Below are 115,343 nucleotides of genomic sequence, written 5' to 3' on the forward strand. Positions count from 1 at the left end.
CCTTTTTGATTTTTGAGGATACCAACCTCAAATAAGATGCGAATAAATACTTGCTGCAACTTATAAAAGGTGTAATCCTTCCATCCCGATACTACGTCTGACTGTTCTCGTTTGCACAGGAAGAAAATATTAAAATCCTTATCTGCTAACAAGAAATCCCTTAGCATGTATTTATCTTTTATTACTTCGTCCATGAACTCGTAGAAGAGACGGTCTGTCTTTATGATGGTATACAGTACAATTAACTTACTTGTTTCTACATCACCAAAAACAAGTTGTTTCATCAAAAATTCATCTAGAACTTGAAGCCTACTAGACACTATTGATGCAAACTCCTTTTTTCTACTTTCTGTTTTCACTTGATAGATATTTTCTTCAAGTATTAATTTTTTCACTTGTTCTAACATATTCCCTTCTACAACAAGGGTTGCAGCCTTTTTCATTTCTAAATAAAGCAATGGTCTTGCTTTAATTGTTGTGCTATATCTTAAATTTTCCATCATTATACTCATTCCTTCGGGCCACTTTTTATATCATAAGACTATCTTATCATTTCATCTACCTATATTGAACACATCAGAATAATTTATATTTTCGAACAGATTGATAATGACTGAACAAAATACCACACTTGTTGCATAGGTTTCTTATACGACCCCTTCTTTATATTTCCCTATAGTATCATCTAGATACTCAATCATTCAAAAAGAGCTAAATAAAAGCCCTTAAGAGAAAGCTTTGTTTTGAAAATAATACAATTCATTAAAGACCCTTTGTTCCTTGTAGTGTAACTAACTCAATTTGATTATTTGAGCGTCTGAATTTTAATTGATATATCTCTTAAATCGATCCTTCTAAATTTCATATCAATCACTATTTATTTTTATATATAAACATCCCTATATTCAGTTTTTACAAATTTTACCATCTCATTCTCAAGAATATTGATAAGTAACATAAGAATTTTTCTAATATAAATTCAGTGTTCATGGAGGGTTTTAAGCATACTTTATTCTAAAGCAACCGTAGTACGTCACTTACTTATTTAAATATACTTAATATACAAAAAGAGCCTTTGTATAAAAGCTCTTTTTCACCCTATTGAAATTCGCTTTTTTCATTCATCATAAATAATATATAAGTAGTTCTAGATATAATTTCTCTTTTATGATTAGCAATCTCAGACTAAAAACTAGTTATCTAAAATGCTGTTATACTCTTCTATTTGCTATCTTGTGCCTGATTATCGACAAAGCTCATTTTCCAACTAAAAAATTCATTCTCAGGATTTTTTTCATATCTCAATATCGCATCAAATTTATTTCCCTTTTTACTTGTTAAACCTTTAACTAACGCTTCTCCATCTTTTAACAACTTCTTAACCATTGTTTTCGTTGGCTTTTTCTTCATGGTTGCTAAAAATTTATCATTTTTCCAAACAACAAACTTGCACCCATTCTTCCAATCTGAACACCCAAAACCTTTTTGTCCTTCCACAATGGCGTTCGAACAAATTGGACACTTCCCCAAAACCTCTACCTCTTTCGGTTCTCTCGTAACATGGTGTAAGATAACATCTTGATCATTTTTAATCATTTCTACTGATTTTCTTGTAAAATCAAAGATAAAGTTTAAAAAGACACTTCGACTCACTTTCTTTTTTTCCATGTCCGACAGGGCTTTTTCTAGTTTACCCGTAAACTCCAAGTCAAACAACTCTTTCACAGGAAATGTTTCTACAATTTTTCGACCTAACTCACTACATAATAAGCTTTTATCTTTTGAAAAAATATAACCTATATCCTTCAATTTCTTAATTGTTTCCGCTCTAGTAGCTGGAGTCCCTATACTAAAACCACTTAACACAGCTTCTTCTTCATCATAGTTTTTCCCACAAGTCTCCATTACACGTAATAAAGTTTTCTCAGTATGATGCTTTGGCGGCTTTGTGACATGGGAAGTAACATCTGCATTTGTAATTTCCAGATTCTCTTTAAATTCCACAAATGGTAACATCTTGTCTTTGGATTCAATTTTCTCTACTTTACGCCAGCCTTCAACAATTTGAACACGACCTTTTGCAATAAACACACCTTTTATTGAGGAATCACTAATTTTAATTTGAATACGTGTTTCTTCATGCTCTGCTACAGGCATAAATTGCATGATAAAACGATTCTTGACTGCTGTATATACAATTTGCTCGTCACTTGTTAATGATTTAGGAAGCAAATACGTAGGCATGATAGCACTATGACTTTCAACTTTTGCATTATTGAATACTCGTTTTGTTTTAACAAAAGAGATTTCATCTTCGTACGGTAATCCTTTTTTTACTGCTTCTAAAACTTTGGCTGCTCGTCCGACTAAACTTTCCTCTAAAGCTGTACTTCCTGTACGGGGATAAGTAATATATTTTTTCTCATATAAAGACTGAGCTACTTTTAATACTTTATCTGATGTCCAGCCTTTATACTTACTTGTAACATATCCTTGTAAATTAGATAAATTAAATAGAAAAGGAGGATATTCTCTTTTCTGTTCAACCTGTTTATCTATAACTTCTCCTGAAGAACGTTGCAATATATTATATATTTCATCTAAAGTAGCCTTATTTTTAAACTTCTCCTCTTGCTCCTCCAGATAAGTTGCTTCAAATTCTTCTTCCCTTTGTGTTTTAAATGTAGCAACTAACTTGTAATAGTTCTCCGGTACAAACGTTTCGATTTCTTTATCTCGATCATAAATGATTTTCAAGGTAGGCAGTAAAACGCGCCCAATATTTAACGCTTGCCCTGTTCCTTTTTGATACTTAAGTGTAGCAACAGAAGTTAAATTTATTCCAATCGCCCAATCTGCCCATTGTCTACTTACTCCCGCATCTTGCAACGGACGTAAATCCGAGTTTGGTCTAATTTGTTTTAACCCTGCATTTACCTCATCTGGTGTCCATTCATTCAATAATAGACGATAGACTTGTTTCGGTGCTTTTATATTATAAATGACACTATCACCAATTACTTGCCCCTCACGGTCATAATCACATGCCGAAATAATAGAATCAACATCTTCTCTAAAAAGTAAAGAACGGATTATATTTAGCTGTTTTTTCGCACCACTATCAGCCTTATCTCTATCTTTCGGGCTGCTTTTTACTTTATATTGAAACTTCTCTGGAATAAAAGGAAAATTATCCATTTGCCATTTAGCCATTTTTTCATCATAGTCTTTTGCATCATATAATTGAAGCAAATGACCAAATGCCCAAGTAACAATATAATTATTTCCCTCGTAATACCCATCATTTCTTTTTTTAATCTTTAATGCATCAGCAATGTTTTTAGCTACGGAAGGTTTCTCTGCTATAATTACTGCCTTCAAAATGAATCCCTCCTAAATAATATAAGTAATTAAATTTAAAAAATTGGCATTGCTTCTACAGCATCTGTCAATTCATCAAAAGAATTCTTTAAATATCTCGTTGTAGTGGAAATATGACTATGACCTGCTAAACGACGAACTTTCTCTATATCGTTATTGGTTGCCTTTAACATCCATTTACAAAAAGTATGCCTAAACATATGAGGTGTTAATTTTTTATCTGATGTACTGTAATTTTCAATCATAGCCTGGATTCCACGAATTGAAAATTTTTCAGATCGTTGACTATAAAAAACATATGGTGATTGGTTAACTATCTCTTTGTCCTTTGCTATCTTATTTCTGAATTGAAGCCAGTCAAATACTTCATTATAAAGAAAGTTTGACATTGGTATGGTTCTTACCTTAGTCCCCTTTCCAATTACCCTAAGCTTTTTTAAATCTAAATCTATATCTGTAATCTTTAAACTTGATAACTCTTCCACACGTAATCCTGCATAAGTGAGGATATAAATAATAGCTCTATCTCTCCGATACTTTTCTTCAGGATTTACTCCTCTAGTCTTTACAGGATACTTCCTCATTCGCTCCAATAAGGCTTCAAACTCTTTCTCTGTCAGCCACATGATCTTTTCATATTCTTCATCTGCTACTTTTAAATCTTTAATATCTATCATAGGATTTACTTTGATATACTGTTCTCTTTCAGCCCAACTAAAATAACTCCTGAGAGTATTTAAACGACGATTTATCGTACTTACGGACAATGCTTTACCTTCTCGAGGATTTAACATAGCTCTTATCCATTTTTTAATATCATTACTTATTACATAACTATCTGGATTTAATCTCATTTCTTGAAAGAAAATTTGCAAATCGTTGATATAGGATAGTAATGTATTCTGAGATTTTCCTTTATCAATTAAATACTTACGATATTTATGTAGCATCTTCCCACCTTCTTATATTATATGTTGAGTTATAAGTAAACAAATTTATAAAAACAAGTAATTCCCTATACATTATACGACGAGTTTAAATGCAATATCAATAGAAACTCAACGCATAATGTATATTATGTGTTGTGTTATTAACTAATAAGAAATAACTCTATTTTCACGGAAAATATTCTAATTAAAATCATACTACCAAATAAAATGGAATTTATTACTCTTAACTAGTATTATAGACTTATAGACTTATTGACTTATTGACTTAAAACAAAGAAAACACCGCTTAAAAAACACAAAAATAGACCAATTACCAATTCCTATATTGAACTGAAGCATTTATATAAAGTATAAGTTAACAGAGGGATTACTCTTTCTTTAAGTTCTTCGAATGGTCCGAATGAATTGTCCAATACAAATAAAATTTAACAACCTCCTAAAAGTAGAAAATAAAACACACTCTAAATTTATTGCCTCTAGAAAATAGAAAAAGGAGTACATATTTATGCAAAGAAATCTTACATTTTTTTTAGGAATTTTTCTAATTATTAGCTCTATACTAAGAGCAATCAACCTTTTTGTCCCAAATCCAATTTGGTTATTTTGCATATCTGTATCAGCCTGCTTATTTGCCCTTGTTGATTTTATTATGGAATTGGAGCTGAAAAAATTAATAACCTGGGTTAAATGGGTAGATATCGGAGCTATTCTAATCTTTATTCTCCCTCTTGCACTATCGAATTATAGTTTAAATACTGAAGACATTTTAAAAACACCTACTGACTTCACAACCTTATTAGCCTTTGGCCTGGTTATCACAACAATTGGAAAGAAAAATTCAAATTACTTAGAAAAAACAGTTAACGAAATAAAGACGAAGTATTTCGTAGAAGAAGATAAAAAAATACTCAACATGGATAGTAACACAACCAAACAAGCAATGAAGGACCTAGCATTAGCAGAATACAATACAGTTTTAAGGATAAATAAAATTATAATTGAATTAAAAAAATGCGATTCTATCGCTAGTTATAACCAAAGAATTCATGATGGATGGGGTTTATTTCATGAATCATTTTCCTATTATGCGATAACTCAAAGCACTCCATTTTACGATTTCAAACTTAATGAACTTTTCATGTCTTTCTACAGTGAAATTGGAAATGCATCAGAATGTTTTAGTACATTATCAAATCCAGATCACACAAGGAAGTTAGCTGAAATTGACTTTTTAAATATAGAAATAGAAATAACACAATATGCAATTCTTCCTAACCATAATACTCTTAGCGAAGGATATGACTCTATAAAAAAGCATTGAAGTATTGGCAGGAATTAAAAATTTAGCTTCTTATCACTATGAAACTATTGGTTTTAAGAGTGAACTAAATGAAGAAATAAATTAGTTCACAATTCGAATTGTCTTTATTCAATTATACATATTTTTCATGATTAATAATTCTCTCCATTAATTACATGTAACTCTAAAACTTTCTAAATTAATACTTATTTTGAAAGAACTAAGGAGGACAGTTAGTACTGGTAAGGTAATTAACTATCCTCCTTTTTGTTTAAGATATAACTCAAAATACTTCTCGATACCCAGTCTTATAGCCAAGTAAATAAACCACTGTGATGTCACTGATCATACTAGTATCTGCTCTATTCCTACGCGTATTAAAAAATCCTTCGGTCTAAAATTTCCTTTTTCGTCATCAGACATTGTATTAACTATTTAATTATAATTTATATATTAAGCCGAATTCACTTGCTATATCATAAGTTAATTTAGCAAGGACTCGCTTATCCAACTCATCTGCTGAAACATAGTTAGAAGTAATCAGCCTTAGAATTTCTTCTTTTCCAGTAAACAAATGTGGATAAGAACTATAAATAGAATTCACAAAATCTTCATTATAAATTACTGACTTTAACAATATTTCAGCAACATAATCTTTATGTAAATTATATATCTCATTTAAATTAAAATCACGGATATTCCTTTTAGCCTTTTGATAAGATTTATTTGACCCTTTGCCCTTCTCCACCCTAAAGCCAATATCAAATACATCGGAATTATTGTTTAGAATTCCAGTGAAATCCACTACTTCTTTTTTAAATTTAACAGTAAAGCTAGCTTTTTGATCAAACCCCTCAATATACGGATGAAGATGAGTATTTATATTAAATCTTTTCCTACCTTTTAAAGATGAATTACATAGATGACAGCAAGGTATCAAATTGTAAAAGGATATAGATAGAAATGGATATGTTCCTTTATCATAGAAATGATCTAAGCTAGCTCTCATCTTTCCATTTTCCATTTTTAAAGTATGAACATATTGTCTATTACAATATGGACATACTTTAACATTTAGCCTCTCTGTTAATGCATATGCTCCCCAAGATTTATCACGTTTACAAAAATTATCATAGCTAAATATTTTTTTTAATCCCTTATGCAGGGGCGATGCTGGCTCTTGATTACTTTCAGGAGCACTATAGAGCAAGTCACTATAGTTTGTTTCTACATGTTCTATGATTTTTTGTAATACCATTGGCTCTCCACATAAAATATCTGGTGTTTTGAGCATAAGATATTTAATAAATCTGCTATGCTTATCCTTTTTTTTCTGAAGTAAATCCCCACTATATTCACTAGATAAATCCTCATCATATATTTCAGTTTCATATTCTTCAAATCTTTTCTTCATGTATTCCATAGAGTATTTCTCTTTATGCTGTAGTAATAGCTCTTCTATATCAATTTGATTATTCAAATTTAATTTAATCATTTTTACTTACCACGCTTTTTAGTTTCTTTAACTCCCTTCTAATAAAACAATTCTTTCTTCAATACTTACCGCATTAAGAGAAAATCTATCTTTTAACATATTCGCTATTTTATTCCTCAGTATAGGCTCACCAATATTATTAATTACATATTCAATCTCTATCCTGCTTTTTCTTAATTGCTTATCATTCCCATTTATCAACAAATCAATAACATAATTTATCTTATTTTTAGCAAATTCTCCAATTAAACCGTCTTCTAAGAAAAAGAATGAGAAAACAAACTATGAATATTGGCTGCAAATGTTTTATATTGCCCCTCTAGATTCTTAATAACAACACTGTCTTCATTTATCCTTTTTAAAAATATAACATTAGAACTTGGCAAATCAGAAACGATAAAAGGAGAATTAGATGTCATTATAATTTGAAGAGATTCTACCCCATGGCCATAGAAAATTTCTCTCAAAAAAGAAATTATGCTAGATAAAAAACGCTTTTGCCATTGTGGATGAAAGTATAGTTCCCCTTCATCTATAAGTATTATTACGTTTGGATTAAAAGTTGATTGTTTTATTAGTGAGTAAAATCGAGAATATAAATTAAGCATAGCCGTTTCCCCTGAACTTAAATTTCTCCATTCAAATGCTAAATAAGAATCACGTCCTATTGATTGGCTATATATTTTATACAACTCCTGAAATAAACCAAGATCTTTCTTTAATGACATTACAATTGAGCCTCGGTCAACTTTAAAATTCCCATTCCAAATATTATTATCAAAATATATTAAAATCCCAATTAACCCCTCAAAAAAGCAACCTGTTCTCTAGAATAGCTTTCATTTCTTATCGAATACAACATATATTTTAACCACATTAAACATTTATCTGACAAAGTATATTTTTATTTATTTCACGGAATTTCTTGTATGATTTTTCCATAAAATAAACTAAATTCAAGCGTGGTAGTTCAAGAAATAGTTGCTGCATCACTCTAAGAATTAAATTCCTCATAAAGTATTTTTCATAAAAAAAGTCTTCATTTCCTTCATATACAACATTATTCAATTCTTCGAACAACTCTTTGAAAAATTTAGTAAATTCAAACTTTTGCATCTCCCTAAGCATCGGTTGCATGTCAACTTCTGAAATTTTTATTGTAATATCATCAGGTAATGGGAATTTCACTTTACATAGTTTTTTATCCTCACTTGTAACAAATTGAACTTGCCGCTGTATTTCTTTAAGACGATGAAATTCCAACTCACTTTTCATGGTAAAATAACTCTTTCGAAAGTCTTCTTTAACAAGATAATTGGTCGAAATATTCATTAACTTGTCCTCATAATGTATCTCTTCAAAACCATTATCAAAAATACTTGAATAAAAAATAAAGTCTAATTTAGAGATTTCCCTATTTCCTTTATTTCTTTTAAGATATATTTTGCATTCGTATAGTTCTGTATATTGATTTCCATTTCATTATGACAATAAATATGTAGGGAACCTAAATTATCTTGAAAAACAATAATAGCAAAAATATCTTTCATAAACGGAGTACGCAATGCGATATTCTTTTTATAAAATTCAATATAGATGATTTACCAACACCATTCTCACCTACTATAGCCGTTATATTTTTTACATCTGTTTCCTCACCATTATTTCTCCCTAAATTAAAAATCCTGGAAAATAATTTGGATTATTGTTAATCATAAGCGTTTGAGATTTAGGTGCATATTCTAAACAAAAATGACTACCAAAGTTTAAGTTCTGATTACAAAGTACATAATGCTCCTCTGGAAACCATATATAAACTAACTCCATGTTTTTAAACATCCTTTCTCGATTAAACTATTTTAATTACATTAATCTGTAAAGTACTTTACCTATCCTAAACTTGACTTAAAATGTTTTTTGTACATAAATCAATTTTGCACACTTGTTTAAATAGCTTCATCCTTGATTTGAGAGGTGATCTCCAACACTATTAATTTATGCACATATATTTTTTGTAGATAACGTCCCTAAACCTTCTGTTTTCTTTAATACTTTCTCCAGCTCTTCATTCTCTAAATACTTACCAGCTGTTTTCATTAACGTAATAAGTTGTCCTTCTGTATAGCGCTTCGGTGGCTGTGTTTTTCCTTCTTTCACTTTCACCTTTACAACTTTTCCTTCTTCGCCTTCAGCTACAATTGGAAGAATGGTTTCGTCATCTTTATCGTCTTGAAAAATAACTTTACGCCAACCTTCTTGAATTTGCTGTTTTCCTTTTGAAATGAATTCAGCACGTTCATCTACAAGCGTTACAATCGTTGTATAGTCAAAGATTGCAACTTCATAATGAGCTGCAATAAGCCTTCTTACGATCATATCGTATATTTTCTTTTCATCACCTGATAGTCTGCTTGGGTTTGTAACTTGCTCTGTCGGAATAATTGCGTAGTGATCTGTTACTTTCTTTTCATTTACATAACGCTTGTTATTCATAATGGATTCAACCGGAGCCGGTAATAAGCCTTTATATTCATCAAACTGACTCAACTTCTGTAAAATATCAGGGAACGTCGCTGCTTCTCCTTGTGTAACATAGTTAGAATCTGAACGTGGATAAGAAACAATCCCTTTTTGATATAGTGCTTGCGTTATATCAAGCGTCTTTTTCGGTGAAAACTTAAAGGCTTTATTTGCCGTTGCTTGCAGTGATGATAAGTTAAATAAAAGCGGCGGCTGAAACTCTTTACGCTCCGTTTTCATTTCCTTCACAACAGCCGGTTTCCCTTGGCAAAATGCCGCAATTTTATTCGCCATATCAGGATCTTTTAAGCGGGATTCATTATCCTTTTCCCATTTTCCGTCATATTTCTTTCCTTCTATATTAAAGGTTGCAAACACTTCCCAGAAAGGCTCTGACTTAAAGTTTTCAATTTCTTTCTCTCGCTTTACAATCAATGCTAACGTTGGTGTTTGGACACGACCAGCAGAAAATACATCATTCATTCCTTTTTTCTTTAACAAAATACTAAAGACACGTGATGCATTCATACCAACAACCCAGTCAGCGCAAGATCTTGTGTATGCTTCGTAATACGTATTAATTGTATCTGATTCATCAAGTAGATTTTTAAATCCTTGGTAAATAGCTTGCTTCGTTAAAGATGAAATCCATAGACGTTTCATCGGCTTTTGCACGTTACAAAGATTAATAATATTTCGTACGATCAGTTCCCCTTCACGCCCAGCATCTCCTGCGTGAATGATTTCTGTTACCTGTGGATTATGTAACAGCTGTTTCACAACGTTAAATTGCTTATACTTTGACTTTGTTACTTCAAATTGAAAACGTTCTGGAATCATCGGTAATGTATTAAGTGACCATTTTTTCCACTCTGCGTGATAATGCTCTGGATTACATAACTGCGTCAAATGACCAATTGCCCATGTACAGTACGCTCCATTTGGAAATAACTCATTCGCTTCTACCTCTAAATATCCATCTTTCCGGCGATATTTAAACTGTGAAACAAGAGCCAACCCTTGATCTGGTTTCTCGGCAATAATTAATTTCATTTTATAACTCCCTATCTGTATTCCAGTGTTACTTTCATTGTCTATATGTTTAGAAGCGATGATAAAACAACAATCTTATTTATCATTCGCGGTTTGTCCCGAGTAATGGGATAACTATAATATTATACGCTTATTCTTTATGGCTTCACAATAGAAACTCATAATATAACAATTTCTTTCACATGCTTATAATTAAAAAAGACGCCCTAAAAAATCAAGCGTTCCTTTGCTTACATCTATGAAATTGTGCAGATAATATGCAGATATTAATAAGCATAAGTACCCTCCATATAAACATATGATGAAATGAACGATAGGACAAGGAGGTATCATAATGTTTGCTTATACGTTAACTACCTTAACACTTTGCTGTACCTCAATTCTTATTACATCCAATATTTCTAAACGTAAGGGTACCCTAATGGAGTATATGGTATTTATTATGTCTTTTAGTATGAGTATCGGTTTAAGTATTGGTTTTTACTTAGGTATTCTCTTTAAGGAGGAATTACTATATTCTACTTTGCTTGCTATTTCAATTAGTGGTTTTATCGGCTTTTTAATCGGTCTACGTTTTCACCTATATACCGCTTTAGAAGGAATGTTCTCTGGATTAATGGCAAGTATGATGGGAGCAATGATTACAGAAATGTTAAACGCTCAACAAGCTCATAGTATATTGTTCATTAGCCTTTTACTTACTATAACGATTACTATGTCCTGTGTGATTCAATTATTATCGGAGAACTTTTCTACTTTTATCCAACAGCGTTTTTTGTCATTACTTTCAATTAGTGTAGTAATTATCGTTGCCGTATTCGCGACATTCCCAGATCATACTCCCTCACCTACATCCGGGCATGATCAACACATACATTAGTACTTGCAACAAAAATGAATAAGCAGCTATCCATAGGATAACTGCTTAATATTACTCTGGCTTATTAGGAATGTTTCGGTTTGGAACATAATCCGATTTGTAATCTGTATATTTTACTTCTGTTACCATCCCAGCTGAAGCATGGTGTAAATCATGACAGTGGAACATCCAATCGCCTGGATTATCTGCTACAAAGGCTACTTCATATTCTTCTCCCGGTTTTAAGTTCAATGTATCTTTCACAATTGGAGAACCTTCTATCGGTTTTCCATCTTTACTCAATAACTGGAAGAAGTGACCATGTAAATGCATTGGATGATCGTCCATTTTAGAACCATTTACTAATTTTACTTTTACTAAATCACCCTTTTTTACTTGAATTGGGTCAATATCTGGAAATACCTTTCCGTTAATTGTATATACCATTTCATTTCCATTCATTTGCGTATTTAAGTCCATATTATATGTGGCAGTATACTCTTGATTTAATGTGAAACTACCTAATTTTTTAGCACCATATTTCGTCATATCTACTTTCGGTAATTTTTCTTTTTCATCTGCTTTATCTTTCATCTCTTTGCTGCCATCATATTCAATAACAGCTTTCATTCCTTTTGCACCTTTATTTTTCGAATGGTCTTCAACATACCATTTCCCAGGATTATTAGCAGTAAATTCAATATCATAACGTTCACCCGGTGCGATTGAAATTACTTTATCCTTTATAACTTTTGGATCGTTTATTGGTTGACCATCTGTCGCAATTACTTTTATATCATGGCCATGAACATGTATATCATGTGATAGATAACCAGCATTGACGAGTCTAAGACGAACGTTATCTCCCTTATTCACTTTTAATGGCGCTACTAAATCACCGCTTTTTCCATTGATTGTGAATAAATCGTACATACTCATATCATGACCTTCCATCTTCATATTTCCATGGTCCATTCCTTCCATATTACTAGAGTCTTTTTTATCACTGCCCATGTTCATATCAGAATGAGCCATGCCGTTCTTATCATCATTCTTTTCCCCATTTTCATTACCTTTAGATTTATTACCTATTTGCCCTTTTGTCATTTCTTTTAACTGCTTATTCATTTCTTCTTTATCTGTAACCCATTCATCCAACATTAATGTGTAATCTTTATCATATTTTTCCTTTGTATCTTCTACAATGAGCGCTCCATACAAACCTCTATCTAATTGATTTACAGAATCTTGATGCGAGTGATACCAGTACGTTCCTGGTACGTTCGCTTCAAATTCGTAAGTGAAACTTTTTCCTGGTTCAACTGCATCTTGTGTCACGCCTGGAATTCCATCCATGTTATTTGGGACAGGATATCCATGCCAATGAATAGATACTGGTGCAGATAATTCATTTTTTAATGTCACTTTCACCTTTTCACCTTTTTTCACCCGAATTTCTGAACCAGGAGATGAGCCATTAAATGTCCAGACTGGAACAATAACACCGTTACTTAATTTTTGCTTTTCTTCTTTCGCTATTAAAGTAACTTCTGGTCCTTTTTCAACTTTCAATGGTGTTGTAGCTGTTTCAGTCTGTAGTGTTTTTTTATCATTCATATTTTTATGATCATTTGTTGTATTTGTCGTCACAGAACAGGCAGCAATTAAAAATATTGCAGAGACTGTAATGACTGCTAATACAAATCGCTTCATGGAAAATCCCCCCTTTTTCTTTTTCAAAATCATTATAGAGGTTGATTTTCAAGAAAATAAGGAGATGTAATTAGATCTTACGTAAGCTAATTGGAAGATTACTAAAAGCGGAGACATTACAAGAGGCGAATATTTTAGAAATACATAATGCTTTCCTTGTAGCGACTATATTAGCCGTTCTCGTATTTGTTTTGACGTTATTTCTTAAGAAACAATAACACTGCTATTATTAAATAAGAAAAATGTAGCTAAAATGCTCTTCACAAAAGAACTTAGATTTTTGTATAATAAGAACTAATGTTCTTTACAGACAATGGACTCAAATTACACAAATATATCAAATAGAAGAGGATTGATATACGATGAAAATTGATAGACCAAAAATTTCACCAGAGTTATCTTCAAAGAATTTTCAAGATATTTTTTATGAAGAAGATCCAACATTAGAAGTCTGTGAAATTATAGACTCCACTTTCGAAAATGAATGTGTAGATAGAGTGCGATTGTATGATGCAGTGATAAAGAATTGTAAATTCACTAATACAGACTTTAGCAATATTGATATTACAGATGTTTGTTTTGAAAACTGTGATTTATCAAATGTTAATTTAAGCAATTCTTCTGTTCACAGAGTCGAATTTAAAAACAGTAAATTAATCGGAGTAAATTTCACAGAATCTAGCTTAGGAAATGTTAAATTTGAGAATTCAATTTTGAATTTAGCAGCATTTGGAAATTCTAAACTGGAAAAATTATATTTAATGAAACTTCATTAAATAATGCAGATTTTTTTGACTGTAAACTTAAAAAAGTTGAATTCCAATTATGTAGTCTTGATGAAGCTAATTTTGATCAGACATCACTGAAGGGGATAGATATTAGTTCTTCTACCTTTGATACACTTACAGTTTCAGTGAACGATTTAAGAGGATGTAAAGTATCAACATATCAAGCTGTTCAGTTTGCTACTTTATTAGGATTAATAATTAAAGATTAGTATTTCGAAGAAAAGAACCCTATCCCGAATCATGGATTTTTTAATTGTCCACGATTCGAGATAAAGTTCAAATAAATTAGTGATGACTCTTTTATTATTTAACTACAGCTTGGTTTCCTTTTACATGTTCATTATTTACACTCATAAATTCTTCAATTTCTTCAACTTCTCTAATGATATCTTTTGACAAGTTTTCATACCCGTCTTTCGTTACAAGAATGTCATCTTCAATACGAATTCCAATTGATTCTCCTTCAATGTAAAGACCAGGTTCAATTGTTATAACCATACCTTCTTCTAACATTCTATCTTTATATGTTCCTACATCATGTGTATCTAAACCAAGGAAATGGCTGACACCATGATAATAGTATTTTGATAACTCTTCATCTTCTTGAATTAAACCAATTGCTTTACACTCTTCTGCCAGTACCTTTTTTGTATGCTCATTTAATGCAGCGAACTTTAATCCTGGCTTAATAAGCGCTGTTGTTTCTTTTAATGCTTTTAATACAATATTATAAATTTGTTTTTGACGACTAGAGAATGTTCCATTTGCCGGGAATGTATAACTAATATCAGCGTTATAGTAGTCTTTTTGAGCACCTAAATCTAGTAATACTAAGTCACCATTTTGAATTTGTGCATCATTATCTTCATAATGAAGAACTGTAGCATTTTTCCCACTCGCCAAAATTGTATTGAACGCATGGTGCTTAATGCCAGATGATTTCAGTGTAAAATCAAATTGAGCTTCTAATTCATACTCCATCATGCCTGCTTTTGCATTTTTTAACACATTGTAAATACCATCTTTCGTTACAGCAATCGCTTCTTTAATAATTTCAATTTCTTCCTCTGTTTTAAATACTCGTAATTCACAAATGTTCGGATATACATTACCAATTGTTACGTGTGGGTATTTTTCTCTTACATGTTTAGCAAATGCTAATGTTTTTGTCTCCGTACCATTCCAATCACGACGTTCTATATCTAAATATAGATGCTTCGCATTTTCTGTAAAAAGTATATTTGACATTGTCTTTTCAAAGCTATCTAAATATACAACTTTCTTTATACCTGAAATTCCCTCTGCTTCTTCGCTAGAAACTGTCTTCCCAACCCATTTTTCCATTACTGGATCTGATTTTTCAATGAAAAGTGTCTCTTCTACACTATTCCCAAACTTTTTCAGCATAAAAATAACATTTGGTTCATCAATTCCCGTTAAGTAATAAAAATTACGATTCGGTACAAATTTATAATGTGCATCAGCTGACATATGCGGTGCTTGTCCCGCAAATAAAATCGTAACGGATTCATCAGGTAATGTTTTCGTTAGTCTTTCTCTATTTTGAGCAAAAAATGTTGATTTCATAATAATCCCCCTAGTGTTCTATGTATGCTTGTGAAACTAATCATCAATACAATTTATTCTATTATTGTTATAATTTTTCGTCAATTTTTAACCTTTTAGATGGTGTTGACATAATAAAAATTAAGCGTTAAAATAACTATATATTAGTAAGTAACTAATATAATTAAATCTAACTAGAGGTGAATCAAATGAAAAACATTTTATTCCGTATTAACGAATTGTCAAAAAAAGAAAAAGCAACTGGATTAACAGTTGATGAAAAACAAGAACAACAAATGTTACGTCAAAACTATACAGAAACATTTCGTGGAAGCCTAGATTCCATTTTATTAAACACAAAAATTGTTGATCAAAATGGTCTTAACGTTACACCAGCCGCATTACAAGATGCTCAAATACGTTTAAAATTAAGCAAATGAGTTCCGAGCTAAAGAATTCTAATAAAACATAAAAAGAGCTGGATTTCCTATATAGAAATTCCAGCTCTTTTTATTGTCTTTTTTAATTTAGTAAACGAGCGATACATCGCAATTCTCCACGACACAATCATCGCAAATGCAAGTAAGAAAAACATTCCGCTTAACTCTGCCAAATCAATTGATTGGCTTAAATATGACTTTAATGCCACGCGTACAGCTAATAAGCCTACTAAAATAAATATGAATGCTTTTGACGGTTTCATAAATATATGTTCGCCTTTTATTTCGAACTTAGTTGTTTTAATAAGAAAAATAGAGAAAATAAGCCCTATACTAATTGCCTCGACTATTTCTAACGATGTTAATCGAAACTCTGGTAAAAAGTACATCATTGCGCCTGTACTCATAAAAATTGGCGGCAATATAATTTTCTTTTTCGTTACCGGCTTTTTCGCTGCTTTAAAACGTAGAAACATTACCCCAACAGCCATACAAACTGCTACGACACTTGATAAAAGTGCTATCATACTTTCCACTCCTATCTATTTAAATGACTTTTTTAACAAAATCATAAACCAATAAGTAACTACATGCCGCATTATAGAATTTCTTCATTATATTCCTCCTGCTGTAAACTTTCCATATTCGCTGCAATCATTTTACGCAAAGTTTATGAACGGAATATGAACAAAAAAGCCATTCTGCAATTAATAATTGCAAAATGGCTTTTTAACTTATTTTAAATCGTCAATTGTGAAAGCACCTGGAAGTAATTGCTCAACAGTCACTTCTTTTTCATCACCTTTTACATTCGTTAGTAATACAGGCATTTTCGGATCACAGAATTCAGCAATTACTTGTCTACACGCACCACATGGTGAAATCGGTCCATCAGTTTCTCCTGTAATAACTAAGTAACTAAAATCGCGCTCCCCTTCTGATACCGCTTTAAATATTGCTGTTCTTTCTGCACAGTTACATAAACCATAAGAAGCATTTTCTATATTACAACCAGTATAGATTTTCCCTTCTTTCGTAACTAACGCTGCGCCAACAGGAAATTTAGAATACGGAATATACGCTTTCGATAACATCTTGTTTGCTTCTTCAATATATTTTTTCTTATCCATATTATTTCCCCCTCAAAGTAAATGAAATGATGATTAGTCAGTAATAACTGTATGAACTAATTTAGGAGCCACTGCTGTTTCAGCTATAGAAATATTCTCATAAATTTTTGCTTTTACATCTTCTACATTTTCACGGTTTGCGTAGATTGTTACGAAAGGCTCGCCTTCTTTTACTGCATCGCCAACTTTTTTACGTAACATTAATCCTACTGCTAAATCGATTTCATCTTCCTTCGTTGCACGACCTGCACCAAGTAACATAGCTGCAATACCAATCTCATCTGCAACAATGTTAGAAATAACACCTGAAGTTTTTGCAGGTACATCAATTACATACTTCGCTTGTGGCATTTTTTCTGGATTGTCTACAATTGAACTATCTCCGCCTTGATTGCTTAAGAACTCTTTAAACTTCTCAGTTGCTTTTCCGTTCTTCATCACTTCAATTAGCATTTCACGAGCTTCTTCTAATGTATTTGCTTTTTTCGCAAGTACGACCATCTGACTTCCTAATACGAGTACTAATTCTGTTAAATCTTCTGGACCTTCACCTTTTAACGTATCAATCGCTTCTTTCACTTCTAGAGCGTTACCAATTGCAAAACCAAGTGGTTGTGACATATCTGAAATAACAGCCATAGTTTGACGTCCTACATTATTTCCGATACGTACCATTGCATGTGCTAATTCTTTTGCATCTTCTTCTGTTTTCATAAATGCACCAGCACCTGTTTTTACATCAAGTACGATTGCGTCAGCACCAGCTGCAATTTTTTTACTCATAATTGAACTTGCGATTAAAGGAATTGAGTTAACAGTTCCTGTTACGTCGCGTAATGCATAAATCTTTTTATCTGCAGGTGTTAAGTTTCCTGTTTGTCCAATAACAGCTACTTTGTCACGGTTTACAATATCAATGAATTGTTCTTTCGTAATTTCAACGTGGAATCCTTCTACCGCTTCTAATTTATCAATTGTTCCGCCTGTATGTCCTAAACCACGACCAGACATTTTTGCTACTGGTACATCTAAAGCAGCTACTAACGGTCCTAATACTAATGTTGTTGTATCACCAACACCGCCAGTTGAATGTTTGTCTACTTTAATTCCTTCAATTGCTGATAAGTCGATCGTTTCTCCAGACTCAACCATCGCCATCGTTAAATCTGCACGTTCGCGATCTGTCATATCTTTAAAGAAGATTGCCATTGCAAGCGCACTCACTTGATAATCAGGAATACTTCCGTCTGTATATCCATTAATAAAGAATTTGATTTCTTCAATCGTTAATTCTTTGCCGTCACGTTTTTTTGCAATAATATCTACCATTCTCATTACAATCACCATTCCTTTTTATATTATATAAATCTATTAAAATAATAAGCCAACGATTGTTGCTGATAAGAAACTTACTAATGTTGCACCGAATAGTAATTTCAAACCAAATCTTGCGACTACATTCCCTTGCTTTTCATTTAAGCTCTTAACTGCCCCTGCAATAATCCCAATTGAAGAGAAGTTTGCAAATGAAACTAAGAATACAGAGATAATCGCTGTCGTTCTATCTGAGAAATTAAAGTTTCCTTGTGCTAAATCTGTCATAGCGACAAATTCATTTGATACTAATTTTGTTGCCATAATATTTCCGGCATTAACTGCTTCATGCCAAGGTACACCCATAATAAATGCAAATGGTGCAAATGCATAACCAAGAATTTCTTGGAATGAAATACCGATTACACCTTTAAATACTGCATTAATGAATGCGATAAGAGCAACGAAACCGACTAACATAGCTGCTACTGTAATCGCAACTTTAAATCCATCAATAATGTATTCCCCTAATACTTCAAAGAAGGTCTTCTTCTCTTCTTCTTGTACTTCTAACATATCTTCTTCCTCAGTAACTTCATATGGGTTAATGATAGAAGCAATGATGAAACCACCGAATAAGTTAAGCACTAAAGCGGTTACAACATATTGTGGTTTTAATAACACCATATATGATCCAACGATAGACATAGAAACTGTAGACATTGCTGATGCACATAATGTATACATTCTTTTCTCTGGCAATAACCCTAGTTGTTTCTTAACTGAAATAAATACTTCAGATTGTCCTAAAATCGCAGATGCAACAGCGTTATATGATTCTAGTTTCCCCATTCCATTTACTTTACTTAATGCTAGACCGATAGATTTCACAATAATAGGTAATACTTTAATATGTTGCAAAATACCTATTAAGGCTGATATAAATACGATTGGCATTAATACACTTAAAAAGAACGAAAACTCTTTTTGATTTACTAATCCACCAAATACGAAATTCACACCGTCAGCGGCATATTTTAATAGCTCTCCAAAACCATCTGCTATTCCGCTAATTAATATATTCCCTACACTTGTATTTAATAATAGAAACCCCAAAATAAATTGTAATATAACCATCGTTATGATTGGACGATATTTGACTTTCTTTCTATCATTACTAGCAAGCCAAGCGATACCTAAAATCAATACGAGGCCAAAAACACCGATTAAGTATTTCATAAGCCGTTTCCTCCCATTCGTATCCGCTTACATTTTTTTCAATTATTAAAGCAATAGATATACTTTAAACGTATATCTATTGCTTTAAGCTTTTATCGATTAGTAGTTATCTGTAGCACCTTTTGCATCATTTAATACGATTGCAACACTAGCACTTGCTCCAACGCGAGAAGCTCCAGCAGCTACCATTTTGTCTGCATCTTCACGTGTACGAACACCGCCAGATGCTTTTACACCAACGTTTGGTCCTACTGTTTTACGCATTAATGCGATATCTTCAGCAGTTGCTCCGCCAGTTGAGAATCCAGTTGAAGTTTTTACGAAATCAGCACCAGCTTTTACTGATAATTCACAAGCACGTACTTTCTCTTCATCTGTTAATAGGCAAGTTTCAATGATTACTTTTACAAGAGCTTTTCCTTTTGCTGCTTGTACTACTTCATAAATGTCTTTTTCAACAAGTTCGTTGTCGCCATCTTTCAAAGCGCCTACGTTGATTACCATATCAACTTCAGTTGCACCTTTTGCAATAGCATCTTTTGTTTCAAATGCTTTTGTTTCAGTAGTGCTTGCTCCTAATGGGAAACCGATTACAGTACAAACGTCTACATCATGCCCAGCTAGTTCATCAGCCGCTAATTTTACCCATGTTGGGTTAATACAAACAGAAGCGAATTTATATTCCTTTGCTTCTTCGATTACTTTCATAACATCTTCTTTAGTAGTATTAGCTTTTAAAATTGTATGGTCAATTAACTTTGCAATGTTCATTATCTTCACTCCTCATATCTTTTAACAACTTCATTCTAACTCTTAGTTGAACAAATGTAAATACACTTTTGAAATTTTGTTCATTCTTTTTTAAAAGGAATTTTCTTGTAGTAAATAAAGCGCATTCTAACAAAGAACACTTCCTATATAATCAAATTTTCTATGTTAACAATGGTAGTATGTATCTCCATATCCATAATTATTTTTAAAAAGGCAAATTGTGTTCAAAAAAGACTCCTATCATTCATACATAACAAAATAAAAGGAGTTCTCAATATGTTAATTTTGAGAACTCCTTTTATTTCTAACCTTTTTGATAATGTAACAGTTCTTTTGCTGTATGCTGATCGATAATTAATACATTCGCATACCCGCCACGTAACGCACCATCAATTGCTTTTATTTTTCTATTACCACCTGCAACTAAAATAGAGCGTTTCTTTAATTTCAGTTCCTCTAACTCAATTCCAATGGTACGCTTATTGATTTCTTCGCTACTAATATTTCCGTCTCCATCAAAGAAACGTGAACAAATGTCACCGACCGATTGTTTTTTGAGTAAATTTGTTTCATCCTTATCGAAATAACCTAATCGGAATAATAACGCTTCGTCTCGCACTGTTCCTACAGTAAAAATTGCAATATTCGCTTGTTTTCCCATTTCGATAATGTGATGAATATGTCGATCCTGCTCCACTAATTCTTTTGTCACTGCATTATCAAATATAACTGGAAGAGGTAGATTTCTTGGCGTCGTTTGAAAAGCATCTGCAAATAAAGCTATCGTCTCATTCGCATATGTATTTACACTTGAATGACTAATACCACCTTTTAGCTGGACAACCTCTACCCCTTTTACATGTTGCGGTACGATTTTTCTAGCGATTTCATACATCGTCATTCCCCAGCTTACACCAACAATATCACCGTTTTTAACCGTCTTTTCCATATACTCAGCAGCATATTTACTTATATACTCTGTAATCGTTGCATATTCCGGTACTGGAGAAAACACAACATGTGCCTCTAACAAGTTGTACTTTTCTTTCAGTAAATTCCCAACGTTATCTAAATCCGCAAATGGATCGGCGATGCTAATTTGAACAAACCCTTTTTCTTTCGCGTACTTTAACAATCTAGAAATCGTCGGTCTTGAAATATTTAATTTGTTAGCAATTTCTTGCTGACTATAATCTGATTGATAATATAATCTTGCAACTTCAACGCTTAATTGTTGTTTATCTTTTTCCATAGTAACTCATTACAAATCCCTTCCTGTATTTCCCTTTCGTTACAAGCATTATACAGCTTTATGCAAAAAAATTCGACTACCGAATTTTATCTAACTGAACTTCTATTCCACTTATTATATACAATGAAACCTTATTGTGTAGATTTACAAACCCAATATAGAAACACTTACAACATATAAATCAGTTTATATGTAATTCATTCTTTATTGCTTTTCCTGTAGTAACGATAACAAAGCCGTTCAATAAGAAACATGAAACATCGTCTAAAAGCTATTCAAATACCCCTCATAAACAAAAGATACTGTTCATAAGGGGTATGTATTCAATTTAAGTTTATAAAAATCGGATGGAAACACTGCAAGTTCTCACTTATTTAGAATAAGAGAAAAGATGATGTTTTATTTGTTCAATAAAATAATGATGGTGTATATTATCGTTAGATACGCGACTTGCCATAATAGCTCCCTCCATTGAAGATGCAAGAAAAGAAGCGAGCGATATAATATCTATATCTTCTTTAAGTTCTTGTTTCTCTATTCCTTCTTTTATGAGAGAAGCCATTAACATTACTGTATCATCATAACCTTTTGCTGCTGCTTTTTGTAATTCTGGAAATACTCCAGTACTTTCAATTGCGCTATTAAGTAATGGACAGCCTCCAGCAATAGGAGGATTATTAGCTGCATCTTGATATACAAGGAAAATTGCAAGAATTTTATCGATTGCTGTCTTTTTATTTTCCATTGCTTTATGAAAATGACTCCACATAATCTCACCACTTTTGTCATAGGCAGCAAGGACAATTTCTTCTTTACTTTTGAATCTACGATAAATAGATCCTTTAGGTAGTTCAGTAGCTGTCATTATATCCTGTATGGATGTGCGAGTTATCCCATTAGTATTAAATAAATATAAAGATGTTTCAATAATTTTTTCTTTAATCTTATCAACTTTAGTCATACTTTGTAATCCTCCTAATAAAAACGAGCTTAATATTCCAGGTGATATTTACCATCTATTTTCTTGAATTTTTTGTAAGTATAAATAAGTTTGGAACAAAAATATATTATCCATCCCTATATTATGTGAACCTCAAACCATACAGTTTGAAAAGAGGTAATCAAATTGTATTACCTATATCATTCAAATGAATTTTCTGTCAAAATTAACATGTCCAATTATTTAATTCAGTCCTGTTATACAACTAATTTCACCTACAATCGTAGAAGGTGTAAAAATATATAGTTAATTTTAACGTATAGACTATGATTATTATATATAATTTTTATTAATATGTTTAGCTAAAGTGTTTGAACTACTCCCACTTTCACTTCGTATATTAGGATATCTCCGCAGTCCTTGCAGTTAAAAGCCTTATCACTTCATTCTATAAAAAGCTAATTGTCAAAAATTAATGAGTACTGAAATTTGCTTGTAAATAAGCAACTGAGATATAAATATATTTGTTATTTACCATTTTTATTTTATTAATAATTTATAAAGGGGTTTAAAAACTAGAAACTTATAGTATCATAAGTTTTCGAACCGAACGGTCCGGTTCGGTATTAAATAAATATATTTTAGAAGGAGAACCTAATGCAACAAGAAAAATCAAAGATTCTAAGTAATTTCATTATGGAGGTAATAAAGTGAGCTTTATAAAAATGAATACAAAAGAACTTGTTATGCTAATAGTTTATATACTGTTTGCACTACTTCAAATTGGCTTGTTCATATTATTTGGCATCTCCCTTTTAACTAACAGCAACTTAGTTGAATCAGAATTTGCTCTTAGTGCCATCGGTTTGACTGTACCTGCTATTGTAGGAATCATTTTCTTTAGGAAAGAAATTATTGAAAGTTTTACTTATTTTAAAGAGAAAACAATTTTGAAAATAGTAAGCATTCCTATGGTAGTTTTACTTATGATAATTGTGGAAAATTCTATTATGCATTTTCTAAATACAGGTCAGCCAGAGAACCAAGAACAGATCCTTACAAATGGCGCAGAGATGCCTATTATATTCACATTACTTCTATTTGGGATTATAGGACCAATAATTGAAGAAATTATATTTCGTCATATATTAGTAAATCGTTTTTCGGAATATGTTGGTACTGCTATTGCATCCATCGTTTCGATTATAATTTTTGCAGGTCTTCATTCAAATCAACTTTCGGATCTTGCTATATATTTACCTGGCACAGTGATGCTTACTGCGGCTTATCTTATTTCTAATAGATCCCTTGCATATGTTATAGCGATACATATGTTAAACAATTTTATTCCTTTTATTTAATTGCATATGTCATAACAAGACATATGTAATTGAAGGTTTTGATGCAAAAATACTCTATGTTTCTATCGAGTATTTTTGGCACCAGAACCACTTTTTCTAAGGCATAAGAAATCTTATCAAAACTACAACTTATTAGGAGAGTGTCAGTCATGATTGTAACAACAACTTCCGGAATTCAAGGTAAAGAAATTATTGAGTATATTGATATTGTAAATGGTGAAGCTATTATGGGTGCAAACATTGTCCGCGATTTATTCGCTTCAGTTCGTGATGTTGTCGGTGGCCGTGCTGGTGCTTATGAAAGTAAGCTAAAAGACGCTCGTGATATTGCAATGGACGAAATGAAAGAACTTGCAAAACAAAAAGGTGCGAACGCTATCGTCGGCATTGACGTAGATTACGAAGTTGTACGTGATGGAATGTTAATGGTTGCTGTCAGTGGTACAGCTGTACGTATATAAGTAAATAAAAAACAGGCTCACCCCTTGGAATTTATACTTTGAGGGGAGATCCTGGTTCTGTTGCAGATTTTAAAGAATAAAACGAGAAATAATCAACTTTTTTATTTCTCGTTTTATCTACATATTTATTTTTGGAAAAATAACCTAACTCCAAATACTAACAATACTGTGCCTGTAATACCCTCCATTGTACGGTTCACTCGTTCTTTTCTTAAAAAAATTCTTAATTGACGTATTAGCGAGATATAAAGCAAATACCATATTCCAGTCAAAGTCGTAAATGTGAGTCCTAACAAAAGAAATTGGAAGAAATGATTTTGATTACTCACAATAAATTGAGGGAGAAAGCTTAAGAAAAATACAGCCGTTTTTGGGTTTAAGATTGCCGTTGTAAATCCTTGTCTAAAACTTTTAATCGTCCCAATATCCTTAGAGTGCCTTTCCAATAAAACTTGCATATCTTCTTTTTTAGAAAAAGCACTTTTAATTGACTTTACAGCTAAGTAAATTAAATAAAAAGCTCCAGCATATTTTATAAATGTAAATAACATAGAAAATTTCATTAGGATGGCAGAGAGTCCTAGCGTAGCCATTATTGTATGAATCATCATTCCAGATATCGTTCCTAAGACAGTCTTCATCCCACCATTTTTGCCATACGCTATAGTATTTTTTGTAACTAGTGCAAAACCAGGACCAGGCATGATTATGATTAGCATTGCTGTAAGAATAAATAATAAATAATTTTCCATGTTCTAATATTTCCTTTCCAATTTTTAGTTTTTCTTACAGTATAGCTTTTTTCATTAAAACATTACATATAAAAAGCTTGATCAGAAGTTTATTTAGGTTATTCGTATCAATTTGATTAACTATTACCCAATAGCCACATTGATAAAACACAGTTCAACTCTCACAAAAAACAGGATAAAAAAATAAACAGCAGAACTAGTCCACTGTTTACTTCGCCACGCCTTCATGTAATTTTTCTGTATAATCCTTTACATCTTTCCAGCTATCTTTCGCTGTATGTAAATCTTCTTTTATAAACGTAAACTCTTCCGGACTAATTCCTTTTACGTTTTGTAGTAAATTATTATATTTTGCACCTACTGTATACCATTGATTTGATATGTTTTGTAGTGCTGTAATTGCTGCATCAATTGTTTCTGTCATGTTTGTTGTTTTATTTTTTACATCAGTCAAAATTAAGACTTCTGCTTGCGCTCCTGAAATTCTATCTTTTAAATTAGCGATTTCTCTTTCTGCATTTGCGATATCTTTTTTCGCAACCGCGATCATTGGCCCGCCAGCAAGACATGTTATTAGCGCTACGCAAAGTACGCCACCAGCAATGACCATATCATTACTCTTTTTAATCGAATCGTTATATGTATTTATTTGTTGCTCTAGAGCTGGAATACCAGCATTCGTACTTGCCAATATCGCTGTTAACTGATTTGTATCTTCTTTGAAACTATTTGTATCTTTCGCCATTCTATTGCGAAAAGCTTTCAAATTTCCTAATAATCCATCTACCTCATTTTGATTCTTTACAATATCTGCATACAACTTTTCTAAATCCGCTTTTAATTTTCCGCTATCCTTTTGATCAATCGCTATTAACATGTCATTATAATACGATTGAAAAGTATTATTGTAATTTATAATATTTTGATCTGTTTTCATAATTTGAGGCTTCATATTATTTAACCAATATGCTGCATTAATTTTTGCATCTCTTTGATGCTGAATCATATTTCCTTTAAATTCACTATTAATCGAACTTATTTTACTTAAATCCGTCTCTTGTTGATTTTGAATTAATTTTGCATATGAATCCATTGCAAATATGCTTGATGTCGTTTGTGCCATTACATCTTGGAATCCTGCTGGTCTAAGAGAATAGTTTTTCACATTTTCTTGTAGCACCGTTACATTTTGTTCTGCTGCAAAAGGATGTAAAGGAAATGCGTTACTCGTTGCCACCCCAGCAATCATTACCGCTAAAAGACATTTTTTATAAAATCGTTTCTGCATATTTTTCACCTATTCTCTTTATAAGGATATCAAAAGCTCCTGCTCACAACTGAACAGGAGCTTCAAATCATTCATCAACACTTAACGCCCTAACGATTCGTATTCGATTATGCTTTTTTCGTATCTACTACTTTAATATCTTCAGCATAAATCTTTTCTGCATAGTCTTTAATGTTTTTCCAGCTATCTTTCGCAATGTTTAAATCTTCTTTAATGAAAACAAGATCGTTTGGACTAATTGAATCCACATTTTGAAGTAAAGAATTGTATTTTGATCCCATTGTGTACCATTGGTTTGAAATATTTTGTAACGCTGTAATTGCAGTATCAATTGTATTTGTTAAATACTCTGTTTGTGTTTTAATGTTCGTTAATCCTGCTACTTCTAATTGCGCAGTTGTAACTTGTCCTGTTATCTTTTGAATTTCTGCTTGTGCATTATCAAGCTCTTTCTTCGCTAATACGATTCCAGCTGTACCACCGCCTACAGCTGCTGCACCACCTGCAATTAATGCTACTCCTAGCGGTGTTCCTGCACCCGTAGCAATAACTACTGCACCACCGATAATTGCAATTGGTCCTAGAGCTGTCGCAACAGATGAACCGATAATAATTGCATTATATTTACTAATCGCTTCATTGTACGTTGTAATTTTATTTTGCAGAAGCGGAATTCCCGCATCTTGACTAGCTAATATAGATGTAATTTGATTTGCATCACCCTTGAAGTTTTGCGTATCCGAAGTCATTTTATTTCGGAATTTCTTCAAGTCTTCTACTAACTGATCCACTTGCGCTTTATTTTCATTAATACTACTTGATAATCTAGTTAAGCCTTTCGTAAGAGTCGCTTTATCCTTTGCATCAACTGCAGCAACTAAAGTATCATAATAGTTTTGGAATTTCGTATTGTAGTTAATGATATTTTGATTCGTTGAAATAAGCTGTGGTTTTAATACATCTAACCATTGCTTCGCATTTCCTCTAGCTGTATCTTGGTGCTGAATTACTTTCCCTTTTAAAGCCGCATCAACAGACGATACATTTCCAAAGTTAACATTACCTTGTTTAATAATTGTTAAAGCGTACAGATCCATTACTAAAGCATTTGAACCTGTTCTTTCCATTGCATCTTTCAAGCCTTCTGGTCCTAATGAGTATTCTTCATAGTCATTATAAGCTTTTGCTACCGCATGAACTGGAGCTTGTTTCACTGTACTTTCAGCTGCATACGTATGAGCCGGCATAATATTTCCTGCTGCAAATACTGCCATCAGTGCTGATAGAGCCATTACTTTATAAGGTTTTTTTGTCATTTTTCTTCTCTCCCTATATCGCTAATTATTTTTCTGTTTAATGTACTTCAACGTTTGTAACGTAATCTTCAAATTGATTTGTTTGCTTATTCATTTCATCACTTACTTTTTTAATTTGATTGAAATGTTTTTGAAGTAAACTACTGTCTGTATACGTACCTTCTTCAACATTTGTTTGAATTTGAATCATATTATTATTTAAAACTTTCCAATCCGTTAATAACGTTTCTAAAGTTGTAATTTGACGATCAATTAATTCTGTAAAGCTATTTACTTGATCTTCAACGAATGTAATTTGAGTCGCCTCTGCTTCAGTTTGTGATAACTTTTGAATAAGTGGTAATAACTCTTTTTGCTTTTGTTGAATGCGAAGAGCTGCTTCTCTCGTTTGACTATCTGCAGCATTTACAATTTCATTACTTAAAGTACCGATAGAAACAAAATCGATTGTTTTCGTTTGTGCAGTTTGATTTGTGATTGTAAATACTTGTTTACCGATATTAATAGAACCTTTAATGATTTCTTGAGGTCTATTCAAAATAGTAGTTAGTTCAGCTTGAATTTCCCCTTGAATTCTTTTAATATCTTCTCTTAATTTCACAATATCTCCACTTGATCCTTGCAGTGTTTTTATTGCTTCATCGGCTTTAATTGATAAGTTGTTACTATCTTTGTCTAATACTGTTTTAAATCGATTTAACTCTAATAAATCTTGCTCCATACTCTCTTGGATGCTTTGTACTTGCAATTGTAATTTTCCATATGCACTCATAAAATCTGCTTTTGCTTGCTGATCTTCATTTACGTTTCCTGCTAGTTCATAGAGCTTACTATAATAGCTATTAAATCTAGTGCTGTATCTCATCATTTCTTGATTTAAGTCAATTAGCTTCGGATTATATTCATCAATCCATTCTCGTACATTCGCCTTTGCAAACTTTTGATGATTCGTTAAGCTACTCATCGCATTTACCTTAATGTCTGGCTGTTGCAAGATAATTAATCCGTATGCTTGAATAAGCGGTGATTGTGATCCTAACATTCTAATTGAATTGGATAATGTATTTGGAGCAATTACATTTTGCGCATATACTGTTTTCACTTCTGTTTGCCCCTCCTTAGCGTAAGCGCTTACAGGAATGAAGCAACTCGTAGATACTGCTGTAACCAATAACCCTGTAATTAAAGTCTTTTTCACTTTAACTCCTCCTATGTATTAGCAACTATTACTATCGCATTTTATTATTCTATTTTCTTGCCCATAATTTGAGATGATTAAAATAGAGAACGTTCTCACCGTGATCCATGTATGAACCACCTCTCTCGTATTGCTACAGTACTTACTTATCGTCACAAAACATTTTATTATTTTTCATATGTGTTTAGTATGAATAATATTGTATAAATTTTCTATTTTATAGAAATTCCCACATTCACATAGTGAATATATTACGTAAAAATATTATTCATTTCAAACTAAACAACATGCGTAAATATGAAATTTCGTTTTGTTTTCATATATGTTTTGTACTGTAAGGTCATTTAAACACAGCTGTTTATATAACGTAAAGAAGTATTTTCATTCCCTTTATTTTCAAGCTTTCATGTCCTTATTTCAAAATATAATCCGATTCACTTTATTGATTGAAATATCTACATATCACAACAGAAAACACTACTTGCAAATAACCGATAAAATTATATCAATATAATTTTTAAACTCATATGCAATTATGCATAGCATATACACAAAAAGGATAGCTTCATTTTCACGAAGCTATCCTTCAAAAATCTTCTTATTTTTTCAAATGATATGGAACTGTCGTAATAACAACATTTCTTTTATAAAGTAAATACGCACGTATGAGTAAACTGGATTGATTATGAAGAATGTTATGCCAACCTTTTTTCGGAATGAACTGTGGTATAACGACCGTAACGCGGTAATTCGATTCACTTGCCTTATATTGCACTGTATCAATGAACTTCGTTAGCGGCTGAATAATACTTCTATAATGAGAATGTAATGTAACAAGCCTTACTTCAGGTTGCCACACCTTCCATTTCTCTTCAAATTTCTTTTCCTCTTCTCTGTCAAAAGCAACATATACAGCGATAACTTGATCTGCAGAAAGAGATTTCGCATAGTTCAATGAATTTTCTACTACATGCGTCATACCTGCTACAGGAACGACAATTACATTCCCCTCAATTGGAATAAGAGGTTCACAAGTTTTTAAACTTAATTGATCACCCACTGCATCATAATGCTTCTTAATTCGATGAAACAAGAAGATAATAACTGGTAAGAAAATAAGAATCGACCAAACTTGTGCAAATTTAGTTAAAAAGAACATGCTCATTACGATAAAACTAATAACTGCACCAATTAAATTAACCGTTAATCTTAAAGCCCATCCTTCAGGCTTTTCGCGAAGCCATTTTAATACCATTCCTGTTTGAGAAAGTGTAAATGGAATAAATACCCCTACTGCATATAGTGGAATTAAATGTTCTGTTTGTCCTTGGAAAGCTACAATTAAAATAATCGAAGCAACTCCAAGTATAATAATACCGTTTGAGTAACCTAGACGGTCTCCTCTAATCGTAAACATTCTCGGTATGAATTTATCTTTTGCAAGGTTAACCGCTAATAAAGGAAATGCAGAATAACCTGTATTAGCAGCAAGAATTAATATTAAAGCTGTTGTACCTTGTATGAAATAGTACATGAAATTACGTCCAAATGTTTGTTCAGCAATTTGAGAAACAACTGTTACTTCTTTACTCGGAGTCACTCCGTAATAATAGGCTAAAAACACAATTCCTGAAAATAACACAGCAAGTAATGCACCCATTGCAAGCAATGTTTTTGCAGCATTGTTTGGCGCAGGATCTTTAAAGTTCGGAATTGCGTTTGAAATTGCTTCAACACCTGTTAAAGCAGAACTACCTGATGCAAATGCTCTTAACAGTAAAAACAAACTAATACCCGCAACCGGCGTTCCGATCGGCGTGTGTAAAGTTGGTGAAACGTGACCAGTCAAAATATTATATATGCCTACACCAATTAATATAAATAGGGCTAAAACAAATAAATAAACAGGATATGCTAAAACGGAAGCCGATTCCGTTACTCCTCTTAAATTTAAGATCGTAATAAATATAACAAATATAATCGCAATGATTACATTATGTGCATGTAAACTAGGAAAAGCAGATGTTAGCGCATCTGTACCTGCAGATACACTTACCGCAACAGTTAAAATATAGTCGACTAATAAAGATCCTCCAGCAATTAAGCCTGGATTCATCCCTAAATTTTCTTTTGATACAACATACGCTCCCCCGCCATGCGGATAAGCAAAAATAATTTGACGATAAGATAAAATAAGGGCTGTCAATAATACTAATACCCCAACAGCGATCGGAATGGAATACCAATAAGCGATCGCTCCCACACCTGCTAAAGCAATTAAAATTTGTTCTGGACCGTAAGCAACTGATGACAATGCGTCAGAAGATAAAATAGCTAAAGCTTTCGTTTTATTAAGCTTTTGTTCTCCAAGCTCTGTTGATTTTAACGGTCTTCCAATTAAAAATCTTTTAATAGATGAAACCAATGCTGTCCACTCTCCAATAATTTTGTACGAACTTTTCTGCTTGTTACAGCCAGTAAACGATTTCTTCAGAAAACAAAAAATGTCTACAAGCCATAGCGAAATAGACTTGTAGACATTATTTTTTTTGTCGCACAAGCTCCACCTTCCTTCTCAATATAACGCTTACGAGGTTAGCTGTCGGATTCGGGCCTATGAGTAGCCCTACCTTTTTCAAGGATTCACCCCATCGGATTATGTACTAATCCGTAAAAACGGGTCCCCCGTACCATGCGGTTTCAGCGATTTAGAAAATTGAAACTGTGGATTATAATACTCCTTTATTTTCAAAAAGTAAACAAAAATTTTTAATAAGAAAAAAATTAAAATGATTGCGCATAATCCGCTGAGAAATATACATAATGAATATTAAAAATCCGCAAAGGAGACCCATATGTCTAAAGAAAAGAAGCCTATTTTTTCCGATTCATATTTAGATGCAGTAGCAAATGAAATTAATCAGTTATATGGTAAACGTGAACAGGAAATAAATTTGACAGATAGAACGAAAAGAAATAAATAATTTGTCATACAAAAAAAAAAAAGATAGCAATACACTTATATATTGCTATCTTTTTATTTTTCATACATCTAATTCTATTACAGATTTGTTAAAGGTCATCTCTTCATACACCTTTAAATTTTGATATATAGATTCTAATAATGGTGCCGCTATAGAAAATTTCTCTGCTACATCCAGTAAATATCCTTGCAAGTGCTTCCCTTCAATAAACGAACCCTTTTCCATATCACGTTGCATTGATGACTTCATATCATACGAAATTTTATCAATCGTTTTCATATGTTCCTGGGCAATATTAGCCTTTACTGGAGCTCCTAATACTCTCATGATTTGTACAGATTCCTCAAACACATTACGGATAAAATCACGGCCGCCTTCACTTTCACGGATTGGTCCAATTGGTGCACGCATTAACGTTGTCACACCTGACATTACAGTAATAAATAAATATTTATGCCACATATCTTGCGTAATATTTTCACTTAAAACAAAACTAGATTTCGTACCTGAAAATGCTTTAGAAATATGCTTTACTCTCTCTGAATTTTGAGACTTAATTTCTCCAAACACAAGTCTGTTGGCAGCGCTAGTTTGTACAATTTCTCCTTGATCGTTTAACGTCGTCTCGATAAAGCATAAACCGCCAATTACTTTTTCTTCGCCGAATTCTTTTTGTAATAGCGATAAATGAGCGATACCATTTAACAATGGAATGATTACAGTATTTTCGCCAACAAACGGCTTCAAATCTTGAATTGCCTCGTTTAAGTGATACGCTTTTGTTGAAAATAAAATAACATCAAATGGAGAAGTTCGCTCTTCTTTCGTTATTAATTTCGGTCGGAAGGAAAAATCCCCGTTAACACTTCGGATTACAAGTCCTCTTTCCTCTAATTGTTTTTTCCGTTTACTACGAACAAGAAACGTGACATCTTCTCCCTTCTCGACTAATCTGCCACCAAAAAATCCTCCGACTCCACCAGCGCCTAATACTAAAATCCGCATACAGCATCCCCCTTTTCAAAATACAATTTTATAACTTTTAGTATACATAACATTATACATGTTCCCTGCTAAATAAGCTGAATTTTCACTCTCAATTGAGTATAAAAGAGTGGTTATTTTCAAATAAATTTGGGCATGTTGTTTCTATAGCATATATGGAAAGGACACAATGTAGATGGAGGCAATACAATCAATTGAGGAAAAAGGTGTAGCAACAGCTATATTTCAATTTATATTCCCGTTTTCGTTTAAAGCTGGATATGAACAAGAGATGTTCCCTTTCTTACAAAAAAACGATTTTCGTCCTTTTCGGCTCGATCATCTCGATGATGAAAATACATATTATGGGGAGTTTAAAGTTTCACATCAAAATATGGAAGCATACTATCTTTCATTTACAAATAAAATTCTCTTTCCTCACTCAGAGCATCAAAAGGGCTTGCAACGTTATTCAAAGGACCTTAACTTAACTGGACATTTAACAACAAACCTTATTTCAATTCCATTCAAGATACACTCTATTGATGTCACTCTTTGTCCTTATGAACTTGGCTTCTTAACAATTCGAACAGAAGTAAACACTGCTCCAAACATGACTTTATCTGAAGCAATCGAATTCGCTGCTCGCTTCCGTGTACTTGAAACTAAAAATGATACAAATGAGACTATTTGTATTGAATGTAACGGAAAAAAGTATTCCCAAGTTGAAAAATTCATTTTTGGTTATTTATTTTATGGTGTAACTGATTTCTTTGAAAAGAAGAGATTAAGAAGTTCATACTTTCAAACCTTCCCTTTCTTCGAAGACCAAAGAATGTACGTCCAAACTTTATTGTCACTAAAAGAAGGTATGGAGCTTAATGAAGTGGATGTTTATCGTACTTCTAGTCTTTCCGGATTAACAAGTGATGGTAAGCCATATGTGAGCGCAAATAACCTTCCTTACATTCATGACTATTTAAAAAAACACGCTTACCAGAGATGGGCTCCAAATCGTTATTTCATAATGGAAGAACATATTTTTACATGTGTAACAAATGAAGGAGAACTTAAAATCGCTAAACTTGCTAGTCAAATGTACGGAGAATTTTATTACGCTTTATTATTAAACCTATTCCATAAAATTGTTTTATTAAAAATGGCTAACGCCTATGCTGAGCTAAACATTGAACAAGATACTAATGAAATAGAGAAATTAATTTATTCGATCAATTCGTTCACTGCTAATTATTTTTCTTTAGAATTAGTATCCCAATCACAAAGTGAAGATATTTTCTTTCGTTTAAGAAAACTTTTTAATATTGAGGTTCTATACTCGAACGCGAAACAAAATCTTGATAGTTTGTTTAAATATCAAGAAAATGTCGCCTCTAAAAAAGATAGCCTCTTATTATTAATTTTAACGCTCTACTCTGTAGTGGGCCAAATGTTAGGGTTTACTATGATTGACCTTTTAAGAAACACCGATTCAAACAAAATATCGTCACCTCTTGAATTTTTCGCTCTATTAATTGCGATTAGCGGCATTGTCATTTCACTTATTTTAGGAGCCCAAAGTTTATACCAATGGGGTCTACAGCATAAACGAAGAAAAGCTTGGGTAAAACAAACTGTACTTTCTGCCGTTAAAGAGAAAGAAGATAAAAATTAAAAAAGGTTATTTTCAAATTCTTGGCGCGCTGCATTAAGTGAAATTTTTATGAGCGATTTTCCGATTATATCGGCGCAACTCGAAATATATCAGCGATTTTTTTAATATATCGACTTACCGACAAATGACAGGACCGGATAATAAAAAAAGGGTGCTCCAAAATAAAACTTGGAGTACCCCTTTTATTATACGAATTCAGTTTACTTCCCTGCTTCGATTTGCTCTAATGCAGCAGCTACTTGCTCTTCCGTTAATTCATGTTGTATTACGTAGCGGTTACGTGGACTTACACGACATTCATGAGAACATGCACGTAAATATTTCGCTTCGTTTTCTTCAGAACATAAAATTTTCTTATTACATTCTGGATTTGAACAGTTTACATAGCGCTCACAAGGTTCACCTGTAAAGTGGTCTTTACCAACGATAACATGTTCTTTTTGGTTTACTGGTACAGCAATACGCTCATCGAACACGTAACATTGTCCATCCCAAAGCTCACCTTGTACCTCTGGGTCTTTTCCGTACGTTACAATTCCTCCGTGAAGCTGACTTACATCTTCATAGCCTTCACGAACTAACCAACCAGAAAACTTCTCACAACGAATTCCGCCTGTACAATAAGTTAAAATCTTTTTACCTTCAAGTACTTCTTTATTTTCACGAATCCAATCTGGTAATTCACGGAATGATTCGATATCAGGTTTAATCGCACCTTTGAAGTGACCTAAATCAAACTCATAATCATTTCGTGCATCAATGATAACTGTATCTTCTTGTTTCATTGCTTCATAAAAATCTTTTGGCTCTAAATACTTCCCAGTTATTTCGTGTGGGTTAATGTCATCTTCTAGACGAAGTGTAACTAACTCTGGACGAGGACGCACGTGCATTTTCTTGAATGCATGACCATCAGCTTCATCTATTTTAAATACGATACCGTCAAAACGTGGATCATTGTTCATTGCTTCCATGTATTTCTCTGTTTGTTCTACAGTTCCAGAACAAGTTCCGTTAATACCTTCTTTCGCTACAAGAATTCTTCCTTTTAATTCAAGTGAATTACAAAATTCTAAATGCTCTGCCGCGAATTCTTCTGGGTTTTCAATTGTTGTGTACATGTAATATAGTAATACTCTGTATGGTTTTGTAGTTGCCAATGTAATTCTACCACCTATCTAATTTTTAAAATCATGTATAAGTTAACGTTCATATCAAAACATATATAATAAGAAAATGAATCCCATTTTCTTTTCTTTATACTATTTTCTATCAGTTAACAAAATAAAAACAAGATTACACATCAAAACACTATGGTTATGTTGTAATCCCAATATATTATATATCATACAAATGCAATTCCATCAATTAATATGCTGGATTATCGGCTTTATGTTCACATAAATTTCAAAATTGACCCTTTAATTTATTATGTTTCCCCACGTCATCACACCATAAACTCCCAATTTATTTTACGTTATCACACCATCCATTGCATAAAGGCATATAATTTGCATTAAGGAAACTTTCGTGTTCAAATGAAATTATCATATAACATATCTAAATGTATTGAAATAATGAGTAAGAATAAATACAATAATTTCATCAAGTTAACATTTTAAAGGGGAAAACTACTATGAATAAAGATATAACAAAAGATGAACATCTCCCTTCTGAAAGTACAACCGTACAATCAGCTCACTTAGCTTTAAGTGGAGAAACAAAAGGCTGGAAAAGACTGTTACCATTTTTAGGACCCGCTTTTATAGCGTCCGTTGCTTATATTGATCCTGGCAACTTTGCTACAAATATCGCAGCTGGTTCACAATATGGATATTTACTATTATGGGTTATACTCGCTTCTAACTTAATGGCTGTATTAATCCAAACTTTATCAGCTAAATTAGGAATTGCTACAGGAAACAATTTACCCGAAATAGCTCGTGAAAACTTTCCAAAGCCTGTGTCTATCGGTTTATGGATACAAGGTGAACTAGTTATTATGGCTACAGATTTAGCGGAATTTATTGGAGCTGCATTGGGGCTTTACTTACTATTTGGAATCCCGATGCTACCTGCCGCTTTAATTACAGCAGCCGGATCATTTATTATCCTTGAATTTCAACGTAGAGGATTTCGTCCACTAGAAGCTATTATTACAGGAATGATTTTCATTGTAGTAATTGCTTTTGGGATTCAAGTTTTTTATGCAAAACCAGAATTAAGTCCCCTTCTTTCAGGACTATTTATTCCAAAATTCCAAGGTGTAGACAGTATATTACTTGCAGCAGGGATTTTAGGTGCGACAGTTATGCCGCATGCAATATACTTGCATTCTGCATTAACACAACGCCGTGTGGTCGGAACAACTGACGAACAAAAGAAAAAGATTTTTCGTTTCGAATTTATCGATATTATTATTGCAATGGTTATTGCTGGAGCAATTAATGCAAGTATGTTAATTGTTGCTGCTGCACTATTCTTTAAAAACGGCTTGCACGTTGAAGATTTAGATGTTGCTTACACTCAATTTACCAACTTAGTAGGTCCTGTATCAGCTGCTTTGTTTGGAATTGGGCTCTTATCAGCAGGACTATCTAGTTCTTCTGTCGGTACAATGTCGGGTGATATTATTATGCAAGGTTTCATTCGCATGCATATTCCGTTATACTTACGCCGATTTATTACAATGATTCCACCATTAGTTATTATCGCTTTAGGTGTAAATCCAACTTACGCTCTAGTCATGAGCCAAGTCGTCTTATCATTCGGTATTGCATTTGCACTAGTGCCACTTATTATGTTTACAAGTAATAAAAAGATTATGGGTGCACTCGTTAACCACCGCATAACAACATTTATCGCTTGGATAATTGCAGCACTCGTTATCGTTTTAAATATCTTCTTACTGTATCAAACATTTGTAGGGTAATGAAAAAAGGGTATTCCAATTTTAATTTGGAGTACCCTTTTTGGATGAAATGATTTTCTTCTAGTTACCACTTGTGTATGTCCCTCTTTCCGGCATCATGACACCATTTTCAGTTCGAAAGTAAAGTGGCAATCCTTCCGCAAAAAACATACTTACCTTGGACGGATCTTGCCTTTGATGATGAATATGTAAATGCGGCTCACTTGAACTTCCTGAGTTACCGACTTGAGCAAGAAATTCTCCTTCATTTACATGTTGTCCTTCTCTCACATTAATTGACCCTTTCTTTAAATGAGCAAGAATCAGAAATGTGCCTGTTTCATCTACTCGTAAATATATGTGATTCCCCGCCATCGACTGAAAATTTTCCGATCTAGGAACTAAATCTTGTTCATTATTATTAATTGATACAACCGTCCCAGAAGCTGGTGCCATTACTTTCGCTCCATATATTCCGTAATCCTCTAACTTACTACTTTTCACTTCAGCAGGTGGAATGAGAATATCATATGCCCACCTTTCATTTGGTTTTATAACGTGATAGTTCATTTCTAACCGATCACCACCCCAACCTATTAATGCTCGCTCATTCAAAGGAAAACGAACTACTGCTTTAGGACTCATCGATTGTATATCTGCTGGATAAGCAATTCTACCTATATTAGCAAACCAACCGACAGGCCAAGCTCCAATGATAGAAAACAGAATGATTAAAAATAGCGTTCTATCTATCCGTTTTCTAAAAATGCCTTTCCAAAAAAATATTATTACTGATCCTACCAAAAGGAAAACTGAAATAAAACTAAAAGCCTGAATACTCCACCAAACAAAAACTGATGTAACACCATTAGCTACATAAACTAAGATCCAACTTATAATTAAAAAAGAAACTATAATTACTAATAAAAATTTCTTCCACATGTCGCATCCCTACTCTCATATCCTTTTTCTCAATGATACAAAGTAAAAATTACAACATATAAAAGAAATACTTACGACTTTCTTACTTTTTTATACTGCGGTAATTTCACAGTAAAAACTGTTTCTTTATCGTTACTACGTACAGTGATATCCCCTTGATGGAGATCGGCTATACTTTTTGAAATTGCAAGTCCTATTCCTTTCCCGCCCGTATGAGAACTACGTGATTTTTCACTACGATAAAATTTCTCAAAAACGTAAGGAAGGTCCTCTTTCGGAATGCATTGTCCAAAATTTTTAATTTCTACTTCAACATTCATTGTTTTATTGGAAATTTCAATTGCAATTTCCTTTCCATCTTTTCCATACATAATACTATTACCTATTACATTTTCAAATAGTCTCACTATAAGTGCTACATCAACTTCTACATGCAGCACTTCATCACTTTTAATATAAAAGCTCATATTAGCATCATCTAATTGTGGTACAAAGTCAATCATGATTTGTTCAATTAATGCTTTCATATCTACTTCATCTTTATGTAATTCAATCTCTCTATAATTTATTTGACAGTATTCTAATAAATCATCTATTTGATGTTTTAATTCATAACTTTTTCGCTTTAATATACTTACATACTGTTCACATTCCTCTCCATTCGAATGAAGTTTATTTCCTAACAGGTCCGCATAACCGATTAAAGATGTTACTGGCGTTCGTAAATCATGAGAAATATTACTAATCATTTCATTTTTCATTTCCTGTGATTTTTTTTCATTCTCGATAGACTCTTTTAAGCTTTTCGCCATTCTATTAACATTTGCCGCTAGTTCACCAATCTCGTCATTTTTCAAAATAGGTATATGTATTTCAAAATTACCGTCACTTATTTCCTTCAGGTTCTTGTTAATTTGAGACAACCTTTTCATCAGTGTTTTTGTCATACATGCAAAGTATGTTGTAGTAAAAATCAAAAAAACTATAAAATATAAAAATGAATATTTTTCTTCTAATGCAGTAACATGACTATATATATTTCCAACTAAAATTTGAAACACTATTATACTTACAGTCGCTAACAAGATGCTACATATGAATGCGATAAAAAACTTAGCTCTAATGCCTTGTAATGATTTAATCTTCAATTTTATATCCGACTCCCCAAACATTTTGAATAAACTTCGGTTCTTTTGGATTCTCTTCAATTTTATTTCTCAATCTTGCAATATGAACCATTACTGTATTATTACTTTCATAGGCTCTTTCGTTCCAAACGCTCTCATATATTTCTTCAATTGTGAACACACGATTCCTTGCAGCTGCCATTAAGTGAAAAATATCATATTCAGTTTTCGTAAGATTGATTCTTTCTCCATATAACATTACTGTTCTCGACACTTCATCTATTTCTAAACCTCTAATATTTATTTTCTTTTCCATTACTTGGGGAGCATTTTGATTGAAATATGTATACCTTCTTAATTGAGCTTTCACTCTTGCGATAAATTCAATTGTACTGAACGGCTTCACAATATAATCATCTGCCCCAGTACTAAATCCAATTACCTTATCTACATCCGATGATTTCGCGCTTAAAAACATAATTGGTAAACTATGTTTCTCTCTAATCCTTCTACAAAGTTCTATACCATCCATTTGAGGCATCATAATATCCAAAATAGCAAGTTGAATACTGTTATTATTTATTATTTCTAAAGCCTCTTCTCCGTTATGAGCACTAAAACTTTAAAACCTTCTTGTTTTAAATTCACATTAATAAATTGAATAATATCTTTATCGTCATCTACAATTAATATCGAATTTTTTCCATTTCCAAACCTCTTTTTGAAATATATTCCACATCTAAGTTTATCATAAATCAAATCTACCCTTACACCTTGAATAATCTTTATTTTCAGATTAAATTATATAATAACAAATACATTCTATTTTCATGTGAAAAGGAGCGAAAATATGTTTCCTTTATTAAAAACTGAAAGACTTATTTTAAGAGAACTTACCGAAGAAGATGCACCGCGTATACTACAATGCTTTTCTAATACTAATGTACTGCGCTATTATGGCCAAAAACCGTTACAAGATGTTGATCAAGTGAAACAAATCATTCATAACTTTAAGTTGAGTTACAATGCAAGAAACGGTATAAAATGGGGAATCGAATTAAAAGACAAGAAAGAACTCATCGGTACCATTGGTTTTCACGATTGGTCTTCTGAGCATAAACGAGCCAATATAAGTTATGCCTTTTTGCCTGAACACTGGGGAAAAGGATATGCGACTGAAGCTGTTTCTGAGGTTATATCATACGGTTTCCATACGATTCATTTAAAGCGGATTGGGGCAATTGTATTTCTTGAAAATGAAGCTTCCAATAAAGTGCTATTAAAACTAGGTTTTGAAAAAGAAGGAGTTCTAAAAAATTATATGTATCAAGATGACATTCCCTATGATACGAATTTTTATTCTTTATTAAAATCGGTTTAGTAGAATACATGTGTAAAAAACTTGTTTCAGTACAACAGTTATAGGTAGCGAATTTTTAATGACGGATGCGAAGTACTATACATTATAAAACATTAAAAAAGGGCTGTGAGTAAGCTTTTACTCATAGCCCTTTTTTATGTTCTTTTTCTGTTTTCGCAATGCTTTTGGTACGTATACGCAGAAAGGCTCACTTTCCATATAATCCCCCGTCATTGCATATGCTCTAGAACGAGATCCCCCACAAACATATCGAAACTCACAAACACCACACTTTCCCTTATACTTGTCAGGATTACGAAGATTTTGAAAAACAGGGGAGTTTCGATAGATTTCAGCTAGCGAATTTGTTCTAATATTCCCGGTTTTAATCGTCAATACCCCACTTGGATATGTTTCTCGGTATAAAGTTAAGAAATTAGGAATTTTTCATTACTCTAAAAATACGCTATTTAACTGAAGACTATTAAATTAAGTTTCTTAAAATTATATTTTTAAAGTCTTTCAACATCATTACCTCTTTTCTAAAACCATAAAGAACGTACTATCTGGTAGCGTAACAGCATTCCCAGACTCATCTGTAAACTCGATTTTCTCGCTAAGATGGTTTGTATATCCATCCTGCAAATAGTTCATAGCTTGAACGATATTTACTTTATCTCCAAAGATACCCTTTACGAAGTCCTTATAGTCGTTTGGCGTAAAAATTCCAAACTGCTCCTGCACTTCATGAACAAAGGAATCCTCACCCCAAGTATACGTATATAAGAACTCCATTGCATCATTAACAGGCATTTTGACTGTATTGTCTGCAAGTACCTCATACTGGATTATACGCCCCTTAAATTCTTGGACATACTGCTCTAAGAACTTCATTCCGCCTGCATCTTTAAAACGAATCACCCGCATTAACCTTTTATCTTCGGTCATGATGCCATCACGAATGATAATACGGCCTCCTGGCTTTAACACCTCATAAGCACTCTGCAGCCCCTTTTTAATTACTTCATGATTAAATTTCCTACCTTCATACTCGATATAAGAGAACAGCTCATGAAGGATAGAAGAATATACAATCGTATCAACCGATTCTTTTTCAAATGAGCTGCTTAAATTGATTGCATCCCCTTTAATGACGTTCCAAGAACGCCCCTCGTTCTGCTTCTTCTTTTTCAACGTATCAATCACGTTTTCGGAAATATCGATACCGTAGATTCGTTTATCCTCGGTCTCTTCTTCAATCATGTCTAGCATGACACCACCACCGGCTCCGACATCTACAATCGTATCTCCCTTTATATAATCAAGAATAATTCGTTTATCATCAGCCGAGCTATTCATATGCTCCAGATACACTTCTTCGTTATGGAATCTATCATATGCATCCTTTCGTAACCCGAAGAAATCAAACAGCAGCACATTTGCCCGAGCATGCATCATATCTATCTTTTCTGCCTCTACACAGAAGGTAATTAACGCCTCACCTACAGCAGAAAACCGAAACGACACATACGCAGTCTTCATATCTTCATCGACTTTAACCTGAAAAGAAACATGCGTTGTATTCGGTTTCTCGTTCTCACGGTACTCCCGTAGATACTTCTCAATAACTCGCTTACGATACACGTTGTCCTTTTTTTCGCCTTTGAAATCATAATGTAGCTGCTGCATCAATTTCTCGAAATGTATATGCTGAACTTTTCTAGTGCCTATCTCATTCTTTAACATAACAAAAACTGTCCAAATATCCTCAAAGCTAAGAGCATGCATAGAAGGTTCTACATACCACAAATCCTTATTAGATAGGAATGTTTGAACGTCACTCTTCTCGCTCCCCATAATTATATCTTTTTCAAATGCTGACTCCTTATGTTTTGGCGTGAGTCTATGTATACGAGAAGTAAATGGCTCCATATAACCATCAAACAGACCATCAATTGTAATCTTCACATCGTTCTTCACTTCACTCCACAAAGCTTTTGATACGCCCTCAATAATGCATTGGTTAAGATAGTATAGAATCTCCTTTAACCTAACGTCTCCGTATTCTTCTTTATATGTGTTAATTAAATCAACATGAGAGTCCAAACGAGCCTCCCCGCGTATATACTGCCCGATTAATCCATGTGTTCTAATTAAATCTTGAATAAACAAATACTCAGTAGAGTTTAAGTTTGTCTCTACACGTTCAATAAACTGAATATCACTAAAGATATCAGCAGAACCCTCGTTATGTACCAATAGATTAATCCCTTTTTTCTTCCATTGCTCCCGCTGTTTTAAAGATCCTACCTTTGCAAGCTCACTATACGTTAGTACCTTTTCAATAATACGATATGCTTCTTCATCTAAAGACAGTCCATCCAACACTTGCAGCGTACGGTGTACATAGTACAACACCGCATCTGTTTTTAATGCACCAAGTACTTGTACATTCTCATAATTTTGATGTATCTCCTCTGCCTCAATTAGATGCTTTAACCACGTAGGGATTGAAACAGAACTCCCTTCAATATATGTATTTAGAACTTCAATGCTTTTCAACTTATTTCCCCCCATATATAATCAATATCGGTAGTAAGATCTAGTACACCTTCTCCAAAAAGAGCATCACCTTATGTCCCTTCTCCTAAATACTACTACTTGCTTTTTACCATCTACATCTCTTTCGAATAAAAATGTATCAAACCCAGTCTTTTTATCGTGTAAAAGAGAGTTATAAATTCCGTTACTACCACGCCAAGGTTGTAACATATTTTTTGTTGATCTCTTATTTTAACTTCATTAGGAATTTCGGAAGATCACCTCTTAAATTGATAAACATATGTTGTGACAGAATCAACTGAAAATGGAAACGGCAAGCGGGTGCACTCCACTTACCGTTTTTTCATAGCTTAGTATGTATTTGAATTTCTTTTGCTTTCTCTTTTTCACCCTTCACGCGTACAATTAAATCATATGATCCGGATTTTGAAGCTTCAAAAGAAAGCAAACCTTCTTTTTGAGAAGTGATTTCTTCTTCATAAATAACCTTATCATCTTTTGTAACTTGTAATAAAATCGTACCTTCTTCAACAGCTGCTTCATAAGGGATTTCCACATTTCCTTTTTCAGCTTTAAGTGTTTGTACATCGTAATACCCTTGCAGAGAACCAATTTTTAAAGTCGTTTCGCCATTTTTTTGAACCTTTGTAACTTGTGTCGCTGTATTGCACGCGCTTAACAATACAACAAGAGTGAGAATCATAAATAAACGTAATGATTTCATAGAAATTCCCCTTTTTTATGTATATGTGAATTAAGATTCATTCTTTAACTATTTCAAAAACACCAACACCTAAAAAGAATCACTGCTTTTCTTCAATTTCTTTTTTAAATAATTTTGAAACTCTAATCATTAAAAACCCTACTTTTTCTTACTTTAATTGTTTCTAAAATATAGAAAAGAACCCTAAACCAAATATCTTTTCAGCATTAGAAATATTATTACCTAATTTAATAATAGGTACATTTAATCCGAATCTTTCGCTCCATTCCAAAGGCATATATCCTCTTTTACAGTTTATTAATATCCGGTTATCCATTGTACGAAAAGAAGTTTCGAAAAAATCAAATTCAACTTCTACTTCAGAAAGTCTTATCTCTTTTTCATTCATTAAAGAACCACGTACCATTCCAAATCCTTGTATCATATTTTCTTTAAACATACCTACACAATTATAATTTGAGTCATAAATAGCCCAATCATAGTTTTCAACTTCACTATGAAAATATGCAAGAGTTTCCCCATCCTTTGCTTCCAATCCAATAACTTGCTTGTTTTTTAAAAAAGGTAATTTTGAAGAAATTATATCAGTTGAAACCATAGTTGTTCCTACTATATAGGCCCCATCGGGAGTATATAAACCGTAATGTTTATTATTTTGAGGTAATTCTAGTAAAACATAAGTATCAATATCCCAAAACTTCAAATCATTTTTAGCTATATTCTCTTCTAATAAGTTCCCTTTTCTTAATTGCCAAAATCCAATCCCCCCAAAAACAAACGAAGCTATAACCATAAATATTATTTCTCCCCAATTAACATCACCCCAACTATTATACAAACAATATAATCCAAAGAGAAAAATCCCTGTCCCAATTAAACACTTAAACCGCCCCCTTTTTTTATAATACTCAAATAATTCCACACAAACACCTCTATCAATTCATCTTAATACCCCAAATTACCTTTTAAGTATACCAAGGACAAAATATATAACCTAATATTTTTTATATAATTAAAAACAAACATAGTTACAGAAAGAAAATGCTTGTATGCTGATCTGTACTACATTCCCTTATTCCTTGTATGCTATATTTCTATGCTTCTCTTTACTTAAACAAACTGCTCAATATTATTTGTTGCAACTTCTTATGAATGTGTAACTACAATTTTGCACTTCTCTTCTTTATATGCTAGGAACACCACCAAAGGATTTCCCGGTCCTCTGTAAAAAAACCTTACTTTTAAAAAGTAAGGTTTTTTGTATTTATTCATTAGCAATATAAGCATTCTTATAAGTATAAATACCACCAAATTGATGCTTTTCAATTCCTTTTACATAATCCTTTTGTACATATGCTGAGCCAATATGATAAAGCGGCGCCACCGCAGCATCTTCTAATAATACCTGCTCGGCTTCTCGCAACGCTTTCCATCGATTTTCCGTATCTAGTACAAAATCCGTTTTCGCTTTCTTTATTAATTCATCGTAACGAACATTAGAATAATTCATTTTATTATTCGGATTCCCTGTCGTAAATAACTCTAAATAACTAATTGGGTCTTTATAGTCAGGTCCCCAATTTGCCATAGTTATATCGTAATCACCTATTTGTTCTAACTGTAATTTTTGCTTAAATGGCTGTTGTTTAATTTGTATCGTTAACCCTTGCAAATTCTTCTCTAAATCACCTTTTATATATTCTGCCATACGTATTGCGTTATCTTGTTCGAACGTTAAGAACTCTAGGTTTACTTGTTCTACCCCAAGCTCTTTTTTCGCTTCTTCCCAAAGTTTTTTCGCATTTTGCAAATCATATGAGGAAATATCTCCATTTTCTTTTCTAAAATCTTTACCAGTCACTTCATTTACATGACCAACTGGTACAAGTCCACTTGCAGGTTTTGCTCCGTTATTAATAAAGTGAGCAACGAAATCATCTTTATTTAACGCTAATGAAATAGATTGACGCACCTTTTTATTTGCTAACGCGTTATTTTTTTCATTAAAACGAAGCATAGCAATTCCAGGATCACTCGACATATGTAATTCCTTATTCCCTTTATACTTGTCTACAACTTGCGAATTAATAGGTACTCGATCTAAATCTCCGGCTTCATATAAATTTACAGCTGTCATTGTATCCTTTACGATATGAAAGTTTATTTCGTCTAATTTCACTTTCTTTCGATCCCAATATGTAGCATTCTTCTTTAATTGAAACTCTTGTTCATGCTTCCATTTTTCTAATACAAATGGACCGTTATATATGAGATTACTAGGTTCCAATGCATAATTGTTTCCTTGTTCGTTCAAAAATGATTCATGCTGTGGTAAGTATATAGGTAGTGCTAACAACTGTAAAAAATACGGAACTGGCTGTTCGAGTTCAACTTCTAACGTATAATTATTTATTGCTTTAACCCCAAGTGCATCAAGAGGCATTGTTCCCTTATTAATCTCTTTCGCATTTTTCACATAAAAGAGCATGTATGCATATTGAGATGCCGTTTCAGGATTAATTGCACGTTTCCATGCAAATATAAAATCATTTGCTGTCACACTGTCTCCATTTGACCATTTTGCATCTTTACGCAAATCAAATGTATATTTCTTACCATCTTCACTTCTTTTAAACGATCTTGCTACTGCTGGAATAGGCTGATCTTGATCATTTAATACATATAACCCCTCAAATATATTCTGCATAACGTGGGCTGATGTACCATCCATTGTTTTCGCAGTGTCCAGAGAAGGAATTTCTTCTGATACTGTTACATTTAACACTTGTTTTTTAACCTCTGTATCACTTTTATTCGCTTTATTATTACAAGCTGTTAATAATAAAGATGTAACAAGTGCCATTACCATTAAATGGCTCTTTTTTCGCTTCATGAGTTGTTCTCCTTAAATATAAAATATTATAAAGCGTAATATATTATAGCAGAAATACTAACAGAAAGATGCGACATTCTTTTGAATATTTATTCGTTCAAGAAAAAAGCTATCCTTTTAAAAGGATAGCTTTTTCAACTGCCACATAATTATCTATCTTTGCAGACCTCGTTTATAACGACGTGCTTCAAATATAATACGCTCTTCATCTAACGTTTTACATTCGCCATTCCAAACGACACGTTTTCCGTTAATAATTACATCGCTTATATCTTTACCACTCGCAGCATATACAAGGTGTGATAACACTTCATCTGCTGGTTGTAGATGCGGCTTGTTAGACGGGTCAATCGTAATAAAATCAGCACACTTACCAGCTTCTAGTGACCCTGTTTGTTTCATCCCGATTACTTCCGCAGCTCCTTTTGTCGCAAGAGAAAGAGCTGTTTCAACTGGTAATGCTGTTGCATCTTGGTGAATACCTTTTTGTAATAAAGTCGCTATGCGCATTTCTTCAAACATGTCTAAATTATTGTTAGACGCAACACTATCTGTTGCAATTCCTACTTTTATTCCTGCTTCTAGCATCGCTTTTACATTCGCTATACCAGAACCTAGTTTTAAATTACTATTTGGGTTATGTGCTACTCGAACATCATGTTCTGCTAAAAATGCACGCTCATCGTCATTTAATACTACACCGTGTGCAATAACTGTTGGGCGTTTAAACAATCCGCAGCTCGCTGCATATTCTACTGGACGTTTTCCATATTGTGCTTCAATATCACGTACTTCACGCTCTGTTTCCGAAAGATGAATATGGACCATCGTTTGATTTTCTACTGCAATACGTGCGCATTCTTCTAACAGTTCTGTAGAACATGTATATGGACTATGCGGTGCAACCATCGTAGTTAACATGCCATTTTCTTTATAGTAACGCTTCACATATTTCTCAGCTTCTTCAATTGCTTTCTTTTCATCCTCTTTCGTTCCGAAGCTAAATAAAGTTCTTGAAACAGCAGCTCGCATTCCACTCCTTGATACCGTTTCCATAATTGCATCTTGATCTACTCCAATTGGATTAAACATGTCAGAAAATGATGTTGTACCACTTTTCACCATTTCAAGTAATCCTAATTCCGTACTAGCAACCGCAAGCTCTGGAGTAAACTGACTTTCAAGTGGCCAAATTCTCGTCTCCAGCCATGGTTGTAATAACATATCATCGCCAATACCTCTTAAGAGACTCATTACAACGTGTGTATGTGTGTTTATAAGCCCTGGTAAAACCCACTTTCCTTTCATGTCAATTACTTCATCTACTTCAAAATCATTAGCGAATTCTCCGCTCTTTACATCTATAATTTGATCATTTTCTACAATGATATATCCATTTTCTATCACTTCGTTTTGTTCATTCATCGTTACAATTGTAGCGTTTACATAAGTTGTTTTCAAAAGTATTTCCCCTTTCAACTCTATGAAGTTCCCTTTAATAAGTTACCACCATTATAGTAACTTATTAAAGATTAAGAGTCAAAAGATAATTTTAATTCTTTCGTTATTTTTCCCTTCAAAATGTTATATTGCTTTTCATTTGTATCTGCAAATGCTTCTTCCCGATTTGACTTTTCATCCATATAATTCAATTTCCCATTGAATTGAGTCTCTGTAAAATCAAATCTCTGCCCATCTATAAAGTTATAAAAGTGCCATACCTCTCTTACTTTTGTCTTTTTAATTTCTCCTCCGTATATGTCTTGAACGACAAGAGCTGTAACACCACATTGTCCCTTTGCTGGGTTTTCAATTGTCCACTTTGAACTCGTTTCAATCGACCACGATTTTATTAGTGCTTCATATATTCTTTTTTCCTTTACATCATCCATTCTAATCTTCCCCTACTATTAATAGTTTTACACATCATATTTCAAAAGAGGCAGTACACGACCCTTAAAGACAGTTGATGGTGTCTCTCCTATTAACTGTGCTCCCATTTTCAAGTAATATCCTTTTGCATTCGGATCACTATCAATTGTAAAACTTTTTAATCCTAGTTCATTGGCTTTTTCTATTACATACTCCCAAAGTATTTTCCCGTAACCTTTTCCTTTGTAATGAGGATGAATGTACAAGAAATCGAGAGCTTTATCATTACGTAAAAATGAGAAAAAACCAATCTTCGCATTATCGTTTACTAAAACATATACAAAATTATTTTTTATGTACTCTTCCGTAATTGTTAAATCTTCCTTACAAGCAAGTATGAATTCTTCACTATAATTCCACGTTGCTTTTGAATGCAGTGCGAGTTCACTTAATTCATTTGCTTCACTTAATAATGCTTCTCTTATCTTCATGATTCTTTTTCCTCACTTTCAATATGTACACTACTAAATTGATTCGGGAAGCACTTCAAAAAAACCTTTAATTTCCATAAAATAGAAATTGATTTTATAAATCTTTATTATAATCAGTACGATTTTCAACAATTTTTTTAAAGAAAAAGAACGCCATTTGAAGTGACCCCTAAAAGTTAGACACGGTTATTTCATTAGGCAGCTTGATAAAAGTGAGTCCGGTATTGTACCGGGCTCATTTTTAATTTTGCCTTAATCCGTTTCGTATTATAATAATCTATATATTTTTTTAATTCTATTTTAAAGTGCTCTACATTTTCAAATTCTTTTATGTATAGGAACTCTGACTTCATAATCCCAAAGAAATTTTCTATTACTGCGTTGTCGTAACAGTTGCCTTTTCGAGACATACTCTGGACGATAGCTCTTGATTCAAGTGTCCGGACGTACTGTCTCATTTGATAATGCCATCCTTGATCCGAATGCATTAGTAGCTGGTGATTTTCAGGTAAGCGTTCTAATGCTTTCTCTAACATCTCTGAAACAAGTGAATACGTCGGTCTAGAACCAATTGTATAGGTAATAATTTCACCATTATACAAGTCTAATACAGGTGATACATACAGTTTCTCTCCAAACAATTTAAACTCTGTGATGTCCGTTACCCATTTTTGATTCGGGCATCTGTATAAAAATTACGCTCTAAAATATTAGGTGCAATTTTACCGACTTTCCCTTTATAGGATTTATATTTCCTCATACGCACAACACACTTTAATCCAAGCTCTTTCATAATGCGCTGAACCTTCTTGTGATTCACTTTCTGATCACGATTCGTTAACTCATCACGAATGCGACGGTAGCCATAACGACCTTCATTTTCCTCATAAATTGCTTTAATTTCAGCTTTCAAATCGGCATCTTGATCCGGACGATTCATTTTCTTTACTAAATCATAATACGTACTCCGTGGAATACCAGCTAGCTCCACGAGTGCCTTCACTGAATATTTATGCCTTAATTCATAGACTACTTGTGCCTTGTCTTGTTTCGTGATTTTTCCTTGTTTTGAACTAAGGCATTCAACTTTTTTAAGTACTCATTTTCCATTTCAAGCTGTTGAATACGTGCTTCAAGTGCTTCGACTGACCCTTCAGCTAAAGCTTGTTTTACTTGTTTATTTGAATCTTTTTTCATGGATGGACGCCCCTTTTTCTTAGATTGAAGGGCATCAATTCCTTGTGTTTCGAGCTGTTTTTTCCAAACAGAAATCGTTGAAGGGGCAGGAATGTTAAAGATAGCTGCCGTCTCAAATAAGGACATACCGTTTTCAATCATAAAGTTTAGTACGTCTAGTTTAAATTGTTGTGTGTAATTTGTACATCGTTTTAGAAAAGCTTCCATACCATTCTGTTTATATTGGTTTACCCAATTCAAAATAATTGTGTCACTTATACCAATCGATTTACCCATTTCTCGATAACTTTCATTTCCATTCAAATAACGTAGAACGATTTGTACTTTTTCATCAGCTGTAAATTTAGCCATAGAAAAACTGCACCTCCAATTGTTAGACTGTGTCTAACAATTGGGGTGCAGTTCATCCCTAAAAGTTGGCGTTCTCTTTTTCTAAAATTTAATCTTCAAGCTCACTCATTCGTTTTACTATTTCGTACGATACAAACCTATACAGTTTCTACTACCGCTTCAAGCATTGTTCCATTTTTAGCATAGTTCGTATGCCAAGAAAAAGCTTTTTCTAAAATATGAGGAGTTTGTCCACCTCTTATTTTTGCTTCTTCGTAATAAGCTCGTAGCTGTTCACGATACATTGGATGTGCGCAATTCTCAATAATAAGTTCCACTCTTTCTCTTGGCGCAAGTCCCCTTAAGTCGGCATATCCCTGTTCAGTGACGATAACATCTACATCATGTTCAGTATGGTCTACATGAGAAACGAAAGGAACGATACTTGAAATGTTACCACCTTTCGCAATCGATTTAGTAACAAAGATAGCTAGGCGAGCATTTCTTGCAAAATCACCAGACCCACCAATACCATTCATCATTTTTGTACCTAAAACGTGAGTAGAGTTAACATTTCCGTATATATCTAATTCTAATGCAGTATTAATTGAGATTAATCCAAGGCGACGAATAATTTCAGGATGATTGGAAATCTCTTGTGGACGCATCATTAATTTGTCACGATATTTTTCAAAGTTAGAAAATACTTGTTGCATTTTCTCTTCAGAAAGCGTGATAGAACAACAAGAAGCAAAATTGACTTTTCCAGCATCCATAAGATCAAAAACTGCATCTTGTAAAACCTCGGAATATACTTCTAAATCTTCAAATTCTGAATCTAACATTCCATGCAATACGGCGTTAGCCACTGAACCAATTCCTGATTGTAACGGCGCTAAACGATTTGTTAATCGGCCTACTTTGACTTCTTCTCGAAGGAATTCTATTAAATGCTGTGCCATAATAACAGTTTCTTCATCCGGAGGAACAATTGTCGATGGCGAATCCAATTGATTCGTAAACACAATTCCCTTTACTTTTTCAGGATCAATTGGAATACCGATTGTTCCAATTCGGTCATCTGTTTTCACAAGCGGAATTGGAAGCCTCTCCCCTTGTTTACCTGGTTCATATAGATCATGTAGCCCCTCTAATTGCGCGGATTGAGCCATATTCATTTCAATAATAATAGACTTAGCATTTAAGGAAAACGCTAAGGAATTTCCAATTGAAGTGGTTGGAATAATCATTCCGTCCTCTGTAATCGCAACCGCTTCCAAAATAGCGAAATCTATATCCAGAACGTCAGCACGGAGTAACTCTGCTGTATGAGACAAGTGTTGATCCACAAATAAAAAGTCTCCGTTATTAATTCCTTTTCGCATAGTAGCGTCAGCTTGGAAAGGTAATCTTTTCCCTAAAATTCCTGCCTCAGCAAATAATTTGTCTACATCCGATCCTAAAGAAGCCCCAGTATAAACATTTACTTTAAAAGATTCATCATTCTTAACTCGGTTTACAAGCGCAAATGGGACTGCTTTTACATCACCTGCACGTGTAAACCCACTTAAGCCTAAAGTCATTCCACTTTGAATCCAGGAAGCTGCTTCTTCAGGTGTAACTACCCGATCTTTTAGACGTTGATCTCTGATTCTATCTAAATTGTTCTCCATATGTAATCCCTCTCTCATTGAATATTCATAATTATTTTACACATTAACACTATCAAAATAGGGATTTTAGTATACAATGCCGAAAATTCAGACAGAACAGCAAATCTAGGTTCTAAAGCAGAAAAATTTAGAATCCTAGAAGTTTACGGAAATAACTAGCGTATGATTGACTAACTGGTACTCTCTCACCATTATCCATCGAAAGTACAAAAGTAGAATGGGTATCAGGATAAATCGCTTTAATATGATTAACATTTACAATAAACGAACGGTGACATCTAATAAATGAATCTTTCGGAAGCAAGTATTCGAATTCTTGCAGAGAGTATTTATGTGTTCCTGATAACTCTTCTGAATTCACATACGTCTTTTTATCTTTAGCCTCTAAATACATAACCTTTGAAAAAGGAACCGGAATCCAGCCGTCTGTTGTTTTTAAAGTAACAACTGACTTTCCATCCGTTAAAGCTGGATAAATTGCCGTCACGCACCCTTCAAGCTTTCCATTGTTTGAAAATGGTACAGCCATTCCATGATAAGGAATACCAAAAACATCCCGATTCATAAACTCAGATGTTTTTTGATTCATCACCATCGCTTTATGAGCAATCGTTCCTTCCTTTATAGGATCCCCGACACTAATCTTTAAATCAATTCGTTTACTTGGCCGATAGTAAATATATTCTTTCGTATTCGAAACAGCAATTGAAATTTCATCTGAAAATAGTTCCCCAACAACATCTAGTAATAAACCTAACGTTCTATCTTCCATTCTATTAACACCTCATTCACTATTATACTACTATTATGAACGAGCATCTGTTGCTTTATAAAAAGTTTAATTTTAAATTACTTTTAAAATTAGTTTTATTCACTATTACTTGTTACTACAAAAACCTCACTTCAGAAAAGTGAGGTTTCCTCTCATACAATATTTTTATTTTTATTAAGTAAAGTGAATTTAAGAATTTATTGCCCCTATTTCTGTATAATAAATAATCCCAAACTACAAACAGTTTGGGATTATCTTTCTCATTTATTATGCGCATCTAACCACGAAATTAAATCTTTAAATACTTCATCCTTATTTACTTCATGAAACATTTCATGTCTACCATTTTCATATAAACGTAGTGTCACGTCTTTCACACCACATTTTTTATAGTTTTCATATACTTCTTTTACACCTTTCCCCATATCGCCAACAGGATCACGATCACCAGAGAATATATGTATTGGAAGATTCTTTGGCGTCTTCTTGTATTCTTCTAGTTTATTTACTTCTAATACACCAGAAAATAATTCTCGGTAAAAACTCGTCGTACAAATGAAACCACATAACGGATCCGCAATATATTTATCAACTTGATTATTATCTGAAGATAACCAATCAAATTTTGTACGATTTGGCTTAAAGTTCGAATTGAAGTTTCCGAAAGATAAAAAGTTTAACATTGGACTTTTCGTTTTTGCCCCACGCAATTTCATTTCGATTGTTGCTACTTTATGACCAATAGCTCCTAAAAGCCCTGGATTTCCACCTGTTCCTGAAATCAGAAATCCATCATATAATTCGCCTCTAAGTTGTACAGCACGTCTTGATAAAAAAGAACCCATACTATGTCCAAGTAAAAACAAAGGACTTGACTGCTCTTCTTTTATCTTTTCTGAAACAAAGATAACATCCGATACAACTTGATTCCAGCCTATATTTGGTTCAAAATGACCATAATCTTCTTCTTTTTTTACTGTTTTCCCATGTCCTTTATGATCATGCGCATAAACACCATACCCTGCTTCCAATAAAGCATCTACAAATTCTGTATACACCCCTGCATGCTCTGTCATGCCATGTGCAATTTGAATAATTCCTCTCGGATCTCCTTCTGGTAACCACTTACGCAAATAAATTTCCGATCCATCCAATGCCGTAACGAAACTTTCCTGTACATTCATTTCGTCAGCCCCCAACTCTATTATGTATAGCTTTAAGAAAATGAATATCCATTCACTTTTCTTATTTTATATTATATGTAATTGCTTTCATTATGACAAATGATGTATTTTTCAGACTTGCTTTTAAACTAATTTCTTGACGAATTCAAAATAAAATTATATAGTTACTTACATAAAGTAACTATATAATTTTTAGGAGGTTCCTACTATTATGATGCCATCATTATTTTTAGCACATGGTTCGCCTATGCTCGCTATTCAAGATACAGACTATACACGATTTTTAAAAACACTTGGAGAAACATATAAACCGAAAGCAATTGTTATTTTCACTGCTCATTGGGAAAGTGAAGTATTAACGATTTCCTCATCAGATAACGAGTATGAAACAATTTATGATTTTGGAGGTTTTCCCCCTGAGTTATACGAAATCAAATATCGTGCGAAAGGCTCTTCTCATATTGCATCTATTTTAGAAACAAAATTTAAGAACAAAGGTATTTCAGTCCATCATAATATGACGAGAGGTTTAGATCATGGTTCATGGACACTCCTGCACCGCATGTATCCAGAAGCAAATATTCCTGTCGTGCAAATATCAGTCAATCCATTCCTTTCTGCAAAAGAACAATTTGAAATTGGAGAAGCACTTAAAGGACTCGGACAAGAAGATATTTTAGTAATCGGGAGTGGCGTTACCGTTCATAATTTACGAGCACTGAAATGGAATCAAACTACACCTGAAAAATGGGCAATTGAATTTGATGATTGGATTATTAAACATATGCAGAATAACGATAAAGATGCATTGTTTAATTGGGAGAAAAATGCTCCTCATGCACAATTAGCAGTACCAAGAGCAGAACATTTTGTTCCTTTATTTATCGCTATGGGAAGTGGTGAAAATAGCGGTGAAGTCATTCACCGTAGTTACGAGCTTGGTACATTAAGTTATCTTTGTGTTCGATTTTAAAGAAAAGGATGAAGCACATGCTGCTTCATCCTTTTTCTTTTTCATTCACTTAGTTAACTAACTTCCAAATGTCGGTTCTCTGATACCTCTTCGTTCTTATTATGAAAATAAACCCAAATACACGCAATAAATAATAGTGAAGATGTAGAGAGGAAAACATATTGGAAACCTGCATGCGCTGCAATTTGTCCCCCGAGCACTGGACCAATCATATTTCCTAAAAACTGAAATGATTGATTATATCCAAATATTCGTCCCGTAACATGGGTTGGTGTATGTTGTTTTAGTAGAGTTTGTACGGAAGGTAATAATCCTGCTTGTGCGATACCTAATAAAAATCGAAGAATTAATAGTTGCCAAGCTGACGTTACAAATGCTTGCGGGATAAAAATAATTCCTGCAGCAAATAACGCTACAACTAACGTTTTTTGAGGACCGATATGATCTGATAATCTTCCTAGTCTTGGTGCTGCCAAAATAACTGCTAATCCTGTCGCTGACATAACTGCACCCGCAATTGTTTCAATATGTGCAGTATGAGGACCTACTAAATTTTTCACGTACAATGTAACAATTGGTTGAACTGACATATTAGCAAGTTGAATAATAAATGTTGTTACAAATAAACTAATAATTAAATGCTTCGCTGGGACCATCGTCCATACTTTTTTCGGCTGTGTTTTTTTTGCTTGAGCAGAGTGATTTTCTTCATGCAGGAAGAAAAAAACGATGAGAAAGGAAAGGAATAAAAAAGCTCCCGTAACAAGAAAGACATGACGCATTCCAATTAACTCAGACAAATAACCGCCAAGTAACGGGCCAAGTAACGAACCGCTCACACCACCAGTTGAAATTGTGGAAATCGCCCAACCTGAATGTTCTTTCGGAGTTTCTGCTGCAATAAATGTCATCGCTGTTGAAAGGAAACCAGATACTGCTCCCATTAAAAATCTTAGTGCGACTAGTTGATACACATCCGTTACAAACCCCATAAGCGTCATAATAATCGCCATACCGAGGCTAGCACGAATAAGCATCAATTTCCGTCCATGTATATCACCAAGCTTTCCCCATATTGGCGATACGATCGCACCCATTAAAAATGTTACACCAAATGCAAGTCCCGACCACTGTGCAATGCTTGAAGTGCCAGTTACTCCTAATTCCTCAATATAAAAAGATAAGAAAGGAATTACTAAACTCATACCGGCTGCAGTGGTAAAACAACCTAGCCAACAAATCATTAAATTCCGTTTCCAGCTGGCCATTTTCACACCTTCTTTCTTTAGATACCCATTCTACACCCTTTCTTGTAAAAAGTTTAGTAATTTGCTTTATATGCAAGATTTACTACAAAACCCGCTATTTTCTAGTAAAAAACACTACATCTCTACATCATTTTCATAATAAAACCAACTCCTCTATATGAAGTTGGTTACTTATTATCTATCGGTATTAAACGAGCATTACAATTTCTCTCGTAAAACTCAATGGGACCTGCTTGTCCAATAATCGCATATTCATATCCATCTTGCTTCATATTATATAAACAATGATGCAATAATTCTTTTCCTACACCGTTCACACGATTTTGTTTCGCTATGCCCATTGGACCAAACAAGCCTTTCTTTCCTCTCACTACATCGTAACAGGCGAAACCAACTATTACTTCCTCCTGCTGTGCAATATAGATAGGTAACTTTTCGTTATATGTCCGAAATCCATAATCAACCGACTGTAACCACCGTTCACCAAATTCATCCACTACAAATCGTGATAACTTATCAAAATCAGAAGGACTAACTCTTCTTACATGACAAAATAATGTATTATAAATAGATTTAAAACTATTTAAATCAACCGCTAAGTCTCTCGGTGCAGCTGTAATACGTAATATATCTTCTTGCATTTGTGTATGTATAAATCCACCAATATTTGTATCTACATGAAATAATGCATACATAACATGTCCTTCATTTACTACTACTTGCTGAAAGCGTTCCATACGTTTCTTCGCTATTTGTAAAATTTCTATCGCCTTATAAGATAGTTTATATTGCCCTATTTTTTTATACTCTTGATTATGTAAATCGAATTGTTTTCGTAACGAAAGTTTTTCTAAAAAATCTGGACCGACTTTGTGAAACAAATACATAAATAACTCAGCGCAAACTCCTGTACCTTCTTTACACATACCTATAAACAGATGGACTGGGTGAATTATGTTATACTCACTCTCTTTTGCTGCAATCTCCAATATTTTATGCACACGTTTTGTAAATTGAAATTCCTCCATATGTGTTTCCATCCTCTACTAATTTACTAACAAACCGTAACCATAAATAATTGAAACAATTACACCCACTACCAATATACCTGGAAGTAAATTTGCCACCTTGATTTTAATAATACTAAGCAAGTTCAATCCAATAGCAGATATCATAATGCCGCCCGTAGCCGTCATCTCCACTATAAATTGGTTCATTAATTCTTTCGGGACAAAACTATTAATTTGTGTTGCAAAAACTGCAATACCACCTTCATATAAAACAACTGGAATTGCCGAAAATACTACGCCAATTCCTAGAGTTGTCGTTAATATAATAGAAATAAATCCATCGATAATCGCCTTTGTAAATAAAATATCATGATTTCCGCGAATCCCACTGTCAAGTGCACCAAGTATCCCCATCGCGCCAATTGCAAAAATTAAAGTAGCTGTTACAAAACCTTCTGATATGCTACCTTTCCCTTTCGATCCAACTTTATTTTCTAGCCAATCCCCTAAATGTTTTAACTTTTCTTCTAATTGTAACCATTCTCCAATTACCGTACCAATCACTAAACTCAGTATGACAACAAGAAAGTTTTCACTTTTTAATGCCATTTGAAGCCCAAGCACAGTAACCGCTAAACCGATTGCGTGCATTATCGTCCCTTTCATACTTTCTGGAATCCTACTAAATAATTTACCAAGTAAAGTACCAAATATAATACAAATTCCATTTACAACTGCTCCTAATATAACCATTTCTCATTCTTCACCCTTCGAATTCTTTATTTCTATATTTTGGTTTATACATTGATTTACAGGTTATCTATATGTTAACTTAATATTGAGAATATTAACAAATGTTTTCCACTACATAACCCGCTATTTTTTGTAACTTTAATTACCTTTAATAGATTCAGTGTTAATTTAATTGCGGGATAATATTAAAAGGGAAGGTATATATGAAAACTTTACTAAAACGATTTTTGTTAATAGCCTTTTTCATTACACCGATTGTTTTATTAATCAATTACTCTTTTATTTCAAAAGCAAAAGACAAACCCGATTTGCAAAACAAATCTAGTAAAACCGCTTCAAAAAGCGAAAAGAAAATAGAAGACCAAGAAATCACACTCACCTTCTCTGGTGATACAATGTTTGATTGGCAATTACGTCCTATAATCGAAAAGAATGGGGCTGATTACCCATTCCAACATGTAAAAGAAGAAATAAAAAAAGCTGATATTTCTTTTGTGAATTTAGAGTCGGCATTTACAACGAAAGAAAAGAAAGCACCTGGGCAACTGTTTTGGATTAAAAGTGATCCCTCTACACTACAAGCTATTAAAAACACTGGATATGACATCGTAAATATTGGGAATAACCACACACTTGATTATGGGCAAGATGGATTATTAGATACGATTTCTCACGTAGAAAAATTAAAGTTCCCTTACATTGGAGCCGGAAAAAATGCGAAAGATGCATATATAGCACGAGAAATGACCGTAAAAGGGAAAAAGTTTAAATTTCTTTCCTTCGTTCGATTTATGCCTGATTCTAATTGGGTAGCTGGTGAGAATAAACCTGGCGTTGCGAATGGCTATGATTTAAATCTTGTAACAAAAACAATTAAAGAACAAAAGAAAGATGCAGACTATTTAATCGTCTATATGCATTGGGGCGTTGAAAAATCAAATCGTCCGGTAGAATACCAAAAGCAATATGTACCTAAAATGGTTGAAGCAGGAGCTAACGCAATTGTCGGGAGCCATCCACATTGGTTACAAGGGTTTGAGTATTATAATAAAGTTCCTATCGCTTACTCATTAGGTAACTTTTTATTCCCGAGTTATGTGAATGGGAAAAGCGCTGAAACTGGCGTATTAACTTTAACTTTTAAAGGAAAGGATGTCCAAATGTCATTCAATCCTTATATCATTCGCAACAACCAAGTTTCCCCTGTAAATGAAGGAGAAAAGAAAAAAGCTCTTCAATATTTACAAACAATTTCAACTGATGTAGAAATTGATGATACAGGGAAAATAAAAAACAAACGAAACTAGACAGCTCAAGATCTATTTCTCTGTAATATACTTTACAGAATAGGTGATAAACATGCTGAAAGAGTTATTAGAAAATATAAACCTCTTAGAAAACATCTATAAAATGTCTATAGCAATCCTGCTTTTATGTTCCTTTTATTCTGTGAGACTATTTAAAAAATAAAGCGAGAGAGAAATCTTACTCCTTTTGAATTTACAATGTATGTAATCATTCGTATTGCGATACTCTTTTGGTTAGCTAGCTTTATTCTTCTTGAATTTAATGAGTACCTAGTTTAACTATAAAAAGATAGAACAAGCACTATATTCCCTCGCTTGTATCTATCTTTTTTATTTACATTCTAACTCTTTCCTTCTATTAAATAAGCAAATCAAACAAAACAGGGTTTTTATTAAGTTCCATAAATTGAATATTATTTTCTTTAAAGCGAGTAATTAATTGCTCATAATCTTCTTTATGTTTTAATTCTACGCCGACTAATGCTGGACCATTTTCTTTATTATGTTTCTTAATATACTCAAAGCGCGTAATGTCATCTTCTGGTCCTAATCCTTTATCAAGAAATTCTCTTAGCGCACCTGAACGCTGCGGAAATTCAATGATAAAGTAATGTTTCAGTCCTTCATAAATGAGCGAACGCTCTTTCATTTCTTGCATTCTATCAATATCATTATTTCCACCACTTAGCGTACATACAACTGTTTTACCTTTTATTTCATCTCTATATAAATCAAGCGCTGCAATAGAGAGTGCACCAGCCGGTTCAGCTACAATCGCATTTTTCTTATACAGTTCTAAAATCGTCGTACAAACTTTCCCCTCTGGTACTAAAATAATATCGTCAATTACATCTTTACAAGTTTCAAATGTTAACTTTCCTACTTTTTTAACAGCTGCCCCATCAACAAAGCTATCTATTTTCTCCAATGCTACATTTTCATTTTGAAGAAAAGCCTCTTTCATAGATGCAGCTCCCATTGGCTCTACACCAATAACCTTTGTAGTAGGACTAACACCTTTTACATATGTACCAACTCCTGATGCTAATCCACCACCGCCAATTGCTGTAAAGATATAATCAACCGGTTTCTCCATATCATGCATAATTTCAACTGCCACTGTCCCTTGACCAGCAACTACATACGGATCATCAAACGGATGAACAAATGTCATTCTATTTTCTTCACAATAACACTGTGCTTCTTGGAAAGAGCTATCGAATGTATCACCAACTAATACAATCTCTGCAAAATCACCACCGAAAAATTGTACTTGTGATACTTTTTGTTTCGGTGTTGTTGTGGGCATAAATATTTTTGACGGAATCTTCAATAAATTACACGTGTAAGCAACTCCTTGCGCATGATTACCAGCACTTGCACAAACAACACCGTTTTGTAACTTTTCTTTCGGTAAACTTTGAATCAAATTGTATGCACCACGAATTTTGAAAGAGCGAATTAATTGTAAGTCTTCTCGTTTTACATAAACGTCACAATCATATTTCTCAGATAAAACTGTATCACGTTGTAACGGTGTTTTAATAACGATATCTTTCATGCAATTATGGGCCATTAAGATATCTTCAATTTTCACTCTCTCCTTTACCTTTTGCACCATTATATATCATCCTTATCTCTTTTAAATTGGCTCAATCAAAATGTGGGATTTTCAGAACAGCCCCTGTATTCGCCGATGTTACCATTTGTGCATAACGTCCAAGCCAGCCAGTTTTCACTTTTGGTTCTGGTCGTTTCCATTCTTTTTTACGCTTTTCTAATTCCTCATCACTCACCCTTACTTCTAGCAAGCGTTCTTCAACATCAATACATACAATATCCCCTTGTTCAAGAAGTGCAATCATCCCGCCCGCTGCTGCTTCTGGTGAAATATGTCCTACTGAAATTCCACGTGAAGCTCCAGAAAAACGTCCATCTGTTAATAATGCAACCTCAGCACCTAATCCCATTCCAGCAATTGCTGATGTTGGGGCTAACATTTCTGGCATACCAGGGCCACCTCTTGGTCCTTCATAACGAATGACAACTACATCTCCTTTTTTCACTTTCCCAAGCATAATGCCCGCAAGTGCCTCATCTTGTGAATTAAAAATAACGCAAGGCCCTTCAAAACGCTTTACCTCTGTTGCACCGCTTTTAATAACCGCTCCATCTTTAGCAAGATTTCCTTTTAATATACGTAAGCCCCCCTCTTCACTATGAGGGTTTTCGAGAGAGTGAATAACCTCCTTATCTTTAATCTCTGCCTCAGCGATATTTTCTCTTAATGTTTGCCCAGTAGCAGTTATTCGATCAAGATGAAGTACTCCTTCTTTCCGGCTCATCTCTTTCAAAATTGCACTAATCCCGCCCGCACGATCAATATCTTCCATATGCCAATTTGAGGCTGGACTTACTTTACATAAATGAGGTACACGTCTTGAAACTGCATCAATACGGTTCATATCATAATCTAGTCCTGCCTCTTGTGCGAGTGCTAGCGTATGTAATACTGTATTCGTTGATCCACCCATCGCCATATCAAGTGCAAAAGCATCGTCAATTGCTTCTTCTGTTACAATATCACGCGGCTTAATATCTCTTTCAATTAAAATTTTCAATTTCTCTGCTGCTTGTTTAATTAACTCTTCACGTCTTGGATCAATTGCTAAAATACTCCCGTTACCAGGAAGAGCTAAACCTAATACTTCACATAAACAATTCATAGAGTTCGCGGTAAACATACCCGAACAAGAGCCACAAGATGGACAGCCATGATCTTCAATATCTTTTAATTCTTCTTCTGAAATTTTCCCAGATTGATAAGCTCCTACCCCTTCAAAAACAGAGCTTAAATCAACAACTTCTCCTTTTGACGTTTTTCCAGCCGCCATCGGGCCGCCTGAAACAAACACAGTCGGAATATTAATACGTAGTGCAGCCATCATCATACCTGGTGTAATTTTGTCACAGTTTGGGATACAAATCATACCGTCAAACCAGTGTGCATTTACAACCGTTTCTACTGAATCTGCAATAATTTCACGACTCGGAAGAGAATAACGCATACCGATATGTCCCATCGCAATACCATCGTCAACTCCAATTGTATTGAATTCGAATGGTACCATACCTGCCGCGCGAACTGCCTCTTTTACAAGTTTCCCAAACTCGTTCAAGTGTTTATGCCCTGGAATAATTTCAATAAAAGAATTACAAATCGCTATGAAAGGTTTATCAAAATCTTCATCTTTCAAACCAGTTGCTTTTAATAAACTACGGTGCGGTGCTTTATCAAAACCTTTTTTAATCATGTCACTTCTCATCTTGTCAAATCCCCTCTTACATATTTTTCATTTATACTCTCTTACTCTATTTCTTTACTAATTCTTTCGGTGCATGAATCCAGCTCATCATTTCACGAAGCTCTGCTCCCACTTTTTCTAATTGATGATTTTGTTCTGCTTTTTTCATTGCGTTATACGTCGGACGCCCTGCTTGATTTTCTAAAATCCATTTCTTCGCAAATTCACCTTGCTGAATTTCTGTCAGAACACGCTTCATTTCCTTCTTCGTTTCACCTGTAACAATTCTCGATCCTGTTACATAATCTCCAAACTCTGCCGTATCTGAAATAGAATGGCGCATAGTCGTTAATCCACCTTCGTACATTAAGTCAACAATTAGCTTTAATTCATGCAAACATTCAAAGTATGCAATTTCAGGACGATATCCACCTTCCGTTAACGTTTCGAACCCGGCCTTCACAAGTGCAGTTACCCCGCCGCAAAGTACAGCTTGCTCACCGAATAAATCCGTTTCGGTTTCTTCTTGGAATGTCGTTTCAATTACCCCCGCACGTGTACACCCTACACCTTTTGCATACGCCAGTGCTACATGTAGCGCTGTTCCCGTCGCATCTTGATGCACTGCGACTAATGCTGGAACACCATTTCCTTCTTGAAATACACGGCGAACGAGATGACCTGGGCTTTTTGGCGCGACCATCGCTACATCTACGTAACTTGGCGGATTAATTTGTCCGAAGTGAATGTTAAATCCATGTGAGAAAAGTAACATTTGTCCTTCACGAAGATTCTCTTCTACCTCTGCTTTATACACATGAGCTTGCTGTTCATCTGGCAATAACATTTGTACAACTTGTGCGGTTCGAACCGCTTCTGAAACAGACATTACTTCAAATCCATCCGCTTTCGCTACTTCATACGACTTACCAGGACGAACACCAACTACAACCTCTACACCAGAATCACGTAAATTTTGTGCTTGCGCATGACCTTGTGATCCATAACCAACTACTGCAACAGTTTTTCCTTGTAATAACTCTACATTTGCATCTTTTTCATAATATGTTTTCATATTCCATACACTCCTTATAATTTATTTACTTGCAGAACATCAATTAATTTTTTCAACTGACTAACAAGTAATGTCGCTTCATTTTCAGTACAAACTGCTGTGAGTTTCATTTCAGAAACACCACTAGTATCTCTTTCTTTTAAATGTAAAGAAGAAATATAATAACCACGCCGAGCAAAAATCCCACTTATACGTAATAAGACGCTTGGCTCGTTATGAATAACGAGTGAAAAAGTATGACTCATTCTTCCCACCTCTTCATAATCATTTCGTTATTCCCTTTGTTTGGCGGAACCATCGGAAATACGTTTTCACCTTCTTCTACACAAAAATCAACTACGACAGGACCTTCATAAGCAAATGCTTCTAACATCACTTGTTTTGCCTCGGTTGAATTTGTTGCTCTTAATCCCTTTACTCCATAAGCTTCTGCTACTTTCACAAAATCTGGTGATCCAATTTTTGATTCTGATAAACGATTTTCATAAAACATTTCTTGCCATTGCCTTACCATCCCTAAAAATTTGTTATTTATGATAAATACTTTTACAGGGATGTTATTTTCAGCAATTGTTTGTAGTTCTTGAATGTTCATTTGAAAAGAAGCGTCACCTGCAATACAAATGACAAGTTCTTCTTTTTTAGCTAGCTGAGCACCAATTGCTGCTGGAAAACCAAACCCCATCGTTCCTAATCCTCCAGAGGTAAGGAACGTCCGAGGTTTTCTTGCTTTATAGAAGTGAGCAGCCCACATTTGATGCTGACCTACTTCTGTTGTGACAATCGCTTCACCATTCGTTAATTCACTTACTAAGTTGATCACATACTGTGGTTTTAACTCAGATTCTTTTTGCTTATAAGAAAGTGGATATTCTTCTTTCCATGTCTTTACTTTCTGAAGCCATTCGTCTGTTTGTGTATAAATAGACATATGTAACAGCATGTGTAACGCTTTTTTTACATCACCAACAATCGGATGTTCTACAGTTACATTTTTATGAAACTCAGAAGAATCAATATCAATATGTACTTTTTTCGAGTTTGGAGAAAAAAGTTCTAATTTTCCTGTTACACGATCATCGAAGCGAACACCTAATGCAAGTAGTAAATCACATTCTGTTACCGCCATATTAGCAGCGTATGTCCCATGCATACCAAGCATCCCTAGAAACAATGAATCATCCGGTGGATATGCACCAAGTCCCATTAAAGTTGAAACGACTGGAATACGGTTCTCCCTTGCGAATTCGAAGAGTTCATCGGATCCACCTGAATGAATGACACCTCCTCCAATATAAAGAAGTGGACGCTTAGATTTTGAAATTGCTTTAGCCACCTCTCTAAGTTTCATGCTGTCTGGTACAAATTCTGGTTTATACCCCGGAATATCAACTTCTTCATTAAAGAAACTGGTGACTTTTGCATTTTGAACATCTTTTGGAATATCAATTAATACTGGTCCCGGGCGCCCGCTTTTGGCGATGTAAAAAGCTTCTTGCACAATTCGTGATACATGATTCACATCACGAACCTGGTAATTATGCTTCGTAACAGGTACTGTAATTCCGACAACATCCGCTTCTTGAAATCCATCTTTACCAATTAAAGGCGTTGCAACTTGCCCGGTAATGACAACTAAAGGAATCGAATCCATATAAGCGTCTGCTAAGCCCGTAACTAAATTTGTCGCCCCTGGGCCAGAGGTAGCAAAGACTACCCCGACCTTTCCAGAAGCCCTCGCATATCCTTCAGCCGCATGAATGGCAGCTTGCTCATGACGAGTTAAAACATGTTTCAAACCACTTTCGTATAACGCATCGTATACTGGTAAAATCGCTCCGCCTGGATAGCCGAAAACGGTCGTTACACCCAATTTCTTCAAACATTGAATCACGTGCCCAGCGCCTGTCATTTCTTCATACTGTAACTTCTCATACGCTGTATACTGCTGCTTCATTTCCATTAACTCCTCTCCTTATTTATGCTAAGCTTTCCGTCAGCCCGGGAACACGTACTCCTCTTTCTCTCGTTAATTTTTTAAATTCTTCGGTCAATTGTTTCGTTACACTTCCTGGTTTCCCATCTCCAATTTCTCTGGAATCAACTTTTACAACTGGAATTAACTCCGCTGCTGTTCCTGTTAAAAATACTTCATCCGCTACATATACATCATGGCGAGTGAACGGTCTTTCCTCACACGGAATACTCAGTCGCTCACATAGCTCGATAACACTATTTCTCGTAATACCTTCTAATGCTCCTAAATAGGATGGCGGGGTTAATACTTTTCCATCTTTCACAACGAAAACATTATCACCAGAACCTTCACAAACATATCCTTGTTGATTTAACATAAGAGCCTCTAACACTCCTGCTTGTGCTGCTTCAATTTTTACAAGTACGTTATTTAAATAATTCATTGACTTAATACGTGGATCTAACGCATCTGGCGTATTACGTCTTGATGCAACAGATACAACGCTTAGCCCATTATCATAAAATTCTTGTGGGAATAACTTTAATTGTTCTGCAATGATAATTACGCTCGGCTTCACACAACTTCTCGGATCGAGCCCTAAGTCACCTTTTCCTCTTGAGACAATTAAGCGAATGTAAGCATCAGTATATTCGTTTTTTTGGAGTGTATGTAAAACTGCTTCTTCCATTTCTTCTACCGTCATTGGAATTGTTAGTAAAATAGATTTCGCTGATTCATACAATCGTTTCACATGTTCTTTTAAACAAAATACATTTCCTCCGTAACTACGAATCCCTTCAAATACACCGTCTCCGTATAAAAAACCGTGATCATATACTGAAACAACTGCCTTTTCTTTTTCTACAAATTCCCCATTCATGTAAATGTACTGGTTTCCCATCTCACATCGCTCCTCTTTTTTCTCTATTTTTTGCAATCTATTTCTACATCGATTGCTGAGATGAGTATTTTTAACAGAATATTCAGTATATAAACCTTAAAAATATACTCGTCTCAACAATCGATTACTTACATACTTGTAGCAATCCATTGCTGAGACGAGGGAATCGTGGTACCACTCAGCTTCCTTATACTTCTCACGAAATATAAGCTCTGCAAGTCCAATTAGACTTTTGTTTTTCTATCGGGAACAACCCCGCTACTTTTTACTAGTTTTCAAAAGTAGTGCTCCAAGGTGATTTTCAATGAGTGAATTGTTACCACCCTCACAGCCTCGGGGCAGCTCTCTGAAACAATCTTTATCATTTACTCTCCTCTTCTACGCATTCTCTTCTTCTATTTTTAAAAATAAAAACTCTCGCCTCAGCAATCAACTACTACAATTTAGTAGCTTTGATTGCTGAGGCGAGAGTTTCGCGTTACCACTCAGCTTCCTTATACTTCTCACGAAATATAAGCTTTGTAGGTCCAATCAGACCTCCGTCCTTTTACCGGAGACGATGCCGCCGCCCTCTACTCAGTTTCCCTTTCGCAAGCGATGCTCCGAGGTGATCTTCAATGATTCGATTGTTACTACCCTCACAGCCTTGGAGTAGCTCTCTGAAACGATCATAATCATCTACTTTCCTCTTCTTTGCATATACAACACATAAAGTTAGAAAATTCTTAATTAACTTTTATTTGTTACACGTATTATAGGACGTTGTCCTTTTCGTTGTCAATATGTTTTTTTCAAAAAAATCAAAATTCATTCTATTTATTTTTTCTCAAATCAAAATTGGAATGCATTACTTACATACACTCATATATTACTTAAGTATGTTTGCATTACTACATAAAGAAAAACTTATAAAGTTTATGAGGAGATGAGGAAACTATGTTAAAAGGGAAAGTAGCGTTAGTTACAGGAGCAAGCCGAGGAATTGGACGAGCGATCGCTAAACGTTTAGCAAATGACGGTGCATTGGTTGCTGTTCATTACGGTAGTCGAAAAGATGACGCTGAAGAAACTGTTCATGAAATTCGATCAGATGGTGGCCAAGCTTTTTCTATCGGCGCAAATCTAGAATCCTTACACGGTGTAGAAAACCTTTATAACGCTTTAGATACTGAATTACAAAAGCGCACTGGTGAAACACAATTTGATATTTTAATAAACAATGCTGGCATTGGTCCTGGTGCTTTTATTGAAGAAACGACTGAACAGTTTTTTGATAGAATGGTTTCAGTAAATGCAAAAGCTCCATTCTTTATCATTCAACTAGCACTACCACGTTTACGTGACAATAGCCGAATTATTAATATTTCATCCGCTGCCACCCGCATTTCTTTACCTGATTTTGTTGCATATAGTATGACGAAAGGCGCTATTAATACAATGACTTTTACGCTAGCAAAACAGCTTGGAGCACGAGGAATAACGGTGAATGCAATACTTCCAGGATTTATTAAAACAGATATGAATGCAGAACTCTTGAGCGACCCGATGATGAAGCAGTACGCTACTACTATTTCCGCTTTCAATCGCTTAGGTGAAGTAGAAGACATTGCCGATACTGCTGCATTCCTTGCTTCTCCAGACAGCCGCTGGGTTACTGGACAATTAATTGATGTGAGCGGAGGATCTTGTTTGTAAAAAACATATATTTTCAAATCTTTTTTATTGCGCAATAAAACAATTTATATAATACTATATAAAACATATACATTTAGGAGGATTACAGCAATGTCCGAAAAAACATACGAACTCGCAACCTTCGCAGGCGGTTGCTTTTGGTGCATGGTAAAACCATTTGATGAACTTCCTGGTATTCATAAAGTACTTTCTGGCTATGCAGGAGGTCATGTAGAAAACCCAACATATGAACAAGTAAAAGCTGGAACATCTGGACATTTAGAAGTTGTTCAAATTACATTCGATCCTTCTATTTTTCCTTATCAGAAATTACTAGACTTATATTGGCCACAAATCGATCCAACTGATGATGGCGGACAATTTTTTGACCGTGGTCCATCTTATCGTACCGCTATTTTTTATCATAACGAAACACAAAAAGGGCTTGCTGAAAAATCAAAACAAGCTCTTGCAGAAAGCGGTATGTTTAAAGATCCAATCGTGACTGAAATTCGTCCTGCTGCACCTTTTTACGAAGCAGAGGAATACCACCAACATTTCTATAAAAAGAATCCAGAGAAATATGCTACTGAGCAAAAAGAATCTGGGCGTGAAGACTTTATAAAAGAAAATTGGCAAAAAAAATAATAAAAACGCATCGTGCTTTTTTAGTACGTTGCGTTTTTATTTTTGATAAAAGTACCATACAATTAACAGAACAATTGCTGTTAGTGACCAAAGTACTATCTCGTTTTTCACTCTATTCTTTTTCTTAGTCATTTCATTCCCTCCTAATAACTATTAAACATATTCAATTTTTTCTTTGTTTAATTGTCCATCTTATATACGTGAATACATCCTTACAAATTCTAATAGCAAGACCACCAATAATTCCGATTGCAATGGAAATTACTAGCATCTGTCCAAAACTAAAAGAATTTGTGTACATTATGTAGAGAACGATACATATAAGTAAAACATCCGGTAAAGAAAGTAAAACCTTTTAAGCATTCCTTTATCTCCTCTATACTTTTTAATTTATATCTTCTACTGTAATTTTGAAATAAAATTTGTTCAAAAATTCCATTTACACCCTCATTTTATGAAAAATAATAAGAATCCCTTTTCAAAAGAGATTCTTATTCAGCAGATTTAAGTTTAATTATTTTCTACATATCCTATTCCATAATTACTCCTAAAATAGAATAATATTACTAATGATTTATTGTAAATTGACTATTTGCCAGGTAACCGAATGTCGCGCCAGCTACCTACATCGCATTGGCCAAATTCATTATTACCTACCGCGATCACCGTACCGTCTGATTTTAGTCCGACTGTATGTGCACAACCAGCCGCTATCGCTACAATATCTCTCCAATCACTTACGTTACATTGACCATACTCATTCCAACCCACTGCGACCACGGTACCGTTTGATTTAAGTCCGATTGTATGATTCGTACCAGCCGCTATTGCTACAATATCTCGCCAGCCACTTACATCACACTGGTTATGTTTATCATTCCCCACTGCTGTCACCGTACCGTCTCGTTTAAGACCAACAGTATGAAGATACCCAGCCTTGACCGCTACAATACCTCGCCAGCTACTTACATTGCATTGACCATATCGATTATTCCCCACAGTCGTCAATGTGCCGTCCAATTTAAGACCGACTGTATGCCAGTCACCCGCTGTGACTGCCACAATACCTTGCCAACTGCTTACATTGCATTCTCCTTCTTTATTTCGGCCCACCGCTACTACCGTGCCATCCGATTTCAGGCCAATAGTACGACGCCACCCTGCCGCAACCGCTACAATATTATGCCAATCGTTTACATCACATTGTTCATGCTTATTCCAACCCAGTGCTACCGCAGTACTGTCACATGTAAGACCAATTGTATGAGCATTACCCGTGTTCGTTGCCATATGAACATTGCCCACTGCGACTGCTTCAATATCTCGCCAGCCACTTACATTACATTCTCCTTCTTTATTTCGGCCCACCGCTACTACCGTGCCATCCGATTTCAGGCCAACTGTATGACAACGCCCCGCCGCTATCATATCTTTGGGCCATCGCTTCACTTTTTCTTTCGATAAAAGGTAATCCATGTTTTACCTCCTTGCATATAAGCAACTGTATCATAATAGATATTTTTATCAAATTTCATTATAAATCTACATTTACAAAGAAAGCTTATTTTACTTCTTCAAAAAATAAAAACCTCCAGTTTAAATACTAGAGGTTTTCTCGTTATTTCTTCAATCGCTCAATAAAATCATGTAATTTATCAAGTGACTTCATATTCTGATTGCAAGCTACACCATCTTTGCAAATGTAGTTTCCCTTTTTAACGAAAGTTCCTGGTACATCGCCTTTAATTTCAACTAAAAACATTCCTACTTCTTCATGTCCATGACATAACGAACAAATGCTTTTTTTATTTAAACTTTGGAACGTTCCTTGCAGACCAACAAATTTATTTTTATCATTTTTCGCTATAATAAATTTCCTGCTTGACCCCTTATCAATCCAGCTTAAATAAGATATTTCTTTCATATCCATTTCTTCCATATCAGGAAGTTTTAACTTTTTCGCTTTAGGAAATAATTTTTTTAATGTTTGTGCTGTAACTTCTTGAAACGGAATTACATACGGATTTATTTTCATTAAAAATGATTCTGCATCTTCTCTATTTTGAACTGTTAATACCGTATCAATTAACTCTTTCTGTTCATCCGTTAAATTCTCAAATACATGTATTATCTTTTCAATCGCAAGCGATTTTAACGCTTGAATTACACCTCTATCATTTGCCGTTGCATGCCCGTTTGCTAAAATATAAGCTTGTGATTTTATAAAATTATATTGATCACTTCTAATAAACGCTTCCATCTTTATCACTCCATACAAATTGTTGATCTAGTTTTATTGTATACAATGATTACATTTTTGGATATGTAAAAGATAACTTAGAAACAAACATTACATATATCACTTATTCTCTACCGCTGCATTTCCTGACAAAAGAAGCCATCATCTGTTTTCCATTCCGCATATAATACGTCTTCAAATTTAGTAATTCCTTTTTGCTTTATTTGTTTATAAAGCCATCCTTCATCAAATCCCGCTTCCCTCAAATTATCCTTAACTACTTTTCCATCACTAATTAATGAAATTGGTAAGTATACAGGCTTATGTTTTAAACTTAAATCATTTATAGTAGGAGATTCGTATTTACTTTTTTTCAGAACGCTTATGTTTCCGTTCGGTTCCAATATCATATATTCAACTTCTCGGATTGAAAATATATCTTTTTGTTGCCTAAGCATTTGTTGTAATTGGTTTATATCCAAATGATTTACGCTTAATTGTTCACGATCAATCTTTCCGTTACGAATAATAATTGAAGGATACCCTTCAAAAAACCTTCTTGTTCCTCTTACTTTTTGTGTTATCACTTCTATAGTATAAATTAAAATTACCCAAACAAATACTGAATATAAAATAGACCATACTTTAATTTTAGGATCATATATTGAATTTCCAACGAGCTCACCTAGGACGATTGCAGAAATAAAATCAAATGGCGTTAGCTGAGATATTTGTGTTTTCCCTAATATTTTTGTAGCAATTAATAGAACAAAAAAACCAACTAAAAGCTCTATCGTTATTTGTCCAATATGATTCATATATGTTCACCTTTCTACTTTTCAAGTGCTCTGTATACCATTTAATAAAAAAACGGCACATTTTTTCTATTATCATGCCCGTTCACACCTCATATATCCAATACACATAAAACAAAAAGAGTCTGATTCAAAGTAATATATGAATCAGACTCTTTTCCTCTTATTTAGAATACACAATCTTTTTAATCGTTTCCCCAGAAAGAAAATATTCTTCTGCAAGTTGATGAATAGCAATCCCACTTTTAAACGCTTCTTTAATTGCTTTATTTCTTTCATCTAGTTGTTTTCTTCCGCCAGATCGTGTACCCCATTTATAATGTTTCGTTTCTTGTTTCGGAATGTAAATTGTTTCACCTTGTATATACTTTTGAATTTCAGTAATTAAACTCTCTGGTAAAACAGCATTAGCTTTTACGTATTTCATTTCTGCTCGCCCCTTATTTTTTATGGTTCATTTCAATAAGGTGCAAAGCCAAATATAAAAAATGATACGAGCTCATATAGGCGATTGTATATTACTTGTCTACCTCACGCAAAGTATCGCCATTTCCATACTTGGCTTTGCATGAGACGTTGCAGTGTCTGGCAATTGAATTATAATCGCCATATAAACACCTCCTAATATACCTTTTGCATTTTATTATATGATAAATTCCTTCTCCTTGCATCCACACCCTTCTTAAAGCACGAAATTACTTAGTTTGATATAATACTTTTTAACTGAATTAAAAATCATTGTGAGGTTACATTATGAAGAAAAAAATTATCATTACAATCGTTACACTATTCTTTATTATCACGGCATTATTCGGAACATACAAATTGATGAACGCAAGAAGCTTTCAATTATTTGGAGATTTAACACAACGCGTAGAAACAAATGAAAAAGTGATTGCTTTAACTTTTGATGATGGCCCTACTAACAATGTAAAACAAATATTACCGCTACTAGATAAATACAACGCTAAAGCTACTTTCTTTTTAATTGGAAATGAATTAGAGCAAAATTTATCGTTAGGAGAAGCTATCACGCAATCTGGGCACCAACTTGGAAACCATACATATTCTCATAATAGAATGGTTTTCAAAACACCTTCTTTTATTAAAGATGAAATAGAAAAAACGAATTCATTAATCCGCCAAACAGGATTTACAGACGAAATTGATTTTAGGCCCCCTAACGGTAAAAAGTTAATAGGGCTGCCATATTATTTAAATAAAAACAATATCGAAACAATCACATGGGATCTTGAGCCCGATACTTTTTATAAATCTGCGGCTGATAAAATTAAATACGTTAATAAAAATGTAAAACCAGGTTCTATCATTTTACTGCACTCTATGTATGATGAGTCTAATGAAAATTTACAAACGATTGAAGGTATTTTAGATTCTTTATCTAAGAAGGGCTATCAGTTCGTAACAGTAAATGAATTGCAAAAAAGAGCAAAATAAAAAGGTAGCGTATCTTTGTATGATACGCTACCTTTCTTTTTATATAATGCCAAGTACATTTAAGAATACGATAATAATCGCAATTGGTGCGATATAACGAAGTAAGAATAACCATAATACGAATAGTTTATAACCTTTATTTTTACTTACACCTAGCTCTTTCATTAATACATCTTTCTTCATTTTTAAAGGAACAAAGATAGAAACTAATAATACACCAAGTGGCATTAATACGTTACTTACTGCATAGTCCGCTAAATCAAAGACTGTCTTCCCGAAAATCTTCAGATCACTTAATATACCGAATGATAATGCTGATGGTACCCCAACAACGAAGATTAATAACCCTACGATTAAGGCCATTTTTTCACGTTTCCCTTTACCTTTTGATGTTAACGATGCAACACTAATTTCTAACATCGAAATTGCTGATGTAATCGTAGCGAAGAAGAATAGTAATAAGAAAACGATGAAGAATAATTTTCCGAATGCCATTTTACTGAAAATAGCTGGCAATACGATAAATAATAGTCCTGGTCCTTGAGATGGTTCCATCTCAAATGCGAACACAACTGGGAAAATTGCAAGTCCTGCAAGTAATGTAATAACAAGAGTTAAGGCTACGATAGAAAATGCTGAACGTGGTAAGCTTTCTTCTTTCGGTAAGTATGAGCTATACGTTACCATAACGGCTACCCCAACAGATAATGAGAAGAACGATTGCCCCATTGCGTATAAAATAACTTCTGATGTTACATGTGAGAAATCAGGTTGTAAGAAGAAACGAACGCCTTCTCCAGCACCATCTAACGTAAGTGCACGAACGATTAATACAAAGAATAAAACGAATAGTGCTGGCATGAAATATTTATTTACTTTTTCAACACCATTTTGTACACCTTTACTTACGATGAAAATAGTAATAAGGATGAATAATAGCTGTGATCCAACTGCTAAATATGGATTGGAAATGATTTCACCAAACGTAGCTTCGTATGCTCCATTTCCTTCCCATAGTCTACCTGTAATTGCATTCCATAAATATAATAAAATCCAGCCTCCTACAACACTGTAGAAAGAAAGTAATATGAAACATGTTACAATTCCTAATTTACCTAACCAAGGCCATAACGTTTTAGGAGCAATCTCTCTATATGCATCGACAGCCTCTTTTTGTGTACTTCTTCCAATAACAAATTCAGCTAATAATAGCGGTAAACCAATTAATAATGTGAAACCGATGAAAATTAGGAAGAACGCTCCGCCTCCTCCAATGCCGGCCATATATGGGAATTTCCAAATCGCCCCAAGACCAATTGCCGAACCTGCTGCAGCTAATACGAAACCTAATTTCGATGTCCATTGCTGTGAATTCATTTGTTAATCTCCTCTCTATCTCTTTTTCTTTGTTACAATTCGGTATTTATATTGTTCTATCAATACTCTTTTCTAATACGTTCACTTCCTCCCTAATAATAAAAAAACGCCCCTACGTAAATACGTAGGGACGACAAAATTATCGCGGTACCACCCTAGTTGTGAAGAACACTAAGAAACCACCTAAATAAAAACGCCCCTACGCAAAAACGTAGGGACGATAAAATATCGCGGTACCACCCTAGTTATGAAGCCACACCAAAGTTAGGACCTAAATAAAAAACGTCCCTACGTAAATACGTAGGGACGATAAATATCGCGGTACCACCCTAGTTGTGAAAAAATCTTCACCACTTTATTTGATAACGGTATAAACTACCGTCTTTCATTTCCTCAAAATATGAGATTTATGAAAGATGCTCCAGGACGAACTTCATGAATAATCTATATACTGATTCACACCAACCATCAGCTCTCTGAAATAGGGAGATATTCACTACTATACCCTTTCATTGCCCAAATATTATTTTCCGAATTGATTACTATCATTTTTATCACACATTAAAAATAGTGTCAACTTATATTTCGAATTTTTATGTATTACAATCTATTTAAAAATTCGAAATATAAGTTTTAGTTTAGAAAACAAGTAGCTTAGTACATAACGAATTCTAACAGGCAATAGAAAAAGAATTACGTATTATTGATACTTATTCAATAATACAAATCATCTAGAAACATAACCTGTCTCTCTGTATTCATTTTTTAAGAGTTTGATGGATACCAAGAAAATTTCGCATCACTATCCAGTGGTCTATTTTTCGTTTCTTCTTTAATTACACGAAACCATTCATTTAGAATTTGATTTTTGGGCAATTGAGCAGCAAGGCTATCTTCCCAAATTATATGTGAGAACCAGGCTTTCGTTTCCCATTCAAACTGCAATTGTGCGAACGAAATTATAGGGTGATCAGCTCCACGAAATTGCTCATTTACTGCATTTGAAACTTCTGGAGCTTGCGGTAACAACTCGTTCTGAATTCTATTTCTTATCGTCTCATTTTCTAGCTGATCCCAGAAATACAATTGCCCATTTATTTGATAAAAAATATCAAATGAAGCCTCACCTTTCTTCAAATTCAATAACACGAAGGCACGTTCCACATCATTGTCAGCCGCTTTTACAGCATTAACAATTATATTTTGTGCCATTGATACCCAGTAACTAGTCGCTTCCTCTACCGGTGATTCAACATACAATTCTTCACTTAATTCATGAAGAGTAGCTTCTTGCTCATTTACTTTTTCAACTTTTTTAAAAAACCTATTAAAAAACCCCATAACTTCCCCCTTATTACTATTTTCTATTTCACAAAATAAAAAATAGATTTTTCTTGCTCATCCACATTTACTCCTGGCGCGTATGTATGAACTTGTTGCAACACTTCTTCTATTAGCAACTCTAACTCCTGCACACTTTTTTCTGGATTCCCTATTAATGTGTCCGCCATACGTTCATATAATTTTTCAGGTTTAATAGTCATTCGTTCCACATTATTAGGCATCCATTTAAACGCTGGATGATGTACGTACATTTTATTCAAACCAAATAAAACACCGAATATGTTCCTTTGTACTTCGCAAATAACGTCATAAAGCATAAGCCAATCTTTCCGTTTTAAAAGCGCCTTTCGATTGTGCCAACGATTACTTAACCATAGATTTTCTGAAATCATCCGTTTTGCTAGTTCATCTGAATATGCCGCTACTTTTTCTTTTAATTCATTCACTTTCCCTTCTCCATACAAACTAACACCATCATGAATGGATGATACAATACATTGTTTTTCATAACTTATATCATATTGATCCACCACATCCGAAATCACTTTCTCTACTGTCTCTGTTAAAAAGTTACTAATCTCTAATTTAATTCCCTCTTTCGTTAAATACGTTTCCGACCATTCTTCTTCCTCATACGGATGATACGATAATATTGTCCCATCAATATGATGAATAGGGGCCCTACGATCCTCATCTTCTGGCGGTGTTGACCATAAAATATGTAATTCTATATCTGAATGTTCATCTTCAAGCTTTCTAGCTACTGAACCCGCTAAAATAATAGCTTCTACTTTCGGATTTTTCCTATAAATCTCTGACATCTCTATCGCTTTCTCTTTTAATCCCATTTCATTTCCCCCTAAAATTGCAGTAATCCCCTATATTTCATTTATCTATTTCGATATTACAGCTTGCATTACCTTTTCAAATTCCTACTTAATCATATCTGTATCCAATAGCGCTGAATAACTTCACCAGTACGAGAAGAAACTACTTCATTTTCTAACACACCTCCAACCTTTTGAATCGTTTTAGCAGAACCGATATTGGATTTATCGCAAGTTATTAATACTTTCTGCAATCCTAATTTTTGCGCTTCAGCTAATGCAAGTTGTAGTTGTTTCGTAGCGTAACCGTGGCGACGTTTATTCGGATGGACACTATATCCAATATGACCGCTTTCCCGTAATAATTCTGGATTTAATCTATGTCTAATATTCACAAAACCTATAAGTTCCCCTTTTTCAAAACTTAAAAACTGACTAGATGGCACTCGATTAGCTAGTAAATTTTCTCCTAGTTCTTGTTTACTCACTTTTTCAAACCATTCATCAAGAGAATCAAAGTTTTGTAAAGAACTACTTCCATGTGGTTGTTCCCCTGAGTGTAAAAACGCTTGTCTATACGCCGTAATATGCTCACTATATTCATGGATTGGTTTTAATAGTTTCATTGTTCTTCTCCCCCTCTTCATTCCATAAAACAAACACCTTAATAGCAGCTATTCACTATTAAGGTGTTTCTATCCTTTTTATTCAAATAACCCCATGCTTAAATAACGTTCACCTGTATCAGGCGCAATACATAAAACTTTTTTACCAACGCCTAGGCGTTTCGCTATCATGATTGCAGCGTAAACAGATGCTCCAGAAGATGGCCCAACTAATAATCCTTCTTGTCTAGCTAAGTTTCTCATTGTCGTTAAAGCCTCTTCATCTGCAATTTGAATAATTTCGTTATACACTTCTGTATTTAAGTTTTTCGGAATAAATCCTGGGCTTGTTCCTACTAGTTTATGAGGACCTGGTACACCACCGGATAAAACGGGAGATCCTTTCGGTTCCACTACTGCAATATATAAGTTTGGCAATTTCTCTTTTAACGTTTCACCAGTCCCTGTAATCGTTCCGCCTGTTCCTGCCGTTGCAACAAAAGCATCAAGCTCTCCATCCATTTGTTCGTAAATTTCAAGTGCAGTCGTATAACGGTGAATATTCGGATTAGCTGGATTTTCAAATTGTTGCGGGATAAAACTATTCGGTATTTGTTTTTGCAGTTCTAACGCCTTCGCAATTGCTCCTGGCATTCTTTGTTCTGCTGGTGTTAAAACTACTTCTGCTCCGTATGCTTTCAATAAATTAATACGCTCTTTTGACATATTATCTGGCATAATTAAAATCGCTTTATACCCTTTAGCTGCTGCATTCATCGCTAAACCAATCCCTGTATTCCCGCTTGTCGGTTCAATAATTGTATCTCCTGGTTTGATGAGACCATTTTCTTCTGCAACGTGAAGTAAATTATAAGCAGCACGGTCTTTCACACTGCGCGATGGATTAAACATTTCTAGTTTCACATACACATCTGCTGCGTCTTCCGGAATAAATTTAGATAATCGGACGACAGGTGTATCTCCTATTAATTCCGTAACGTTTTCACACAATTTCATAGCGCATCCCCTATTCTATCGTTTTCTTATCACTTGGCAGTAACCATGAAGTGAGTCCAATTAATGGTAGACAACTACATAATAGCATAATAAATTGCAGGCTATATATATCTGCTAATTTCCCAAGAACTACAGCACCTAATGCTCCAAGTCCAAATGCAAGACCTACGATTAATCCTGACACCATTCCCACTTTTCCAGGCACAAGCTCTTGTGCATATACAACAATTACACTAAAACTACTTGAACTAATAAAACCGATACATAAAAATAACGGTACGACCCACACAAGTGAGACATGTGGTAATAACAGTGCAAGTGGCGCTGAACCTAACATTGAAAATACGATGATATTTTTCTTACCAAATCGATCTGCTAACGGTCCTCCGAAGAAAGTGCCTAACACACCAGCAATCATAAATGCGAATACGAAATACTGGGCATTTTTTATAGATAAACCGTAATGCTCTATTAAGTAAAATTGATAGAAATTCCCGATACCAGCACCGTACCAAGAGCGTACAAAAGTAAGAAAAACAAGAAGTATAATAACGAATTTAATGTGTGTACTTACAATTGCATTTTCCGCCTCAAGTGCAGCCCTCTTCTTCCTTCTTACAGCACCGGTTGCTAATTCATTTTTGTACCAATTCGATACGAAAATTAATAATGCAATTCCTACTGCTGCAAATGCTGTAAAACCTAATGAACCAATTTGACCGAGTGGAACGAAAATTAGCGCTGTAAAAATAGGAGCTAGAGAATTCCCCGTGTTTCCCCCAACTTGATAAATTGCTTGCGCTAACCCTCGTTTTGCACCTGCCGCCATATACGCAACACGAGCGCCTTCTGGATGAAAGACTGCGGAACCTAAACCAATAAATAAAACAGAAATAATAACAATAATAAAGTTTGGTGCAAACGCGAGTCCAATCATTCCAAGCATACTTGAAAACATGCCGAGTGGTAATAAAAATGGTGACGGCTTCTTATCTGAATACATACCAAACACCGGTTGCATAATCGATGACGTCATATTTAACGCAAACGCAATCCACCCTACTTGCATATAGGATAAATTCATCGTTTTTTCCAAAATAGGAAACAACGCCGGCACAACTGCTTGCATCGAATCATTTAAAAAATGCCCAAAGCTAATCGCAAATAAAATTCGATATATTGTCGGTGTTTCTACAGTTTTTTTGTGTGAAACTGCCTGCATATGTGAATCTCCCCTTTCTGTACAAAATATATATTTATTACAGTAGGTGTAATAAATTCTGACTTTTGAAACATTTCTATTCTATACTGCTTTCATTTCTTTTTCCAGAAATATAACTTAACTCCCGTCATTGGCTTGCATCCTTGTAACTTTCAGCGGTAAAACAGTACAAAAAAAAGACAACCCAATCACATACTGGGTTGCCTCTTACATTAAATTGCAAAATGCTTATACTTCTCGTAATCACTCGTCTTACATTCTATTTGTAATTTGGTACCTTCGTTTTCGTAACTCGTAGATAAAACGTGTGCATGATTATTGAAATACGAAACTACCTGTCCTTGATCATATGGAATTAACATTTCACACTTCGTATATTCTTTATAGATGTGTGAGCGAATCATTTCTACAAGTTCTTCAATTCCAACATGTTTCTTCGCTGATAAATAAACGCGATCTTCTTGCACTTTCGGAATTTCAACATCTACCATATCTGATTTATTATAAGCATAGATCGTTGGAATATTTTCTACTCCAATTTTCTTTAACGTTTCATTTGTAATATCAATTAATTGTTCATAATTTGGATTTGCGTAATCTACAACGTGAATAAGTAGGTCTGCTTCCGCTACTTCTTCTAACGTTGAACGGAACGCCTTCACAAGATGATGTGGTAATTTACTTACAAATCCAACTGTATCTGTTAATAAAAATGATTTATTATCTGGCAAATCAATATTTCGTACAGATGTTTCTAACGTCGCGAATAACATATCTTTTTCAAATACTTGTTTTTCTTCTGTACCATTATAAATTTCAAGCATTGCATTCATCGTCGTTGACTTTCCTGCATTCGTATAACCTACTAATGCTACAACAGGTATTTCATTTTTCTTACGCTGCTTTCGCTGCGTTTGACGCTGGGCAACGAGCGCTTCTAAATCTTTATTCAAAACTGAAATTTGTTCTTCAATTTTACGACGGTCTAACTCTAACTTCTTTTCACCGACACCTTTATTTTTCGTACCAACGCCGCCGCTCTGTCTCCCTAACGATTCACGAAGACCGATTAAACGAGGCATCATATACTGAAGGTGTGCTACTTCTACTTGTAGCTGTGCTTCTTTCGTTTTCGCACGTTGCGCAAAAATATCTAAAATTAAAATGGTACGATCAATTACCTTACAATCTAAATCCTCTTCTAAATTTCGAATTTGTGAAGGAGATAATTCATCATTAAAGATAACCATATTCGCATCTATTTCTTGTACATACGCTGCAACTTCTTCAATCTTTCCTTTTCCGATATAATGCGATGGATTTACTCGTTGTAAATTTTGCGTTACTTGCCCAATTACCTCTACATCACAAGCTTCCGCAAGATTTGTTAACTCTTCCATCGAATATGCAAAATCATCTTCATTACCTACATTTACTCCAACTAAAACTGCTCTTTGTAATACTTCTTCCATATATTTATTCCTCCATTTCGATTACGTAAAATAAAAAACACAGGTCGCTGCCTGTGTTTTCGTAAACGGATAAGGGTTCACCAAAGAAATAGAAGAAAGCTATGCTTTCATCCTATTTTATAGTCAAAAAGTCCCAAGATTGTATACGTATCCACAGTAAGTGTTCACTTATACAATCCCATTCTATTTATAAAGGCAAAACAAAAAGAGGGCGTATTCGTCCCTCCCTCTTTTTCACATATAAGCTTAATAAAGGGTTCCTTTAAAATAGGCAGACCAATCCCGTTCACTCTGTACACAGACAGAGCCTTTGAGCGCTATTCAATTATTGGCACAAAGTATTGAGACGTAATCTGATTAAGATCAAAGGAAGCCCCTCCGTTCATTTTAAGTTACATAAAGTGTAGCATAAGTAATTCGCTTTCACAAGGTTTAACAACCTATATCACACGAAAGAAAATCTTTATATTTTTACTTTAATCGTCATTTTTTGCGAGTTTTTCTCACAATAAAAATAACAAAAGCAATTATCAATTTTAGAAACTTCTCGTATATTATTTTTACAGCACTCGCCAAATTCCTTCATAGTAAGTTAAGTATTATCGTTTTAATACAACAAAATCTTTATTGACATTTTTATAACCTAATATTAGTATCAGGTTATAAAAATAAAAGTTAGGAGATGTTCCTATGCATTCTAAATCTCGTATTACTGCAATTGGTACTTATGTTCCAGATCAAATATTGTCTAATAACGATTTAGAAAAGATGGTCCATACGAATGATGAATGGATTGTACAAAGAACAGGAATGAAGGAAAGAAGAATCGCTAGCGGCGAAGAATACTCCTCAAACTTAGCCATTAAAGCAATTGAAAATTTATGTACAACATATAAGAAAAACTTAGAAGATGTCGACTGTATCATTGTCGCTACTACTACTGCTGATTACGTTTTCCCTAGTGTTGCTTGCCAAATACAACAATACTTCAACATACCTCATACACTAGCTTTTGATTTAAATGCAACTTGTGCTGGTTTTACATATGGACTACACGTCGGTAATAGCTTAATCACTTCTGGATCACATGAAAAAGTACTTGTCGTAGCGACAGAGACATTATCTAAAGTTACTGATTATACCGATAGAACGACCTGTATTTTATTCGGTGATGGTGCTGGAGCTATTTTATTAGAAAGAGATGAAAACACCCCAAGCTTTATCGCTGCTCACATGGGAACAAACGGTGATGGCGGCATTCATCTATATAGAACAAACTTATCTACTACTATGAATGGCACACCACTGCAAACAAATGAAAAAATCGTTCAAAATGGAAGAGAAGTATATAAATGGGCAACACGCACGGTACCAAAAGGCATAAAAAATTTATTACATACCGTAAATATGCAAGTAGATGATATAGACTGGTTCATACCCCACAGCGCTAACTTACGAATGATCGAATCTATTTGCGAAAAATCTCAAATTCCAATACAAAAAACATTAACGAGCGTGGAATATATGGGGAATACCTCTTCAGTCACCATTCCACTCGCTTTAAATTTAGCTATAAAAGAAGGGAAATTAAATAACGGAGACACACTTTTACTATACGGATTTGGTGGCGGACTTACGCATTTAGGGCTTATTGTAGAGTGGAATTTAATTTAAGTGTATAAAAAGAGGTTCTAGTCAGTAACTAGAACCTCTTTTTCATTTAATTTCTTGCCCCTTTTCGAGACCATATCACAACAGGAATAAGTAATAACGTTAACACGCCTCCAGCCAATGACAATGCCGCATAACTTGAATTCGCTACTACCATACCTGACATTGCTCCACCAGAAGCTCCAGCTAGCGCAATAAAAACATCTATTTTCCCTTGTGTTTTAGCACGTGTAGACGGTGTTGTGGAATCAACGATTTGTGCTGTACCACTTATCAATCCGAGGTTCCATCCTAGCCCAAGTAAAGACAGAGCAACGATTAATAATAATAAAGAATCACTTGGCGCTATCGCAGCTATGACACCCGCTGCAAGTAAAATCACTCCACCAGCTATGCTCATTGTAGTTCGGCCAATTTTATCAATTAACATTCCTGTAACGAGAGATGGAAGATACATTGCACCTACATGAAAACCTATCACAAGTCCTACTGCACTTAAACCGTGACCGTGGTGTCCCATATGAACTGGCGTCATCGTCATAATCGCAACCATCACTATTTGCGTAAGTATCATTACGATTGCTCCAACTGTAATACCTCGTTTATTTTCTTTCGCTTCTTCTATTATTGGTTGTCCTTTATATGTATGTTCCTGTTTATATCTTTCTATTATGTTAGCAATAATCAAAGGATCTGGACGAAGCATAACAAAAAGAACTAGACCCGCCAGTATAAATGCTGCTGCCGATAGTATGAACGGACCTGCAAGTTTAGGAACTCCAATTGAATGAGCAAAACTTCCCATTACCCCTACTAAATTTGGTCCTGCAACTGCACCGAAAGTCGTCATTACCATCGTAATACTAACAGCCGTTGCTCTCTGCTTCTTATCTGCTAAATCTGTACCTGCATAACGAGCTTGTAGATTCGTGGCTGTACCAGCACCGTATATAAGTAAAGAAATAAGTAAAAGAATAATACTATTTGTTAAAGCTGCCATTACAACACCAATTGCTCCAAATCCACCTACTATAAACCCTGTTGCAAGACCTATCCGGCGTCCATATCGTTGCGAAAGCTTCCCTACTATGAAAGCTGCTAATGCCGATCCTAATGTAAACATAGCAGTTGGTAATCCTGCAAACGCATCTGTTCCAAGCATTTGCTGCGCAAGAAGTGCGCCCACTGTAATACCAGCAGCTAGTCCTGCACCGCCAAACATTTGTGAAATGCTGACGATTATTAACGTTCGTTTGTATAGTTTTTGTTGCTCTTCTTCTGTGTACACATGATTATCTATTAAAGCCCCTGCCTTATCTAGCAATTCCCCATCCTCCTTTTAAAATTAATCCCTCTTGTTAATGTACTATGTATAACGTTACATATTCAATGGCATTTTCCATTCCTTCCTTTCATTCTAAAAAACTTTCTAATCATACTCGACTTATCCCATGCTATATTAAAAATACTACTATTCACAATAGGCAAGGAGGAAACAATGAAAAAAACAGTAGAATTATGTGAAGCTTGCAAACATGATCCAGTATATAAAATAGAAGAATCCGATCAAGCAAATCAACCTTATAAATTATGTAACCAATGTCATGAGCGTCTTATTTCGTTATCTTTACATCCTAAAGAATGGTACCACCTTGTAATGATTCACTCACCTTATAAATATTATTTGCATGATAGTTTTTATGAAGAAGATGGTAAAGCGAAGCAACCAAAATTAGAGATGAATGAGCACAAACTTACACCCGTGCCCACTTTAGAAGAAGTTCGCTCTAGTTTAGAGGAATTACTTGATTACACCATGACTAGATGGTTTCTTCAAGAAGCAGAAATTGAAGCTCTTAATAGGTACGATCAAAACGAAGTACTAGATGCTGTTATAAACCGCTTTTCAAACACAATGAATGGTGTAATTAAAACTAGATTACTTGAGATTGTTATATGTGTACTAGGAGAATTCGCCTCAGATTGGATAAGAAAACTGTGGAAGGCATTTGATGAAGATTTACTTGCACCTCTTTCTCACGCTGCAGCTTATTGTTTACCATTTGAAGAAGCCTTTCCTTTAGTAATAGAAAGGCTAAAAACAGTATTAAAAAGTGAGCTTCCGACCACTTCCTTCATTTGTCTGCATTCTTTTCAATCCTCAGAAACATTAGATTGGATAGAGGAACATGCAGTATCATTTCATAACGATTGGGCGCGATTAGCTGCAGTATCACAACTAACTTGGAGACGAATTAAGTCTTGGCTAACAAAAGGACACCCTTTAAGTTTAATAGCACTTGATGCAATGGTTAGCTGTATACCTGCAAATGAAGATGTACTATATGAAATGGCTCCAAAAATTTTATTAGCAGATCCGTCAGAAATAAAGTCAACCTTAATAGCTTACAAACAAAGAGACAATGTTCCAACTGTCAAAAGAAGTGTTGAAACTATTTTAGAAAACAAGACAGAAATATTTCAATACATGAATCCTTTACAAATATCTATCAAAAAGAAACCACAAAACTTTTTAGTTATGGATGGCACAGTACAAATCCATGAAAACAGACTGGATGAATACGTAGACTTCATTAATACAAACAACTTTACTGATGTTTTCATTAATGATCTTAGGTATAGTTTGCACCATATTAATTTTCTTGAACACTGCCCGCAAATTGAAAGCTTACACATTAGTAGTATATATATTACTGATTATTCAGCCCTATATAAATTAAAAAACTTAAAATCTTTATCACTAGAAGAACCACAAGTTCCACTAAACTTAACAGAGCTAGAAAGCTTTACAAATTTAGAGGAACTTCACATAAAGTGTAATAAAAACATTAAAGGCTTCGAATCTTGTCCTAACTTAAAAGAACTATACATTTGGAAATACAAACCGAAACAAAAGAACCTTGAAGAATTAATGTCTTTACAAAAAATTGAAAAACTAAGCATTACACAAGGGAACATTAATTCATTAAAAGGATGTAGGTCATTACCTAAATTAAAGCATTTAGAACTCAATTATTTAAGAAATTTAGAGCATATTGATGAAATTGAAAACAATGCTTCAACTTTAAAACACATCGAATTCGACCATTGCAGTAAGCTTAAAAACCACGAATATTTGCGCTATTTAACGGAATTAGAAACTCTCATCTTATCAAGTTGTGGTAACATACGAAATCTACAATTCATTAAAGAACTACAAAAATTAAAACATTTAAGCTTCGTGGATTCTACGATTATAGACGGAAATTTAGAATCTTGTGTCGGAATTGATTTTGTTGGTTTTAATAATAAAAGGCATTATAGTCATAAATTTAAAGAATTAAATCCAGATTTTTCATACTAACGTAAGGAAAACAGGCTAATAGCAGCCTGTTTTCCTTTACGCTTCTTCTACTATCCTTCCCTTTCTCTTTTTACTCAAAGCTTTCCCTTCCCAAAACAACAAACTTACGAAAGCACAAATTAAAATAATTGGCACACTTGCTTTATATAAATCTGTAAAACTCATAGCCATCTGATTCTTGGCATAATGATTCACATCATTTGAAAATGTGAGTACTTCTTTCTTTATACTTTCCTCTTGTTTTTCAACTTCTTTTGTCACTTGCCTCATAACTTCTTCTCTTTTTACATCTCTATATTCTACTGGAACTTTTCTTAATATTTCATCCGTCTTGTCGCGAATCAATTCTTCCTTTTTCTCTTTACTTAATCCCATTGTCATTGCATTTTGTTTCTTATTTATATTCGACTCTAAACTTTGATTCTCTATTTTCTCTTTAGTCATTTGTAAAATTTCAGTTTGCTCAGTACTATTCACATGAATAGTACGCACCTTTTCTTCTGCATAACGATATACTTTTTCTTTATTTACAGTTAAATTGTGAGTTAAGTTAGAGACAAATATTGCGACTGCCAATACAATTCCAACTTGTCGTAACATTGATACAACACTTTGAGAAGCAGTTAACAATTCTCCTTCAAACGAAGACGCACTTAAAACTGTAATTGGCCCCACTACTAAACCATATCCAACACCTAATATCATACATGGAATAATAATTTCTATATTTGTTGAATGAACATCAATCATTTGCAACCAATAGTAGGAAAGCCCCATAATAAGAAATCCTGACAAAATAATAGTTACTTTTCCGAGTTTTTTAATTAAAGTTGCTGCAACTGGTGAGACAAAAAATATCATTGCTGAAATAGGTGTCACTAAAAAAGCCGCTTCAATTTCCGTTCGACCTTGTAGTTTCGTCAAGAACGTTGGAAGCAATACAGTAACTCCAATTAAAAATAAATTACTTAATATAACAACGATAGACGCTCCGACAAACATTCGATCTTGAAATAACTTTAAATTCACCATTGGATTATGAATCTTTCGTTCTACTAAAACAAATAGAATAAGAGAAATAGTGCTAAGTGCATAACAAGACAAAGCAATATTACTTTGCCATCCCCATGTATTACCTTTTACTAATATGAGAGTAAATGAAAAAATTGCTGTGCTACTTAATAGTAGTCCTATCCAATCTATTTTTGAGATAATACGTTCTTCATTTTTTATTTGTAGCATGATGCAACATAACACGATTCCTATTATACAAACCGGAACATTAACGAAGAACACCCATCTCCATCCTAAATTTTGCGTAATAATTCCACCTATTACTGGTCCCATAGCAGCTGACAATCCTTGTGTTACTCCTAAAATTGCAAGCGCAACATGCCTCTTAGCTAATGGCATAGCTGATACACCAATTACCATACTTGTTGGAAATAAAATCGCTGCCCCAATACTTTGTATAAAACGAGAAAAAATAAGAAAATCACCTGTATTAGCAAAAGCGCAAAGTACCGATCCACCACCAAAAATCACCAGACCCAGAATATACATCTTTGCTTTTCCAAAGATATCAGCTATCCGCCCTAACGGAATGGCAAGTACTGCAATCGTCATTGTATAAACATTTAATACCCAAGACATCTTTTCTAACGAAGTATTTACACTTGATTGTATTGCCGGTAAAGCTATATTCATAATTGTCGTATCAATCATACAAAGAAAGATACCTAGACACATTAAAAAGACAATCTTAATACCCTTTGATTGCTCCATCTTTATATACCCCTTTATTTATTGTGAACGCGTTTTTCATTCTTCTGTTTTATTGTTTTCTTTCGCCTCTAACTCTTCTAATTTTTTCTTCAAAGTCTCCACTTGTGCACTATACGATGCAATACCTACATCTAGTGAAATTTCTTCGACGAAAGTAATACCTACTCTCCACTTTTCATATTTCAATCGAAGATCTGCAATGTACGCTTCTTTTCTTTCAATTTCATCTTTAATCCATTTTTTTATTGTTACATCATCACTATAGTTACCAAAATACATTCTCATTAAAAAATCCGAACGTAAAACATCCTTCTCTACAGGCGTCTGCATGTATTGATAAAACTCTTCACGTCCTTCATCTGTAATAAAGTACATTTTCTTATTCGGTTTCCCCTCTTGCATGACAACCTCTTTTTTTATTTTCCCTTCATTCTCCAATTGTCGTAACGTTGGATAAATCATTCCAAAACTTCCATCAAAAAAGTGAGTAAATACGTCTTCAAACACAATTTTAATATCGTAACCAGACAATTCCTTTTCCATTAATAAACCTAAAACAACATCTCTTCCCTTCAAAGTAAAACCCCACATTATATAATCAATAATCATATTAACAATGTTAATATGATTATTGATTATATACCTTATTCTGTTAATTGTAAAATGTTTCTAAATAAAAAAGCCCCATGATTTGGTTTCACCAATTCACAGGGCCATTTTCTTTTTTACTCTTTCACACCTACATCTTGCAAAACTTCAATATCCTCTTTCATTTCATAATAATAAGAAGGCAATTCTATACCATGTTCTAAGAAATAATCCTCAATGAATGAAATAATAATTTTTAACGTTTTCACACGAGCATACAATTTATCGTTACTTTCAATAATATGCCACTTCGCATTTGGCTTACTTGTTTTTTCAAACATGTCTTCCATCGCTTCAACATATTCATCCCATTTTTCACGATTACGCCAATCTTCGTCTGTAATTTTCCATCTTTTCAAAGGATTTTTCTCTCTATCTTTAAATCTCTTTAACTGTTCCTCTTTACTTATATGGTAGAAGAACTTCCCCATTATGTAATGGTCATCTGTTAGTAGTTTTTCAAAATCATTAATCTCATCATATGCTCTCATCCACTCTTCCTTTGTAGCAAAACCTTCAACACGCTCAACTAACACACGACCGTACCATGAGCGATCAAAAATAGTAATTTGCCCGTACTGTGGAATTTTTCGCCAGAAACGTTGCAAATAATGGTAACGTTTTTCATGAGGTGCAGGCGCTCCAATTGGATCTACTTGGAACCCACGTGGGTCAAGATGTTCCGTCACCCGCTTAATTGCCCCACCTTTACCAGCCGCATCCCATCCTTCCATAACAAGCATAACCGCGATTTTTTCTTCTTTCAAAATTTGTTGTAATGCTAATAAGCGCCTTTGATATTTTTCTAATTTCTTATTGTACTTAGATTTTGATTCAATTTTTTTCGTTAAGTCTACTTTAGCAAGATGTCCATTTTCCATAAAACAAATCCCCCTTGTTGTATGACAATGTTATTTTAACATATTTTTGGTAATTTTTTCATATCCTAAATAGCTGTGTAGAAACATCTCTACACAACTTCCTCTCTAATTTCACAATATACAAGCACATTTAACTACATTAAAATAAATAATTTATACGGAATTCTTAGTATATTCTTTTTATTAAAACGTAAAAATAGCCCTTTTAAAAGGGCAGTAATCTAAGTATAGAAAAACAAATTTATTCTTTCTTACTTCATACGTAATTATGCTAGCTATAAGAGTAGTGAATAAGATATTGATTCACTACTCACAACAACCACTTTACATTATATGGTATATTAACTCATAAAAAGAAGATAATAACAAGTAAATCCATTAAAGAATGGGAGCTCTCAAAAAATGAAACGAAAAATATTAACTCTCTTTACGCTTATATGTTTAGCACTACCAATGCAAGCTAGTGCTTACACATTTCAGTCACTACCGATTGCATCAAAGTCTAAACAATGGTATGTCGAAATTGATAAATCTCATAACTCAAACAAGCAAGCAATCCAGCCGAAACAAGGTGTATTTGATACGTATAGTTTACTCGTAAAAAACATCGGTCATGATGTATCAAACGTATCCGTGGAAATACTTGATAACAATCCTACCTCTAAGGCTACCTTTAAACCTACTACACCTAATGAAAATATTTCTAAAAGTCATACAAGCTTTGACTACATGGTATTCCCATTAGACTTTAATAGTCATAATTTTAAAGTTGTGATCACTTGGGAAGAAAAGAATTTCTCTTATAACGGCCATCCGGTAAATGAAGGTAAAAAAATGAAACAAACATTTGTATTTAATGAAGAATAAGTCCTAATTTCTTTAGGGCTTATTCTTCTTTTTTGAAACCTGCTTGTATCGCTTCCGTCACTTCTTTTGTGATTTCTAATTTTGTTGCTTCCATACTAATTTTTTTGTGCCAAATATGTATGGAAGGCTTTTCATTACAAAGATGTTTTATTAATACTAGTTGATTATATGCTAAGTTATTTTCTATATAGGTCTAGCCCTCTTCTCCCATATAATCAATTAAATCGACGAATACTCGGTACAGACAATGTTATTCCAATTGTTAAAATTACTAAACTAGCTAGTGTTATAATAGTTATCTCGCCACCTATGACAGTAGCTAACCAGCCTACAACTACGTATCCTAATGGCAATAAAGCAAAAGAACCCAACATATCAAGGCTTGCCACTCTTCCGAATGCTTCTTCTGGTACAAGCTCCTGTAAACTCGTTTCCCAAATGAGTCCAAATATCATCATGCCAAATCCTTCAATTGCCATTAAGAATATTAAAGCGGGTGCCCAAGAAATGAATGGCATAATTAATAAAGCAATGCCACTCATTAAAACACCTCCATAAGCCAGTAATCCTCTCTTATGCCACAGCTCTTTCCCACCAAATATTAATGCGGCAATTACAGCCCCACCACCAGAAAAGGCCATGCCAAGTCCATACACGTAAGCTTCAAAATGATGATGAACATTAAATAACCATGGAATTAATACGACGATAATGCCGGCATAACAAATATTTATAAAAGAAAAAACTAAAATTGTAATCCACAGCCACGGATGACTTTTTAAAACTAAAACACCTTCCATAAACTCTTGTTTGTAATTAAGCTTACTCTTTTCAATGGGTTTTACTTTTTTAAACTTAATTTCTTTTAAAAATAATAAACATAAAAATGATAATAAGTACGTTGCTGCATCTAGTCCGAAACCTATCCCTGCAGATGCAACCGATACGATTAACCCACCAAGTGCTGGCCCAATTAATCGTATACCTTGATTACTCATTTGAGTGAGTGCGTTAGCTGCATTACGAATTTCAGGGACGAATACTTTCGCTCTTACAGCAGAATATGCTGGTTGGAATATCCCTTCCATAAGTCCGTATATGGCAACGAGAATATATAAAATCGTAATTGTTAATAAATCCATAAATATAAGCGATGCAAGTAATAGCATTAATATACAGCGGATTATATCCGTAAATAACATTAACCTAACCCGATCAATTCGGTCTACAATTAAACCCGCAAACGGTAAAGCAAGAATATTAGGTAGCATGTACATTGCCATCGTCATCCCCATTACAACTGTTGAACCAGTTAATGAATACACAACAACTGGAAGTATGACCATAGTTATCGAACTACCTAAGGCCGAGAGTAATTGTCCAATCCATAAAAACTTAAAGTGCGTTGATACTTTAACTGGTAATAATAATTTTCCAATATAACCTAAACTTTTCTCCTTTTGTATTTCTCCTTGCATGTCTCTCCCCTCTTTTCGAATGACTATAGAATTTATAATATATAACTGAAAATTTATAACATTCCATTTCTAATTATATAAGAAACAATTATGTTATGGTAAAATTATCAAAAAAATATAAAGGAGAATACATCATTATGCCTCCAAATTCACATAACATCGAACATCAGATCTATACAATGTGTATGATCCAACGTAACAATGAAATTTTACTCATAAAACGCCCCAGCCATCGAGGTTTCCCTGGCTACATCGCTCCTGGCGGCAAAGTAGATTTCCCCGAAAGTATCGTTCAAGCCGCTATAAAAGAAGTAAAAGAAGAAACTGGATTACTTGTTTCCAATTTAACTTTTAAAGGATTAGATGAATATGTCAATCCGAAAGGTAATGTTCGATATATGGTATTTAACTATTGGACAGACTCATTTGAAGGTGAACTTCTTTTGAATCCTCCTGAGGGTGAATTATTATGGATACCAATCAATACAGCACTAAAGCTACCTATGCAAACTTGGTTTAAAGAAAGATTCCCATTATTTTTTGAAACAGGCACTTTTGAAATTCAACGTGTTTGGGATAATGAGCTAAATAAACAAATTTCTATGACAATTACCCATACATAAAAAAGCTTGGAAACCCATCCAAGCCTTTCTTACTTCTGTGCAATTTTTTCAATCTTATAATGAATATGTAAAAATTCAAGTCCAAATAGCCACATGCTATGATGAGCTGTTAACATTTTATCCTTACCCTCTGTAATGATGAAAGTCTCTGCTAACGGTAAACGGATTGTTAAGAACCGAGTATGTAAATAAATCCCCTCATCTCCCTGGCCATTTTCTCTTAACTTACTAGTAATGATTAAATCATGATTATCATTACATAGCCTCAAAATACCAGTCATATTCGAATAAGGTAAAGGTAAGGCGATATTCATATATATCTCATTCTTATTTGTATGCTTTGAATAAAGAGCTACAAAAATAGATTCACCTGCTTCATTTTTCCTTATCCAAGCCCTTACATTCTCTCTTCCGTCTTTCTCATCTATTACACTAATGATAGAGCCATGCATCGTTTCCCAATTGCCGCCCATACCTAAATGTATTTGTTCTACACGCTTACTCATTTTCTCATAGCAAAGTGCGAACGGACGGAACCAACGAGTCCATTTAATATTTGATTGCAACTCATACTCTGTTGTATTTTCATAAAAATGAATCATACTTAAAGGAACCTTCGTCACATCAAATGCCTCACTATGAAAGTCATTTACTTTATCGACTAAACCGTTGTATTCCTTACTGTCTACTAAATTGTTGCTATATAAATAAGCCTCACCAATTGCCACATTTCCTCTTAACTTACTCATTGGTTTCCCATAGTATTTATAATTCGGAACACTCTTTTCAATCACCCAGCCGATAAATGCCGGTAACGCTACTCCAATTCCGTTGACAACACCATGAATCCAAACCATTTGAGCAATTGTAATCGTCAAGACATGCTTCAAATTCCCGTATGAATATATAAGTGAGAACATAATTGTAACCATGAGTGTACTAGACGAAACGATTAGAAGAATCTTTGCACTGATAGCATTAAATTTTGCTCTCCAAACGTAAAATCCATACCCATAAATTGCACATAAATATAGGAACACTGCAAAAAATTCAAATATTCTTGAGTATGTAATTCCTATTGCAACTGTCATAGGTGAAATCATGATGATAAACATAATAGCATCATACACTTTACTTCTCTTTTCTCTTTTTCTCCCTATTAAACCAGCTGATAATGGCAATAGAAACGCCGAATAATGAAAATGTGCAGCTGTGAGTAAAACAATGTCAAAGCTAAAATGCATAATTGAAAGTTTTGCTACTGAAGCAAAAAACCAAAAACCACCTAAAAACAAATAAATAAACGCACTATCTATGGCGATTTCTTCTAACGGCTTCCATCCTCTTTCTAGCAATCTACTTACACCAAATAACGCAACAATTCCTGTATATACAAACCAAACTAGCGCAAATACATTGTAATTTGTGACGAAAGCTAGCATTGCACAAATTGCTGCGATTGGATATAAAAACGATACGGATTTATAAAATAATAATTGCGATCCATCTCTTTTTCTTTTATCAATAATACAAAATGACATTGGTATAAATAATAAAACAGATAATAATATAATTGCTTCAACAGGATTTATATTCGACCACTCACATATTAGAAAAACAACATAACAAGCAAGCCCAAATATTATATTTTTCATATCGTTTATTTCCTTTCCACAAATGTTCCCTTATATGAAAAAAGCGAGCCAATTAACGGGTTTCGTACTTGTACATGAATTCGAAAACACTGTAGTGTTTCATCATAACTTTCAACAATTTTTGCCTCACCATACAAAAATTTTGGTAACGGCATTTTTCTTCCAAACATATAAAACCATTGTTTCTTTGAAGAAATATGCATTGCCCCTAACTCATCGATATGAAAATGCAGTGTAGAAACGAGTAAATGTGGTTCACCAAAATAATCTACAATTTCATTTTCGTTTTCATCCAATTGCATAACTGCATTAAAATATCTTTTCTTATTATGGAAATAAAAAGTACGGTTCCACCTTACTAATTCTCGTCCATATTCATCTCGCTCAGCTATGTTTTGTATCGTAAATGGAATTTCCTCTCCTCGTTCCGAGAAAAACATTCGAAACTTCGATGTAATTTTCAATATAAATTTCACGAAAAAAGAGCCACCGTAAATTTCATCCATTTTTCCTTCCCCTGTAAAACTATTCTCTTCTGTAATCGCATAACGCTTCTGCAATTCAGGATGAAGATTTTTATAGGTATCCCCTAATAATCGTTCATACATATTAGCCATACACTTATCCCTTTCTCGCCCTCTTGCAATTTTTCGCGCTTGGTAAATCGAAACTATTTATATAACCGACAATTGATAACCCCATTAGAAGAACATTTAATGTAATCGGATTAAACGGCCCTGTAAAGCTTGCAATATTCGTAAATCCTGCTGCTAACGTTAAAACTAGTAATACAATAATATGCAGTATAAATAATTTTCGTTTTATTATTGGCAACAGCCATACGACGCCGAAAATTATTTCTAACATCCCAATTATTTTAAGTATACATATACTACTTTCATTTGAACCGATTAATACAGAAAGCATCTTTACTTCTTCTAAATGAGTAAACAGTAGTTTTGGCACTATCCCTTGATATATCCATACAAAAGCAAATAAAAAACATACGAGCCAATACGTCATTGTTCTTCTAATTAGTAACCTAGGATGAAGCCCCTTTTCTAACCATAATTTTAAAGCATCAAAACTCCAAGCAGTCGCCCAACCTAATAACGGCCGAAATATATAGCAATCTATTACATTCCCTACACGACCAAATCTTGTATCATAATCATATTGTGTCTCAAAATGGATGTATTCTTTATTTGGCGTATACTTCCAATAACCACGTCCTATTTGAATAAGAGATAATGTATTATCCGTCCAAAATTTTAAAGAAGAAATTCTTTCACCAGTTTCTTTTCTTATTTCACCTATTGATTCCCCTTCTCCAGCTATTTCAAGCCCAAATCCAATCTTTGTTTTATACAAAAACTTCTGTGGTTCTCCTTCTTTTTTCTCTAAATACGAAATTTCAGTAAAGCGAGCATCCCACTCTGTATGTATAGCTGGTTCTTGCGTATATTCCCATAATTTTCCCATCGTCGTGTTCATTTTTGTCGCAACATAAATAGGCTGTTTCCTTTTCATTCTCCCCACCTCCTATGCACTATAAGTTTAATGTACATGCAATGAATTTATTTTGCTACATTTTTCACAAACTTCCTCAGAAAAAAGAAAGAATTTTTAAAATATATATAAAACACTTGATTCCCCGAAAAATTTAAATTATTATAAAACAAATGTTACCAACAACTTCATAAATCAAACACTCTCGCCTAAAACGTGAGATAGAGGTTGCGATACTTATGAGTATTCTAATGGAGACACAGAGATGTCTATGAACTTAGATGAAAGGAAGTATTGCCGAAATTGATAAATTTCTCTGCATTTATCAATTGGGGCTGTTTTCGAATAGAAACAGAACTGTCATATGTACAGACGTGTACGTATGAAGAGCTATCTACAAAAAAGAGATATCATTTTTTATGATATTCCTTTTTTGGCGGTTTTTTTATTAGCTCCGTTTTCTGTTTCCCTTTTCCTGTAACAGCACCATCCTCACTTATTTGAGATGGTGTTTTTTGTTTGTCTTTCTGGTAACTACAGGAGTATTGGGATTGATATATTTCCTAATCTATTCTTAAAAATAGACGAAAGAAGGAATTTGTAATGGAAACAATTGTTCAAAAATTTGGTGGCACTTCTGTCGGAAGCGTCGAACGCATTCAACATGTAGCAAATTTAATTATTGAAGAATATGAACGAGGTCATAGCATTGTCTCTGTCGTTTCAGCAATGGGAAAAAGCACAGATGAACTTGTCGCACTCGCTAACGCTATCACAGAAAATCCAAGTAAACGTGAAATGGATATGCTTCTATCTACAGGAGAACAAGTAACTATTTCATTATTAACAATGGCACTGCAAGCAAAAGGCTATCATGCAATTTCATTAACAGGGTGGCAAGCAGGTATTACGACAGAATCTGTACATAGTAGTGCACGGATTACTGACATTCATACAGATCGTATTCAATCTTATCTTGCTGAAGGTACGATTGTTATTGTAGCTGGTTTCCAAGGAGTCAGTGAAGATTTTGAAATTACAACGCTTGGACGAGGCGGTTCTGATACAACTGCTGTCGCATTAGCTGCTGCACTAAACGCAAAAAAATGTGATATTTACACAGATGTGACCGGCGTATATACGACGGATCCACGAGTTGTAAAAGATGCTTACAAATTAGATGAAATTTCTTATGACGAAATGTTAGAACTTGCAAACCTCGGTGCTGGTGTATTACACCCGCGTGCTGTTGAGTTTGCTAAAAATCATAATGTCATTTTAGAAGTTCGCTCAAGTATGGAACAAGAAAACGGAACAATTGTAAAAGGAGAATGTAACATGGAACAACAATCAATCGTTAAAGGTATTGCATTTGAAGATAATATTACACGCATCACAGTGAAAGGATTAGAACAAGGTTCACTTTCAACTGTTTTCTCTACATTAGCAGCGGCACATATTAATGTAGATATCATCATTCAAAGTATTACAAATGAAGGAACTGTTCATCTCTCCTTCTCCATCCATTCTAATGATTTAAGAGAAACATTAGAAGTATTGGAACAAAATCAAGAGGCACTTCACTATGAAGCAGTAGAATATGAAAATCATTTAGCAAAAGTATCAATCGTAGGATCTGGCATGGTATCTAACCCAGGTGTCGCTGCAAATATGTTCACTACTTTAAAAGAAGAAGATATTCATATTAAAATGGTAAGTACATCAGAAATTAAAGTGTCTGTCGTTATTGACCGCCTTCATTTAGTAACAGGCGTTGAGGCGCTGCATCAATCATTTATGGCGAAAATTGAGCCTTTCGTGCAAATGAGCTAATTTGATATGTTTAGTAACGCTTATAAAAAAAACATATTAATCTACTTCCTTCCTATTAAATAAAAAGCTATTCGTTAACAAGATGCTATATGATATATTAAAAAACACCTTGTCACATTTTCCTATACTGTGACAAGGTGTTTTTGACTGAAAGGAATTTGTAACTACTTAGTAGTATAATTATGAGGATAATTAAATAATAAACTTTTATACATAAGGAGATAAGACTATGGCAAAAAACAAATTACTACGAATGGACAATGTCAGCATCGTTGTAGAATCCCTTGATAACGCAATCTCTTTCTTTGAGGAGATTGGCTTGAATCTCGAAGGTCGAGCAAATGTCGAAGGTGAATGGGCTGGTCGCGTAACTGGACTCGGTTCTCAGTGCGTAGAGATTGCTATGATGGTCACTCCAGATGGCCACAGCCGAATTGAACTTTCGCGATTTCTCACCTCTCCTACTATAGCAGATCACCGAACAGCTCCTGTAAACGCCCTCGGTTATCTACGCGTCATGTTCACTGTCGAGGATATTGACGAAATGGTATCGAGACTCACTAAGCATGGTGCAGAGCTCGTTGGCGAAGTAGTTCAGTACGAGAACTCGTATCGTCTCTGCTACATTCGTGGAGTCGAAGGAATTTTAATCGGTTTAGCAGAAGAACTCGGTAATAAATAAGTAATGTTTTATAAAAAAGAGGGAATAGCTCTATATTTAAGCTATTCCCTTACTTCTATTAAAACAGATGAATGTTTTCTTTCTTGCAAGCTTCACGTAAATCGTCAGGCCATACAGAAGATTGAACTTCACCGATATGTGCTTTACGTAAGAAGTACATGCACATTCTTGATTGTCCAATGCCACCGCCGATTGTTAATGGTAGTACGTCTTCTAGTATACCTTTATGGAAATCATACTCACGTTTGAAGTCTTCACCAGTTTTCGTTAACTGCTCATCAAGTGATTTACTATCAACACGAATTCCCATTGATGATAACTCAAATGAAGATTGTAGTACTGGGTGCCAGAATAAAATGTCACCGTTTAATTTCCAATCGTCATAATCAGCTGCGCGTCCGTCATGCTTTTCACCTGAACGAAGTGCATCACCAATTCCGATAATGAAGACTGCACCGTGTTCTTTTGCAATTGCATGTTCACGATCTTTCGGTGTTAATTCTGGATATTTATCTTCTAATTCTTGAGAAGTAACGAAAACAATTTCTTCCGGTAAATACTTTCCAAGGAACGGATATTTTTCAAATAAGTGATCTTCTAAATCTTTGAATATTCCATAAATTGTTTGTACTGTTTTTTGTAAGTATTCAACAGTACGCCATTCTTTTTGAACGATTTTTTCCCAATCCCATTGGTCAACATAAATGGAATGCGTTGCATCAAGTTCTTCATCACGACGAATCGCGTTCATGTTTGTATATAAACCTTCACCAGCTTCATATCCGTATTCATGTAATGCAAATCGTTTCCATTTCGCTAGTGAATGAACAATTTCTAATTCTTCTCCTGAATGTAACATATCAAATTCAATTGGACGTTCTACACCGTTTAGGTGATCGTTTAATCCTGATTTTTTCGTTACGAATAATGGTGCAGATACGCGGAATAGTTCAAGGCGTTTTGCTAATTGGTCCTCGAAAAATGTTTTAACTTCCTTAATTGCAATTTGAGTCTCTCTTACTGTCATTAATGATTGATACATGGTGGTTTCCTCCTAAAATGTTTGGATGTTGTGAAAAGAAGCCAACAAAAAAAGCCCTTCTTTCCCAAAAAACTGGGACGAAAGGCTTTGGTTCCGCGGTACCACCCAAATTAGCAACAGAGGTTGCTCACTTATACAATACGGAGATGAAATATCTCGATACTGTTCTTCTTGTAACGGCGAAGTTCCCGGCTAAGTCTACTTTCCTATAAAGGATTTCGGTTAGCAACTCCAGGAGGTTCTTCATAATAGGCTTCGTATCAGGCTCACACCACCCCTGACTCGCTTAAACTACGTCCTACTACTACTCGTCCTTTCATAGTCGTTTTGTTGTCACATCTCTGAAACATTTTATTAATGATTATTCTATACAAAAAATAAAGAAAGTCAACAAAAAGTTTTAAAATGTTTTTCAATTCTTTATTTTACGGCTTTATTGATTGTTGTTAATTTAACATCTTTACTTTTTCTGCCTCGTCAATCCCAAAAATGTTTCACTGACCGAAACTAACGTATACACAACAATTAATGTGATCGTTCGGAATATAGAATCTGCAGTATTTCTTATTATTTTCATTTTCTTTATAATTCCTTTCAGTTTACTTGCAAATTCATGTTATACTATAGCATTCAAGCAGTTTATTTTTACTTACAGCAATCATAGTCATTTATAAAGAGTATTTTCTAAATCATTGACTATTATCAAATAAGATTTTTATATAACGGAGTGATCATATGAGTAAAACGAAAGCAAAACCGAAAAAAGGTGTAGGACAAGGTACAGGAAGTAAAGGATGGAACCGTTGGCAATCAAGTGCAAAGAAAAAGGCAGCTGCCAAACCCTACAAAAGTAAAGGTACAAAGAAGTAATTTAAATAACATTTGATTTCTTTACTTTGCACAAAACAAAATATAATTATTACAACAAAAAGCTATGCTTTCACATGTGAAAGCATAGCTTTTTCATATTAAATCATTAAAATATCTCTTATTTCTTCCTCCGTAATGGATGCTAATTTTTCTTCTCCTGGCTCAATCACTTCAGCAATTAAATTTTTCTTACTTTCTTGCAGTTCATGCATTTTCTCCTCAATTGTTCCGTGGGCTACTAGCTTTATAACTTGTACTGTATTTTTTTGCCCCATTCGATACGCTCTATCAGCCGCTTGTTGTTCAACAGCTGGATTCCACCATAAATCGTATAATATTACTGTATCTGCACCAGTTAAATTAAGTCCGGTACCACCAGCTTTTAAAGAAATGAGAAATAGATCCCCTTCTCCTTCGTTAAACCGATCGCACAGCTCTACACGATCCTGCGCTGGTGTACTCCCGTCTAAATAAAAGTATGGAATTGCTTGTCGATTTAACTCACGACCAATAATGGAAAGCATCTTCGTAAATTGAGAAAAAATTAATATTCTCTTCCCTGTACTTCTACATTCCTCTAAAATCTCTAACAGTTGTTCAAATTTAGCTGAACTTCCTTTGTAATCATCAACAAATAAAGCAGGATGGCAACAAATTTGTCGCAATCTCGTTAAACCAGCTAAAATTCTAATTTTATTTTTACGTAACGTATCTTTGTCTAAATGCTTTAACGTTTCTTCCCTTAGCTTCGCTAAATAAGCAGCATAAAGACTCTTTTGATCGGGTAATAACTCCGATGATTGTAAGTGCTCTATTTTCTCTGGCAACTCATTTAATACGTCCCCTTTTAATCGTCTTAATACGAATGGTTTCACTCGCTTCGCTATATCTTCACGCCTTAAATCACCGAACTCTTTTCTTCCTGGTAACAATTCTGGGAAGACGACATGGAAGATAGACCATAGCTCTTCTAATGAATTTTCTACAGGTGTACCCGTTAGCCCAAAACGGTATTCAGCTTGAATTGTTTTCACAGCTCTTGCCGTTTGCGTTGTAGGGTTTTTAAACGCCTGCGCTTCATCAAGGAATAGTGTATGAAATGGTCTTGCATACAATCTTATATCTCTTCTCAGTAATGGATATGACGTAATTACAACATCAAATTCCGTTATATCTTTCAAAATTTTCCGGCGCTCTGCTTGAATTCCATCTGCAATAACTGCTCTAATATGCGGGGCGAATTTTTTCAATTCACTAAACCAATTATAAACAAGAGATGATGGTGAAACGACTAATATTGGCAGTTTCTTTTCTCGAATCTCAGTCAAAACAGAATCTATAAAAGCAATGCTTTGCAACGTTTTTCCAAGTCCCATATCATCTGCTAAAATACCGCCAAAACGGTAATGAGCAAGTGTTTTCATCCATTCGAACCCATATACTTGATACTTTCTCATTTCTGCATTTAAAGTATTTGGCACAGCAAACTTTAATTTTTTCGGGTTTTGAATGTTTTCTACTAACTCTTGAACAGAATCATCCAAACTTAAAACATTGCCTTCGTGAAGTCCGTTCATCCATTTTACACTCCGAATAAGCGGAACATTTACCTCTTCTCCATGTAAAAATTCTTTCCGAATACCTGATTCTTTTATAAACTGATTAATTTCATTAAACTCTTTACTCTCTAGCGACAAAAACGAACCGTTCGCCAATCGATAATATTTACGTTTCTCTTCAAGGGCCGCTAATACACCTTTAATTTCTGCTTCTGGTATTCCTTTTATATCAAAACGAAATGACAACCAATCAATTCTTTCTTTTCTTCTCACTCTAATAAGAGGAACTGCATCCCCTTTACTAATTCGCAATTTGATTGCTGTCGTCGCATAAATATCAACTAAACCTTTTAATGTTGGCACGACGTGATATAAAAAGTTATACTCAGCTTCTTCATTATGCATAAAGTAACCGCCTTCTGTTTTTGCAAAGGCACTTTCACTCATAATGTCTAAAATCTCTTTTTCTTTTTTCTCATCACGATTAAAAACAGACGGCTGTCCATCCTCTTCTAGCGGATTAATCATGACGTTCCCATAGTGAAATTCAAGACCTGCTAATAAGCGATTTTTCACGCGGTCTAAATACAATTTCGCTTTTAGCGAAGGTGTTTCAACACGATCCGATATTACTTCATCAATGTGTACAGTTCCGAGCTTCATTAATCCCGGTACAACTTTCGCGACGAAATGTTCCATCTTACTTTCTGGAATATAAAACTGATTACTATTTGAGCGACTCATCATCTTTTGTAATTCAATAAGTCGCATACAATCTTCAATGTGTAAGTGATATAATTTCCCATCGTAAAGTGCATTGTTATACATATCCATAACTTGTACACGATTTAAACCCTCTATATGAAGTGTAAATCCGCCATTATTTCCCTTCGTAAATTCAAAGTGTAACGGCAACAACCCTTTTGAAACTTGTAATCCCTGAAACAGTTGTTCATTTTGTTTCAGCTGTACATATTCAGCTTTAGAAAGTGAAAAGAGCATATCTTTCCATGAAGCTGGTGGTATAAATATCATACTTTCATCTTGTTTCGCGTGTACTTCTAGCGTATCTTCATACATTTTTTCGTTATGATACATTTTAATGAGCTGCTGAATAATCGCATCCGTTTCTTGTTTAAAACTATGTACATCTGGTGTATATGTAAATTCATTTGAACAATGAAAAGACTCTCTTTTCTCCACCTTAGAAAGAAATTCTCTAATATGATTTATGAAATACACTTTGGCAAGTTTCAATTGAATTCCAAGAAGAGCCCCACCACTTCTCGTAGCAACTGGTGTACATATAAACTCAATATCTAATATTTCACGTGTATCAAAACGGTGTTGTTTACTTTTTGGCCTCAGTGGTTTGTCTGCAAACAGCTGAAACATACCACTTGTCAATTGATCATTTCTGCTACTAGTGGAGCTCATTCCACCTATTTGTTGATTATAGTTTATTTGTATTAATACTGCTGCAACATGTTGACAGTACGTTTGAAAAGATGCTAATGAAGGACAACTACATTTTGCAACAACATCACCCTTTTTGGCTTTTGCTACTGTAACATGGAAATCCTCGTTCCCTTTTACTGTCGCCTCACAAATTTCTTTATTTTCATCGTAATGATCTATTATCACTTTATTTGATTTATAATAGGCTTCACCTCTTTTATATGAGGTCTCTCCGCACACTTCTTTAATAATCGATTTATTCAATGTGAAACTCATCGCTTTGACACTTCCTTAATATAAAACCATTTTCTCTTACTTAACATTTTACATGCTCCACGAGAAAATATAAAATGTTGATTTAACAAAAGAAGATGCTTATTTATAAGCATCTTCTTCACTCTATCTCCATCAACCTCTTCGCCTCAAAATACAACACTTGAATAAACTTCTTCGTATTAATTCGCGTATGACCAGAAGATGCGAGTTCATCTTTCGTCATTTCTGTCATCCGTTTTCTAACTACGGTAAAATCGAAAAATTTTGGAGCATAGCTTTCAAATTTTGGATTTGAAAAATCTGTTAATCCTAAAGAAGCCAAATGATTTAACGACTGATAAATAGCTCGACGTACTCTTTGTTCAGACGCTTTTTTCTCTTTATCAATATCCGCCTCTAAAGCTAGATCCCCTAATTTCCTTATCGTAATATGATGAAAAATTTCTTTTAACGCAGGAAAGCCAAACTCAAATGTCTGTGCCTTTTCTTGACCATATAAATATTCCAGCATACTAAGTAAATCTTTACTTCCATTCTCTCCCGCAATACCGAGTTCTGATAGTAAAAAGCGTCCTAAATCCCCTATCTTTTTTCCTTCTTGCACTGGTTCAGTACGCAATTGCGGCTTTTCCCACTGAAACACGTTATTCAATGATTTTTGAATATCATGTATAGAACGCTCCAATCTAATACGCTCCATCACTTTGCGTACAACAGATACAACTTCGATTTTGTTTAATGGTTTTGTAATATAATATTCTACACCAAGTGTATATGCCTCACCTATAAGCTGCTTCGATTCCACTTGAGAAATCATAATGATTTTCCCCGTGAAAGTTGACGCAATGTGACGAACTGTTTCAATTCCGTCCCTCATCGGCATCAACAAATCAATAAATAAAATATCTACTTTTTTAAAATTTAGTTGATCCGCTTCAATAAAAGCTCCGTCATCCGCCTCACCAATTACTTCTCCAAGATCTCCATCTTCAATAATTTGCGAAAGCATCGAACGGAAAACTTCATCATCGTCTACGATATAATAAAACAAATCTATTCCCCTTCCCGCTTTAAACTACCCTCTGGTAAACAAACGATAAACTTACATCCTCTTTTATTTTCTCGGCCTTCTAATCTCACTTCTCCGCCTAGCTCTGTTACCATTTCATTTATGTAAGAAAGCCCAATACCAGTTGACGGTGTTCCCGTTTGATCATACTTGGAAGTAAATCCTGGCTTAAATACTAATTTCTTATACTTTTGTGCAATACCAGGTCCATCGTCAATTACTTCAAAAAATATATGTTGATCTCTTTTATATAGCTTAATAATAACGACACCTTTATCTTCAATTGCTTCAACTGCATTTGCAGCGAGGTTATTAAAAATTGATAGAACTGTATACACGTGGTATGCAGCATGCTCACCTTCTATATGTTTAGAAAAACGTATATCCTTTTCTAGCATTTCAGCATACTTCTCGTTTATTCTAACAATCATCTCTGCTAACTCATGTCCTTCTACATATTCAGCCACATTTTTATCTAATAACAGTTTAGATAATCCTGCAAATATCCTTTGATTATCCTTTTTTATTTCATGCACTTCCCCCGCTATTTTCAATGCTGTTTTACTACTTGAATCAGCGCTTACTTGTAAATTTCGATATAGTTGATATGCTTCTTGTGTAATTAACTCCGCATTTTGTAACGTCTTTTTCAAATGAACAGATTCCACATATAAATTAGAAAGATGCATTAACATATTTTCATTTTCTTTTCGAACTTGCGATTCTTTTAATTTCGTTTCATATAAATTCATCATATTTAAAAAACCAAGTGCAAAGAAACTACGAAAAATAGCAATAATAATAAGTTTATTCACTTCAGAAATCGTTATTGTTGTACCTAGTACTAACATGTGATAAAACGCAAGTTCTGACATACTTGCAACAATTTCAATTGAAATTCCAAGGCATCCAATAATGATTGGTTTCTGATGGAATTTATTTACCCTACAAAGCGAAAAAAAACTGCCATAAATAAAATAATAGAAGAACACAGGATAACGCAAATAAAATGATTCTGTCATATGAAATGAACCTTGCATGATCCAGTCAAGACATACTCGGAATAAGACTACAGATATACCAACAAGAATACCTGCAACTCCTGCTGGTACTCTTCTTAAAAATAATAATAAAAAGAAGAATAGCGGTGTACCGAAGCTAACTCGAAACGTATCATTAAAGGGATGAAAGTTCAGCTCCCCAGCAATCGGAACAACGACCATTAATATAATTAAAAGGGACATATCTTTCTTCCATAATTGATTCCAATTCAAAGGTGACACTTCCTATACTTTTTTTCAGTAGTAAAAGTGAAAGCCCGCTTATTGTTATAAACGGGCTTTTTTTCTATATTCTAACCTTTTCTACCGCTTTTATTTGGCGATACTCTGGCTTCCACATTGCTTCTTGCACTGCCATCTTGATATCGTTATCACTTAAGTTCACTCTTGCAACACCTTCTGCAACTGCAACTTTCGCTACTTCAATTGCAACCATTTCTGAGATATTACGTAATTCTTCGACCTCTGGTAAAATAGGTGCTCCTGGCTGACTTGTATCTACCATACTTGCAACTGCTTCAGCAGCCGCTGCGAACATTCCATCCGTCATGACGCTTGCTCGTACTACAATTGTTCCAAGACCAAGCCCTGGGAAAATAAGTGCATTATTTGATTGTCCAATCACATACGTTACACCGTTATATGTAACTGGTTCAAATGGACTTCCTGTTGCAACTAACGCTCTTCCTTCTGTCCACTCGATTAAATCTGCTGGTTTTGCTTCAGCAAGTGGCGTTGGATTCGACATTGGTAAAATGATTGGTCTTTCTACGTGAGAAGCCATTTCTTTAATAATCTCTTCTTTAAATGCACCTGCAACAGTAGATGTACCAATTAAAATTGTCGGTTTTACATGTTTCACAACTTCAGCAAGTCCGATCACATCATTTTCTTTCCACTCACTTACTTCTGCTTCTTTTCTTGCGTACGGAATTTGGAAATCAAGAAGATCTTCCATATTATCTGTAACTAACCCGTTACGATCAATACACCAGAAACGCTTATATGATTCTTCTTCAGATACACCTACGCGGACCATCGCATCTCTAACTTGATCTGCGATACCGATTCCAGCCGTACCAGCACCAAATACAACAACGCGGTGTTCACTTAGCGGTACACCAGAAGCTTTCACTGCCGATAATACTGCCGCAAGTGAAACTGCACCTGTACCTTGAATATCATCATTAAATGTACAAACATCATGACGATATTTATCTAAAATTTTTCGTGCGTTACGAGAGCTAAAGTCTTCCCAATGTAAAAGTGCTTTCGGGAATTGTTTGTTTACCGCTTGTACAAACGTATCAATAAATTCATCGTAAGCTTCACCTGTTATACGAGGGTGACGATTTCCAATATAAAATGGATTGTTTAATAGCGCCTCACGGTTTGTACCTACATCTAAAATTACTGGTAATACACGACTAGGATCGATTCCAACTGCAGCAGTGTAAACAGCTAATTTTCCGATTGCGATGTTAATACCACCAACGCCCCAGTCACCAATTCCTAATATGCCTTCTCCATCTGTTACAACGACTAAATCAATGTTCTCAGCTGTTGCACCAATATTGGTGAATGCTTCTTCAATACCTGATGGATCGTTAATCGATAAATAAACACCACGTGGTTTACGATATTCATGACTATATCTTTGAATTGCTACACCGACAGTTGGTGTATATACAATCGGTAACATTTCACGTAAATGATCTGTTAATATACGATAAAATAATACTTCATTTCGATCATGTAACGCAGTTAAGTATACATTCTTTAATAAATCATCCGGCTGAGAACTAAATTGTTCGTATGCTCGGCGTGCCTGTTCTTCTAACGTTAAAACCGCTGGCGGTAATAGCCCTTTTAAACCTAACTCTTCTCTTTCATTTTGTGTGAAAGCGACCCCTTTATTTAAAAGTGGTGTTGATAATACTTCTGCTCCTCTTAATGTTGTTTCTAATGCACCATTAGAAGCTACTGTAAACTTGCTCATAACATCCCTACCTCTATTCATATATAGCATTTCTATATTGTAAACAAAAAAGAGGGGCTTGTCCCCCCTCTTCTTTTAATTTTTCTTTAAAAGAGTTGCTCCTGCAATCCCTGGGTGCGTCATTTCGAATGGATCTAGAATTAACTCTAAGTCTTCTTGTGACAGTACACCATTTTTCACACAAAGTTCTCGAACGGATTGCCCTGTCGCGATTGCTTCTTTCGCAACGCGAGCTGCAGCTTCATAACCGATATGAGGGTTCACGGCTGTAATAATTCCTACACTCTTCTCAACATACTCTTTTAAGCGATCTTCATTCGCTTCAATTCCTTTTAAGCAATTATCTGTAAAGGCACGGAAACCGTTATTCATAATGCTAATTGATTGTAGTAAGTTGAAAACAAGTACTGGTTCCATCACGTTTAATTCTAATTGTCCTGCTTCTGAAGCAAGGCAAATTGTATGGTCATTACCAATTACTTGGAACGCAATTTGGTTAATAACTTCTGGCATAACAGGGTTTACTTTCCCTGGCATAATAGATGAACCTGGCTGACGAGCTGGTAACATAATTTCTGCTAAACCAACACGTGGACCTGATGCCATTAAGCGAAGGTCATTCGCAATTTTAGACATATTCATCATACATACTTTAAGTGCTGCAGATACTTCTGTGTATGCATCTGTATTTTGCGTTGCATCTACTAAGTCTTCTGCACCAACTAGTGGTAGTTCACTAATTGCAGCTAAATGTTTTACAACTGCTTCAATATATTCTGGGTCTGCATTTAAGCCTGTACCAACTGCAGTTGCTCCCATGTTCACTTCATATAAGTGTTGACGTGATTGCTGAATTCGTTTCATATCACGTTCAAGTACACGAGAGTACGCTTTAAATTCTTGTCCAAGACGAATTGGCACAGCGTCTTGTAAATGCGTACGACCCATTTTAATCACATGATCGAACTGTTCTGCTTTTAATTCAAATACATCGTGCATATAACCCATCGTTTGTAATAAACCTTCTAATGCGTTTAATGTTGCGATATGAATCGCCGTTGGGAATGCATCGTTTGTTGATTGCGCCATGTTTACATGACTATTTGGACTAATATAATGATAGTCTCCCTTTTCCATTCCTAATAATTCAAGCGCACGATTGGCAATGACTTCATTTGCATTCATGTTCATTGAAGTACCTGCTCCGCCCTGAATTGGATCTACGATGAAATGATCATGCCATTTTCCATCAAGAATTTCTTGAGCAGCCTCTGCGATCGCACCACCCTTGTTCAATTCCAATCTTCCTACATCTGTATTAGCAAGCGCTGCTGCTTTTTTTACAACTGCGAACGCTTTAATTAAACCTTCATGGATTTTGTATCCTGTAATCGGGAAGTTTTCAACTGCACGCATTGTTTGTACGCCGTAGTATGCATAGTTTGGTACTTCTTTTTCACCTAAAAAATCTTTTTCAATTCGAACACCATTTTTAACTTCAGTTAATGTTGCCATGATTATTCACTCCTTAACGATTTCTTATGCTGCTTTTGTTTCTTTGACTGTTTCTACATATTGTTTTGCTTTCTCATTATCGAATTCGCCTTCCCACTTCGACATAACAATGGCCGCTAATGCATTTCCTAATACATTGACAGATGAGCGAATCATATCTAAAATGCGGTCAATTCCCGCAATTAACGCGATACCTTCTAGTGGTAACCCCATTGAACCTAACGTTGCTAATACAACAACGAACGATGCACCTGGAACTCCCGCCATACCTTTGGATGTTAACATGAGAACGAATAATAACGTTATTTGCTCCGTTAGTGACATGTGCACACCGTACATTTGTGCAACAAACAATGCCGCTAACGCTTGATAAATAGCCGATCCAGTCAAGTTAAATGTATAACCTGTCGGAATTACGAAAGAGGCAACTGCCTTTGGACAACCGAACTCTTCCATTTTTCTCATTATATTAGGTAAAACAGCTTCTGAACTTGCTGTCGTAAACGAAAGAATCAATTCTTCTTTTAAAATTTTCATTAATGTAAAAATGTTTACTCCAACCATTCGTGCATTAATACCTAATACAATCACAACGAATAGTATAACAGTTACGTATACAGCTAGCACTAGTTTTCCTAGCGGAAGTAATGTCGCTACACCAAATTTTGCAACCGTAACGGCAATTAATGCGAATACACCAAATGGTGCAAATTTCATAACTTGATTTGTAACCCAAAACATGGCTTCGAGTACGCCTTCAAAAAAGTTAAAAACAGGCTTTCCTTTTTCCCCAATTGCCGCAACTCCTAAGCCGAACAATACTGAGAAGAATATAATCGGTAATAGGTCACCTTGTGCAATCGATTCAAATACGTTTTTCGGTACAATGTGAACAATTGTCTCAGCAAAACCTTTCTTCTCTGTTGCATCTGCAGTTTGTTTATAAGAAGAAATATCACTTTGCTGTAAATTACTCATATCAACGCCAGTACCTGGTTGGAATATATTCGCTGCAAGTAATCCCATTAAAATAGCAATCGTCGTAATAATTTCGAAATAAAGAATTGTCTTACCGCCTAGTTTCCCAAGCTTTTTCATATCTCCTACACCAGCTACTGCAACAATTAATGCTGAAATAACAATTGGTACTACAATCATCTTAATTAAGTGAATAAATATATCCCCAATTGGTGTGATATAAGAAATCGCCGTTTTATTGCCATAAAAGACTGCCCCTACTACAATCCCTAAAACAAGCGCGACAAAAATTTGTGTTGCCAATCCGAATTTTTTCATTTATGTTCATCCCCTTCATGCGAACGCTTTCAATTTGAATTTATAAAAGCTACTCACACATCTTATAAGCGAACCTACAAAATCATACAAAAACCTACAAGTTCGTCACAAAAAATTCAAATATTTTTCTTCTTTTTTTCATTGACACCATTTTGTTAAAAAACGATAAAATAAACTTGATAAGCAATCAGATTATTGCGTATAATCAAAAAGATATATACTTAAAACAACTCAAAATGAAAAGGAGTGGATGATATGAAAAACTATACAAAACAATTCGTCTTATCTTCTTCTTTTCTTTTTCATTTTCTTAAAAAGGAACAAGGGCATTTGCCTTTGTTCCTTTTTTTATCCTTTTCGGCAAGAAGACTCCCTCCGATTTGTGTTACGGGTGAAACTCAACAATTCAGGTGGAGATGAATTGCCGTCAGAAGGTAGGCTGAACTCTTTTGTTTCGCTCATAATAATTTTTTGAGTGCGAATGTTTGTTTTTTTGTCTTACGATATAATCTGCGTAGATAAGGAGAGGAGGGAATAGATTGTAAGACAACGAAATTGGATAATGCTTATCATTCAGCTACTTGAGTCAAAAGGAATTACGATGAAGAACATGTTCGCATGTTGTTTCATTTCGTTCCAAATATGGATTTGTTAAAAAATTTTTAATGAGTCCTCTAAGAAAGACGGTGAAAACAATGGCCAGAAAGAAAGAAAGCAGTGAAAGTATTACGTAAACAAAAGAAAAGAGAAATCATACAACGATTCACTCAAAAACAAAATATTGGGCGAGCTTGCTTGACTGCTAAAGAATTCCGCTTACTGCAACGCATGTCACATAGTTCAAAAGTATTGCGAAATGTTGGATTGTACACAATTAAACAAAGTTACTTGAATCATAATAAAATGGCTACTATAAGAGAAGTGGATACTGCCATGCAAGCCGATATGAATTACTGGGGCATTCAATCAAATTCGGTTCAAGCGATTCGTAGAGCCTTGTTTACAGAAGTGAAGAGCTTTTTTAAAGCGTTGGAACAGTGGAAGAAAAAAACTGAGCAGTTCACAGGGCGTCCTAAGTTTCCGAATTATTCTCGTTCCACTGACAAACGAATTATTGAAATCTATCAAGTGCCAAAAGTGGATGAGAACGGGTATTGGATGATTCCGATGAATGTTGCATTCAGAAAAAAATTCGGTTCTATTAAAATACGTATGCCAAAAAACTTAAGAAATAAAAACATCTCCTACATTGAGATTGTACCAAAGCAAAAAGGTCGGTTCTTTGAGGTGCATTATACATATGAAATGCACCTTTCTCAAATGAAGAAACCACCTACGACCACTAGTAACGCTTTGAGTTGCGATTTAGGTGTAGACAGATTGTTAAGTTGCGTAACCAATACAGGTGATGCCTTCTTAATGGATGGGAAAAAACTAAAATCCATAAATCAATACTTCAACAAAATGATATGTAATCTAGGGCAGAAAAATATGGACAATGGAATTTCAAAACGTATTGTAACGAATAAAATGGCCGCACTTTGGCATAAACGAGAAAGACAAATAAACGGTTATATTGCACAAACAGTAGGTCTGTTGTTCAAAAAAGTGAAAGAATTCGATATAGATACGATTGTTGTAGGGTATAACGCTGGTTGGAAACAAAACTCTCATATGGGGAAAAAGAATAATCAAAAGTTTGTTCAAATCCCATTTCAGAAATTGATTGCAGCGATTGAGAATAAATGTGTAAAAGAAGGCATTCGCTTTTTCAAACAAGAAGAAAGCTATACTTCAAAAGCTAGTTTTCTTGATAAGGATCCGGTTCCAGTTTGGTCTAAGGATGATAAGACGCAATATCGCTTTAGCGGCAAACGAATTACGCGTGGTCTGTATCAAAGTAAAGCAGGAACATGTATCCATGCTGATATTAATGGTGCGCTGAATACATTGAAAAAGTCAGGAGTTGTAGAATTGGATGGCAATCTCAAAGTGAAAACGCCGATTCTATTAGAAGTGCAAAAACGTAAGGCTATTGCTTTGTGCATAGCTTAGTGGGTGCGTCAACCATCCATGTGTACGCGACTTGTCGGGGCTTGTAGCACACGCCGGATTCATCTGAGTGGTGGCTTCTTCCATAAGGGAGAACTGCTCTTTTTCGAAAGGGTGATGCAAGTGGGAAAACAATCGTTCGTTGTCAGTACCAACCAAAAACAGACTCGGGGTGTTACCATAAGGTAGCATGAATGCTAGAGCGTCAAACTGTCTAGCGATAGACGAAAAGACCTAGTGTTCGAACTCAAGCCCCCACTGAAAGGCTTTATCTCAGTGGGGGGGAGTTGACTGCGATCTATATAGGGGGAATTGTTATGAGACCATATAAACGTGTCTTAATTAAATTAAGCGGCGGTGCACTTGCCGATCAAACCGGAAATAGCTTTAACTCCAAACGATTAGAACATATCGCAAACGAAATTTTATCCATCGTTGATTTAGGTATTGAGGTATCTATCGTCATTGGAGGCGGGAACATTTTTAGAGGTCATCTAGCGGAAGAATGGGGAATCGATCGTGTAGAAGCTGACAATATCGGGACGTTAGGTACAATCATTAACAGCTTAATGCTACGCGGCGTTTTAACAAGTAAAACAAATAGAGAAGTACGCGTTATGACTTCCATTCCATTTAATGCAGTAGCTGAACCATACATTCGCTTGCGTGCAGTCCACCATTTAGATAACGGTTATATCGTTATCTTTGGAGGCGGAAACGGCCAACCGTTCGTGACGACAGATTATCCAAGTGTACAAAGAGCCATCGAGATGAATAGTGATGCCATATTAGTCGCAAAACAAGGGGTCGATGGCGTCTTTACAAGTGATCCAAAGCATAATAAATCAGCAAAAATGTACAGCAAACTAAACTATAATGATGTCGTTAGACAAAATATACAAGTCATGGATCAAGCGGCATTACTGCTTGCCCGGGACTACAATTTACCAGCACACGTCTTTAACTTTGATGAGCCTGGTGTCATGAAGAAAATATGTTTAGGCGAACATGTGGGGACGTTGATTAATGATGATGTTACGATGCTGGTGCATGAAAAATAATGATTTCCCACCAAAAAAGGGTGCCTTTTGTAGGCACCCTTTCCTAATTCATCATCACAAATAGAAGTCAACCAATCCCGCCACTTTCTCCTTACAACGCTCCCAAAAAGATAACTTTTCAAAAAACTCTTTCGTCATTTCTTTCGAATCATGAAAATCCTCTGTTAACGCCTTATTAACTTGTCCTACAATAGGACCACCATAAATATAAAAATTCATTTCATCATTTATATTGAAGCTACGCGAAGTAAAGTTTGTTGTACCAATAACGGTTAATTCATTATCAATAAGCATTAATTTACCATGGAACATTCCTTTTTTATAACCATATACAGTAATCCCATTATTAACAGCTTGACGTATGTATGGATACGCCGCTTCTTTTATAAGAGGTAGATCCGGTTTATATGACCAAAGTATTTTTACTGTAACACCACGCTTTTGCGCCGCGATTAAAGCATTCATAGATTCTTTATTTTTCGCTATAAAATACGGTGTTGCAATTACAATGGAGTGCTGAGCTTGTTTTATGAGCTCTATATATTTTTCAGCAACGTAATGCCCATTGTAACTAGTCATAGTATGTAATGTATTCCCTTTACTAGCTTTATTCGTACTTCTCTTTATCTCTTCTTTCGTATCTCGTTTCCAGTCTAAAGCGAATTGCTGTTCTAAATCTTTTGCTCCTTCTCCTTTAAGTCGTACATGATAATCACGCCAATATCCAAATCGCTTATCTTTCCCTAAGTACTCATCTCCTATATTAAATCCGCCTGTATAGCCAATCTCCCCATCAATCGTCGTAATACGGCGATGATTACGATGATGAAGAGAATAAAAGCCGAATGGTAATTCAGGTTTTCTACTATATGTAAAATGCACACCATTTTCCTGCAATTCATTTTTCATCTTTCTTTCAAATGATAAATCATTAATGCGATCAACGGATAAATAGACGTTTACTCCTTCTTTTGCCTTCTCTTTTAATAAGTTTAAAAAAGTATGGCTACTTTTATCATCCGACAAAATGAAGAAATACGTGTAAATGGAGCTTTT

At 34.4% G+C, this 115,343-nt stretch carries 94 protein-coding genes, 7 pseudogenes, 2 riboswitches and 3 other annotated features (2 of these 106 running past the window's edge); of the genes and pseudogenes, 25 read left to right on the top strand and 76 right to left on the bottom strand.

Going from position 1 to position 115,343, the window contains the following annotated elements:
• The 3 genes from IQ781_RS06260 to IQ781_RS06270 all read right to left on the bottom strand — a co-directional run.
• Positions 1 to 512: the 5' portion of a DUF1819 family protein gene (locus IQ781_RS06260; protein ID WP_242808266.1), read on the bottom strand. Its footprint begins 106 nt before the window's first position; only the first 512 of its 618 coding nucleotides appear in the window; the start codon lies at positions 510 to 512; its stop codon lies beyond the left edge, outside the window.
• A gap of 709 nt (positions 513 to 1,221) precedes the next feature.
• A complete protein-coding gene (locus tag IQ781_RS06265; RefSeq protein ID WP_242808267.1) occupies positions 1,222 to 3,381 on the bottom strand; it encodes a type IA DNA topoisomerase in 2,160 nt (719 codons plus the stop codon).
• Positions 3,382 to 3,416: 35 nt separating this feature from the next.
• Positions 3,417 to 4,331, bottom strand: coding sequence for a tyrosine-type recombinase/integrase (locus IQ781_RS06270; RefSeq protein ID WP_242808268.1), 915 nt, complete (start codon positions 4,329 to 4,331; stop codon positions 3,417 to 3,419).
• Between the two features lie 505 nt (positions 4,332 to 4,836).
• Here IQ781_RS06270 and IQ781_RS06275 point away from each other — a divergent pair.
• The gene (locus tag IQ781_RS06275; RefSeq protein WP_242808269.1) at positions 4,837 to 5,652 is read left to right on the top strand and encodes a hypothetical protein; all 816 of its coding nucleotides are present in this window, start codon (positions 4,837 to 4,839) and stop codon (positions 5,650 to 5,652) included.
• A gap of 418 nt (positions 5,653 to 6,070) precedes the next feature.
• Here IQ781_RS06275 and IQ781_RS06280 read toward each other — a convergent pair whose 3' ends face one another.
• The 6 genes and pseudogenes from IQ781_RS06280 to topB form a co-directional block, all read right to left on the bottom strand.
• Positions 6,071 to 7,126 (bottom strand): hypothetical protein, encoded by a 1,056-nt coding sequence (locus IQ781_RS06280; protein ID WP_242808270.1) that lies wholly within the window; start codon positions 7,124 to 7,126, stop codon positions 6,071 to 6,073.
• Positions 7,127 to 7,383: 257 nt separating this feature from the next.
• Positions 7,384 to 7,854, bottom strand: a complete 471-nt coding sequence (locus IQ781_RS06285) for an AAA family ATPase (protein WP_242808271.1) — start codon at positions 7,852 to 7,854, stop codon at positions 7,384 to 7,386.
• A 148-nt stretch (positions 7,855 to 8,002) separates the two neighbouring features.
• On the bottom strand, positions 8,003 to 8,458 hold the full coding sequence (locus IQ781_RS06290) for a hypothetical protein (RefSeq protein WP_242808272.1): 456 nt from the start codon (positions 8,456 to 8,458) through the stop codon (positions 8,003 to 8,005).
• 214 nt (positions 8,459 to 8,672) lie between these two features.
• Positions 8,673 to 8,810, bottom strand: coding sequence for an AAA family ATPase (locus tag IQ781_RS28410; protein ID WP_481748667.1), 138 nt, complete (start codon positions 8,808 to 8,810; stop codon positions 8,673 to 8,675).
• Entirely contained in the window at positions 8,798 to 8,953 is a 156-nt protein-coding gene (locus IQ781_RS06295; RefSeq protein ID WP_242808273.1) for a hypothetical protein, read from the bottom strand. Before IQ781_RS06295 ends, IQ781_RS28410 begins: the two co-directional genes overlap by 13 nt.
• 183 nt (positions 8,954 to 9,136) lie before the next feature.
• Positions 9,137 to 10,699 (bottom strand): annotated as a pseudogene (topB, locus tag IQ781_RS06300) (DNA topoisomerase III); the annotation flags it as partial.
• Between the two features lie 334 nt (positions 10,700 to 11,033).
• Between topB and IQ781_RS06305 the strand changes: the two are divergent.
• Positions 11,034 to 11,579, top strand: coding sequence for a hypothetical protein (locus IQ781_RS06305; RefSeq protein ID WP_000458533.1), 546 nt, complete (start codon positions 11,034 to 11,036; stop codon positions 11,577 to 11,579).
• A gap of 51 nt (positions 11,580 to 11,630) precedes the next feature.
• Here the strand turns inward: IQ781_RS06305 and IQ781_RS06310 are convergent, their stop codons facing one another.
• On the bottom strand, positions 11,631 to 13,271 hold the full coding sequence (locus IQ781_RS06310; protein ID WP_000819883.1) for a multicopper oxidase family protein: 1,641 nt from the start codon (positions 13,269 to 13,271) through the stop codon (positions 11,631 to 11,633).
• Positions 13,272 to 13,633: 362 nt separating this feature from the next.
• Here IQ781_RS06310 and IQ781_RS06315 point away from each other — a divergent pair.
• Positions 13,634 to 14,268: pseudogene (locus IQ781_RS06315) on the top strand (pentapeptide repeat-containing protein).
• 94 nt (positions 14,269 to 14,362) lie between these two features.
• Here the strand turns inward: IQ781_RS06315 and IQ781_RS06320 are convergent.
• The gene (locus IQ781_RS06320; protein ID WP_000842980.1) at positions 14,363 to 15,646 is read right to left on the bottom strand and encodes an aminopeptidase P family protein; all 1,284 of its coding nucleotides are present in this window, start codon (positions 15,644 to 15,646) and stop codon (positions 14,363 to 14,365) included.
• 188 nt (positions 15,647 to 15,834) lie between these two features.
• On the opposite strand from IQ781_RS06320, the gene IQ781_RS06325 reads away from it, so the two are divergent.
• Positions 15,835 to 16,065, top strand: coding sequence for a DUF896 domain-containing protein (locus IQ781_RS06325; RefSeq protein ID WP_000789782.1), 231 nt, complete (start codon positions 15,835 to 15,837; stop codon positions 16,063 to 16,065).
• 47 nt (positions 16,066 to 16,112) lie between these two features.
• Here IQ781_RS06325 and IQ781_RS06330 read toward each other — a convergent pair whose 3' ends face one another.
• The 7 genes from IQ781_RS06330 to IQ781_RS06360 all read right to left on the bottom strand — a co-directional run bounded on the left by IQ781_RS06330 (position 16,113) and on the right by IQ781_RS06360 (position 22,732).
• Positions 16,113 to 16,592 (bottom strand): CcdC family protein, encoded by a 480-nt coding sequence (locus tag IQ781_RS06330; protein ID WP_000561075.1) that lies wholly within the window; start codon positions 16,590 to 16,592, stop codon positions 16,113 to 16,115.
• A 207-nt stretch (positions 16,593 to 16,799) separates the two neighbouring features.
• Entirely contained in the window at positions 16,800 to 17,195 is a 396-nt protein-coding gene (locus tag IQ781_RS06335; RefSeq protein WP_000358533.1) for a cytidine deaminase, read from the bottom strand.
• Between the two features lie 33 nt (positions 17,196 to 17,228).
• On the bottom strand, positions 17,229 to 18,530 hold the full coding sequence (locus IQ781_RS06340) for a pyrimidine-nucleoside phosphorylase (RefSeq protein ID WP_139846987.1): 1,302 nt from the start codon (positions 18,528 to 18,530) through the stop codon (positions 17,229 to 17,231).
• A gap of 36 nt (positions 18,531 to 18,566) precedes the next feature.
• Positions 18,567 to 19,748 carry a NupC/NupG family nucleoside CNT transporter gene (locus IQ781_RS06345; protein WP_000876188.1) on the bottom strand — a complete coding sequence of 394 codons (1,182 nt, stop codon included), beginning with the start codon at positions 19,746 to 19,748 and terminating at the stop codon, positions 18,567 to 18,569.
• Between the two features lie 99 nt (positions 19,749 to 19,847).
• On the bottom strand, positions 19,848 to 20,519 hold the full coding sequence (gene deoC / locus IQ781_RS06350) for a deoxyribose-phosphate aldolase (protein WP_001017441.1): 672 nt from the start codon (positions 20,517 to 20,519) through the stop codon (positions 19,848 to 19,850).
• A gap of 304 nt (positions 20,520 to 20,823) precedes the next feature.
• Positions 20,824 to 21,771, bottom strand: coding sequence for a DNA-binding transcriptional repressor DeoR (locus tag IQ781_RS06355; protein WP_000409781.1), 948 nt, complete (start codon positions 21,769 to 21,771; stop codon positions 20,824 to 20,826).
• A 370-nt stretch (positions 21,772 to 22,141) separates the two neighbouring features.
• Positions 22,142 to 22,732: a TetR/AcrR family transcriptional regulator gene (locus IQ781_RS06360; RefSeq protein WP_000169640.1), complete on the bottom strand. Its 591-nt coding sequence runs from the start codon at positions 22,730 to 22,732 to the stop codon at positions 22,142 to 22,144.
• A 689-nt stretch (positions 22,733 to 23,421) separates the two neighbouring features.
• On the opposite strand from IQ781_RS06360, the gene IQ781_RS06365 reads away from it, so the two are divergent.
• Together IQ781_RS06365 and IQ781_RS06370 are read left to right on the top strand one after the other, a co-directional pair.
• Complete coding sequence (locus IQ781_RS06365; protein ID WP_000008141.1) at positions 23,422 to 24,072, top strand: CPBP family glutamic-type intramembrane protease; 651 nt, start codon at positions 23,422 to 23,424, stop codon at positions 24,070 to 24,072.
• A 149-nt stretch (positions 24,073 to 24,221) separates the two neighbouring features.
• A complete protein-coding gene (locus tag IQ781_RS06370) occupies positions 24,222 to 24,533 on the top strand; it encodes a heavy metal-binding domain-containing protein (RefSeq protein ID WP_000637505.1) in 312 nt (103 codons plus the stop codon).
• Between the two features lie 125 nt (positions 24,534 to 24,658).
• On the opposite strand, the gene IQ781_RS06375 is transcribed toward IQ781_RS06370, so the two are convergent.
• The 5 genes from IQ781_RS06375 to IQ781_RS06395 all read right to left on the bottom strand — a co-directional run bounded on the left by IQ781_RS06375 (position 24,659) and on the right by IQ781_RS06395 (position 31,512).
• Positions 24,659 to 25,285: a LysE family translocator gene (locus IQ781_RS06375; RefSeq protein WP_000432980.1), complete on the bottom strand. Its 627-nt coding sequence runs from the start codon at positions 25,283 to 25,285 to the stop codon at positions 24,659 to 24,661.
• Positions 25,286 to 25,493: 208 nt separating this feature from the next.
• On the bottom strand, positions 25,494 to 26,573 hold the full coding sequence (gene nheC / locus IQ781_RS06380) for a non-hemolytic enterotoxin subunit C (protein ID WP_139846988.1): 1,080 nt from the start codon (positions 26,571 to 26,573) through the stop codon (positions 25,494 to 25,496).
• Positions 26,574 to 26,680: 107 nt separating this feature from the next.
• Positions 26,681 to 27,889, bottom strand: coding sequence for a non-hemolytic enterotoxin NHE subunit B (gene nheB, locus IQ781_RS06385; protein ID WP_139846989.1), 1,209 nt, complete (start codon positions 27,887 to 27,889; stop codon positions 26,681 to 26,683).
• A gap of 37 nt (positions 27,890 to 27,926) precedes the next feature.
• A complete protein-coding gene (nheA, locus tag IQ781_RS06390) occupies positions 27,927 to 29,087 on the bottom strand; it encodes a non-hemolytic enterotoxin NHE subunit A (protein ID WP_000751828.1) in 1,161 nt (386 codons plus the stop codon).
• Between the two features lie 598 nt (positions 29,088 to 29,685).
• Complete coding sequence (locus tag IQ781_RS06395) at positions 29,686 to 31,512, bottom strand: APC family permease (protein WP_000254900.1); 1,827 nt, start codon at positions 31,510 to 31,512, stop codon at positions 29,686 to 29,688.
• A 144-nt stretch (positions 31,513 to 31,656) separates the two neighbouring features.
• Positions 31,657 to 31,803: riboswitch (cyclic di-AMP (ydaO/yuaA leader) on the bottom strand.
• 139 nt (positions 31,804 to 31,942) lie between these two features.
• On the opposite strand from IQ781_RS06395, the gene IQ781_RS28155 reads away from it, so the two are divergent.
• Positions 31,943 to 32,071: a hypothetical protein gene (locus tag IQ781_RS28155; RefSeq protein ID WP_000031873.1), complete on the top strand. Its 129-nt coding sequence runs from the start codon at positions 31,943 to 31,945 to the stop codon at positions 32,069 to 32,071.
• A 60-nt stretch (positions 32,072 to 32,131) separates the two neighbouring features.
• Here IQ781_RS28155 and panE read toward each other — a convergent pair whose 3' ends face one another.
• On the bottom strand, positions 32,132 to 33,076 hold the full coding sequence (panE, locus tag IQ781_RS06400; RefSeq protein WP_001221912.1) for a 2-dehydropantoate 2-reductase: 945 nt from the start codon (positions 33,074 to 33,076) through the stop codon (positions 32,132 to 32,134).
• A gap of 175 nt (positions 33,077 to 33,251) precedes the next feature.
• On the opposite strand from panE, the gene IQ781_RS06405 reads away from it, so the two are divergent.
• A complete protein-coding gene (locus tag IQ781_RS06405; protein ID WP_063219844.1) occupies positions 33,252 to 34,727 on the top strand; it encodes a hypothetical protein in 1,476 nt (491 codons plus the stop codon).
• Positions 34,728 to 34,927: 200 nt separating this feature from the next.
• Here IQ781_RS06405 and trhO read toward each other — a convergent pair whose 3' ends face one another.
• Complete coding sequence (trhO, locus tag IQ781_RS06410; protein WP_000246231.1) at positions 34,928 to 35,887, bottom strand: oxygen-dependent tRNA uridine(34) hydroxylase TrhO; 960 nt, start codon at positions 35,885 to 35,887, stop codon at positions 34,928 to 34,930.
• Positions 35,888 to 36,363: 476 nt separating this feature from the next.
• Here trhO and IQ781_RS06415 point away from each other — a divergent pair, with 476 nt between their 5' ends.
• Positions 36,364 to 37,659 carry an Nramp family divalent metal transporter gene (locus IQ781_RS06415; protein ID WP_001030679.1) on the top strand — a complete coding sequence of 432 codons (1,296 nt, stop codon included), beginning with the start codon at positions 36,364 to 36,366 and terminating at the stop codon, positions 37,657 to 37,659.
• Between the two features lie 60 nt (positions 37,660 to 37,719).
• Here IQ781_RS06415 and IQ781_RS06420 read toward each other — a convergent pair whose 3' ends face one another.
• From IQ781_RS06420 to IQ781_RS06430, 3 genes and pseudogenes are all read right to left on the bottom strand, one after another.
• Entirely contained in the window at positions 37,720 to 38,580 is an 861-nt protein-coding gene (locus IQ781_RS06420) for a M23 family metallopeptidase (RefSeq protein ID WP_016124396.1), read from the bottom strand.
• 71 nt (positions 38,581 to 38,651) lie between these two features.
• Entirely contained in the window at positions 38,652 to 39,752 is a 1,101-nt protein-coding gene (locus IQ781_RS06425; RefSeq protein WP_171287436.1) for a HAMP domain-containing sensor histidine kinase, read from the bottom strand.
• Positions 39,718 to 40,414, bottom strand: a pseudogene (locus tag IQ781_RS06430) (response regulator transcription factor). The gene IQ781_RS06425 and the pseudogene IQ781_RS06430 overlap by 35 nt, the downstream one beginning before the upstream one ends.
• A 143-nt stretch (positions 40,415 to 40,557) precedes the next feature.
• Between IQ781_RS06430 and IQ781_RS06435 the strand changes: the two are divergent.
• The gene (locus IQ781_RS06435; RefSeq protein ID WP_000484221.1) at positions 40,558 to 41,088 is read left to right on the top strand and encodes a GNAT family N-acetyltransferase; all 531 of its coding nucleotides are present in this window, start codon (positions 40,558 to 40,560) and stop codon (positions 41,086 to 41,088) included.
• A gap of 117 nt (positions 41,089 to 41,205) precedes the next feature.
• Here IQ781_RS06435 and IQ781_RS06440 read toward each other — a convergent pair.
• From IQ781_RS06440 to IQ781_RS06495, 12 genes and pseudogenes are all read right to left on the bottom strand, one after another.
• Positions 41,206 to 41,481 (bottom strand): annotated as a pseudogene (locus IQ781_RS06440) (SPASM domain-containing protein); the annotation flags it as partial.
• A gap of 117 nt (positions 41,482 to 41,598) precedes the next feature.
• Positions 41,599 to 43,644, bottom strand: coding sequence for a class I SAM-dependent methyltransferase (locus IQ781_RS06445; protein ID WP_002025623.1), 2,046 nt, complete (start codon positions 43,642 to 43,644; stop codon positions 41,599 to 41,601).
• A gap of 328 nt (positions 43,645 to 43,972) precedes the next feature.
• Positions 43,973 to 44,353, bottom strand: a complete 381-nt coding sequence (locus tag IQ781_RS06450) for a BA_1872 family lipoprotein (RefSeq protein WP_000838922.1) — start codon at positions 44,351 to 44,353, stop codon at positions 43,973 to 43,975.
• Between the two features lie 122 nt (positions 44,354 to 44,475).
• Positions 44,476 to 45,275, bottom strand: a pseudogene (locus IQ781_RS06455) (ABC transporter ATP-binding protein).
• A 342-nt stretch (positions 45,276 to 45,617) separates the two neighbouring features.
• Entirely contained in the window at positions 45,618 to 47,246 is a 1,629-nt protein-coding gene (locus IQ781_RS06460) for a peptide ABC transporter substrate-binding protein (protein WP_000823515.1), read from the bottom strand.
• A gap of 153 nt (positions 47,247 to 47,399) precedes the next feature.
• Positions 47,400 to 48,725: a bifunctional S-methyl-5'-thioadenosine deaminase/S-adenosylhomocysteine deaminase gene (locus IQ781_RS06465; RefSeq protein ID WP_139846990.1), complete on the bottom strand. Its 1,326-nt coding sequence runs from the start codon at positions 48,723 to 48,725 to the stop codon at positions 47,400 to 47,402.
• Positions 48,726 to 48,778: 53 nt separating this feature from the next.
• Complete coding sequence (locus IQ781_RS06470; RefSeq protein ID WP_000342907.1) at positions 48,779 to 49,138, bottom strand: YunG family protein; 360 nt, start codon at positions 49,136 to 49,138, stop codon at positions 48,779 to 48,781.
• A 27-nt stretch (positions 49,139 to 49,165) separates the two neighbouring features.
• Positions 49,166 to 49,609 carry a GNAT family N-acetyltransferase gene (locus IQ781_RS06475; protein WP_000701899.1) on the bottom strand — a complete coding sequence of 148 codons (444 nt, stop codon included), beginning with the start codon at positions 49,607 to 49,609 and terminating at the stop codon, positions 49,166 to 49,168.
• Between the two features lie 194 nt (positions 49,610 to 49,803).
• Positions 49,804 to 51,157 (bottom strand): annotated as a pseudogene (locus tag IQ781_RS06480) (IS3-like element ISBce19 family transposase).
• Positions 51,158 to 51,294: 137 nt separating this feature from the next.
• Entirely contained in the window at positions 51,295 to 52,809 is a 1,515-nt protein-coding gene (locus IQ781_RS06485) for a succinyl-CoA:acetate CoA-transferase ScpC (protein WP_000429812.1), read from the bottom strand.
• 127 nt (positions 52,810 to 52,936) lie between these two features.
• Positions 52,937 to 53,581, bottom strand: a complete 645-nt coding sequence (locus tag IQ781_RS06490) for a LytTR family DNA-binding domain-containing protein (protein ID WP_000390211.1) — start codon at positions 53,579 to 53,581, stop codon at positions 52,937 to 52,939.
• A 260-nt stretch (positions 53,582 to 53,841) separates the two neighbouring features.
• Positions 53,842 to 54,765, bottom strand: a complete 924-nt coding sequence (locus IQ781_RS06495) for an alpha/beta hydrolase (RefSeq protein WP_001102581.1) — start codon at positions 54,763 to 54,765, stop codon at positions 53,842 to 53,844.
• A 211-nt stretch (positions 54,766 to 54,976) separates the two neighbouring features.
• Between IQ781_RS06495 and IQ781_RS06500 the strand changes: the two genes are divergently transcribed.
• Positions 54,977 to 55,738 carry a DODA-type extradiol aromatic ring-opening family dioxygenase gene (locus tag IQ781_RS06500; RefSeq protein WP_000982900.1) on the top strand — a complete coding sequence of 254 codons (762 nt, stop codon included), beginning with the start codon at positions 54,977 to 54,979 and terminating at the stop codon, positions 55,736 to 55,738.
• A gap of 53 nt (positions 55,739 to 55,791) precedes the next feature.
• Here the strand turns inward: IQ781_RS06500 and IQ781_RS06505 are convergent, their stop codons facing one another.
• The 3 genes from IQ781_RS06505 to IQ781_RS06515 all read right to left on the bottom strand — a co-directional run bounded on the left by IQ781_RS06505 (position 55,792) and on the right by IQ781_RS06515 (position 58,769).
• Positions 55,792 to 57,006 (bottom strand): multidrug efflux MFS transporter, encoded by a 1,215-nt coding sequence (locus tag IQ781_RS06505; protein WP_000179304.1) that lies wholly within the window; start codon positions 57,004 to 57,006, stop codon positions 55,792 to 55,794.
• 167 nt (positions 57,007 to 57,173) lie between these two features.
• Entirely contained in the window at positions 57,174 to 58,034 is an 861-nt protein-coding gene (locus tag IQ781_RS06510) for a GNAT family N-acetyltransferase (RefSeq protein ID WP_139846991.1), read from the bottom strand.
• An 18-nt stretch (positions 58,035 to 58,052) separates the two neighbouring features.
• Positions 58,053 to 58,769, bottom strand: a complete 717-nt coding sequence (locus IQ781_RS06515; RefSeq protein WP_000236030.1) for a DUF554 domain-containing protein — start codon at positions 58,767 to 58,769, stop codon at positions 58,053 to 58,055.
• A gap of 203 nt (positions 58,770 to 58,972) precedes the next feature.
• Between IQ781_RS06515 and IQ781_RS06520 the strand changes: the two genes are divergently transcribed.
• Complete coding sequence (locus IQ781_RS06520) at positions 58,973 to 60,076, top strand: CapA family protein (RefSeq protein WP_139846992.1); 1,104 nt, start codon at positions 58,973 to 58,975, stop codon at positions 60,074 to 60,076.
• Between the two features lie 52 nt (positions 60,077 to 60,128).
• Positions 60,129 to 60,355, top strand: a pseudogene (locus IQ781_RS06525) (hypothetical protein).
• Positions 60,356 to 60,434: 79 nt separating this feature from the next.
• Here IQ781_RS06525 and ilvA read toward each other — a convergent pair.
• Genes ilvA through ilvE form a run of 6 tightly spaced genes read right to left on the bottom strand, consistent with a single transcriptional unit; the run spans position 60,435 to position 67,335 of the window.
• The gene (gene ilvA / locus IQ781_RS06530) at positions 60,435 to 61,697 is read right to left on the bottom strand and encodes a threonine ammonia-lyase IlvA (RefSeq protein WP_000250327.1); all 1,263 of its coding nucleotides are present in this window, start codon (positions 61,695 to 61,697) and stop codon (positions 60,435 to 60,437) included.
• Positions 61,698 to 61,728: 31 nt separating this feature from the next.
• Positions 61,729 to 63,402 (bottom strand): dihydroxy-acid dehydratase, encoded by a 1,674-nt coding sequence (gene ilvD, locus IQ781_RS06535; RefSeq protein WP_001255814.1) that lies wholly within the window; start codon positions 63,400 to 63,402, stop codon positions 61,729 to 61,731.
• Between the two features lie 46 nt (positions 63,403 to 63,448).
• Positions 63,449 to 64,456, bottom strand: a complete 1,008-nt coding sequence (gene ilvC, locus IQ781_RS06540; protein WP_139846993.1) for a ketol-acid reductoisomerase — start codon at positions 64,454 to 64,456, stop codon at positions 63,449 to 63,451.
• A gap of 14 nt (positions 64,457 to 64,470) precedes the next feature.
• Positions 64,471 to 64,701 carry an ACT domain-containing protein gene (locus tag IQ781_RS06545; protein WP_000019909.1) on the bottom strand — a complete coding sequence of 77 codons (231 nt, stop codon included), beginning with the start codon at positions 64,699 to 64,701 and terminating at the stop codon, positions 64,471 to 64,473.
• Positions 64,698 to 66,413 (bottom strand): acetolactate synthase large subunit, encoded by a 1,716-nt coding sequence (ilvB, locus tag IQ781_RS06550; RefSeq protein WP_242808308.1) that lies wholly within the window; start codon positions 66,411 to 66,413, stop codon positions 64,698 to 64,700. Before ilvB ends, IQ781_RS06545 begins: the two co-directional genes overlap by 4 nt.
• Positions 66,414 to 66,435: 22 nt before the next feature.
• Positions 66,436 to 67,335, bottom strand: coding sequence for a branched-chain-amino-acid transaminase (gene ilvE, locus IQ781_RS06555; RefSeq protein WP_000528161.1), 900 nt, complete (start codon positions 67,333 to 67,335; stop codon positions 66,436 to 66,438).
• 150 nt (positions 67,336 to 67,485) lie between these two features.
• Positions 67,486 to 67,725: a binding site (T-box leader), on the bottom strand.
• Between the two features lie 546 nt (positions 67,726 to 68,271).
• Between ilvE and IQ781_RS06560 the strand changes: the two genes are divergently transcribed.
• The gene (locus tag IQ781_RS06560) at positions 68,272 to 69,030 is read left to right on the top strand and encodes an SDR family oxidoreductase (protein WP_000911822.1); all 759 of its coding nucleotides are present in this window, start codon (positions 68,272 to 68,274) and stop codon (positions 69,028 to 69,030) included.
• Between the two features lie 90 nt (positions 69,031 to 69,120).
• Positions 69,121 to 69,657, top strand: coding sequence for a peptide-methionine (S)-S-oxide reductase MsrA (gene msrA, locus IQ781_RS06565; protein WP_001291883.1), 537 nt, complete (start codon positions 69,121 to 69,123; stop codon positions 69,655 to 69,657).
• Between the two features lie 588 nt (positions 69,658 to 70,245).
• Here msrA and IQ781_RS06570 read toward each other — a convergent pair.
• The 4 genes from IQ781_RS06570 to IQ781_RS06585 form a co-directional block, all read right to left on the bottom strand.
• Entirely contained in the window at positions 70,246 to 71,133 is an 888-nt protein-coding gene (locus tag IQ781_RS06570; RefSeq protein WP_000385090.1) for an RCC1 domain-containing protein, read from the bottom strand.
• 142 nt (positions 71,134 to 71,275) lie between these two features.
• Complete coding sequence (locus IQ781_RS06575; RefSeq protein WP_000387072.1) at positions 71,276 to 71,917, bottom strand: FusB/FusC family EF-G-binding protein; 642 nt, start codon at positions 71,915 to 71,917, stop codon at positions 71,276 to 71,278.
• A gap of 110 nt (positions 71,918 to 72,027) precedes the next feature.
• Positions 72,028 to 72,714, bottom strand: coding sequence for a DUF421 domain-containing protein (locus IQ781_RS06580; RefSeq protein WP_001015543.1), 687 nt, complete (start codon positions 72,712 to 72,714; stop codon positions 72,028 to 72,030).
• A 160-nt stretch (positions 72,715 to 72,874) separates the two neighbouring features.
• Entirely contained in the window at positions 72,875 to 73,138 is a 264-nt protein-coding gene (locus IQ781_RS06585; RefSeq protein WP_000878325.1) for a CD3324 family protein, read from the bottom strand.
• 326 nt (positions 73,139 to 73,464) lie between these two features.
• Between IQ781_RS06585 and IQ781_RS06590 the strand changes: the two genes are divergently transcribed.
• Positions 73,465 to 74,169, top strand: a complete 705-nt coding sequence (locus IQ781_RS06590; RefSeq protein ID WP_000726860.1) for a polysaccharide deacetylase family protein — start codon at positions 73,465 to 73,467, stop codon at positions 74,167 to 74,169.
• A 39-nt stretch (positions 74,170 to 74,208) separates the two neighbouring features.
• Here IQ781_RS06590 and IQ781_RS06595 read toward each other — a convergent pair whose 3' ends face one another.
• From IQ781_RS06595 to hflX, 7 genes are all read right to left on the bottom strand, one after another.
• Entirely contained in the window at positions 74,209 to 75,546 is a 1,338-nt protein-coding gene (locus tag IQ781_RS06595; RefSeq protein ID WP_139846994.1) for a sodium-dependent transporter, read from the bottom strand.
• A gap of 299 nt (positions 75,547 to 75,845) precedes the next feature.
• Positions 75,846 to 76,068, bottom strand: a binding site (T-box leader).
• A gap of 243 nt (positions 76,069 to 76,311) precedes the next feature.
• Positions 76,312 to 76,887: a hypothetical protein gene (locus tag IQ781_RS06600; protein WP_000505543.1), complete on the bottom strand. Its 576-nt coding sequence runs from the start codon at positions 76,885 to 76,887 to the stop codon at positions 76,312 to 76,314.
• A gap of 23 nt (positions 76,888 to 76,910) precedes the next feature.
• A complete protein-coding gene (locus IQ781_RS06605; RefSeq protein ID WP_000523174.1) occupies positions 76,911 to 77,738 on the bottom strand; it encodes a DUF4037 domain-containing protein in 828 nt (275 codons plus the stop codon).
• Between the two features lie 92 nt (positions 77,739 to 77,830).
• Positions 77,831 to 78,343, bottom strand: a complete 513-nt coding sequence (locus IQ781_RS06610) for a GNAT family N-acetyltransferase (protein WP_000771271.1) — start codon at positions 78,341 to 78,343, stop codon at positions 77,831 to 77,833.
• 78 nt (positions 78,344 to 78,421) lie between these two features.
• Complete coding sequence (gene cysK, locus IQ781_RS06615) at positions 78,422 to 79,339, bottom strand: cysteine synthase A (protein WP_000762273.1); 918 nt, start codon at positions 79,337 to 79,339, stop codon at positions 78,422 to 78,424.
• A gap of 10 nt (positions 79,340 to 79,349) precedes the next feature.
• Positions 79,350 to 80,561 carry an MFS transporter gene (locus IQ781_RS06620; protein WP_001149398.1) on the bottom strand — a complete coding sequence of 404 codons (1,212 nt, stop codon included), beginning with the start codon at positions 80,559 to 80,561 and terminating at the stop codon, positions 79,350 to 79,352.
• Between the two features lie 212 nt (positions 80,562 to 80,773).
• On the bottom strand, positions 80,774 to 82,033 hold the full coding sequence (gene hflX, locus IQ781_RS06625; protein ID WP_000393283.1) for a GTPase HflX: 1,260 nt from the start codon (positions 82,031 to 82,033) through the stop codon (positions 80,774 to 80,776).
• Between the two features lie 690 nt (positions 82,034 to 82,723).
• Here hflX and IQ781_RS06630 point away from each other — a divergent pair.
• Complete coding sequence (locus IQ781_RS06630; RefSeq protein WP_000555760.1) at positions 82,724 to 83,707, top strand: ketoacyl-ACP synthase III; 984 nt, start codon at positions 82,724 to 82,726, stop codon at positions 83,705 to 83,707.
• Between the two features lie 46 nt (positions 83,708 to 83,753).
• On the opposite strand, the gene IQ781_RS06635 is transcribed toward IQ781_RS06630, so the two are convergent.
• Entirely contained in the window at positions 83,754 to 85,028 is a 1,275-nt protein-coding gene (locus tag IQ781_RS06635) for an MFS transporter (RefSeq protein ID WP_063219838.1), read from the bottom strand.
• A gap of 174 nt (positions 85,029 to 85,202) precedes the next feature.
• On the opposite strand from IQ781_RS06635, the gene IQ781_RS06640 reads away from it, so the two are divergent.
• Positions 85,203 to 87,068, top strand: a complete 1,866-nt coding sequence (locus IQ781_RS06640) for a leucine-rich repeat domain-containing protein (RefSeq protein ID WP_063219837.1) — start codon at positions 85,203 to 85,205, stop codon at positions 87,066 to 87,068.
• Positions 87,069 to 87,104: 36 nt separating this feature from the next.
• Here IQ781_RS06640 and IQ781_RS06645 read toward each other — a convergent pair whose 3' ends face one another.
• The 3 genes from IQ781_RS06645 to IQ781_RS06655 all read right to left on the bottom strand — a co-directional run bounded on the left by IQ781_RS06645 (position 87,105) and on the right by IQ781_RS06655 (position 90,382).
• Positions 87,105 to 88,853: an MDR family MFS transporter gene (locus tag IQ781_RS06645; RefSeq protein ID WP_063219836.1), complete on the bottom strand. Its 1,749-nt coding sequence runs from the start codon at positions 88,851 to 88,853 to the stop codon at positions 87,105 to 87,107.
• A gap of 36 nt (positions 88,854 to 88,889) precedes the next feature.
• Positions 88,890 to 89,429: a PadR family transcriptional regulator gene (locus IQ781_RS06650; RefSeq protein ID WP_000678333.1), complete on the bottom strand. Its 540-nt coding sequence runs from the start codon at positions 89,427 to 89,429 to the stop codon at positions 88,890 to 88,892.
• 149 nt (positions 89,430 to 89,578) lie between these two features.
• Positions 89,579 to 90,382, bottom strand: a complete 804-nt coding sequence (locus IQ781_RS06655) for a polyphosphate kinase 2 family protein (RefSeq protein ID WP_000427315.1) — start codon at positions 90,380 to 90,382, stop codon at positions 89,579 to 89,581.
• A 402-nt stretch (positions 90,383 to 90,784) separates the two neighbouring features.
• On the opposite strand from IQ781_RS06655, the gene IQ781_RS06660 reads away from it, so the two are divergent.
• Entirely contained in the window at positions 90,785 to 91,249 is a 465-nt protein-coding gene (locus IQ781_RS06660) for a hypothetical protein (protein WP_000823337.1), read from the top strand.
• A gap of 215 nt (positions 91,250 to 91,464) precedes the next feature.
• Here IQ781_RS06660 and IQ781_RS06665 read toward each other — a convergent pair whose 3' ends face one another.
• On the bottom strand, positions 91,465 to 92,727 hold the full coding sequence (locus IQ781_RS06665; protein ID WP_139846995.1) for an MFS transporter: 1,263 nt from the start codon (positions 92,725 to 92,727) through the stop codon (positions 91,465 to 91,467).
• Between the two features lie 137 nt (positions 92,728 to 92,864).
• Here IQ781_RS06665 and IQ781_RS06670 point away from each other — a divergent pair, with 137 nt between their 5' ends.
• Positions 92,865 to 93,350: an 8-oxo-dGTP diphosphatase gene (locus IQ781_RS06670; RefSeq protein ID WP_016124382.1), complete on the top strand. Its 486-nt coding sequence runs from the start codon at positions 92,865 to 92,867 to the stop codon at positions 93,348 to 93,350.
• 29 nt (positions 93,351 to 93,379) lie between these two features.
• On the opposite strand, the gene IQ781_RS06675 is transcribed toward IQ781_RS06670, so the two are convergent.
• The 3 genes from IQ781_RS06675 to IQ781_RS06685 are packed head-to-tail and all read right to left on the bottom strand — an operon-like array spanning position 93,380 to position 96,535.
• On the bottom strand, positions 93,380 to 95,005 hold the full coding sequence (locus IQ781_RS06675) for a YndJ family protein (protein WP_063219834.1): 1,626 nt from the start codon (positions 95,003 to 95,005) through the stop codon (positions 93,380 to 93,382).
• 5 nt (positions 95,006 to 95,010) lie between these two features.
• A complete protein-coding gene (locus IQ781_RS06680) occupies positions 95,011 to 95,622 on the bottom strand; it encodes a DUF4166 domain-containing protein (protein ID WP_063219833.1) in 612 nt (203 codons plus the stop codon).
• Positions 95,623 to 95,626: 4 nt separating this feature from the next.
• Complete coding sequence (locus tag IQ781_RS06685; RefSeq protein ID WP_063219832.1) at positions 95,627 to 96,535, bottom strand: DoxX-like family protein; 909 nt, start codon at positions 96,533 to 96,535, stop codon at positions 95,627 to 95,629.
• Between the two features lie 193 nt (positions 96,536 to 96,728).
• Positions 96,729 to 96,915, top strand: a riboswitch (Lysine riboswitch).
• 202 nt (positions 96,916 to 97,117) lie between these two features.
• Here IQ781_RS06685 and IQ781_RS06690 point away from each other — a divergent pair.
• Positions 97,118 to 98,347 carry an aspartate kinase gene (locus IQ781_RS06690; protein WP_048657254.1) on the top strand — a complete coding sequence of 410 codons (1,230 nt, stop codon included), beginning with the start codon at positions 97,118 to 97,120 and terminating at the stop codon, positions 98,345 to 98,347.
• A 229-nt stretch (positions 98,348 to 98,576) separates the two neighbouring features.
• A complete protein-coding gene (locus tag IQ781_RS06695; protein ID WP_139846996.1) occupies positions 98,577 to 99,029 on the top strand; it encodes a VOC family protein in 453 nt (150 codons plus the stop codon).
• Between the two features lie 58 nt (positions 99,030 to 99,087).
• On the opposite strand, the gene asnA is transcribed toward IQ781_RS06695, so the two are convergent.
• Entirely contained in the window at positions 99,088 to 100,071 is a 984-nt protein-coding gene (gene asnA, locus IQ781_RS06700; protein WP_000284917.1) for an aspartate--ammonia ligase, read from the bottom strand.
• A gap of 70 nt (positions 100,072 to 100,141) precedes the next feature.
• Positions 100,142 to 100,400: a binding site (T-box leader), on the bottom strand.
• Between the two features lie 406 nt (positions 100,401 to 100,806).
• Here asnA and IQ781_RS06705 point away from each other — a divergent pair.
• Complete coding sequence (locus tag IQ781_RS06705) at positions 100,807 to 100,941, top strand: DUF3934 domain-containing protein (protein ID WP_000047588.1); 135 nt, start codon at positions 100,807 to 100,809, stop codon at positions 100,939 to 100,941.
• A 98-nt stretch (positions 100,942 to 101,039) separates the two neighbouring features.
• Here IQ781_RS06705 and IQ781_RS06710 read toward each other — a convergent pair whose 3' ends face one another.
• From IQ781_RS06710 to IQ781_RS06735, 6 genes are all read right to left on the bottom strand, one after another.
• Positions 101,040 to 104,234: a DEAD/DEAH box helicase gene (locus IQ781_RS06710; protein ID WP_065382356.1), complete on the bottom strand. Its 3,195-nt coding sequence runs from the start codon at positions 104,232 to 104,234 to the stop codon at positions 101,040 to 101,042.
• Positions 104,235 to 104,352: 118 nt separating this feature from the next.
• Complete coding sequence (locus IQ781_RS06715; protein WP_000500302.1) at positions 104,353 to 105,285, bottom strand: response regulator; 933 nt, start codon at positions 105,283 to 105,285, stop codon at positions 104,353 to 104,355.
• Positions 105,286 to 105,287: 2 nt separating this feature from the next.
• On the bottom strand, positions 105,288 to 106,586 hold the full coding sequence (locus IQ781_RS06720) for a sensor histidine kinase (RefSeq protein WP_002195356.1): 1,299 nt from the start codon (positions 106,584 to 106,586) through the stop codon (positions 105,288 to 105,290).
• Between the two features lie 64 nt (positions 106,587 to 106,650).
• Complete coding sequence (malS, locus tag IQ781_RS06725; RefSeq protein ID WP_063219893.1) at positions 106,651 to 108,363, bottom strand: oxaloacetate-decarboxylating malate dehydrogenase; 1,713 nt, start codon at positions 108,361 to 108,363, stop codon at positions 106,651 to 106,653.
• A gap of 75 nt (positions 108,364 to 108,438) precedes the next feature.
• The gene (gene aspA, locus IQ781_RS06730) at positions 108,439 to 109,878 is read right to left on the bottom strand and encodes an aspartate ammonia-lyase (protein WP_000224190.1); all 1,440 of its coding nucleotides are present in this window, start codon (positions 109,876 to 109,878) and stop codon (positions 108,439 to 108,441) included.
• A 24-nt stretch (positions 109,879 to 109,902) separates the two neighbouring features.
• Positions 109,903 to 111,174, bottom strand: coding sequence for a cation:dicarboxylate symporter family transporter (locus IQ781_RS06735; protein WP_000713293.1), 1,272 nt, complete (start codon positions 111,172 to 111,174; stop codon positions 109,903 to 109,905).
• A 717-nt stretch (positions 111,175 to 111,891) separates the two neighbouring features.
• On the opposite strand from IQ781_RS06735, the gene IQ781_RS06740 reads away from it, so the two are divergent.
• Together IQ781_RS06740 and pyrH are read left to right on the top strand one after the other, a co-directional pair.
• Positions 111,892 to 113,229 carry an RNA-guided endonuclease TnpB family protein gene (locus IQ781_RS06740; RefSeq protein WP_139846997.1) on the top strand — a complete coding sequence of 446 codons (1,338 nt, stop codon included), beginning with the start codon at positions 111,892 to 111,894 and terminating at the stop codon, positions 113,227 to 113,229.
• Between the two features lie 314 nt (positions 113,230 to 113,543).
• Entirely contained in the window at positions 113,544 to 114,287 is a 744-nt protein-coding gene (gene pyrH, locus IQ781_RS06745) for a UMP kinase (RefSeq protein WP_001248059.1), read from the top strand.
• A 54-nt stretch (positions 114,288 to 114,341) separates the two neighbouring features.
• On the opposite strand, the gene IQ781_RS06750 is transcribed toward pyrH, so the two are convergent.
• Positions 114,342 to 115,343: the 3' portion of a phospholipase D-like domain-containing protein gene (locus tag IQ781_RS06750; protein WP_000591939.1), read on the bottom strand. The gene runs 210 nt beyond the window's last position; the window shows 1,002 of its 1,212 coding nt (coding positions 211-1,212); the start codon falls outside the window, past its right edge; its stop codon occupies positions 114,342 to 114,344.

It is taken from the genome of Bacillus sp. N447-1, assembly GCF_022701035.1.
GTDB classification, from domain to species: Bacteria; Bacillota; Bacilli; order Bacillales; family Bacillaceae_G; genus Bacillus_A; species Bacillus_A cereus.

Coding starts and splice junctions, on each gene's coding strand:
- IQ781_RS06270 (WP_242808268.1), bottom strand. CDS start 4,331: ATGCTACATAAATATCGTAAGTATTTAATTGATAAAGGAAAATCTCAG.
- IQ781_RS06275 (WP_242808269.1), top strand. CDS start 4,837: ATGCAAAGAAATCTTACATTTTTTTTAGGAATTTTTCTAATTATTAGC.
- IQ781_RS06280 (WP_242808270.1), bottom strand. CDS start 7,126: ATGATTAAATTAAATTTGAATAATCAAATTGATATAGAAGAGCTATTA.
- IQ781_RS06285 (WP_242808271.1), bottom strand. CDS start 7,854: ATGTCATTAAAGAAAGATCTTGGTTTATTTCAGGAGTTGTATAAAATA.
- IQ781_RS06290 (WP_242808272.1), bottom strand. CDS start 8,458: ATGAATATTTCGACCAATTATCTTGTTAAAGAAGACTTTCGAAAGAGT.
- IQ781_RS06295 (WP_242808273.1), bottom strand. CDS start 8,953: ATGGAGTTAGTTTATATATGGTTTCCAGAGGAGCATTATGTACTTTGT.
- IQ781_RS06305 (WP_000458533.1), top strand. CDS start 11,034: ATGTTTGCTTATACGTTAACTACCTTAACACTTTGCTGTACCTCAATT.
- IQ781_RS06310 (WP_000819883.1), bottom strand. CDS start 13,271: ATGAAGCGATTTGTATTAGCAGTCATTACAGTCTCTGCAATATTTTTA.
- IQ781_RS06320 (WP_000842980.1), bottom strand. CDS start 15,646: ATGAAATCAACATTTTTTGCTCAAAATAGAGAAAGACTAACGAAAACA.
- IQ781_RS06325 (WP_000789782.1), top strand. CDS start 15,835: ATGAAAAACATTTTATTCCGTATTAACGAATTGTCAAAAAAAGAAAAA.
- IQ781_RS06330 (WP_000561075.1), bottom strand. CDS start 16,592: ATGATAGCACTTTTATCAAGTGTCGTAGCAGTTTGTATGGCTGTTGGG.
- IQ781_RS06335 (WP_000358533.1), bottom strand. CDS start 17,195: ATGGATAAGAAAAAATATATTGAAGAAGCAAACAAGATGTTATCGAAA.
- IQ781_RS06340 (WP_139846987.1), bottom strand. CDS start 18,530: ATGAGAATGGTAGATATTATTGCAAAAAAACGTGACGGCAAAGAATTA.
- IQ781_RS06345 (WP_000876188.1), bottom strand. CDS start 19,748: ATGAAATACTTAATCGGTGTTTTTGGCCTCGTATTGATTTTAGGTATC.
- deoC (WP_001017441.1), bottom strand. CDS start 20,519: ATGAACATTGCAAAGTTAATTGACCATACAATTTTAAAAGCTAATACT.
- IQ781_RS06355 (WP_000409781.1), bottom strand. CDS start 21,771: ATGGAAAAAGATAAACAACAATTAAGCGTTGAAGTTGCAAGATTATAT.
- IQ781_RS06360 (WP_000169640.1), bottom strand. CDS start 22,732: ATGACTAAAGTTGATAAGATTAAAGAAAAAATTATTGAAACATCTTTA.
- IQ781_RS06370 (WP_000637505.1), top strand. CDS start 24,222: ATGATTGTAACAACAACTTCCGGAATTCAAGGTAAAGAAATTATTGAG.
- IQ781_RS06375 (WP_000432980.1), bottom strand. CDS start 25,285: ATGGAAAATTATTTATTATTTATTCTTACAGCAATGCTAATCATAATC.
- nheC (WP_139846988.1), bottom strand. CDS start 26,573: ATGCAGAAACGATTTTATAAAAAATGTCTTTTAGCGGTAATGATTGCT.
- nheB (WP_139846989.1), bottom strand. CDS start 27,889: ATGACAAAAAAACCTTATAAAGTAATGGCTCTATCAGCACTGATGGCA.
- IQ781_RS28155 (WP_000031873.1), top strand. CDS start 31,943: ATGTCTAAAGAAAAGAAGCCTATTTTTTCCGATTCATATTTAGATGCA.
- panE (WP_001221912.1), bottom strand. CDS start 33,076: ATGCGGATTTTAGTATTAGGCGCTGGTGGAGTCGGAGGATTTTTTGGT.
- IQ781_RS06405 (WP_063219844.1), top strand. CDS start 33,252: ATGGAGGCAATACAATCAATTGAGGAAAAAGGTGTAGCAACAGCTATA.
- IQ781_RS06415 (WP_001030679.1), top strand. CDS start 36,364: ATGAATAAAGATATAACAAAAGATGAACATCTCCCTTCTGAAAGTACA.
- IQ781_RS06420 (WP_016124396.1), bottom strand. CDS start 38,580: ATGTGGAAGAAATTTTTATTAGTAATTATAGTTTCTTTTTTAATTATA.
- IQ781_RS06425 (WP_171287436.1), bottom strand. CDS start 39,752: ATGTTTGGGGAGTCGGATATAAAATTGAAGATTAAATCATTACAAGGC.
- IQ781_RS06435 (WP_000484221.1), top strand. CDS start 40,558: ATGTTTCCTTTATTAAAAACTGAAAGACTTATTTTAAGAGAACTTACC.
- IQ781_RS06445 (WP_002025623.1), bottom strand. CDS start 43,644: ATGGGGGGAAATAAGTTGAAAAGCATTGAAGTTCTAAATACATATATT.
- IQ781_RS06450 (WP_000838922.1), bottom strand. CDS start 44,353: ATGAAATCATTACGTTTATTTATGATTCTCACTCTTGTTGTATTGTTA.
- IQ781_RS06460 (WP_000823515.1), bottom strand. CDS start 47,246: ATGAAGCGAAAAAAGAGCCATTTAATGGTAATGGCACTTGTTACATCT.
- IQ781_RS06470 (WP_000342907.1), bottom strand. CDS start 49,138: ATGGATGATGTAAAGGAAAAAAGAATATATGAAGCACTAATAAAATCG.
- IQ781_RS06475 (WP_000701899.1), bottom strand. CDS start 49,609: ATGAAGATAAGAGAAGCATTATTAAGTGAAGCAAATGAATTAAGTGAA.
- IQ781_RS06485 (WP_000429812.1), bottom strand. CDS start 52,809: ATGGAGAACAATTTAGATAGAATCAGAGATCAACGTCTAAAAGATCGG.
- IQ781_RS06490 (WP_000390211.1), bottom strand. CDS start 53,581: ATGGAAGATAGAACGTTAGGTTTATTACTAGATGTTGTTGGGGAACTA.
- IQ781_RS06495 (WP_001102581.1), bottom strand. CDS start 54,765: ATGAATGTACAGGAAAGTTTCGTTACGGCATTGGATGGATCGGAAATT.
- IQ781_RS06500 (WP_000982900.1), top strand. CDS start 54,977: ATGATGCCATCATTATTTTTAGCACATGGTTCGCCTATGCTCGCTATT.
- IQ781_RS06505 (WP_000179304.1), bottom strand. CDS start 57,006: ATGGCCAGCTGGAAACGGAATTTAATGATTTGTTGGCTAGGTTGTTTT.
- IQ781_RS06510 (WP_139846991.1), bottom strand. CDS start 58,034: ATGGAGGAATTTCAATTTACAAAACGTGTGCATAAAATATTGGAGATT.
- IQ781_RS06515 (WP_000236030.1), bottom strand. CDS start 58,769: ATGGTTATATTAGGAGCAGTTGTAAATGGAATTTGTATTATATTTGGT.
- IQ781_RS06520 (WP_139846992.1), top strand. CDS start 58,973: ATGAAAACTTTACTAAAACGATTTTTGTTAATAGCCTTTTTCATTACA.
- ilvA (WP_000250327.1), bottom strand. CDS start 61,697: ATGGTGCAAAAGGTAAAGGAGAGAGTGAAAATTGAAGATATCTTAATG.
- ilvD (WP_001255814.1), bottom strand. CDS start 63,402: ATGAGAAGTGACATGATTAAAAAAGGTTTTGATAAAGCACCGCACCGT.
- ilvC (WP_139846993.1), bottom strand. CDS start 64,456: ATGAAAACATATTATGAAAAAGATGCAAATGTAGAGTTATTACAAGGA.
- IQ781_RS06545 (WP_000019909.1), bottom strand. CDS start 64,701: ATGAGTCATACTTTTTCACTCGTTATTCATAACGAGCCAAGCGTCTTA.
- ilvB (WP_242808308.1), bottom strand. CDS start 66,413: ATGAAGCAGCAGTATACAGCGTATGAGAAGTTACAGTATGAAGAAATG.
- ilvE (WP_000528161.1), bottom strand. CDS start 67,335: ATGGGAAACCAGTACATTTACATGAATGGGGAATTTGTAGAAAAAGAA.
- IQ781_RS06560 (WP_000911822.1), top strand. CDS start 68,272: ATGTTAAAAGGGAAAGTAGCGTTAGTTACAGGAGCAAGCCGAGGAATT.
- msrA (WP_001291883.1), top strand. CDS start 69,121: ATGTCCGAAAAAACATACGAACTCGCAACCTTCGCAGGCGGTTGCTTT.
- IQ781_RS06570 (WP_000385090.1), bottom strand. CDS start 71,133: ATGGATTACCTTTTATCGAAAGAAAAAGTGAAGCGATGGCCCAAAGAT.
- IQ781_RS06575 (WP_000387072.1), bottom strand. CDS start 71,917: ATGGAAGCGTTTATTAGAAGTGATCAATATAATTTTATAAAATCACAA.
- IQ781_RS06580 (WP_001015543.1), bottom strand. CDS start 72,714: ATGAATCATATTGGACAAATAACGATAGAGCTTTTAGTTGGTTTTTTT.
- IQ781_RS06585 (WP_000878325.1), bottom strand. CDS start 73,138: ATGAAATACGTAAAAGCTAATGCTGTTTTACCAGAGAGTTTAATTACT.
- IQ781_RS06590 (WP_000726860.1), top strand. CDS start 73,465: ATGAAGAAAAAAATTATCATTACAATCGTTACACTATTCTTTATTATC.
- IQ781_RS06595 (WP_139846994.1), bottom strand. CDS start 75,546: ATGAATTCACAGCAATGGACATCGAAATTAGGTTTCGTATTAGCTGCA.
- IQ781_RS06600 (WP_000505543.1), bottom strand. CDS start 76,887: ATGGGGTTTTTTAATAGGTTTTTTAAAAAAGTTGAAAAAGTAAATGAG.
- IQ781_RS06605 (WP_000523174.1), bottom strand. CDS start 77,738: ATGGGATTAAAAGAGAAAGCGATAGAGATGTCAGAGATTTATAGGAAA.
- IQ781_RS06610 (WP_000771271.1), bottom strand. CDS start 78,343: ATGAAACTATTAAAACCAATCCATGAATATAGTGAGCATATTACGGCG.
- cysK (WP_000762273.1), bottom strand. CDS start 79,339: ATGAAATTGTGTGAAAACGTTACGGAATTAATAGGAGATACACCTGTC.
- IQ781_RS06620 (WP_001149398.1), bottom strand. CDS start 80,561: ATGCAGGCAGTTTCACACAAAAAAACTGTAGAAACACCGACAATATAT.
- hflX (WP_000393283.1), bottom strand. CDS start 82,033: ATGGAAGAAGTATTACAAAGAGCAGTTTTAGTTGGAGTAAATGTAGGT.
- IQ781_RS06630 (WP_000555760.1), top strand. CDS start 82,724: ATGCATTCTAAATCTCGTATTACTGCAATTGGTACTTATGTTCCAGAT.
- IQ781_RS06640 (WP_063219837.1), top strand. CDS start 85,203: ATGAAAAAAACAGTAGAATTATGTGAAGCTTGCAAACATGATCCAGTA.
- IQ781_RS06645 (WP_063219836.1), bottom strand. CDS start 88,853: ATGGAGCAATCAAAGGGTATTAAGATTGTCTTTTTAATGTGTCTAGGT.
- IQ781_RS06655 (WP_000427315.1), bottom strand. CDS start 90,382: ATGGAAAATGGACATCTTGCTAAAGTAGACTTAACGAAAAAAATTGAA.
- IQ781_RS06660 (WP_000823337.1), top strand. CDS start 90,785: ATGAAACGAAAAATATTAACTCTCTTTACGCTTATATGTTTAGCACTA.
- IQ781_RS06665 (WP_139846995.1), bottom strand. CDS start 92,727: ATGCAAGGAGAAATACAAAAGGAGAAAAGTTTAGGTTATATTGGAAAA.
- IQ781_RS06670 (WP_016124382.1), top strand. CDS start 92,865: ATGCCTCCAAATTCACATAACATCGAACATCAGATCTATACAATGTGT.
- IQ781_RS06675 (WP_063219834.1), bottom strand. CDS start 95,005: ATGAAAAATATAATATTTGGGCTTGCTTGTTATGTTGTTTTTCTAATA.
- IQ781_RS06680 (WP_063219833.1), bottom strand. CDS start 95,622: ATGGCTAATATGTATGAACGATTATTAGGGGATACCTATAAAAATCTT.
- IQ781_RS06685 (WP_063219832.1), bottom strand. CDS start 96,535: ATGAAAAGGAAACAGCCTATTTATGTTGCGACAAAAATGAACACGACG.
- IQ781_RS06690 (WP_048657254.1), top strand. CDS start 97,118: ATGGAAACAATTGTTCAAAAATTTGGTGGCACTTCTGTCGGAAGCGTC.
- IQ781_RS06695 (WP_139846996.1), top strand. CDS start 98,577: ATGGCAAAAAACAAATTACTACGAATGGACAATGTCAGCATCGTTGTA.
- asnA (WP_000284917.1), bottom strand. CDS start 100,071: ATGTATCAATCATTAATGACAGTAAGAGAGACTCAAATTGCAATTAAG.
- IQ781_RS06705 (WP_000047588.1), top strand. CDS start 100,807: ATGAGTAAAACGAAAGCAAAACCGAAAAAAGGTGTAGGACAAGGTACA.
- IQ781_RS06710 (WP_065382356.1), bottom strand. CDS start 104,234: ATGAGTTTCACATTGAATAAATCGATTATTAAAGAAGTGTGCGGAGAG.
- malS (WP_063219893.1), bottom strand. CDS start 108,363: ATGAGCAAGTTTACAGTAGCTTCTAATGGTGCATTAGAAACAACATTA.
- aspA (WP_000224190.1), bottom strand. CDS start 109,878: ATGGCAACATTAACTGAAGTTAAAAATGGTGTTCGAATTGAAAAAGAT.
- IQ781_RS06735 (WP_000713293.1), bottom strand. CDS start 111,174: ATGAAAAAATTCGGATTGGCAACACAAATTTTTGTCGCGCTTGTTTTA.
- pyrH (WP_001248059.1), top strand. CDS start 113,544: ATGAGACCATATAAACGTGTCTTAATTAAATTAAGCGGCGGTGCACTT.